Genomic DNA, 115,343 nt, shown 5'->3' with positions numbered 1-115,343 from the left:
GAAGTCTTAAGTCTTATTGCTGAGCACAAAGTAGACCTTATACTTTTAGACATTAAAATGCCTTATATGACCGGTATAGAGGTTGCCAAATACATCTATGACCATTTCCCTATGACTAAAATTATTATCTTATCTGGCTACAATGATTTTGAGTATGCCCGGTCTACTATTAAATATGGTGTACTAGAGTATCTTCTAAAACCTGTATCTTCTGAGCTGCTTCAGCAAACTTTACAGGAATGCCGCCTTAAAATAGAAAAAGAGAAAAAAGCCCATCAGCAAATACAACGTTACTATCATTATGAGAAATGTAGTGCTCTTTATGATACGCGAACAGATAGGCTACCTCTTAAGCTTCTCTATGACAAATATCCTGAACTATATGAAGCTAAATATGGACTTTTTATAGGTGTATTTATTCATGAAAACATGGAGCATTATATGAATAGACTTATGGAGATTTTACGTCATATTCCTATTGATTGTGAGTACTTTAAGGAAACAGACTATATTTATACCATCCAGCTCTTTCTCCCATCTGAAGGTGCCTTGCATGAGGTCAGAAATCTACTAGGAGATTTTTTATATACTACCTCTGCTGTGCTCTTCTTAACCTTTAGCAATCTCTTCTCTCTAGAAGAGCAATGGAAAAAGCCTTACAAACTTGCTTTAAAAATGTTAAAACAACGTTATTTTGGACATCATACAAGAGGTATTATAGATTCTCTTATGAATACCCAAGCTGTACTTCTTCCTGATGCCTCTAAAATACGCCAAAGCCTTATTACTTATATTAATACCAAAGATCAAGAAGGCTTTAAAACATACCTCCATACCCTTTTAGATGATGTTATGACTCAGAAAAGTATTTCCTATATGCATACTGTCATTACAGAGATTCTTCTTACTTATAAAATTTATTATCAGGATCTAATCCAATTAGATCATTCTCTTTCAGATTTTGTAAATGCTATGTTAGATGAAGACTATAAGATAAGCGGTATTGAACAAACTATTCTATCTTATGGACTTAAGTGTATGAAGAAAGAAACACCTCCTTCAGATATTGTCTTTAGTAAGCGAATCATCACCTACATTGAAGAAAACTATGCTAATCCCGATTTATCTGTAGCAAAGCTAGCTGAAATTTTTAATCTTAACACCTCCTACATAGGCACTCTCTTTAAAAAGGTTAATAATCAGTCCCTACTTCACTACATTACCACCGTCCGTATGGAGGCTTCTAAGACTCTTTTAAAACAAAATAAATACAAAATAGGGGAGATTTCCGAAATGGTAGGCTATTCAGATGTATTCTACTACAGCAAACGCTTTAAAAAAATGTATGGCTATTCTCCTAAGGACTATCTACAACATGCCCATTTAGAAGAACAAAAATAAGAAAATAAGCAATTAAGATATCTTAATTGCTTATTTGAGCCTCCCTTCCTCTAGGGAAAATATTCTTTTAAATAAACAAGTTTAATTCTGAATTGTCCGCAGCGCCTAAATAAGTGGCTACCCCTCCTATTTCTACACCATCGATGAACTCTTCTTTTTTAATTCCCATAAGCTCCATGCTCATGGCACATGCTACCAATTTGACACCCATACGGCATGCATTTTCAATCATTGTATCTAGGTCATCTACACCATGTTTTTGCATAATTTGTTTAATCATCTTAGGGCCCATCCCTCCCATATTCATATGGGATAATCCTAACTGCCCTGTATGAGATGGAAGCATTTTATCAAACATAGTCTCCATAAAATCTTTTTCTACCTTAGGTTTATCTTTTTTCTTTAAGATATTAAGCCCCCAGAAAGTAAAGAATAAGGTGACTTCCTTCCCTGTTGCAGCTGCGCCTGTTGCAATGATAAAAGCTGCAATAGCCTTATCTAAATCTCCACTAAACACCACTAAAGTTGCTCCATTTTTTTGAACTGACATAGATGCTTTTTGTTTCTCTTCATCTTGCTCTACACCCTTTTTAATAGTAGCTGTAAATGCTTTACGCTTTTTATCAAAATTCACCCCTAATAGGGCATTATGTGTCGTTTCACACCATGCCTCAATGTCTTTTGCGAAACCTGGATCGCTGGCATTTACTTTTAAAACTTCTCCTGCTTTCATTTTCTCTAACTGCTCATAAACCTTACTAATTGGTCCTGGGCACTGCAAACCACATGTATCTAATTCGTACTCACTCCTATTTTCTCCTCTTTCTACGTGCTCCATATTCTGTTGCATACGCAGCTTGGCTTCTTGTTGCGCTATATCTGACTTGGCACGTTTTACATAGCTATAAGTCTTAAGACCTCCATCAATATTCTTACATTTATAACCCTTCTCTTTTAGTAATCGACTGGCTACATATCCCCTTTGTCCCACCTGACACATCACATAATAAGTTTTATCTTTAGATAAAGCACCTAGCCTATCTCTAAGTTGACCTAGAGGAATATTTAGTGCGCCATCTATTTTCCCAGTAGCAAGCTCAAATTCTTCTCTTACATCGAGTATTACATTTTCTTCACCTACTACCCCATCTACTTCATACCACTGAGCCACTTCTACTAAGCCATCTATAATATTTGCTGCGTAATATCCAAGCATGTTAACTGGATCTTTAGCTGAATTATACGGCGGCGCATAACATACCTCAACATCTTGAAGGTCATAGATGGTTAACTCACCTTTTAGAGCTGTTGCTAAAATATCAATACGTTTTTCTACGCCTTCTATCCCTACACCTTGTGCCCCTAATATCTTACCTATTTGTGGATCAAATAATAATTTGTAAGCAATAGGGAATGCTCCTGGGTAATACCCAGCATGTGCACTTGGATGAATATGAATAGTCTTATAGCTTCTACCTAGCCTTTTTAATGTTTTTTCGTTATTTCCTGTTGTTGCTACTGTATAGTCAAAAACTTTAGCGACACTAGAACCTAGGGTTCCTTTATATTTTTCTTTACGTCCACAAATGTTATTAGCTACAAGACGGCCTTGTCTATTCGCCGGCCAAGCAAGAGGAATCATAGTCTTTTCTTCACTTACAAAATCTTTTACAGCTATAGCATCTCCTAAAGCATAAATATACTCATCAGAGGTTTGTAAGTAATCATTTACTAGGATAGAACCTCTTTCACTTACTTCAAGTCCTGCCTCTTTAGCTAAACGTGACTCGGGTTTTACCCCTATAGAAAGTAAGATAAAATCTGTTTCTATACTTTTTCCACTTTGCAGAACAACCTTTTTGCCTTTATTCTCAAAAGCTTTAACACCGTCTTCTAGAATTAATCTTATGCCTTTTTCAATAAGATGTGAGTGCACTATGCTTGCCATTTCTATGTCAAGTGGTGCCATAACTTGATTCCCTGCTTCTATTAAGGTAACCTCTATACCTAATGCATGTAGATTTTCTGCCATCTCAAGCCCAATAAATCCACCCCCTATTACAACAGCAGTTTGAGGCTTCATTTCATCAATATAATGTTTAATGTTATCTGTATCTGGTATATTCCTTAACGTAAAGATATTACTACACTCATCTATTCCTTCTATTCCAGGCTTAATAGGCGTTGCCCCCGGAGATAAAACTAATTCGTCATAACTTTCCTTATATACTTTCCCTGTACGTAAATCTGTCGCTGTAACAGTCTTTTCTTCTCTGTTAATAGCTATCACTTCTGTAAGATTTCTAATATCAAGATTAAACTTCCTACTCATTCCCTCTACACTTTGAAGGATAAGCTGGCTACGTTCTTTGATCGTCTCACCTATATAATAAGGAAGACCACAGTTAGCAAAAGATATATATTCTCCTTTTTCAAACATGATAATTTCTAATGACTCATCCATACGTCTTAGCCTAGCTGCTGTACTTGCTCCATCTGCTACACCGCCAATAATGACTATCTTCTTAGACATAATTTCACTCCTCTATCTCTTATTCCTATTTAAAATACATGGTTATTCATTGTTAGATATCTTTATAAATAAGTATAAAAGTTTCTAATGTAATTCTCTGTGATTAGGTCACAAAAGTATAATTTTGTCACCTCTTCCTCATACTAATCCTGTTAACTTAAAGGAAAGGTAGGAAATAACAATGAAAAGTGGTTTTATAAGTGTACATCCGCTTCTTGCTTTTAGCTATTTTCTCATCATGATTATTTTAGTTATGCTTATTAAAAATCCTATCTATTTATTGACGATCCTTCTTATTACCACTGGGCTTCTTTATTTTCTAGACCACTTAAGAAGCCTTCGTAAACAGCTTAAATTTTATCTCCTTATGGCTCTTTTTATCCTTATTCTAAATCCTATTTTCTCAACACATGGCACTACAGTTTTGTTCTACCTTAAAAATCGTAGCGTAACCTTAGAAGGAGTCATGTACGGAGTAACTTTCGCACTTTCCTTACTCAATATCCTCTTTTTATTTTTAGGTTATAACCTGATTCTATCGCCTCAGAGATTTCTTTATTTATTTGGCAATATAATCCCCAAAATATCTTTTATCCTAACGATTATTATGGGATTTATCCCCCTCTTTACCCGAAGAATGCACGAAATCATAGATGTACGCAAAACTTTCGTTAAAGATATGTCTAAACATTCCTACAAGCAGCATATAACAGAATCTATGACTTCTCTTAATACACTTGTAAGCTGGACACTTGAAGAATCCCTAGAAAATGCCTCGTCTATGCGTGCAAGAGGTTATGGCACACATAAGAGGACCTCTGCTACTCTCTATAACTTCGACCATAGAGACTATGTACTTATAGGCATTGGTGTTGTTCTACTTATTATCATAAGCATAGGCCTGTTTCTAGAACACATGAATACTTTTCCTAACTCTTTAATGCAGTGGGGTTACTTTCTATGTATCCTGCTTTTTACAGCCTTACCATTACTGATAGAAATGAGGGAATACTTAAGATGGCACTTTATGAAATCAATCACTTAACCTTTACCTACCCCCTTCATCCTATACCTACCTTACAAGATATTAACCTTTCCATTCATAAGGGAGACTTCGTTCTACTCTTTGGCCCCTCTGGATCTGGCAAAAGCACACTACTTCGTCAACTTAAGAAAGAAGTATGGCCTGTAGGAGAGCGTACAGGTACATTAGTTTTTGAAGGGCAGCTTCTTGAGCATGTTCCTAATGACAAGTCCGCTAGCCGTATTGGCATGGTGTTTCAAAATCCGGATCAACAAATTGTCATGTCTACTGTATATGAAGAACTCGCTTTTGGGATGGAAAATCTAGGTTTTGATCCTAAAGAGATGCAAAGGCGCATCGGTGAAATTAGTACTTTTCTCGGCATTAATCATTGGCTTTACAAATCCACCTCTGAATTATCCGGTGGACAAAAGCAGCTTCTGAATCTTGCTAGTGTAATGACACTTTATCCCGATGTCCTCTTATTAGACGAACCTACCTCACAACTTGACCCTATAGCTACCCAGAACTTTCTCAATATACTAGGTCGCTTAAATGAAGAATTCTCCATTACCATTATTATGACTGAGCATCATCTAGAAGAAGTATTTCCTCTTGTAGATATGGTCTATGTCCTTGAAAAAGGTATGCTTACTTATACAGGCAAGGTACGTGAGGCTATTTATACACTGTATAAAAAAGATGTAGCCTCTCTTATGGGCTATCTTCCTTCTGTAAGTAGACTCTATATGCAAATTGAACATGAAGCCTTAGCCTCCCAGCTTCCCCTTACACCTAAAGAAGCTAAAGTATGGTTTGATAAATTACCCGAAGAATATTTCCACCCTCTACAGTTAGAATTAGCAAGCCCCTCACCTTCAGAAGTACCTATACTTCTTAGCTGTCAGGATATTTATTTTCAATATACAAAAGATTCGCCCCTTGTTTTAGAGCGTATTCGTTTAGACGTGCCTATGGGCGCTTTTCTTGCTATTTTAGGTGGTAATGGTTCTGGTAAATCTACTTTTTTGAAAGTGTTAGCTGGCATTTTACCTGCCCTTAAAGGAAAGATTAAGACAAAAGCTTCTATAGGTTATCTGCCTCAAAATCCTATGGCACTTTTCCATGAACCTACTGTGCTCTCTCAGCTTCAAAATGCTTTGCCTCAAAAACTTTCACAAGATGAGGAAGATGAGCTTAGTAAGCTTATCTCTTTCCTCTCCTTACAACCTTTATTAGAGCACCACCCTTATGATTTAAGTGGTGGTGAAATGCAGAAAGTAGCCCTTGCTACTGTTCTTTTAACCAAACCAGACCTCCTGCTTCTAGATGAACCAACTAAAGGACTTGATCCTTACTTTAAAAAGCAACTTGCCCAGTACTTAAATGCCTTATTGCAACAAGGTAAAACAATTATTATGGTCAGCCATGATATGGAGTTTGTAGCACGTTATGCCACACTTACTACCCTCATGTTTAGTGGTAAGCTCCTATCCCTTCAGCCTACTACTGCATTTTTCAGCAATAACGTATTTTATACAACTTCTATTCATCGTACTGTAAAGGCTAGACTCCCCCATGCCATTACCTTAGAGGAGGTGAACCATCTTGTCCGTACCTAAACCTCTTACCTTTATAGGAATTTTCTTTTTGGATGCCTTACTCCTTCTTTTATCTTTAAAATATAATCAATATTTTTTTCTATTAAGTACCTTTATGATTATTGTGAGCATGCTCCCTATAATCTGGCGTTTTGAAAGACGCCCTCTAAGTGCTGAAGAAGTGATCCTTATTGCTGTTTTATCTGCTTTAGGTGCCATAGCGCGTGTACCTTTTTCAGCACTTCCTAGTGTACAACCCACTTCTTTTATTATCATTTTGACAGGTGTTATATTTGGTGGTGAAACAGGTTTTCTTGTTGGTGCACTAAGTGCACTTGCCTCCAACCTTATTTTAGGTCAAGGCCCTTGGACTCTCTGGCAGATGTTTGCTTGGAGTATGATGGGCCTAAGTAGTGGGCTTTTTAGCCATAAACTTTATGACAAAGCTTCTTTCACCTTATGTCTCTTTGGCTTTGTATGGGGTTTCTTATTTGGATGGATTATGAATATCTGGTCTGTTTTTGCTTTCTTTGACCGAATTACACTTTCTCTTTTCCTAACCTCTATGGCTACTTCCCTTTATTTTGATTTATCTCATGCCATTGGAAATGTCGTTTTCCTTGTACTCTTTTCTAAAAGTTGGTTTCAAATTTTAGGACGTGTACAAATCAAGTATGGCTTATTACACTCGTAACACTTTGATATTTTTTGCATAAAATGTAATATGACTCATATTACAGCAAAGGATGGATTTTATTATGGCAATTCCCGCATTAGCCGCTGCAGCTGCTGCAGCGTACTTACTTTTAAATAAAAATGCTTCTTCAAGTTTTAGAAATTCAGAAACTAACACACGTATAGATCCTAGTACATCTGTTACATTCGAAGTATTAGGTCCTGGTGGCACAACAGTTGTTGCCTCCCCTACAAATGTATCTATTGGCGCCAATGAAACAGCTCTTTCTGCATCTGTAAAAGGTCTTCAAGCTAATCGCCTTGCTTATCAAACAAGTGGATCTGGTGCAGGCACCTATGTAACTTCTATTAACAATCTTGCTCAATTAGATAATGGCCCTCTTAGTGGCTGGCTCTACAAAGTCAATAATACCTTCCCTAGTGAAGGTCCTGCTGTTTATAGAGTGAACCCTGGCGATACCATTACTTGGGTTTACACTAACGATCTTGGTAGAGATGTAGGGGCTCCTGCTGTTATTTTTGAAGGACGTGGGCGTAAAGTACCCGTTAACAATTATTTTGTAGAACCTAAATAATTATTTTGACTTAATACCTTTTGCATGGGGCTTTCTCTTTATTGGCCTAATAATATTGCTATATGCTGTATTAAGAAAAAAGATTATAAAAATAACCGCTGACAAAGTCATTGTCAGCGGTTATTTTATGCTAAGAGCATACGATCATTATCTAAAACTTTATGACTAGCCTTTTTAAAGCATTCAAGAAGCTTTTCTGTCGTCATACCTTCTCTTTCTTTCCCCTTAATATCGAGTATAATCTTGCCATCATCCATCATAATGGTACGATTACCAAGTTCTAAAGCAGATTGTATATTATGTGTAATCATCATAGTTGTAATATGTTCAGCCTCTACAATCTCCTTTGTAATCTGAAGTACCTTCTCTGCTGTAGCTGGATCAAGCGCTGCTGTATGTTCATCTAGTAGCAATAGTTTTGGTGTAACTAAAGTGCTCATCATAAGTGTTACAGCTTGCCTTTGCCCTCCTGAGAGTAATCCTACTTTGGTTTTCATGCGGTCTTCAAGTCCTAAATCGAGCTGAGCTAACTTCTCCCTAAAAAAGTTCTTCTCTTTTTTCTGCATACCAAAACCAATTTTAAATCCTGTTCCTCGCATATAAGCAAGTGCTAGATTTTCCTCTATGGTCATAGAAGGCGAGCTCCCCTTAAGCGGATCTTGAAAAAGTCTACCAATTACTTTCGCACGCTTATGCTCCTTCATAAAAGTAATATCCTGTCCATCTAAGATAATGCTACCACTATCTACTATAAAGTTTCCTGAAATCATATTGAATAAAGTAGATTTACCTGCACCATTTGAACCAATAATGGTGACAAAATCACCTGGCTGCAAATGTAAAGATATTTTTTTTAAAGCTGCTCTCTCATTCACTGTTCCTGGATGAAAGGTTTTGCTGATTCCATTTAAAGTGAGCATGTTTCATTCTCCTTTCTTACTTTACCATGTAAGCGTTTCTTTCTGTTAAAAGCAAGTTGCTCTTTCAGTACAGGATACGAAATGGCAAGAGTAATAATAATAGCTGAAATAAGCTTCATGCTAGAAGCAGATATATTAATTTCTAACGCTGCTGCAATAATAACTCTATAGGTTACAGAACCTAATAAAACTGAAATAACATGAATAAGAATGTTCTTTTTGCGAAAAATCAATTCTGCTAGTGTTCCAAAAATAATTTCTCCTATAATTAAAGAAGCTAAGCCCGCTACAACCATACCAATGCCCATACTAGCATCTGCAAAACCTTGATTCTGACCAATCAGAGCTCCTGATAAACCTACTAAAGCATTAGCGAACATAAGGCCTATGGTCTTAGTAAAATCTACGTTAATGGAAGAAGACTTTGCCATATCCTCATTATCCCCTGTTGCTCTTACAGAAAGTCCTACTTGTGTATGAAGGAAAAGTACCATATACATGATAACAAGGGTACATATAAGCAAGCCTACTAGACTTCCTCCAAAATTCTTATCAAATAGCTCCCTTGATTTTGTAAAAAGTGTTTCTACATTCAATAGCCCTATATTAGGTTTGCCACCCATCACACTAATATTAATACTCTGAAGTCCTGTCATAGTGAGTATCCCAGCTAAGATAGGCTGAATCCTAAGCTTTGTATGCAAGAGGGCTGTTGCCATTCCTGCCAGACTACCTGCTATCATACCTAAGAGAATCCCTAAGAAAGGATGGCCTATAGTAGTCATCATAACAGATACTGCCGCGCCTAAAGTAAAGCTTCCATCTACTGTAAGGTCTGCAATATTTAAAATACGGTAAGAAATATATATCCCTAATGTAAGCAGTCCATATAAAAGGCCTAATTCTATGCAAGATGTAAGTGTATATAAACTCATGGTACTTCTCCTTTCTTAAATCCTCTATTCTACGATTAAAGCACCTTCTGAAGTTTCTGGTGCTCCAATTGCCTTAGCTGTTGTTTTATTAATGACTTTTTGGAATTCATCAAGGGTAGCTACTGGTAAATCCCTTATTGCCTTACCATTTAAAACTTCTGCGACCATATCTCCTGTCTGTCTACCTAAGTCTTCATAATTAATCCCCACTGTAGCATACGCCCCATCCATTACCATAGAGTCTGCCCCTACATATATAGGAACTTCCGTTTCTTTCCCAACTTCTGAAAGGACTGTCATAGCAGATGCAATACTGTTATCAATTGGTGTATAAATAGCATCTACTTTACCTGCTAAACTATAAGCTGCCTGCTTAAGCTCTGAGGTATTGGTAATTGCCACTTCTTCGTAGGCATAACCATAGTCTGGTGCAAGGGCCTTTGCTTCTTCTACTACAGACTGTGAATTTACCTCACTCGTTGTATAAAGGAACCCGAAAGTCTTAACTTCTGGAGTAAGCTCCTGGCAAAGCTCAAAAACTTCATCTACTGGAATAGCATCTGATGTACCTGTTACATTTCCTTCAGGCGTTTCTAAGTTGGTTACCAGCTTCGCCGCTACGGGGTCTGTCACAGCAGAAAAAATAATAGGAATCTCACTTGTAGCAGCTGCTGCCGCCTGCGCTGATGGTGTAGCAATGGCTACTATAACATCTACCCCATCTCCTACAAATTTTTTGCATATAGAGTTTAAGTTAGATTGGTCACCTTGTGCATTTTGATAATCTATTTTAACATTCTGTCCATCTACAATCCCCTTAGCTTCTAATTCTTCTACTAAACTTTCACGAATCATATCTAAACTTGTATGTTCTACAATCTGAACAATTCCTATCGTTAACTGATCCTCCTTAATACTACATCCTACTAACATACTTAATCCCATCATCATGGTAAGTGTTAAAGTAAATATTTTTTTCATTTTCTTGGCCTCCCACATTTTATTCTTTTTATTGAATTACTTTATTCGGGAGGCTAGCTTATTTTATATTAAAACTACGCTAATCTCCCTATCTGTCATGTGATTTTTAGTGTATAAAGTTCATATCATATGATCGTCCTCCTTTTTTTGACAAATAAAAAAACACCTATCCTTTACTCAAGGACAGATGTTGTATCTGCGGTACCACCTTGTTTGATTTACCCCATAAAAAGATAAACCCACCTCACTAGAATGCTATCACATTCTTGACCTAGTAACGCTAGTCACAGCGTCGTATGCTACTAAGCCTAGGCTTTTCACTACGCCCTCAAAGGTCCATTTGTCCGATCCGCTTTCTGCTAGGCTCTCAGCTTTCCTAACTCTCTGTAAGTGCGCTAAAGGTTTTATCTCCTTATCACAGGTTTCAATTCATATTTTTATCCTAGTATAACTCATAGAATTTTAGTTGTCAAAACATATTTTATTTTTATTACTTCTCTTCTTAAACTGATACTTTATTAATATAGTTTATATAAAACACATAAAAAAGGTGCATAGTCATTTTTATAAGGTGGTGAAAATATGAAAGTACTTATCCTCTCTAGCTCTACTGGTGGGGGGCATAATGCAGCCGCCCTTGCCCTTAAAGCTCAGCTTGATTTTATGCAAATTCCTACTCTATTTTTAGATATACTCAAATTTGCACCTGCCGACACTTCCTCTGTCATCTCAAAACTTTACAGCAAGACAACTGTCAAAACACCAGCTTTATTTGGTCTTCTGTATAAAGCTGGTGGCCTTATTAGTACACCTAAATTTAAATCTATTATTTATGGTGCTAATACACTATATACTAAAAAACTTATCACCTACTTAATTCAGGAAAAAATTGATACGGTAATTTGCACACATCTTTTCTCGGCTCAAGCCATAACTTATATTACACATCATACAGACCTCCCCATTAAGACTTACGCTGTTGCTACAGATTATACCTGTATTCCTTTCTGGGAGGACTGCGAAATGGATGCTTTTTTCATTCCTCATGAAGAACTTCTTCAGGAGTTTAAAAATCATGGCGTAAAAGCTTGTACACTTGTTCCTATAGGCATACCTGTTCATCCAGATTTTCTAAAGCCTAGTTCCCAACAAGCTGCTAAAGCTAATCTAGAACTTGACCCTCATAAACCTCTTATTAGTATTATGTGTGGCTCTATGGGGTTTGGCCCTATTAAACCACTTATTATACACCTTACTAAAAACTTAAAAAATGTCAATTTCTTTATTGTATGTGGTCATAATGATCAGCTTTATACGGAGCTCAATCATTTAGGAAACCATATTTATGTTAAGAAATTCATAGACTATAGCCCACTCCTTATGAAAGCATCTGATATACTCCTTACTAAACCAGGTGGACTTACCTCTACTGAAGCTGTTGTATCCCTCACTCCTCTTGTCCATCTTACGCCTATACCAGGTTGTGAAACTTGCAATAAAGCCTTTTTTACTAAGCACCTCCTCTCTCTTGATGGTGATACACCAGATAAAGCCCTTACAGCTTGTAAATGTTTACTAGAAGATCCAGCTTTTTTAAACCAAATGCTTAAGGCTCAAGCACGTACTCTTAATCATAAAGCTACTTCTGATATTTGTGACTATATTTTAATGCACTCTTAAGGGGGATTTGTATGTTTATAAAACTGATTGTTGTTTTACTAGCCTTTTTATCAGGCTCTATTATGTATGCCTACTTATTACCTATGCTCCTACTTAAGAAGGATATTAGAACGTTACATACAGATGCGAACCCAGGTGGAGCTAATGCCTTTAGATTACAAAAAAGCCTTGGGATTCTATGTACACTCTTAGATATTTTAAAGGGGTTTTTCCCTGTTGTATTAGGTCTATCTCTTATAGGCTTAGATTGTATATGGACGCTCTTACTTATTTTAGCACCTATACTTGGGCACGCCTTCTCCCCTATGCTTGCTGGAAAAGGTGGTAAATGTATCGCGGTAACCTTTGGCTCTCTTATGGCACTTATTCCAAAAAATTATATTGTACTGCTTCTTGCACTCATTTTTATCATTTTTTCATGTGTCATTATTATCACCCCTTGTTCCACTCGTGTCATTCTGACTATGATTACCTTCATCATTACTAGCTGGTTCTTTACACCCGAGCTCTATGTGCAACTAAGTGCTCTACTTATAGGCATTCTTATTATTTACAAACACTTAAAAGCCCCTGACCCAGGACCTTTTCATATACAACTTTTACTCCATCATGTTTCACCAGAAGAATTTATCTCCTCTCACCATGTAGAGGAATAAAAAGAAGCCCCTTTACATTAAAATAAGGAGTGAACTTTGCTATGAAATCTACTCCTTATTTTTTGCATTTTATAATTAGACAGTCTAAAGGATGATTTAGGTGCATCACCTTATAATTTTATACATTAACCCCTATTATACTCTACTACAATGCTTAAAATACCAAAAAGGAGCCGTTGTGCAACAGCTCCTTCTTCAAAGTAAATCCATCTCTTTATAGCTCTTTCTTTTTTACTTATATACGCATTACATCTTCATCTTTAATAAAAATCTTAGTAATAATAAAGCCTCCTATATAAGAGATTAAAATACCTATTACAAAATTAAGCATACATTCTGGTTTCATAAGTGGTACAGCTACTAGTCCTGATGGCCCCCATGCTGTCGCCATAACTTTTGTTAGCATAACATAAGCTCCACCAAAACCTGCACCCAGTCCTGCTGTAATAAATGGTTTACCCATTGGAAGAGTAACACCATAAATAAGTGGTTCACCAATACCTAAAATACCAGCTGGAATAGCACCTGCAATAACTTGTTTCATTCTTTCATTTCTTACCTTCTTAGCTTTAAAATAAATGGCAATAGCAGCACCTACTTGACCCGCACCCGCCATAGCAAGTACTGGGAATAACGTAACGCCACCTAAGGCTTCAAGCTGAATTGCATAAATTGGGATAAGCCCATGATGAAGGCCAAGAAGCACCATTGGTAAGAAAAGTGCTGCGAGTACATAGCCCGAAATCAGACTAACAATTGGATTACTTGAATTAATAAGCAGATTAAGCCCTGCAATAAGCCAATCTGATGCTACACCTGATACCGGCATAATCACAAAAACAAAAACAGCAGTTGTCAAAATCAATGTAATAACTGGTGTAAGAATTAAATCTAATACATCTGGTATATATTTACGTACTGCCTTTTCAATCTTGGCCAAAATATAGACACCAATAATCACCCCAATCAAACCGCCTTTACCATTTCTAAGAATGGAATTTAGAGGGGATTCTTCATTAAACAGCCCAAAAATTTTAGCAATCTCATCTACTTGCGCCATAATAGACATAGCCCCAAGCATACCGCCTAGTGCAGGTGTTGCCCCAAATTTCTGAGCTGCATTGATACCTGTAAAAATTGTAAAATAACCTAAGAAGCCCCCACCCATTAAAGATAAGAAAGTACCAATGGTATTCCAAACATCATTTGCAGGTAATGTCCCTCCACTTTGAAGGTTAGTAATAAGGCCAGCAAATCCATTGAAAAGTCCTGCTGCTATAATAGCGGGAATAAGAGGGATGAAAATTTCACCAATGACTTTTAGTGCATTTTTTAGTTTATTATTTTTCTGTCCACCTTTTACAGCTAATTTGTTAGCTTCCCAGTCACCTATTTTTTGTATATTTACCTCATTGCCTAAATACTCTGCTTTAAGTATTTCTTCACATTTTTTTGCTTTTCCCGGTCCTAGTACCACTTGAATATTAGATTCTTGCATAACAAGCCCTAATACACCTGGTATTTTCTTAATCTCCTCACTGTTTACCTTTTTCATATCCTTTACATCAATACGAAGTCTTGTCATACAATGGGTTTCTGTAGCAATATTGGAAGCTCCCCCAATCAGTTCAACCAACTTACTTACTAATTCTTTATTTGACATAACAATCCCCCTAATCTTTATAACTTAATTGCTTCCCTAATATGTCCTTTTGCCTTCTCTAACTTTTCTAGTGCCTCTTCTTTTTTGCAGCCTACAAGATACATGATAATAGCCACTTTTACACTGCCTTCACTTTCCTTTAAGTAATTCCTGGCTTCTACTCTGTCACAGCTTGTAATTTCCATTACAATATTTTCTGCTCTTACATGAAGCTTTTCATTAGTCTGCTGTACATCTACCATAAGATTTTTATAAACTTTACCTACACGAATCATGGAGACGGTAGAAAGCATATTGAGCACCATCTTCTGAACAGTTCCAGCCTTAAGCCTTGTAGAACCCGTTAGAATTTCCGGTCCTGGTACTACTTCAATAACAATCTTACTAACCCTACCTATTTCAGATTCTTTATTACAGGCCAGTGCTACTGTAGGAGCACCTACACTATTAGCATACTCTAGGGCACCCACTACATAGGGTGTCCGGCCACTAGCTGCAATTCCTACTACTGTATCCTTGTCTGTAAGCTTAATGACTTCAAGGTCACCTCTTCCAAGTTCCTTACTGTCTTCTGCTCCTTCAACTGCCTTTACAAACGCTTTATGCCCTCCTGCTAGTAAACCAACTACCTGCTCAGGCACTGTTCCAAACGTCGGTGGGCATTCTACTGCATCTAAGAGTCCTAGCCTTCCACTTGTCCCTGCTCCTACATAAATCAGCCTGCCACCTTTTTCAAAAGAAGTGGCAATAGTTTCTACTGCTTTTTCAATCGGTCCAAGCTCTTTAGCAATAGCCTTGGCAAGTAGTCTATCTTCTTCATTCATGACATGCAAAATATCCGTCGTAGACATAGCATCAAGTTCTAGTGTCTTAGGGTTACGTGTTTCAGTCGTCATTTTAGATAATTGTAGCATGTAAATAAATCACCCCCCTTACTTAATTAGCTTATTAGCTTATTCCATACTTTATCACCTTTTTCTTATCTTCTTTAATTATTAAGTTTACTTAGTCGCTCACCTAATGCTTCCTTTAATGAATGGTCTGGTAAAGCTTCATAAGCCAGTTTTGCCCTTCTTAACACTTCCTTATTATCTTTTTCCTTCTCAGCTTTTTTCACAAGTACATCAGCTAGTGCAACCGTAGCTTTATAATCCGCTTCTGTACAATTCTTATCTTTCTCTACAGCTTCTTTCAAAAAACTACTACGATCTAGTGACATCTGAAGTAAAGACTCTTCTAAAGCCTCCTCACTGGTTCCAATAATGCCTTCATAGACAAGTGTACTTAAAGTACCTGCTGCGTCAAACTGGAAGGCATCTCCTTCCATCCTATTTACATCTTTAGCCGGGTCTGCAATAGGTGTATTCTTGGTATTGGTTAGCCATACAATGATTAAATCATTTTCTTTATCAATACTTGTTGCTGTTCCTGTCCAACCTGTATGCCCAATAGTTGAATCAGGTGCTTGATCCCCAAAGGACCATGCATAAGCACCATTTCCCTGCCTTCTCCAACCTAACCCATAAGTATCATTCGTTTTAGAAGGGGCCGTAAAAGTATCTATGGTTTTCTGATCAAAAAGTTCTACGTTGCCATAACCTCCTCCATTTAACATAACCTGCATAAGTACAGCCAAATCACCAGCGTTACTAAAGAGTCCCGCATGACCTGCTACACCACCCATACTGTAGTAAGCCTTTTCATCATGTACTTCACCTTGTACAACTTCCGTTCTAATGTTAGGGAAGTTTACATGTCCCTCTCTTGTATTTCCAAATATTTCTGTTGCTGCACACTGGTCTTTGTTAAACCCATTTTGAAGAGGATTAAAAACGGTATGCGTAAGACCTAGTGGCCCAAAGATCTGTTCCTGACAGAAAACATCAAATTTCTGTCCGCTTACCTGTTCTACAATAAGTCCTAGTAACATATAATCCACATCTGAATAAACGTTTTTACTGCCTGGTGTATATTCTAAAGGTGTTCTTTCAATCATTTCTAAAATCTCATCTGGATTTTGCGTATATACATCATTTTTTCCATCATTATTCAGATCAAGTACATTGACTATTTGTCCATCTCTTTCTACAGGATGCAGATAACTATCATCTGAATACTTAGGACTTGGTATAAAACCTGCTGTATGCGTGAGTAAATGCCTTAGTGTCAACTGATCTTTTTTCTCATCAAATTGTGCAAAACCTGGAATGACTTCACTAATTTTCATATCTATATCCAGCTTACCCTCTGATACTAACTTCTGCACAGCATAATTAGTTGCATACATTTTCGTATTAGAAGCTAAGTCATACAGGGTGTCTTTTGTAACAGGTATACTATGTTCAACTTTTCCATTATGATCATAAGCCTTTATAACGCCATAAGCTTCATTCTTAATAATGACACCATCTTTTGCTACTAATAGCTGACCCCCAGGTATGCCTCCTGCTTCTATTTCAGCTTCTAAAATACGGTCAATGACTTCAAATACTTTACTATCGACGCCTACACTTTCAGGTGTTCCTTCTCTTAATGTAGGGTAGGCCATATTCACTTCTATTGTGGCTCCATAAGGTTCTATTTCGGATATCTGCAGCGTATTATCCCCATTTTGAACAAAATCTGAAATATCTATTGCAACAGTTTGATTACTATGAGAATCTATAAACTTACTTATATCTACTTCTTTTCCATTAACATAGAGCTTTGCATGCGCTACCTGATTAAGTCTCAAATAAAGCGTCCCTTGCCCTTTATAAGCTTTAAAGCTTTCTCTGTTATTAATAATAGTAGAAGCTGAACTTCCCCTCTCTGGTAATGTGCGCTGTGTAATCTGTCCACTTCCTACTACTTCTTCTTTTGCATATAAAGTTGTACTTCCTAAAATAAATGTAAATACCAGCATCCATGCTGCCCCTTTTGCTAACAATTTTCTCTTCATTTAACTCTCTCCTTTTATAAATTGGATTTGACATCCATTTTGAATAAACTTTGTTAGCCCTAAATAATCTTTATCTATTTTACCTATAACATTCACTCTTCCATCTCTGGGTAGACACTCCCTTATAATTTGTATCTCCCCTGAGTATCTTCCATAATTTAGATTGTCACAAGTAATACATCCTATACCTCTATCTTGGCAATTAAAAGGTTCCACAATACTTCCTGCTGTAGCAAATTCTCGTGATTCTTGTAGTCTATAGACGCACTCTGGTGAGTCTATCCTAATAGTAAAAACTTGGTTATATAGATATTCAAATTTCTTATCTATTACACAAGGTATACTAACTACCTTATTTGTCTCATATTCCTTTATAATTTTCTCATCTAAAACTTCTAGGCCTAAATCTGCTAACACAATATGTGTCACCTTTAAATCCAGTTTCATCTCAAAATAATTCACTGCTGATGTCTCATATCTTTCATGCTCTAAAGTAGGCAGTCCTTCATAAATAGGTCCTCTACTCTTGTGGCTATTCGGAATAAAAGCTAATACCTCTATGCCTTCTTTTTCTAACTCCCCATTGATTTGTTGAAATTGCCTTGTTGAAAGCCCTGTATAAGCTCTAGGGTAATAATTATGAATTGCAAAAATCTGTGGTGCTATCTGCTTAAGCTTTCTTACTAAAGGTAAGGGCATTGTACTAGCATTAAACGCTATTGGAAAATCCTTAGCTAGCTCTATCATCTCTTCTTCACTAAATCCATAGTCTATCCGTAATACCGTAATGCCTAACCGTTTTGCGAGTTTCACCACATCCCTTTCCCCAAAGAAAGATAATGTCCTTTTTGAAATATCAGCTATGACTTTAAAGCCTTTACACTTTAGCCATTTAAGCATATCTTCTGCCTGTTGTTTATACTGCTCATTCTGTTCTTCTGCAATATGTAAAGAAGTGAAAATATAAAAATCTCTATCCTCTAACGCTCTCAGGAATACCTTCTGCTGACTAAAAGTAGAGACATATACCGAGTAACCTAAATGCTCCATCTTATTCCCCCCTCTCTAAGATATCTTATTATTTTTACATAAAAAATAGACCGCTTTAAGACTTGCGTCCTCAAGCGATCTATCTCTTATTTATTTTCTGCTTTAAACTTCCCACAATTTTCTTCAAAATCAGCAATAATAGCTTCAACCGTATCCCAGCTATCAAGTGTAGCACCACCGGCTAAGAAGTGTCCTCCTCCACCATATTGAGCTGCAATTTCATTTACACATGGTCCGTTTGATCGGAACTCACTCATAATTTGTCCATCTGGTGTTTCTGCAAAGAAGTGCCAGTTTACGATACCATCAATATCTTGAAGTGTATTAACCATACGTGCTGCCACCATATAATTCATGTTATATTTTTCTAATACTTCTCTCGGGATTTTAAGAATCGCCACACCATTTTTGCGAATCTCAAAGTTATTATAAATATATCCTGTAAACTGTACCTCGTTCAACTTACGTTTATGGTATGCTGCATAAAGTGGTTTTGTATCTAGGTCATAAGTAATGTGAACAATTTTTTCAAAGATTTGTGTAGGATTTGAGACAAAGGCAAAACGTCCTGTATCCGCTATAATACCAATGTATAATGCTTCTCTACCTACTTTATCCATTTGAAGGCGCCCTTCACTTTCGATAAGTAAGTCTACAAGCATTAAACTTGTCGCTGGATACTCAATATCTACCCATGACAAATCTTCAAATCTTTCTTCAAATGGTCTATGATGATCAATTTTAATCACATAACCACATTTTTTGTAATCTTGATTATCTATACGGTAAGAATCACCTACATCTAGAATAATGGCTAAACACTTTTCATCTAGTACAATTTCTTCTTGATGCTCATCCATCTTACCAATGTAGCTTAAATCTTCATCATGTTTTCCCATTAAGTAAACAGCTTTTCCCGGGAAACTTTTTTCGATCATATTTTTAAGTGCGACCTGACTCCCATAAGAATCTTGATCTGGGTAAACATGTCTAAATAAAGCAATTGTATCATATTCCTCTATCTTATTAATAATTTCTTGTATAACTGATTTATTTACTTTCATTTTCTTCTCCCTATAATGAATACTATTCACTTAATAAAAGAGTTGCCCTAAGGCAACTCCTTTATTAAGTTCTATTATTGGCATTAAATGACTTAACGGTATTTTATATGCCTTTTAATATTTTTGATTACTTATATTCTATATATTATATATCTTTTATAAAAAAATATTTATAATATAAGTTTTCTAGTGTCCTAATAGTACCACATATTCTATAGCTCTTCAACTTATCAAAATAGCCTATATCCTTGTACATCTAATACTTTCTAACGTTTTAGCTTACTACTAAAATGAAAGGCAGAGTTATAAAACTCTACCTAAAAAAGATATTTTTATTTAATCTGTAATGAAAGTTTCAACAAATATTTTGTCTTCTAGCACTCCATCTTTACCCTCATAAGTAAGTCTAAAAGTAAGTTGATGCTCTCCACTATTTATTATCATTCCACTCACATTTCGCAAGTCTAATTTTAAAGTATCTGTAGGTGCAAAGTAATCGAACTGAGCATCTACAGCAAATTTCCCATCAACATTTGTTATCTTAACATCTCTCGTATTAGCTGAGTTAATTTGAACTTTTCTATTAAATGTAATAACTATTTGACCATAACCATAATAACCACTATCTTTCTTAAATTCAATATTTGTAACTTTTAATTCTTCCGATTCATCTGGTTTATTTTCTGGCACATATTTTGGAACGCGTTCATAGCCATAGCGTGTCATTCTATTACCAAGTTCATCCTCTATTGCATAACGGAACCATTGTCCTTCCTTGGCTACTATTCCTTCTGAACGAAAACTATTATATCCAGTTGTTATTTCTTGCACTTGACCCTTTTCAAAAAGTTCAGTTGGATCTTTTGGTCTACTATTTTGTTGATCTTCATCTGTTACATCATAATAAATTTTTCCATTTTCTTTTGCTTTGAAAGATACTTGAAGTGCACTATCTGTCGTTAATTTTAAATCTAATTCAGTAATGTCATCTACCCAAACATCTACAAAAAACTTCTTACTAGCTTGTGTTCCATTATTAAATGTAATGGTTGCATTATAAGTTGTACCAGATACAAAATTATAACCTTTTTTCATATAAAGCTTATATGTCTTGTTATCTTCTGTTTCTAATCTTCCTAATGTTAATTTACCATTTTTAGGGCAAATAATAGTAAAGTCTTCTAACTTTAAAGGTTCTTTGGTTGCTCTATTTAATTCAATCTCAAAACCACCCATTTCTACAAAGAAATCAGTTGCTGGAAGCGTAAAACCTTTTGCATTAACGATACTAAATTCTCCCTGTTCAGGTTGCTTAACTGGTTCTGCCTCAATTTGAATACTCTTTATAGGTGTTACTTTATTATCCTGGTCTACAGCTACATAATATAGAGTATAGGATGTGTTTTCTGTAAGACCAGTAATCTGAAGCTCATTATACTGATACTTCATCTCCACTTTTGTACCTTTTTCCATTAATTCTTCAACTGTCGGCTCTTCATTAAATAGTGTTCTTGCTGCTTCTGCTTTACCAAGTGCATAGTAGAAAGTCCCTGCTGTGTCAGAAACAAAACTAAATACTGCATGATTATTATCAGTACGTATCATCTCTATGGCAGAAATCTCTGGACAATCAAATTTACTTACGAAGTCTTTTTCTATAAGTTTTCCATCCTCTAACATAATACCTAAGCTGTATGTATTATCATCAAAATAACTTGTTGTTAAGTCATAAACTTTATTATCTTTTGTACTTACACTTAACACTGTCATATCTTTCCCAGCACCAGTACAAATAATACTAAACTGGTCTTTTGTAAGTGTCTTATCAGTAGCTTTATTAAGTGTTACACGTACTAAACCATTTTTGACAGATTCTACTTTATCAATACTTAAAGGCTGTTCTTCTGGCTTTTCTTCTGGTTTATTATTGTTTGAAGACCCGGATCCACTTGATGATCCTGAAGAACTTGAAGAACCTGAACTACTTGGTTTACTTGTATTTGAAGAAGTACCACCTTTTACAGGTTCCTTTCCTGCCATAACACCTGTCGTTCCTTTTTCTGCTTTAACCTCAGTACCCTCTGTTTTTACAATGATATCATTGGCATTAGCATTTACCTTTGAAACTTTACCTGCACCGTCAATAGTTGCTTTTGCCTCTGCATTTACTGTTTTCACTTTTGCATCTTTTGCCACATCAATTTGTGTATTGGCTGCATCTCCATTGATTACAACTTCGTTTATATCTGATTTCCCTTTAAGTTCTACTTTTGCATTTTCTGCTACGATTTCAATGGCTTGAATATCAGCATTTTGAACAGTCAGCTTTGCACCTTTTGCTTCTACTTTTACTTTATTAATCGGCCCCTCTACCACAACATCGGTTGCTTGCTTGCCAACTGTTACATCATTAACTTTTGAAGAATCTGATACAGCTAAACGTACAGCTGAACCTTCTTTTGCCATTAGGACATCACCAAGTTTAGAATCTCCCTGTACCTTAATAGAGTTAACACCACCACCTCTAATAATGGTTCTTCCCTCTACTACAACATTTTCTAAAACTACATCGCCCTCTGCAACACCTTCGGCAATGATAAGATCGCCTTTAATCACGATATCTTTTAAATTTGCATCTGAAGTACTAATAACAGCTTTTCCATTTACTTCACCTGTATAAGTACCTTCTTCATTATAATACCCTGTTAAAAGTCTATTTAAAATAGTTACAGCCTCTGCACGTGTAATAGGAGCTTGAGGGTTAAACTTTCCTTCACTTCCTACAATAATCCCTTCTGCTGCCAAAGCATTTACTGCCTCCATAGCCCAAGGTGAAACTTGGTCTGAATCTAAAAAGCTCAAAACTTCTTGACTTGACTCAATATCAAAAGCATTGTACACCATAAAAGCTACTTCTTCACGTGTAATGTTATCTTTAGGACGTACTAATCCATTTGCCTCAAGTAAAAGATCTGCTTCATAAGCTTTGAGCACTGCATCTGTATAGAAGGCTTCCTCTAAATCAATAAAAATGTTGTCTGCCTCTTTTTGATATCCCATAATATGGTCAATAATAATGGACATCTCCCCTCTTGTAATTGGGTCGCTCGGTCTAAATAAACCATTATAACCATTAACAAGTTGGTACTCACTCATTCTCTCAATAGCATCAGACGCCCAGTGCCCCTTTGTATCAAGAAACCTACTTTGTCCTTCCATAGCAGCTACAGATATACTCGGTAACCCTGCTGTGCCTAAAAAGACTGAACCTGCTAAACACAGAGCTACCCTATTTTTAAATCTAAATTTCTTTGACATATTTTTATCTCCTAAAAAAATTCTTGACAATTATCATTTACCTAATGTATCTAGCAATAATGCTTGATAGATACAATTAGGTAAATATATATATGTAAATTATATATCAAGCAGATTTGATTTCACAACTAAATTTATAAACAAGTTTATAATTATTATTTATGGATATTTAATAAACTCTATCTATTATATTTCCTTATAAGCTTGTTGATTTTATCTATTAGTTCAATCATTTTAAGATAATTTTTAGGTAATGTGAGAATAAAAAAGTAAAAATAAAAGCCACAAGTCTTTATCTTTCAAAGACTTGTGGCTTTTCTATTATTATTGACGTTGGATTGATGTACCAACTTCTGCTAAAGATTCTTGGATGAATGCTTCTATATCTGTAATGTTACCATTTACGTATGCTTCAAATTTTTCTTGAATTGTGCTACGTGCTGATTGTGCATTGTTAACTGCTGGTGTATAGTAAGCATAACCTAAAGCTGTTTGAGCTACTGGGTATACTTTTGCATATACAGCTTCTGGGTCTGCTAATACATTTTTAACGATATCTGTTTCTGCAGCTGATTTACGTACTGGAAGATATCCTGTTTCTGTTGCAAATTTAGCTGTGTTTTCTGTATTTGTTGCAAACTTAATAAATTCGTAAGCAGCATATTGTTCTTGTGGTGTTACATCAGTTGTTACAAATAATGAACCACCTTGTTGGATAACTGCTTTGTCTTTACCTTCAAAGTAAGCTGGCTCTACAGCAATTAATTCAAATTGACCATTTGTATCAATGAATGATGCACCTGCTGTTGATCCTTGGTACATTAACATTTGTTGATTAGAGAATGGTCCTGATAAGAAACCATCTTCACCTGGAGTACGGAAGTAACCGTTTGTTACTTGTTCTTTATAGAAGTCCATGAATGTTCTAACCCATTCATTATCTACATTGATTGTTCCATCAAGATCTACGAAATTTTTACCATCCATTTTTAATGTAGAAATAAATCCATTTGAACCACTATCATATCCAAAACCTGCAATACCAAGTTGTTCTTTAGCAGCTTTAGAAATCTCTGCTAATTTATCCATTGTCATACCTTGAACGTCTGCTTCTGTATAACCAATTTTTTCTAATAATGTTTTATTTACATAAATAACTTCTGTTGATTTTGTCATTGGCATACCATAAAGTTTGCCATCCCATTGTGATACTTCAGCAATAAATGCCTCAACGAAATCTGATTTAAGTTCTGCTTCCATACCAACTTCAGGATGTGATGCAAAAGCACCAATATCATAAATAGCACCTTTTTCAATAAGGCCTGTAGCAAGGTCTGGGTATACGTTAATAATTGCTGGTAAAGTATTTGACTGCTCTGCTGCAATTACTTTTTTGTTAAGATCAGGAATTTTACCTTGTGCTACTGCACTTACAGTAATATTCATGTTATTTGTTGCGTTAAATTCATCAATAATTGATTGAAGAACTTCTTGTTGTTTTCCTGACATAAAGTGCCACATTTCAATTGATGTTGGCTCAGTCATATCTGGGATTTCGATTGCAACTGGTGCTTCATTTCCTTCATTAGGAGTTACTTCACCTGACGCACAACCTGTTAATGCAGAAACAGCAAGAATACCTGTCATTGCAGATGCAAATAGTTTTCTTTTCATTTGTTTTCACCTCATACAAAGTTTATTTGTGTAATTTATATAAATGTATATAAATTTTAACCTTTAACGCCGCCTACAGTAATACCGTTCATAATTTTCTTATGAAGGAAGATATAGGCAATCATAACTGGAATCGTAATAATTGTAGAAGCTGCCATTAAGAGCTCATAACGGTTACCTGCATCTGATTGGAATGCTGTAAGACCGTTTGATAAAAGTCTCATTTCTTCTTTATTTGTTACAAGAAGTGGCCATAAGAATGAATTCCATGAGTTAATCCCTACTAAAATACAGATTGTAATAATAGAACCTTTCGCCATCGGAACCATAATCTTCCATAAGAATTTCCAGTCATTTGCTCCATCAACTTTAGCCGCAAAGTAAAGTTGTTTAGGGATTTTAAGGAAGAATTCTCTAAGCATATAAATGTAAAGCACATTAGCCATGTAAGGTACTACTAGCGCTTGATATGTGTCCATCCATCTTAATGCTGATATTGTTTTAAAGTTTGTAATAATTAATACCTCACCTGGAATCATCATAGAAGCAAGGAATAATGAGAAGATAAAATCTCTTCCTTTAAATTCAAGATGAGAAAAGGCAAATGCAGCAAGAATTGCTACAATTACTGAACTTACAATACTTAAAGCTGTTACGATAACTGTATTAATAAAATATCTGGCAAACGGAGCCATTGTTAAAGCAATGCTATAGTTTTCCCACATAAATTCATTTGGCACAAGTGTTGGAGGAGTTTGAATAACCTCAAACGCTGTTTTAAGTGAAGACGCCATCATCCAGTAGAATGGAAATAGCGTTACAATAGCAAATAAAGTTAGAAGAAAATATTTTAATGCTACTTTTATGTTCATTTTCTTTTCCATAACGCCCTCCTTCTAGTAATGCACCTTATTACGTGCAATTGTTCTTTGGACAAATGTTACTGTTAAAATAATAAGTAGAAGTACTACCGCTGCTGCAAAAGCAAGAGGGAAGTCTTGATCTCCATAGAATCTATCAATAATGTACATAACTACTGTTGATACACGTCCATCAAGTGTACGTCCATTAAAGAGAACAAATACTTCTGTATATACTTTAAATCCAGCAATTAAGCTGATGATATAAGTATAAAGAATAATTGGAGATACAAGTGGAATTGTAATTTTTCTAAATATAGTACTACTTGTTGCTTGATCAATTTTAGCTGCTTGGTAGTACTGCGGATTAATTGATGCAATCCCTGTTGTAAGAATAAGTGTATTAAAGGCTAAACTCTTCCATACAGAGAAAATAATAAGTGCAGGCATTGCCCAGTTAGGATCACTTAACCAATTAATTGGATCAATTCCAATAAAACCTAATAAGTAGTTGATAATACCATATTGGCCATTAAATAACCATGACCATACAACCCCAATTGCTACAAGTGAAGTTACATATGGCAAGAAATAAATACTTTGGAATATCCCTTTAAGTTTTTCATTTTTAAGGTTTGCAAGTGCATTGGCAATCATAAGTGAAAGGCCTACAGATAAAGCTGGCACAACTGCAGCATAAATAACAGTATTCACTAAAGATTGTAAGAATCTTTTATCTTCAAATAAATATTTATAACTTCCAAAACCAAATACATAACCTACAGCTTTAGTTTCATCAAAACTAAATACAATAGCATTAATAATTGGATAAAAGACAAATACACTTAATACAAGCAAGGCTGGTAATAAGTATAAGTAGCCTTTATAACTCTTTTTCCCTTTATTATTTAGCATTTTGTAATGAACTCCTCTGTTTCAGTATCAAATACATAAGCTTTTCCTACTTTAGGTCTTACACAAAGTCTAGTACCTTCAGCAATCATAAACTCTTTGTCTACGAGCATTTTGAAAATTTCTCCGTTAAATTCTAGAGTAAGAAGTCTTTCTCTACCTAAAACTTCTACAGTTTGAACAGTTGTTTCAAATCCATCTTCACTTACTTCCATATCTTCCGCCCTAAAACCTAAATCAATAGATTTTTTATTTTTTGGAAGCCCATTAAAGATGCATTTTTCTACTGTTCCTACTCCTTCTTTAACATCAAGTCTCATAAAGTTCATTGCTGGACTACCAATGAAAGATGCAACGAATTTGTTACATGGGTTCATATAAATGTCCGTAGGTGTAGATACTTGTTGAATTTTACCATCTTTCATTAAGATGATTTGATCTGAGATACTCATAGCTTCTTCTTGATCATGTGTTACGAAGATAGCTGTAACACCTGTTTCTTGTTGAATACGACGAATTTCTTGACGTGTTTCTACTCTAAGCTTTGTATCAAGGTTTGATAAAGGCTCATCTAATAAAAGGTTTTCTGGTTTTTTAGCAAGTGCACGTGCAATAGCTACCCTTTGCTGTTGACCACCAGAAAGTTGCCCTGGCTTACGATCTAAAAGGCCATCAATCTTAACGATTTTAGCTACTTCGAGTACGCGCTCTTCTGCTTCTTTTTTATCCCATTTTAAATTTCTAAGAGGGAATAAAATATTTTCTCTAATAGTCATATGTGGGTATAAGGCATAGTTTTGGAACACAAGACCAATACCTAATTTCTCTGGCTCAAGACCTGTTACATCACGGTCTCCGAAATAGATTTTTCCACTTGTTGGCTTGTGAATACCACAAATTGTAAAAAGTGTTGTTGATTTCCCACAACCTGATGGACCAAGAAGTGAAATTAATTTACCTTTTGGAATCTGAATTGTTAAGTCATTAATGGCAGTAAAATCGCCAAATTTTACTACTAGATTTTCTAATCTAATTCCCATTCATTCGCACCTCATCTTGTTATCATTGTCAAAATTTAAAACGTCGCTTACCTAATCGACATAAATTTCCCATTTTGTTTACCATGTTTTATCTTAATAGATGCCTCCTATAAAGTCAATCACTTAGTAAAGATTCTCGTTTTTTTAACTCAAATTCAATATTTATATAATATTAACCGTTTTAATGTTTATTTAAATTAAATTTAGCTTTTACCATCCTTATCAAATCTACTCATTATTTTCAATAAATTAAATCCATTTAAAAATACAAAAAAACGTGCAACTTTAGTTATTTTGCACGTTTTCATCCTCTTTATTCTTTTTACTCCTCTTCGTCTTCTCCTTCATCATCAACAAATCGGAAATCCATTGTTCTTGTAAGACGATTTGTACTTAAAAGCTCTACTTTTACTGTATCCCCTAATCGGTAAATCTTCTTGGTATGTTCACCAATCCATCTATGACCTGGTTCATCATAGATATAATAGTCATCATCCATTTCACTTACATGAACAAGGCCTTCAACTGTATTTGGAAGTTCTACATAAATCCCCCATGAAGTTGTTCCTGTCACAACACCGTCAAAAATTTCACCTATATGACTTTCCATATATTCTACTTTCTTAAGTTTAATGGTCTCTCTTTCTGCCTCTTCCGCTCTTCTTTCACGCATTGAAGATTGTTTGGCTACCTCTGTTACATGGTCAAACATTTTCTTTTCCTTTTCCCCATGCATTTTACCATGTAGATTATATTTAATAATACGGTGAATCTGAAGGTCTGGGTAACGTCTTATAGGTGATGTAAAGTGACAGTAATATTTAGCAGCAAGACCAAAGTGTCCTGTACACTCACCACTATAGCGTGCTTGCTTCATAGAACGAAGAAGAAGACGACTAATAATGTTTTCTTCTGGTTTACCTTCAATCTCTTCTAAGATTTTCTGCATATCTTTTGGATGGGTTTTCGTATGACCTTTTACTGTATAGCCAAAGTTCGTTAAAAATTCTCCTAATGCTTCAATTTTTTCTGGGTCTGGATCCTCATGGGTACGATATACGAAAGGTTTCTCTTGCCAGAAGTAATCTTCTGCTATGGTTTCATTAGCAAGAAGCATAAACTCTTCAATAATACGTGTTGCTACGTTTCTATCGTAAGGTTTAATGTCTATTGGATGACCTTCCTTATCTAAAATAACCTTTGTCTCTTCAAAATCAAAGTCTACAGCCCCACGTTTCATACGTTTATCTCTTAAAATAGCTGCTAGTTCTTCCATCGTTTCAAACATAGGTACAAAGTCTTTATATCTTGCTATAAGCTCTTCATCATGGTCCATTAGGATTTTCTTAACCTGTGTATAGCTCATACGTTCATCTATCTTAATAACTGTTTCAGCAATTTCATGACTTTGTACATGACCATTTTGATCGACTTCCATAATACAGCTTAATGCTAAGCGGTCTACCCCTGCATTAAGTGAACATAAACCATTACTTAATTTATGTGGAAGCATGGGAATAACACGATCTACTAAGTAAATACTTGTACCGCGCTCAAGAGCTTCCTTATCTAATGGTGCTTTTTCTTTTACATAATGGGTAACATCGGCAATGTGTACGCCTAAACGGAATCTACCATTTTCCAGTTTCTCAATAGAGATGGCATCATCTAAGTCTTTAGCATCTTCACCATCAATCGTTACCATCGGCACATGTCTAAGATCCATACGGCCTCTTTTATCTTTATCTGCTACTTCAGCTGGTATCTGCTCGACTTCTCTCATGACTTCATCTGAAAACTCTGTTGGCAGATCAAACTGATAAATAATAGATAGGATGTCTACACCTGGGTCATTAATATGCCCGAGAATCTGTACTATCTTACCTTCTGGATTACGCTTTTCTTCTGCCCAATCTATAATCTCAACGAGTACCTTATGGCCTGTAACTGCTCCCTTAGAAAATTTCTTTGGAATAAAGATATCCCTTGCATATTTACTTTCATCCGGCACAACAAATCCAAAATTCTGACTTTCCTCATATCTTCCTACGATACATTGAGGACCACGTTCAATAATTTTAATAACTTCTGCTTCTGCACGCTTCTCACCTGCTGCTGGTCTTGTAATACGGCACATGACTGTATCTTTATGAAGCGCTCCATTTACACCTGATGCAGGAATGAAGATATCCTTCTCTTCGCCTTCTACGGTTACAAACCCAAAACCTTTTGCATGGCCTGTAAAAACACCTGTTACTAAGTTTAAAGCTTTAGGTGTTACAAATTTGCCACGTTTATTGCGAATCAACTTACCTTCTGCGACTAACTCACCAAGTATTTGTTCAAGTATATGTCTATCTTCTGTTGATACATGAAAGAACATGGCAAACTCTTTTATTTTTAAAGGTTGGTATTGTGGTGTATGAATAAACTGCGTAATTTTTTCTTTTCGCGTTTGATAAAGCTCATCATAGTTTTTTTCTTTTTTTGACATTCCGTCACCTCTTCTTTATTGCTTTAAACTTTATTATATCTTATTTTTAACATCTATACTAATTTTTATTACCATTCATCAAATAAAATATCTTAAAACTGCAAAAAAAGAGGCGTTTCCCCCTCTTTTAAATTGCTCCATATTTCATTTTTACATAAGACTGTATAAGCTTAACTGTATTTTCTATACCTATATCACTTGTATTAATCATCAAATCATATTGATGTGGGTCTCTCCACTTATAACCTGTATAATTGGTATAGTAGGTAGAACGTTCTTTATCTATTCTTTTAATTTCTTTGTCCACATCTTTAAGATTGGTAAAATGATAAATCTCTTCTATCATCCTTTTCTTAAAATCCTTATCTGCATATAAAAAGACTGATACACGTTTAGGATAATCTTCAAGTACTACATTGGCACATCTTCCTATAAAGATGCAGCTATTTTCTTTTGCTAACTTTTCAATTAAATTAACCTGGGTAATATATAAATCATTGTTTGTCACACTGTAAAAATAATAAGGCACACTCATACCATGATAACTGCCCATATTGACACTCGATACTTGCCAGACAGAAGGCGCTTTCTCATCAAAGCTTTTAAGGTGTTCTTCTGTTACACCCATAAGTTTCGCTGCTTCAGTTAACATGAGCTTATCTACAAACTTCATATTTAAAGCCTCTGCTAACTTTTCACCTACAAGTCTTCCTCCACTGCCAAACTCTCTATTGATGGTAATCGCTATATTATTTTTCATAATAACCCCTCCAATTATAGAATTATCAGGTTAAATTAGTACAATAAAATAAAATTTTACCCTTAATTCATTATAGCATAAACAAGCTATTTTTGCATCATTATATACTATTTAAAATATTTCACAATAAGCTAGCTATCTTCACATTTCTTCTGCTAGAAGCTTTAAGTTCCATTCAGTAGTGAGAAGTACACTCTCCTTAAAGAAACCGAGAATACCCCCATCCCCCTTTATATTCTAGAAACTTAGAGCATCTCTAAAATATAAAAAAGAGACCCTAAGGCCTTTAGTGTTGCATTTATGAAATATATGCATATTGACAACAGGGTAAAAATCAAGCAATGTTGATTCTCACCCTTTTGCCATGGGCAAATACCTAAAAAAGTATAGACTTATGGCGTAGTTACTTGAACTTAGATTCATTTTTTATAGGGCCTATGTCACACAAAGTTGTGCCTGAAGCCTATCATCCCAAATTTCTAGCAAATTTAAACGAAGTATTCTTGTAATCTTCAGCATTTCGTATTTCACATTTTGTCTATATATCTTGCATTTTAAATAAATGAGCATGTACGTGATAAGAGCTGAGAATATTTGAATCTTTATGGCATGCTCATTATACCCAATGAATTTCTTAATTCGTAGATTTTGCTTAATCCATTTGAAGAAAAGTTCTATTTCCCATCGTTTTTTTGTACAGTAAGATGGCTTCTTCTTTTGTAAGGTCAAAGATGTTGGTAATAAAGGTAATAGGTTCACCATCCTCTGTAAAAGTCATTACCTCCCGGTACTTGTGAACTGTCAGCTTGTTGCTAACGGTAGTCCCCATTCGAATGATAGAATCGTAAATATCCTTTTCTTTCTCTGATCCTAAAAATTCCTCATCCATGACCACTGCATTCTTAACCCCTCGTGTAACAAACTTGATGCCTTTGTCTGTAAGTTGGTCATACCATTTGTAGTCATAATAGCCTCTGTCAAACAGATAGATACAACCAGTATCTTCTATCAACCCATCCTTACAGCGTCTATCATTAACTTTGCTTTTGCAGATGTTTATTTTTTCAGGGAATTCACCATTAAAGAGTGTGTTAAACTTAATACCTGCATGATCCTTGTCCATTTGCAGATGAGGTGCCAACTTGAGTGCGACTAGGATCACACTAGCATCCATAATCTTGATGGGAAACTTGTCTTTAAAAAGATTAACCTCACCAAAATGCCTTTTAGCTTTATTCATAAGGTGATAGAAAATATCTTCAAAAATTCTATAATCCCTCAGGGCATTTTTTCTTGAAAACTGTGAAAGGCTTGGAACATTGATTAAGTGATTGAGCTTTTGGTTAGAAGATAGCTCAGTCTGAAGTTCCCTTAAACTTTTACAGTTCCTAAAATTGGAATAAAGGAGACTGTAGAGGTGTGACTCCGTATCAAAGTGTTGAGTTCTGTAATTCCCATCATATTTTTTAATAGTGCTTTTAAGGAAACTGGCTGAAATTTCCCCTATTAATTCTGTGAATACTAGTTTAGTATGAGTTTGTAACATAAAAATAAGCCTCCTGTGGATTATGTCTCGGAAACATAATTAAACCACATGGAGGCTTATTTTTTTACTGTCAAAGAGTGGCATCTATAAGCGTAAGCGTTGTCAACAAGTAGATTTTATTTTAATGCAACACTAAAACCCTAAGGCCTCTTTTTATATGTGATCTATAAGATTAAGAACTGTTGCTTTTGGTCTTGTCATAGCTTCAATACTATAACGAATACCTTGTGTACCCATACCAGATGATTTAACCCCTAAGAATGGGAAGTGATCTGGTCCTCTTTCTGTCTTATTGTTAATTTGAACTGTTCCAACTTCTAATCTTCTTGCAATACCAAAGGCTTTATCAATGTTCTTTGTAAATACAGAAGATTGAAGTCCATATTCAGATTCATTAGCAATTCTTATTGCTTCATCTATATCCTTTACTCTAATAATTGGCAACACTGGCCCAAAAGGTTCTTCCCATGCCAGTCTCATTTCTTCAGTTACATGGTCAATAAGTGTTGGATAGATCGTATTCCCTTCACGTTTACCACCTGCAAGAAGCTTGCCACCTTTATCGAGAGCATCTTTTATAAGTTCTTCTACGAAGTCTGCTGAAGCAGATGAAATCAGTGGTACAATGACTGTCTTTTCATCAAATGGATCACCCACTACAAGCTTATCTACTTTTTCTTTTATTTTCTCTACCAGTGTATCCCCTACCTTTTCATCTACTAACACACGCTTAACAGCTGTACAACGTTGTCCTGAGTAAGAGAAAGCACCTGATACAATATTGCTTGCTGCCCAATCTAAGTCTGCATCGTCTAATACAATAGCTGCATCCTTACCACCAAGTTCCATAAGAAGTGGTTTCATAGTAGAAATACTTGCTAAATGCTGACCAATTTCTGTACTACCTGTAAAGTTGATAAAATCAACATCTTTATGTGTTACCACATAATCACCAATTTCACTCCCTCTACCTGTTACAGTATTCAGCACTCCCTTTGGAACGCCTGCCATTTCAAAGATTCTTACAAGGTGGAGTGTACTGATAGACCCTTGTGTAGGTGGCTTAAGCACTACTGTATTTCCACCTACTAAAGCAGGTGCAATTTTAGAAGTAGATAGGTTAACTGGATAGTTGAAAGGCGAAATAGCAAGTACTGTTCCTAGCGGTTCACGGCTAATAAAGGACATTTTATTTGTGCCATAACCTGGGAAAGCATCTGCTTGTAACATTTCACCTTTCATCTGCTTAGCTGCATCTGCTGTAAAGAGAAGGAAGTCCGCCGTACGTTCTACTTCTGCAATACTTGATTTAATATCTTTAGCAATTTCCCTAACAAGAACTTTAGCAATTTCTTCTTTATGTTCTCTTAATAAGAAAGCTGCTTGATTAAGCACTTTCGCACGCTCAATAAGAGGTGTTTCTTTCCAAGTTTTTTGCGCAGCCTTAGCTGATGCCATAACCTCATCTACTTCTTCAGTTGTCATACTTGGCACCATACCAATAAACTGGCCGTCTATAGGTGAAAAAATTTTAATGGTTTTACCTGTTCTAGAAGGTTTCCAACTTCCATCTACACTATTATAGTAACAATTATCTTTATCTCTAATGACTTGAAACATATTAACCTCCAAATAAATTGCTTTTCTCTTTTATTATATGCAAACTTTGTCTTATGATGCAAATAAAAATTATTATTTAATAACTTTTTGTCGTTTTTCATATATTTTTCTGCACAAAAAAAGAGCTACCTAAGTAGCTCCTTTCCTTTAGATGATATTTAAAACGATTGCTAATACAACAAAAACACCTGCAGTGATTTTTGTCCAAAGCTCAAATCTACCCTCTAAAGTATGTTTTTTATTTTTATTCCAGTAACTCTCTTGATTTGTTGCGAAAGCTGCACCAAGTCCTGCAGATTTACCTTCTTGGAGTAATACAACAACGATAATAGCAATCGCTGCTAATACGTAAACTCCTGCAACAACCATTTGTAAAATATCCATGGCTTTGCCTCCTTAAATACGTTTTACGCTCTTTCTATCATAGCATAGGCTTATCCTAATTGCAATATAACAAAGATTCTTTACATCTATCCCTAAATCCTTCTAGAACATAAGGATTACATATAATCTAGAACTTTTTAAATATCATTTTTCATTCATAAAGCTTAACCCGCGCATTCTACTTACACAGCAAAATACATCTATAGGACGTACCGCCTCAAACCATGATTCCATCTTAAAATTAAATGATGTAGAAGGCTCACCTATTTGATTTAAATACATGTCCTCAAAAAGTTTATATATGACCTCCATTAAGTCAGCCCTATCCGAATTTTGCTCTGTTAAAAGACGTTCCATCATGTATGTCAGTGTATTTAATTGATTTTCTGAGGTTAATGCAGTTAGCAAGGTAATATCTGCATTGTATTCGTCAAGGATAATTTTCTTTGTATTTTCATTAGAAATATAATTAAAATAAATAAATGGCTCATAGGTTTGCTTTGGAATCAGATACCTTTTTTCCATCCATTTTGCCCTTGTTTCTTCCACCCTGCACTCTGCTAAGTCAAGTGTTTTTACCTTATCTGTTATATTTCTAGCAATATAATCATCCATTAAGATAACTGTATCAGCATAACTTAGATATTCAGTTGAACTACCAATTACCAAAATAGTAGAGACCTCTCTTTCCGTATACAGCCCACGAACTCTATCTGTAAATGGTATAATAGGCTCACGTTTTACTATTTTTCGTATATTAGCATCTCGAATCATAAAATTAGTAGCACTTCTATCTTCATCAATAAGTAATAATCTACTTTTCCCACCCATAGCTTCAATAATATTTACTGCCTGGGATACACTTCCACTAGCATGAAGTGTTGAAAACCTATCAATCTCTATACCATTAGGCAAATACTTAAAAAATGGCGACAAGTCTATGTTATGAACAGGCCTACCATCTTCTGCATATATTTTAAGCGCTGTATCATCTGTAATTACAAACTCACGCCCATCACCTGGTACATGATTATAAATACCCATTTCTATAGCATTAAGTAAGGTTGATTTACCTGAGTATCCCCCTCCAGTTATAACGGTTACACCTTGCTTAATTCCCATACCTGAAATACTTGTACCATCTAAAAATGGTATGTTTATACGTAAATCTTTAGGCGAGTTAAAGGGAATAACATTTTTCATTGGTTTGTTTGTACCATTATCCCTTGGTAATATACTGCCATCTGCAACAAATACACAAAAATGGTTCTGCTTAATATACTGACGAATTTGTTGTTGCTTTGAATAGGTTAAAAGATGCCTTTCAATCTCTTCTTTATTAAGCAGCTTCATTGCATCTTTCATATGCGCTAAAATATCCTGTATAGATTTAATAGCCAATTTCGCATTAACTGACAATGCATTCACAAGGGGTACAGTAAAATTAATTTTAAAGATAAAGCATTGTGTATCACTATCATAGACCATCCCATTACGCTTAATAACATGTTCATTTACTGTTTGAGCTGAAAATTGTGCTTTTTCTCGTACATTTTTAGCTGTATTTACATATTCTTTACTTAAATCATTAATAATGGGGGAAAGATAGCTTAGTAAATAACTTTCTAAAGGTACCATATTACTTATTACCCTCTCCCCTACCAATGCAGCTGGAATCTCCACATATAACAACAATTTTTCTGGGGTACGATGCCCCCTTCCAGCAAACCAGAACTTAAAACCTTCATATGAAAAAATTTTTTCTTTTTCTTCAATATTAGAAGCTGTATTATAAAGCCAATGCAACTGACTTTTACTATGCCCTTGCATAGGTAGAATAATAGATCTGAACCTCTTCACTAAACATCCTCCTAGACATCATTCTATTTTTAATAGACACATCATCTTAGGACAACTATACATACAAAAAGGCGCATCCTTATACGGATACGCCTTTTTAAAATACGTTCAATTAACACTAATAAAAAGTATTAAAATTCCACCTTATAGGTGTTTAACATGGCATCCGTTCTATTTAAATATATAGTTGTCATATTAATCACCTCATTTCATTTTTTATTAATGTAGTCTGTTAAATAAATTATATAATTTTCACTCAAATTTGTCAATTTATTTTCACTATGTTTATTTGCTTATAAATAATCACTTATTATAGACAGCACACAGCTAATCTTTTTCTATAACTTACTATCATCAATCTGCATTAGATAGTTTCTGGCTTCACCAATAACACTCTTAATACAACCATCTTCAAATGGTGACTTAAGATTTGCCAGTTCTACTAATTGTAAGAATGACTTTGTACCACCCGGTTTACAAATACGCATATAATCTGCCCAGCCTGCTTCTCTATCGTGATTCATTTTTTCCCAGAATTGAAGGGCACATACTTGAGCAAGTGTGTAGTCAATATAGTAGAATGGTGATGCAAAAATATGGCCTTGTTTATACCACCATGTCCCACGATCTAAAAGTTCGCACTCACTATAATCTTTATGTGGTAAATATTGTTTTTCAAGTTCTCTCCAATGTGCTTTTCTTTCAGCTGGTGTAGCTGTTGGATTTTCATATACGAAGTGTTGGAAGGCATCTACAATAATGCCATATGGGATAAATTTAATTGCACTTCCTAAGTGCTCATATTTGTATTTAGCTGTATCTTGTTTAAAGAAGTTTTCCATCCAAGGCCATGTGATAAATTCCATACTCATTGAGTGGATTTCACAGCTTTCAAAAGTTGGGAAAGTAAGGCCAGGAACTTCAATCCATCTTGACTGATACACTTGGAAGGCATGCCCTGCTTCATGAGTAAGTACATCAATATCTCCTGCTGTTCCATTAAAGTTAGAGAAGATAAATGGTGATTTATAAGCTGGGAAGAATGTACAATATCCTCCTGATTGTTTACCTGGTTTAGTTTCTAAATCTAAAAGTTCATTCTCTGTCATAAAGTCGAAGAATTCTTTTGTCTCAGGAGAAAGCTCACTGTACATCTTTTTACCATTTTCTAAAATAAATGTAGAATCTCCTTGTGGCGTTGCATTTCCACTATTAAACTCAAAATCCACATCATAATAAGCTAAATGGTCAAGTCCTAAACGTTTTGCCTGACGTGCATAAAGTTCATTTGCTACAGGCACAATATCCCCTAATACTTGTTTTCTGTAGTTTGCTACCATATCTCTATTGTAGTCATTACGATTCATAAGACGATAACCAAACTCTACATAGTCTTTAAAGCCTAATTTTTTAGCTTTTTGGTCTCTTACTTGTACCATCTTATCAAATAATTCATCGATCTTAGCCTCATGAGCCTCAAAGAAACTAAAGTATGCTTCATGAGCACGTTTTCTTGTCTCTCTGTCTTTAGAAAGCATAAATGGTCTAAGGCCTGATAAGTTATAAGTCTGACCTTCAAACTCAATTTCGGCAGAAGCAATAAGTTTATTGTATTCTGTCACAAGTTTATTTTCTTGTTTCATCTCTTCCATAATCTCTGGTGAAAAAGTCAGTCTTGAGTTTTCCATAATATCAAAGTATTGTTTGCTAAACTCTTCTTCTAACTCTGATCTAAAAGGAGAATCTAACATAACTGCCTCAAAGTTGTTAATAACTTCTCCATACATTGGAGCGTGCTCATCCCAATAATCACTTTCTCCTTCATAGAAAGCATCTTTTGTATTGATTGTATAACGTACAGTTGCAATATCTGCCGCTGTCATAACCGTGTTTATATAATGATGAATTTCTTTAGCCTTCTCAATTTGTGCTTGGCTTGTATCAGCATTTTTAAGTTCTTCTGTCATTTTAGAGAGCGTTTCTTTAAAAACTTCAAAGTCTGGTCTTTCATACTTAAAATCTTTAAATTTCATACTTTGTCCTTCTTTCTTAGAAATTATTTTCTTAATATTTATTATAATTGAATTTATTTGTTACATCAACCTTATCTAAACTTCCTATCTTGTTTCCATAGACTTTCAGTTTATACTATATGCTACTCTCCTAGTAATCCCTTAAATCCCCTTTATCTATACCCCTTATTCTGCATGGAGTCCCCCAATCTCTAGATAATAAGAAAGTGCAGCATACTCTTCTACTGAGTATGGCTGCACTTTCTGGCACTATTTTATGATACTTCGTCTTATTTGTGTGTTTACCTAGTAAGATTGAAGAAAGAACGAAGTCCTCTATATTCAGCTACTTCACCAAGCTCTTCTTCTATGCGAAGAAGTTGGTTATATTTTGCGGTACGATCAGCACGGGCCGGCGCACCAGTTTTAATTTGTCCTGCATTGACTGCAACGACAATATCAGCTATGGTAGCATCTTCTGATTCCCCTGAGCGGTGTGACACGACTGCAGTATAACCCGCTCTATTCGCCATCTCAATAGCATTGAAAGTTTCAGTAAGTGTACCAATTTGATTGACTTTAATAAGAATGGAGTTGCCCACTTTTTTGAGGATACCTTTTTCCAAGATACTTGTATTGGTTACGAATAAATCGTCTCCTACTAATTGGATACGGTCTCCTAAACGTTCACTTAGGAGTGCCCATCCGTCCCAATCTTTTTCCCCTAAACCATCTTCAATAGAAATGATAGGGAATTGATTCACAAGATTTTCGTAGTAATCGACCATTTCCTCGGATGTACGTACAATTTGTGTACCTTTCATTTTGCTTTCGCCTTTGAAATAGTACTTACCATCTACATCATTATAAAGTTCAGATGCTGCAGCATCCATTGCGATGCGTACTTCTTCGCCTGGCTTATAGCCAGCTTTTTCAATTGCCAGTACAATAAGTGTAAGGACTTCTTCTGAAGTTGCAAGGTCTGGTGCAAAACCACCTTCATCTCCTACCCCTGTAGCCAATCCTTTATCATTAAGTACTTTCTTAAGTGTGTGATAAATCTCACTACACATACGAAGTGCTTCTTTAAAGGATGTTGCCCCTACAGGCATAATCATAAATTCTTGAAGGTCTACTGTATTATCGGCATGCTCCCCGCCATTTAGAATATTCATCATAGGTACAGGTAACACTTTCGCATTTATCCCACCTAAATATTGATAAAGAGGCATGCTTTGTGCTTTTGCAGCTGCTTTTGCCACTGCCATAGACACACCTAGTATCGCATTTGCACCTAACTTACTCTTGTTTGGTGTGCCATCTAAGTCTATCATCACTTTGTCTATTGCAGCTTGATCAAGGGCATTCATACCTATAACTTCTTCTGCAATGATATCATTGACATTTTTAACAGCTTTTTGCACACCTTTACCTAAGTATCTAGAAGTATCTCCATCTCGAAGCTCTATAGCTTCAAGCTCTCCTGTAGAAGCTCCTGAAGGTACGATGGCGCGCCCAACGTAATCTCCTTCAACAATAACTTCTACTTCAACTGTTGGATTAGCTCTAGAGTCTAACACCTCTCTTGCAAATACATCCAAAATCTCAATGTAACCTTTCATATGTGTATAACTCCTTTCAGCATGCTTAAATATCGAAGTTTTATTATCTCCACTTTTTATCTAATCATACTCAAAGTGTATCCACCTTATACCAAAATTACACTGTTTCATTACATGAATCAGGCTAAGTTAGGCATTCCTGCCCGAAGCCTAACTTACCTAACTCCTTATGTTTAGGCTTAGGTACCCTAAAATTTGCGTCACACTTTAGCTTAAGTCTTCTTAACCTTTATATGAGTCATAGCCTATTAACTTTACGTCTCTTCTAAAAATAGCCCTCTTGCCCCGAAAAATTCCAATTCTTATTTAACGAGTAGAGACTCTCCGTCCATCTCTGCTGGTTTTTCCATACCCATCATCTCAATAAGTGTTGGTGCGATATCTGCAAGTTTACCGCCCTCTTTAAGAGTTACACCTTCTTTGTAATTAACAAGTACGAATGGAACTGGATTTACAGTATGTGCTGTAAATGCTCCGTTTGTTTCATAATCTTTCATTTGTTCTGCATTACCGTGGTCAGCACAGATGAAAGCATAACCATTTGTTTCTTCAATTGCTGTGATTACTTTACCAACAGCTGCATCTACTGCTTCAATAGCACTTACTGCAGCATCCATATTACCTGTATGACCAACCATATCTGGATTAGCAAAGTTACAAATGATTACATCATATTTACCACTACGAATAGCATCGTCAAGTTTATCAGATACTTCGTTTACGCTCATTTCTGGTTGAAGGTCGTAAGTTGCTACTTTTGGAGAAGAAACTAATACGCGGTCTTCATTTTCATATGAATCTTCTACACCACCGTTGAAGAAGAATGTAACGTGAGCATATTTTTCTGTTTCCGCAATACGAAGTTGAGATTTGCCTGCATTTGCAAGGAATTCGCCAAATGTGTTAGTAAGTGTTTGTGGTGTAAACGCTACTTCTTTATTTGGAATTGTAATATCGTATTGTGTGAAAGTTACAAAGTGAGTATTCACTCTATCTCTTTCAAAGCCTGTAAATGCATCGTCACAGAATGCGCGAGTCATTTCACGTGCACGGTCAGGACGGAAGTTAAAGAAGATTACTGAGTCGCCTTCTTCTACTTTACCTACTGGCTGACCATCTTTTGTAATGATTGTTGGAAGTACGAATTCATCGTATACTTCTTTAGCATATGAATCAGCCATTGCAGTTACTGCATCAGTTGCTGTTTCACCTTGTGCATTTACGATAGCATTGTATGCTAACTCAACGCGGTCCCATCTATTATCACGGTCCATTGCATAGTAACGACCTGAGATTGTAGCGATTTCACCTACGCCGATTTCTTTGATTTTATCTTCAAGTGCAGCTACGAAGTCTTTACCTGAAGCTGGAGCTGTGTCACGACCATCTAAGAATGCATGTACATAAACTTTTGTAAGACCAAATTTTTTAGCCATTTCTAAAAGTCCATATAAATGTGTGTTATGACTGTGTACACCACCATCTGATAAAAGTCCAAATAAGTGAAGGGCTTTATCGTTATCTTTTGCATTATGCATTGCACCAGCTAAAGCTTCATTTTCGAAGAAATCCCCATCAGCGATTGCTTTAGTGATACGTGTAAGTTCTTGATATACAATACGTCCAGCGCCCATGTTAAGGTGACCTACTTCTGAGTTACCCATTTGGCCATCTGGAAGACCTACTGCCATACCACTTGCATATCCAGCCACTGTAGGATATTTTGCCATGATACGGTCAAGGTTAGGTTTGTTTGCATTTGCGATAGCATTGCCATCTTTTAAATCATTGATTCCGAATCCGTCAAGGATAAGGAGTAATGTAGTTTGTTTACTCATATCTGTTCTCCTTCTAAGAGGCAGCTTATTTATAGTTAACGATTGAAGCAAATTCTGGTTTAAGACTTGCTCCACCTACTAAACCACCATCAATGTTACCCATGTTGAATAACTCGTTAGCGTTACCACCATTTACAGAACCGCCGTATTGTACGCGTACTTCATCAGCAACTTCCTTGCTATATACTTCTGCGATTACTTGACGGATTGCAGCACATACTTCTTCTGCTTGAGCTGAAGTAGCTGTCATACCTGTTCCGATAGCCCAGATTGGTTCGTAAGCGATAACTACTTTTTTAGCATCTTCTGCTGTTACATCTTTAAGAGCAATTTTTGTTTGAAGACGAACTAAGTCAATTGTTACACCTTGTTGTCTTTCTTCTAAGCTTTCACCAACACATACAACTGGTACTAAGCCGTGTTCTAAAGCTTTTAATGTTTTTTTGTTAACTGTTTGATCTGTTTCAGCGAAGTATTGTCTTCTTTCTGAGTGACCGATGATTACGTATTTAACACCAAGTTCTACTAACATGCTTGGAGCGATTTCTCCTGTATAAGCACCGTTTTCTTCAAAGTGCATGTTTTGAGCACCTACAGCAATGTTTGTTCCTTTTACAGCTTCAAGTACAGCTGGAAGGCATACGAATGGAGGACATACTACTACGTCTACTTCATTTGAGTTAATTTCATTTTTAAGTGAATCGATAAGTTCTACAGCTTTAGCTGGAGTCATATTCATTTTCCAGTTACCAGCAACGATTTTTTTACGCATAGGTTTTAATCTCCTTCTTTATGGCCCTTAGGCCTATTAATATAGGCGCAGAGTACTCTACCTCCTAGAAGAGATAGAGTACCTATCTAACCTATTAAATTTTCAAAGATCATTTCATCAAATAAGTAATAAGTTAATTATTTACAACTGCAGTTACATCCGCAACCTTTGTTATCAGCTGCAGCAACACCTGGAAGTTCTTTACCTTCTAAGAATTCTAAAGATGCTCCACCACCTGTTGAGATGTGGCTCATTTTATCAGCGAAACCAAGACGTTTAACAGCGTTTACAGAGTCTCCTCCACCTACTACTGTTGTAGCGCCTTCAAGGTTAGCTACTGCATCACATACTGCAAGAGTACCTGCTGCGAAGTTTTCAAATTCGAATACACCCATTGGTCCATTCCATACAACTGTTTTAGCACCAGCTAAAGCATCTTTGTAAAGTTCGATTGTTTTTGGTCCAATATCAAAGCCTGACCAACCAGCTTCAATTGTATCTACTACAGCTTTTTCTGTATCGTTAGAGAATTCTTTACCAACTACGTGGTCAACTGGAAGAAGGAGTTTAACACCTTTTTCTTCAGCTTTTTTAACCATTTCTAAAGCGTAATCCATTTTATCTTCTTCTAATAATGAATTACCAACTTCTTGACCTTGAGCTTTAAGGAATGTATAAGCCATACCACCACCAATAATAAGTGTGTCAACTTTTTCAAGAAGGTTGTTGATAACAGCAATTTTATCAGAAACTTTAGCACCACCAAGGATTGCTACGAATGGACGTACTGGGTTTTCTACAGCTTCGCCTAAGAATTTAATTTCTTTTTGCATTAAGTAACCAACTACGTTTTCTTTACAAACTTTAGTTACACCAACGTTTGAGCAATGTGCACGGTGAGCTGTACCGAAAGCATCGTTTACGAATACTTGGTTGTCGCAAAGAGCAGCTAATTCTTCTGCGTATGCAGTAGCAGCTTCATCTTTACCGTATTTTGTTTCTTCTGCTCTATAACGTGTGTTTTGAAGTAATAATACTTCACCATCTTTAAGTTCAGTAGCAACTTTTTGAGTTTCTGGACCTGTTACTCTAGCGTCATCTACAAATTTAACTTCTACGCCTAATCTTTCTGTAAGAGCAACTGCAACTGGAGCTAAAGAAAGCTCTGGTTTAGCTTCTCCTTTTGGTTTACCAAGGTGTGAGCAAAGGATAACTTTTGCGCCTTGTTCTAATAATTTTTTGATTGTTGGAAGTGCACCATCAATACGGTTGTAGTTTTGGATTACACCATCTTTTAAAGGTACATTGAAGTCACAACGAACTAAAACTTTTTTGCCTTGAAGATCTTTAAGATCGTCAACTGTTTTTTTATTTAACATGTTTGTTTCCCCTTTCAATATTAACTGTATATTTTAATTTTTATTAATAACACAAGAAAAAAGGTCCGGTCCTATAATCTAACTACAAGACCGGACCCTTTTAGGATCTTGTTTACAAATTATTTGCTAAGTTCAGCAAAGTATTTGATTGTTCTAACCATATTGCTTGTGTATGAGTTTTCGTTGTCATACCATGAAACAACTTTAACTAATGTTTTGTCACCAAGTTCTGTTACTTTTGTTTGTGTAGCATCGAATAATGAACCGTATGTACAACCGATGATATCTGTTGATACTAATTCTTCTTCTGTGTAACCGAATGATGGTGTAGCAGCAGCTTTCATTGCAGCGTTAACGTCTGCAGCTGTTACTTTACCGTCTACTACAGCTACTAATTCTGTTAATGAACCTGTTGGAACTGGTACACGTTGAGCAGCACCGTCTAATTTACCAGCTAATTCTGGAATAACAAGACCGATAGCTTTAGCAGCACCTGTTGAGTTAGGAACGATGTTGCAAGCAGCAGCACGAGCTCTTCTTAAGTCACCTTTAGCATGAGGACCGTCTAAAGCCATTTGATCACCTGTCCAAGCATGGATAGTTGTCATGAAACCTTTTTCGATTGCAGCTAATTTGTTTAATGCTGCAGCCATTGGAGCTAAACAGTTTGTTGTACATGAAGCAGCTGAAATGATTGTGTCATCTGCTGTTAAGATGTCTTCGTTTACACCGAATACAACTGTTGGAAGGTCGTTACCAGCTGGAGCTGAGATAACAACTTTTTTAGCACCTGCATCGATATGTGCTTGAGATTTAGCTTTTGATACGTAGAATCCTGTACATTCAAGAACTACGTCTACACCGATTTCTCCCCATGGAAGATCTGCAGCGTTTCTTTCAGCGTAGATTTTGATTTCTTTTCCATCTACTACGATTGAATCTTCTTTAGCTTCTACTTTATCAGCTAATGCGTATCTACCTTGAGCTGAATCATATTTTAATAAGTGTGCTAACATTTTAGGATTTGTTAAATCGTTGATTGCTACAACTTCATAACCTTCTGCACCGAACATTTGTCTAAATGCAAGACGTCCAATACGTCCAAAACCGTTAATTGCTACTTTTACAGCCATTGATATGCCTCCTTAAAATAACTACATTAAATTTAATTTTATATACAAACCGCTTTTATTAGCAAAAGCTAATTAGCGAGTTGATACCTGTAACATGGATCGTGCAACACCTTCGTCTATAACGAGATAGCTACCTTTCAGCAATGCTTTTGTCGCAACCAGAGCTATTGCTTTTGATTTACCACCAGCTAAAACAATTCTTGTCGAAATTTGCATAGCAACTTCTAGGTCAAGACCTATATTAGTGCCACTATATACTATTTCGCCATTTTTATCAAAGTAGTATCTAAAAGCCTCTGCAACAGCTTCCTTCTCTTTAAGTAATGCCACGACTTCCTTGCTCTCATTACGTCTTTTAGCCATTTTCATGGCATCTCCCAGACCCAATATAATCATATCTGATTTTCCCATTTTTTGCAATGTTTTTTGGATATGAGGTTCTTGTTTAATGGTTTCAATAGAAGCAACACTCAAATTATCAGGAATATTGAGTATTTCATACTTTCCATTAATCTTTTTGGCGAATTCTGCTGCTAAAATATTGGCTTGAAATTCCATCCTCTTCCCAACACTTCCTCTAGCAGGAATAATTATGGTATGCGTTTTACCTTCTTGTCTTTGTGGAATGAGTTCTACCATCTTTGCAACGGTACTTCCTCCTGTAATAGCAATTGTTGAATTCTCCTCTATTAGATCAAGAACAAGTTTGCTTCCTGCCTTGCCTAATTGCCATTTAACACTTTCATCATCATCTACATTTCCAGGTACAATAATAACTTTCTTTGCACCTGTAAGTGCTTCTATTTGTTCTTCTAACAAACTAAAAGCATTTAATTCTTGTAGTGGTAGGTAAAGTTCATCTAATAGCGCCTTGCCACTTTGTGTAATCATCATCCCACTATGTGCAACCTCTATGAGTCCTTGTTTACTTAACACATCTGTTGCAGCTCTTACTGTTCGCTCTGAATATGTAGTAACAGTAGCAAGCGTTCTACGTCCGATAGGCTCATTCTCCAATATAGCTTGTAAAATAGCATATCTTACTTTAAAATCTTGCATACCTTCTGGGATAATTTTTTCTAGTCTTAGCATGATATTTTTCATTGCATCACCTTATGGGACTTTTTCTGCCCCATGTTCTGTTTTTGTTCCCACTTCTTTATTTTATCTTTTTTTATACAAATTAGCAAGTTATAAATAAAATTTTAACGATTTTTTTCAAAAGAAAAACGTACAAGTATCAACTTGTACGTTTTAGTGTTTATTGTACCACTTCACTCGTTGTCAAAATTTTCTTTTCATCAAGAACAGAATTTCCAATATTGGATGCGTGGTCTGATATACGTTCTAAGTTACTAATAGCATCAAGGAATACTACCCCTGCCATTGAACTACATTTATTTTCTGAAAGACGTTTAATATGTCTTGCTCTTAATTCTTCTTCTAAAGTATCAACTTGCTGCTCCATTGGTTGTACTTCTTTAGCAATATTTCTATCGTCAAATTCACAAGCTTGTACTGCTGTCTCAAAACATTTGATTGCAAGCGTTGCAATCGTTTCAAGTTCTTTAAGTGCAGTTTCTGAAAATTCTACTTCATCTCTAATACGAATCTGTGCAAGTTCTGCTAAGTTTTCAGCATGATCCCCTACACGTTCAATATCACTTACTGTATGGAAAAGACTGTTTACTATACCATGCTCTGCTTCTGAGATTGGTAAGTTGGAAAGTTTAATAAGGTAATGATTGATACCATGTTGAAGTTGATTAATAACTTTCTCTCTCTCAAATACTTCTTGGATTTTAGCTTCATCTTTTTCAAAGATAGCTCTTATACCAAGTTTTGCATTGTGTGCTGACATTTCACCCATACGTACAACTTCTTTTGTAGCATTTTGTACTGCAAATGAAGGCGTTTCTAAAATACGTTCATCTAAGTGTTTAAGTTCACTCTCACTTTCATCATCTTTCCCTTTTCCTCTAACAAGCTTTTCTGCAATAGTTACAAGAACGCCCGCAAATGGGAATAAGAGAATTGTGTTTAAGATATTGAATACACTATGTACAATACTGATTTGTGTTGTATCAATAAGTGATCTGCCGAAGTCTGCAAAGGCTGGGATTAATCCGCCAAATGCAATCACTGCAAGAATTGCAAACACTATTGAGCCAATAACATTGAAAAGTAAATGGATAACGGCTGCGCGTTTACCATTTCTACCTGCACCAATACTTGAAAGCATAGCTGTTATTGTAGTACCAATATTTTGACCTAAAATAATATAAATAGCTGTATTCCATGGCACTAAAGCACTGGCCGCTAAAGTCTGTAATATACCGACTGATGCTGAAGAACTTTGAATAACTGCTGTTACAATTGCACCTACTAAAATACCTAAGATTGGATTACTTCCTAAAGTTACAAATAATTGTTTTACCTCTTCAAGTTGACTAATTGGTTTTACTGCATCACCCATTAAGTCAAGACCTAAGAATAAAGCACCAAAGCCGAAGACAATTTGTCCAATTTGCTTAACCTTTTGCTTTTTACAGAATAAAACCATGATAACACCTACACCAATACATAAAGGTGCGATTGTAGATGGTTTTAAGAAAGCAGCCCAATCTCCTAACGATACGATCCAAGCTGTCACTGTTGTACCAATATTTGCTCCCATAATAACGCCTACGGCTTGTCTAAGTGACATAAGTCCTGCATTAACAAATCCAACGACCATAACTGTAGTCGCTGATGAACTTTGGATAATAGCTGTTACACCTGCACCTACTAAAACGCCTAAAAAAGGATTACTTGTTAAAACACTAAGTAAATTTTTCATTTTGTTTCCAGCAGCTTTTTGGAGTCCTTCTCCCATATAGTCCATACCGAACATAAAAAGACCAAAACCACCAAGAAATGCTAGAGCTATTTGAAATACATTAATTTCCATTGGTATCCTCCCATGTTGTTTTCATACAGGGACATTCTATCATGTAATATTTTCGCATACAACAATTACATGGGAGCTCTGATATATTTTGTATAATTTACCCCATTTTTATTTATTTTATTCGAAAAATCTAGAATAAGTGTTAATATCAACAAGATAGTTTTCACCATTGTATGCATTATTTATGCATAATTTTTCAATTAAACAAGGCCTGAATCTTAACTAAAGATTCAGGCCTTGCTATGAATTATTTTATAATCGTACCGCCACCTACAACAATATCTCCGTCATAAATGACTAGCGCTTGTCCAGGGGTTACTGCTCTTTGAGACTCTTTAAAAGTACATTTTAAAGTTTCTTCATCCACCATTTCTATTTCACACTCTTGTGGAGCATGACTATATCTAATTTTAGCTTGTGCTTTCATTTTACCTTCTAATTTCTCAAAAGGCATAAAATTAATTTTATTTGCATATACCTCATTTGTAAATAGGTCTACATTGTCTCCTACTACAACAGTATTGTTATCAGGATCTATTTTAGATACAAACAGCGGCTTACCATAAGATAATCCAAGCCCTTTACGCTGTCCTATTGTATAATGAATAATACCCTTATGTTCTCCTAATACTTTACCATCTTTTGTTACAAATTTACCTTTTTGAGGTTTTTTTCCTGTCTCACGTTCAATATAACCTGCATAATCATTATCTGATACAAAACAAATTTCCTGACTATCCGGTTTTGTTGCAACAGCAAGACCTATCTCTTTAGCAATAGCACGAATTTCATCTTTAGTGTAATCACCTAAAGGCATTAGAGTATGCTTAAGCTGGTGTTGTGTCAGATTATATAAAGCATAAGTCTGATCTTTAGCCATTGTTTTAGAGAACTTGAGCATATATCTATCTGTTTCTTCATTATGAATAACTCTTGCATAATGACCTGTAGCAATATAATCTGCTCCAATTTGTAATGACTTATGAAGCATAGATTCCCATTTTACATAACGGTTACAGGCAATACAAGGATTAGGTGTACGCCCTTTCTCATACTCATCTATAAAATAGTCAATAACATTTTTTTTAAAGTCATTTCTGAAATTCATTACATAGTGTGGAATGCCTAATTTCTGGCATACACGTCTAGCATCGTCTACTGCAGATAAGCCACAGCATCCCCCATCACTATCTTCCGGTGCATCTTCTTGCCAGATTTGCATAGTCATACCGATGACTTCATATCCTTGCTCTTTTAAGAGGTAGGCAGCTACTGAGCTGTCTACCCCTCCTGACATTCCTACTACAACTTTACCCTTGCTATTATGCATGATGCTCTTCATCCTCTTCATCATGCCCGTGGTCATGATGATCTGTATCTTTAGGTTCTTCTAAACCTTCAATTGTAATATTGTTTTTTGTCGCATAATCCCATAATGCTGCGTGAAGTGCTTCTTCTGCAAGAACAGAACAGTGTACTTTTACTGGTGGAAGCCCATCTAAAGCTTCCATAACTGCTTTATTTGTAATTTTTAAAGCTTCTTCAATTGTTTTACCCATTACAAGTTCAGTTGCCATTGAGCTTGTTGCAACAGCAGCACCACAACCAAATGTTTTGAATTTAACATCTACAATAACATCATTTTCAATTTTAAGGTATACTTTCATGATATCGCCACATTTAGCGTTACCTACTGTACCTACACCACTTGCATCTTCAATTTCACCTACATTACGTGGATTCATGAAATGATCCATTACTTTTTCACTATACATATATTGTCACCTCATCAAAGTTATAATTATTATAATTTAATCTCTATTTTATTCTTATTGATTGTTTTTCATAAATTCTTCGTAAAGCGGAGACATATCTCTCATACGCTGAACGATTGCTGGTAATTTTTCAAGTACATAGTCAACTTCTTGTTCTGTAGTGCCCTCACCAAGTGTAAGTCTTAATGAGCCATGTGCTTTCTCATGTGGCAAGCCTAAAGCTAAAAGTACATGTGAAGGATCTAAAGAACCTGATGTACAAGCAGAACCACTAGATGCCGCTACACCATTCATATCTAATAGAAGAAGAAGAGATTCACCTTCTACAAATTCAAAACCAATATTTACGTTGTTTACAAGTCTATTTGTACTTGAACCATTAAGTTTTGAATAAGGAATACTTTCTAAAATCCCATTCATTAATTTATCACGTAAACCTTTAATACGTTCATTCTTTGCTTCGAAATCTGTATATGCAAGTTCCATAGCTTTTGCAATACCTACGATAGCAGGTACATTTTCTGTTCCTGCACGTCTACCACGTTCTTGTGCACCACCATGAATAAGGTTTGTAATTCTAAGGCCACGTCTAATATAAAGTACACCAATACCTTTTGGACCATAGATTTTATGTCCTGATAAAGAAAGTGCATCAATATTTTGTTCTTTTACATCAATACAAACTTGTCCAATTGCTTGAACTGCATCTGTATGGAAAGCAATACCATGTTCTTTAGCAATAGCACCAATTTCTTTAATTGGCATAATTGTACCCACTTCGTTGTTTGCATACATAATGCTAATAAGGATGGTTGTGTCTTTAATAGCAGCTTTAAGTGCTTCAAGATCGATAACCCCTTCTTCATTAACATCTAAGTATGTTACTTCAAAACCTTGTTTTTCTAAATACTCACATGTATGAAGTACTGCATGGTGCTCAATTTTAGTTGTAATAATATGGTTACCTTTGTTTTTGTTTGCTTCTACGATACCTTTAATAGCCCAGTTATCTGCTTCTGTGCCACCACTTGTGAAGAAAATTTCGTTTGTGTTTGCACCTAAGTGTTTTGCAATCGTTTCTCTTGCATCATCAATAGCTTTTTTGTTTATCTGAGCAACTTGATAAATACTAGAAGGATTACCAAAGCTTTGTGTAAAGTAAGGCATCATAGCGTCAAGCACTTCTGGTTTAACTGGTGTAGTTGCTGCATGATCTAAATATATTCTGTTCATCTTCAACACTCCCAACATAGGTTTTTAAATATAAAATTTATTACATGTATTGTCATTTATTGATTCATAATCATCTATAAGTTCCTGTAATGAAATGCCATCTACGACTTCATTAATACCATCCCTGATTTTCTCCCATACAGGTCTAGTTACACATCTTGTATTTCGCTCGCAATGCTTGCCACCTTCACAAGTACAATCTGTCGGTGCAAGTGATCCTTCTAGTGTACGAAGAATCTCTCCTATAGTAATCTCACCCGCGTCTCGTGCTAAAGTATATCCACCTTGGGCCCCCCTTACACTTGTTACAAGTTGATTTTTTTTAAGCAATGCGATAAGTTGTTCTAAGTAATTTTCTGATACATCTAATCTTTCAGCTATACTTTTAAGTGAAATATGCTTATCCTTAGCATATACGCCAATATCAACCATAGCTTGCAGGCCATATCTGCCTTTTGTAGATAGTTTCATGTTCACTCCTCCAATTCCTAGTTATTTTGTAGGAATTACATTTTCAGCATATCATCCCTGATTTTATTTGTCAATTATTATTTTTTATGTTATAGTGAGTTGTTTGAAGCTACCTTGATAAACCATTATTTTTTTACTTATACTGGTATCAAGCTGACAGTTATTTTATAATAGAAAGGTCTTATGATTATGAAACATTTAAACAAAATTATTATAGGCATATTAGGTTTAATAATCCTTTTAAGTCTAGTCGCTATTCTATTTATAACGAATTATAAACCTTCTCCAAAGCAAAAAGCTATCATCAAACTTGGAGGAGAAGTTATTGACACAATCGACCTAACCACCATTACTACGCCTATTACCTTTACTGTAGACAATGGACATGGCGGTTTTAATACAATCCAAGCAGAAAAGGGTAAAATTGCTATTATAGAAGCCAATTGTCCTGATCAGCTCTGTGTAGATCTTGGCTATATTACGAACAGCCTATTACCAACTGTTTGTCTTCCAAACGGTTTAGTTATAGAAATCCAAGATCATACATCTAGCGAAAATCTTGATATTATTGCAGAGTAAAGGAGTCTTTTTTTCATGAGCAACCTTCAAATGAGCAAAGTTCAAAAACTTGTCTATTTAAGCCTACTATGTGCACTTGCGCTTGTTATTTATATTATTGAATTACAGATTCCCCCTCTTGCTCCTATTCCAGGTCTTAAACTCGGTCTTGCCAATATGGTTTCACTAGCTGTTCTTATTTTGTATGGACCTAAAGAAGCGCTTACTGTTCTTATTCTTCGTATCTTTTTAGGTTCCTTTATTACAGGTAAAGTATCAAGTTTGCTCTTTAGCTTAGCAGGGGGCCTTCTTAGTAACATAGGCATGATTATACTTTATCAATATGCTCGCAAATATATTAATATCTGGCTTATTAGCATTATAGGCTCTATACTGCACATTATTGGTCAGCTTACTATTGCGGTTCTTATTACAAATACACCAGGCATTTTCTTCTATGCACCATTCCTACTTATTTCAAGTATTATTACTGGTTATTTTATTGGCTTAGGTGCTACTTTTATTTGTAAACACTTTAGAAAACTTTCTACGCGTCTATAATTATAGAAATATATTAAAAGAGGGTGTTAGGACTTATATATAAGTCCTAACACCCTCTTAAAAATTATAGTCTAATTTTATTATAAGTCGCATATAAATAAAACGTATTATATTATATAATTAAATGAGATTGACACTTAACAGAACCATTATAGGATTATATAAAAGTCTTGTTCGTGACTTCTACCCTTAAGCGGCATCTTAAAGGTAGGGGCCTTCTTTTGTTTAAAGCTCTTTTTGCAAATGCCAATCTCATTATTGTAGAATAAGGAATAAGTTAAAAGGGGGATACTATACCATTTTACACTTCATAGTAATAATATATGCGCCTACTAAAAAAGTGTTCCTATATAGCTAAAAAAATTTTTTATCTTACTCTATTCTATTCTAATACTAGTAGATTTTGTTCTACTTTTTTTAACAAAATTTTTCTTACGCTCTTATCTAATCTGTCCTTTGTAATCCTCCCTTCCTCATATGCTTTTTTCATAGCTTCTTTAGCTGCACCCAAATCATCTGGCATAAGTATAATATCCATTCCGCTTAAAAAGCTCTCTACCGCAGCATTCCCTGCTTCTTTAGTTTGCACTACAGCCCCCATATTCATAGCATCTGTAATGAGTAATAACTCCTCTGTGTCAAAATGCTCTTTAATGTAACTCCCCCATTTAGGCGATAATGTTGCCGGGAGCTGGTCTACTTCTGATACCACTAAATGCCCCACCATCATTCCCTCTATCCCATTCCGAGTTGCCTCAAAAAAAGGCACCAACTCTTCCTCTTCTAAATCCTGCAACGTTTTATCGATATAAGCAAGCTGCTCGTGACTGTCTTGATAGGTGTTACCATGTCCTGGGAAATGCTTAACAACCGGGAATATACCTTCTTCCTTAAGCCCTTTAGCAAAAGCAATCACCATAGGTGTTACCTCTTCTTTTGTATGTCCGAAACTTCTATTACCTATTACTGTGTTGCTTTCATTATTATAAATATCTGCCACTGGCGCAAAATCCATGTTTATTCCTAAATCATATAGTATTTTACCCATTTTCTTTGCTTCCTCATAAGCTTTGTGTGTATCTTCTGTCTGCCCAATTTCATAAGCTGCTTTAAAAGGCTCCTTTGTAATCTCTGAAATATGTCCTATGCGGCTTACGCGTCCCCCTTCTTCATCTATAGCAATCCATAGTGGAATTTTACTTGCTTTCTGTAGAGAGTCAATGAGTTCTTGCACCTGCTGCTTTCCCTGAATATCTTTCTTAAACAGTACAATCCCCCCTACCTGATACTGTTTTAAAAGTATTTCATTCCCCATTTCTCCATTTAATGCTGCTATAAAAAGTTGGCCTATCTTTTCTTCTAAAGACATCCCCTCCATATAGATTTCTATAGGGTCCTCTTTTATAGTTTCCTTCTCCATGCTTATCTCTTCCTGAATGCTTTCCATATTCTTATTACTTATTTCATTTTGGTCTCTCTCCACACTTCCTTCTCCTATCAACCATAAGCTTCCACCTAATAGTAAAATTAAAACTATACACCATCTTATAATCTTCATAATCCTAGCCTTTCTTTATATCTTATTATTTAAACCACTATACATTAAAAGGGCTACTTCTGTAGCCCCTTTTTTACCATCCTGGGTATCTTATTATCCATTCTTCATTACTTTCAAATCTGATATATAAATCTTCCGCTAATTTACTTAATTCTTTTTGGAGGTCTAATGCTTGAATAAGTTGTTCATCTATTTTACTTATTCCTAAATATGTGCCAAGAATGTTCCCTGTAATAGCTGCTGCACTATTACTATTACCACTTTGATTGATAGCAAGTTTTAAGGCTGCTTCGAAATTATTTGGATAACACAAACTACAGTAAATAGCCATCCCTAATGCATCTTGCGCTGAGAAACCATCTCCAAAGCTTTCTACATCACCTCTAGCAGGGTCCCCCTTCTTAGCTAGCTCTATCGCTCTCTCTATTGCCTCTAAGCACTCTTCATGATTTCTATAAGTCTTTAGTTCTTCTACTGATTTTCCTATTCCCTCTTCTAGGGAATATCCTTCCAGTAAATAAAAAATAAAGGCTGACAATACACCCGAAGCAAGATAAGCTGTAGGATGTCCATGGGTTATCGCCCCTACCCTACATCCTATATTAAATACATCTTCTTCATTCTCAACAAGTCCAATAGGTGCCGTTCTAATGACTGTACCACAACGTTTACTATCATTGAGCGGCTTTTCTAAAGTCCCCATAATCCCTTTCCCTAATGATGTAATACAAGTAATTCCCGGTTCCCTGTAGCCATGTAATTTCTTTATTTGTACGATCCATCCATCATAAGCTTTGCTTCCCCAATTAGGCGTTGATAAACCTTGTGTATAAAGCCATCTTAGATATGCTCTAAATATAATCATCGCAGTATCTTTTCTTGTTTTTGTAATCTGTTTTTGATTTGCTCTTACAATACTTCTTAAAAGCCCCTCTGCTGTAAACATTGTAAGTTGGGTATCATCTGTAATAATAACCTTTCCTCTATCACTTGTCTGAATAAGTTCATGAATACCTTCTTCTCCATACAACTTTTGAATCTCTTCATATTTCATAAACTTAACAGGTGCACCAAATGCATCGCCAATTGCACCACCCAACAAACATCCATAAAATTGTTCTTTGCTTCTTTTCATATGTGGCACCTCCAGACTAACCCTCTATTTTATAACTTCTAAATTTACAGAGTTTGTATCCAATCATTGATTTTTTCACAAACACTTACTTGAAGCCCCTCCTCTTTAACCTTCTCTTTAATAAATTTATTAAAATCTCTTATCCAAGCTGCATAATCCTTGCTTTCCCATACTCCTTGTTTATGATGCATTGCATAGGCTATATCTGCACACTGACAGGCATCCCATAGCTGCCTATAGTAATAGGCATACTGACCCTGTGTTTCTTTATCATAGAAATTAACAAACTCATCAAATTTTGATTTTTTCATAGCCATTCCCCCATTTAAAATTTATAATAATATTTTAACAATTATATTTTATATTTTCAATATTTTATATTTTTATATAAAATATATTCCACTTTACAAAGAACACTAAACCTTCATATCCCTAAAAAACTGACACTTAGCACGAAACAAAAAGCAAGCTCTTTTATCAGAAAGAACTTGCTTCATCTCATTATTCTAATATCAAATCATTAATAGGTGCCCCAGGTGCTACCATAGGTAATACCTTTTCATCTTCTCCTACATGACAATTAAGAAGAGCTGGTCTATTATGTTTTAATGCATCTTGAAGAGCTTCTTTAAAATCTTCCTGCGTGAAAATATCATACCCTTTAATATTATAAGCATCTGCAAGTTTTACAAAATCAGGACCTCTATCTAAATTAGTTTGCGAATAGCGCCCACCATAGAAAATAGTCTGCCACTGCCTTACCATACCTAGCACACTATTATTCACTACTATAATAATAACCGGAACATTATAGTATGCCACTGTAGAAAGCTCATTACAGTTCATTCTAAAAGAGCCATCTCCTGCTATATGTACTACACGCTTATCAGCTCTAGCAATCTGTGCTCCTATACTAGCACCCGTTCCATACCCCATGGTTCCTAATCCTCCTGATGAAATATAAGTACGTGGTGTGGTATACTTATAAAACTGAGCAGCCCACATTTGATGCTGGCCTACTTCTGTTGTAATAATTGCTTCGCCTTCTGTTTGCTTATAAATCTCTTCCATAATAAATTGTGGACGCAAACTGCTATCTCTTTGATAGTCAAATCCAAACTCTTCTTTCCAGTGTGCGACTTCTTCAAGCCATTCTGTATGATCTCTCTGTCCTACTAATTCTATAAGACTTATTAAAATCTCTTTTGCATCCCCTATAATGGCTGTGTAGCTCGCCACATTTTTACTAATTTCTGCTGGGTCCACATCAATATGAATAATTTTAGCATGTGGTGCAAAGGTTCCTACACTACTTGTTACCCTATCACTAAAACGCGCACCTACTGCTATAAGAAGATCACATTCTGTAGCTGCCATATTAGAAGCCTTGCTTCCATGCATTCCAATAAGTCCTGTAGATAATCTATGTGTTTCCGGAAAACCACCTATCCCCATAAGTGAAGTAGCAACAGGTACTTGGAATTTTTCTGCAAACTCTATAAGCTCTTTGTGAGCACCACTACTAATAATGCCACCTCCACTATAAATAAGCGGTTTCCTACTTTTTTTCATAAGTTTTACAGCTTCATCGATATCCTTCTGCTTAATTGTACATACCTTTCTATGTATCTTTTTAGGCTCTTCATAAGTATACTCACATTCAGCAGCTGTAATATCTTTAGGAATGTCTATAAGTACTGGCCCCGGCCTTCCGGAACTAGCAATATAAAAGGCTTCTCTAATAGTATCTGCTAGCTTCCTTACATCCTTAACGATATAGTTATGTTTAGTAATAGGCATTGTTACACCTGTAATATCCACTTCTTGAAAACTATCTTTTCCTAAAAGTGGTTTTCCTACATTTCCTGTAATTGCTACAAGAGGGACAGAATCCATATAAGCTGTAGCAATTCCCGTTACCAAGTTCGTTGCTCCTGGCCCTGATGTGGCAATACAAACACCTACTTTTCCGGTAGCTCTTGCATATCCATCCGCTGCATGTGCCGCACCTTGCTCATGGGCAGTCAATATATGATGAATACGCTCACTGTACTCATATAAAGCGTCATATATATTAAGAACGGAGCCTCCTGGGTAGCCAAATACTGTGTCAACGCTTTGTTCTAATAAACATTCCATTAATATTTGTGAACCATTAAGCTTCATGTTTCCCCTCCCTTACGCTTTAAAAATCGCTCCTGTATTTGCAGATGTAACCAATTTAGCATAACGTGCTAAATATCCATGATTTACTTTTGGTTCTGGTTTCACCCATGACTTACGTCTTTGCTCGATAGTTTCTTCATCTACTAAAAGTTCAATGCTACATGCTTCCATATCAATTTGAATCAAATCTCCATTTTCTACAAGTGCAATTAGTCCACCTTCTGCAGCCTCTGGTGATACATGTCCAATACATGCACCTCTTGTAGCACCTGAAAAACGCCCATCTGTAATAAGTGCTACATCCTTATCTAGCCCCATGCCTGCAAGCACTGCTGTAGGTGAAAGCATTTCTCGCATACCTGGTCCCCCCTTTGGCCCTTCATATCTAATAACGACAACATCACCTTTTTCTATCCTACCACTTGTAATGCCCACTTTAGCTTCTTCTTCACTATTAAATACTTTAGCAGGACCTGTATGCTGCATCATTTCTTTTGCTACAGCTGAACGTTTTACAACACATGTATCCGTAGCTAAGTTGCCTCTAAGTACAGCAATCCCACCTGTAGTGCTGTATGGATTCTGGATAGGTCTTATAACCTGTTCATTTTTATTAACTACAGATTTAAGATTTTCTCCCACACTTTCACCTGTTACGGTTATAAGTTCTTCATTAAGAAGTTCTTTTTTAGTAAGTTCTTTCATAACCGCAGCAACACCACCTGCTTGATAAAGGTCTTCCATATGATGTGGCCCTGCTGGTGCGAGCTTACAAAGATTTGGCGTACGGCTACTAATTTCATTAGCCAGATCTAAATTAATCTTGACGCCTGCTTCATGTGCAATAGCAGGTAAATGAAGCATAGTATTTGTACTACAGCCCAATGCCATATCCACAGTCAAAGCATTTTCAAAAGCTTTTTCTGTTAAGATATCGCAAATTTTAATATCTTTTTGTACCATTTTCATAATAGTAATACCAGTTCTCTTAGCAAGCCTGATACGTTCTGCATAAACAGCAGGTATACTTCCATTTCCCGGTAAAGCGATCCCTAATACTTCACTCATACAGTTCATACTATTAGCTGTAAACATTCCTGAACAGGATCCACATCCTGGACAGGTATGCTCTTCATATTCATAAAGCTCTTCTTTAGAAATTTTACCTGTGTTATAAGCACCTACTGCTTCAAAAATTAAAGATAAGCTTACTTTTTTTCCACCTACTGTCCCTGCAAGCATAGGCCCACCACTTACTACTGCTGTTGGCAAGTTCATCCTAGCTGCTCCCATAAGCATACCTGGAACAATTTTATCACAGTTTGGTACAAGCACTAATCCATCAAATCCATGTGCCATTGTCATACATTCAATAGAATCTGCTATAAGTTCACGTGTTACAAGAGAATACTTCATTCCTTCATGTCCCATAGCAATTCCATCACATACTCCAATAGCAGGTATTTCAATTGGTGTGCCACCTGCCATACGGATACCAGCTTTTACGGCTTCTGTAATACGATCAAGATGCATATGTCCTGGAACAATTTCACTTTTAGCAGTTACAATCCCAATTAGAGGTTGATTAATTTCTTCTTCAATATATCCCATTCCTTTAAATAATGAACGATGAGGTGCCTTATCTGTGCCCTTTTTTACAACATCACTTCTCATATTTTCCACTCCCTCTATTTCCTTATGCTGTACTATTTATAAGATAAATTATATAATATTATAACAAAATAGCTTGTTTTTGCAATTTTATTTTGTTTTAAATTCATTTTTTTCATTTTTTATAACTTGCTCTATTCTTATGCTATACTTACTTTAAAAATATTTATTACTTAGGAGGCCTCCACTATGTATTCACTACTTATGACTGGTTATAACCTAGAAGATTACCCTTCTCTTAAAATCTTCTCTCTTTCCAATCATTCTCTTACTCAAATCACAGAACTTAACTCTATAAATCCATCATTCGCTTGTCATTTACACAACTTACTATTTACGCTTAGTGAAGTCGATAATAAAGCTCAAATTCAAATGTATTTATTTGAGGATAACCAACTTTGCTTCCTCGATCAATTAGCATTTGAAGGCGGTGGATTATGCCACATTAGTTACTCACCTAAGCATCGTACTTTATTCGGTGCTTGTTACCAAACAGGCCACATTTTTAGTGTAGGTGTCTTAAACCATAAGTTCACCGCTCTCAAAAGTTTAATTCATTTGCCTGCTCTTCCTAAAGATGGCCTTTCCAGAGCCCACTGTACTCAAATGGATTCTAATGAAAATTTTCTATATGCTATTAATATCCATACTGACCAAATTTATTGTTATAAAGTAGAGAACGGTGCTCTTATATCAAATACAAACTTTTCTTCTCTATACCTTCCTAGCGGAAATGGTCCAAGACATATCATCTTCCACCCTACATTATCTATAGGCTATATTATTACAGAATACTCTAATAAAATTTTTGTTACTCAACAGGACCCATCTACAGGTACACTTCAGATTCTGCAAGAAATAACCACCCTTCCTATAGATTATGAAGGTACGAGCTACTGCTCTAATTGCATCATTACACCTAACCAAAAATATCTATTAGCTGCCAATAGAGGGCATAATAGCATTACGCGTTTTGAAATTCAAGTTGATGGCTCTCTAAAAAAACTTAATATATATCCCTGTGGAGGCATATGGCCTAGACATATAACTTGTACACATGATGGAAAACTACTCATGGTCTGCAATCAAAACTCTAATGAAGTTACTCTCTTTAGATTAGACGAAAACACTAGTACAATTCTTGAAGACATTGCACATATCCCTTTCCCAAATCCTAGTTTTATAGAAGAACTCTAAATCTATTTAAAAAGTGACATGCTACTCCCTATACTTAGAAAATACATGTCACTTTTATTTTTATCATATTATTTTAGGCCTCTTCTAGTAAATATCTCTCCCATTGTTATTTGCATATGCTTTAAACGCTTCAAGAAGTCTTGTTGTAACAAGGCCTGCCTCTCCATTACCAATAATACGCCCATCTACATTTGTAACAGGAATAGCTTCTGCAGCTGTACCCGTTAAGAAACATTCATCTGCACTATAAACATTAAAAAGTGTAAACTCACTTTCTTTTACTTCATATCCAAGTTCCTTAGCTAATTCAATGACTGTATTTCTTGTAATACCATCTAATATACCTATGTAGATAGGAGGTGTATAAATAACATTATCTTTTACAATAAAAATGTTATCTCCTGTACATTCTGCTACCACGCCATCATGATTTAGCATAAGTGCTTCTGGTACCCCCGCTCTGTTTGCTTCAATTTTAGCTAGTATATTATTAAGATAATTTAATGATTTAATTTGAGGATCTACAATAGTTGCTTTATTTCTTCTTTGAACAGCTGTAATAATAGGCATCCCTTTTATATACATTTCATCTGGATAAAGTGTAATAGAACCTGCAATACAAAATACTGATGCAACTTTACAGCTTACAGGATTAAGACCAAGGTCACCTTTACCCCTTGTTATTACAAGGCGAACATAACCATCCTTAATTTGATTTCTTCTACAAGTTTCAAGAAGCACCTCCGTCATCTCTTCTTTACTCATAGGAATCTCTAGCATAATAGCTTTAGCTGCATTGTACAGTCTATTAATATGTTCCTCACATTTAAAAACACGTCCATTATAAACTCTAATACCTTCAAATACACCATCACCATAAAGTACACCATGGTCAAATACAGAAATCTTTGCTTCTTCTTCTCTTACATAATTCCCATCTAAATAAATTATTCTTTGACTCATTTTAAGCCCTCCTCTATTCGTTTCCTAACTTAATAGCTTCACAAATATAACTGCCCATTTCTTTAGTGCCTACATACTTACAGCCTTCACTCATAATATCATCTGTACGATATCCTTTATCTAGTACACATTCTACTGCTTTCTCAATAGCCTGCGCCTCACTCTCAAGTCCTAACGAATAGCGTAACATCATAGCCACCGATAAAATAGTTGCAATAGGATTAGCTTTATTCTGCCCAGCTATATCAGGTGCACTACCATGACTCGGTTCATAAAGTCCTAGAGCGCCTTCACCTAAGCTTGCAGATGCTAACATTCCTATAGAACCTGTCAGCATACTTGCTTCATCAGATAAAATATCCCCAAACATATTACTTGTAATGATGACATCAAACTGTTTAGGGTTCGCCACAAGCTGCATCGCTGCATTATCTACATACATAAAACTATAATCTACTTCTTCATAATCCTTTGCTACCTCTTGTGTTACTTCTCTCCAGAGCTTAGAAGTAGCAAGCACATTAGCCTTATCTACTACTACAACCTTCTTATTCCTTTTCATAGCTGAATCAAAACCTACTCTAAGAATACGTTCAATTTCACCTACATTGTAGTACTCAACATCCTCCGCATATGTATCTTTTGGATTATCGCATATAGTACGTTCATGCCTCCCAAAATAAATACCACTTGTAAGTTCTCTTACAATAAGAATATCTAAGCTATCTCCAATAACTTCTGCCTTTAATGGACTTACATGTTGAAGGTGCTTATATAAAAGAGCTGGCCTAAGATTAGCGAATAGTCCTAGTGTCTCTCTAATCTTAAGTAGCCCTTTTTCTGGTCTATCTCCATTTGAAGTAGTATCCCATTTAGGCCCACCTACTGCACCAAGTAGTACTGCATCACTTGTCTTACATGCATCAATAGTAGCTTGAGGTAATGAGGAGCCTAGCTCATCTATACCCGCACCACCTATAAGATGCTCTTCATAGTTAAATGTATGACCAAATCTATTACCTACTTCATCTAATACTTTAACGGCCTGCGCTATGATCTCTGGTCCAATACCATCTCCGGGCAAAGTAACAATCTTATAATTCATTATTATCACTCCCTATTTACTTTCCCTTACATAATTAACAAGACCATTAGCCTCAATAATTCTCTGCATAAACTCTGGGAAAGGCTGTGCTTTATAGACCTTACCACTTGTTACATTTGTAATAGTACCTTTAGTGAAATCTACTTCAACCGTATCTCCTGCCTGGATGCCCTCCACTGCTTCAGGGCACTCTAAAATAGGAAGTCCTATATTAATAGCATTTCTATAAAAAATACGTGCAAAAGTCTTTGCAATAACACATGAAATACCAGAGGCTTTAATCGCAATAGGTGCATGCTCTCTAGAAGAACCACAACCGAAATTTTTATCTGCTACTATAATGTCTCCTTCCTTTACTTGCTGCGTGAAATTTATATCAATATCCTCCATACAATACATAGCTAATTCTTTAGGATTTGATGTATTTAAATATCTTGCCGGAATAATCACATCCGTATCAATGTTATCCCCATAACGAAATACCCTACCTGTTGCCTTCATTTTATTCCCCTCCTATACTTCTTCCGGATTTGCAATATAGCCACAAATAGCAGACGCTGCTGCCACTGCCGGACTTGCAAGATATATTTCTGATTCTATATGTCCCATACGTCCTACAAAGTTACGGTTTGTAGTTGCTACACATCTTTCACCTGCTGCTAAAATGCCCATGTGTCCACCAAGACAAGGACCACATGTTGGCGTGCTGACTACACAGCCTGCTGTAACCAAATCTTCTACAATACCTTCTTTAATAGCTTGCAAATAGATGTTTTGAGTACCTGGAATAACGATAACACGTATACCTTTTGCTACCTTTTTCCCCTTCATAACTTCTCTTGCCATACGTAGGTCTTCTATACGTCCATTTGTACAAGAACCAATAACTACCTGATCAATTTTAATTTCTTCTACTTCATCTATAGTTTTTGTATTTTCAGGAAGATGTGGATAAGCTACTGTAGGTCTAATGGTGCTAAGATCTATTTCTATTACTTGTTCATATACTGCATCTTCATCTGCCTTATAGACTGTATAAGATTTACTACTATATTCTTTAACATATTTAAGTGTCACTTCATCCACTTCAAAAATACCATTTTTAGCACCTGCTTCAATAGCCATATTAGCCATAGATAGTCTCGAATCCATAGATAAGTACTTAAGACCTTCTCCTGTAAATTCCATTGACTTATAAAGTGCACCATCTACTCCTATCATGCCTATAATATGCAATATAATATCTTTTCCAGATACAAAATGGCTAGGTTTACCTTTTAGTATAAACTTAATAGCATCTGGTACCTTAAACCAGGCCTTACCTGTTGCCATACCTGCTGCCATATCTGTACTACCAATACCAGTAGAAAAGGCTCCAAGTGCACCATATGTACAAGTATGTGAATCTGCTCCTATGACGACATCTCCTGGTACTACTAATCCTTTTTCAGGAAGAAGTGCATGTTCAATGCCCATTTCGCCTACTTCAAAATAATGCTCAATGTTTTTATCATAAGCAAAAGTTTTTACACATTTGCACTGCTCAGCCGCTTTAATATCTTTATTGGGCGTGAAATGGTCTGGCACAATGACTACTTTAGAGCAGTCAAACACATCTTGAGCACCAATTTTCTCAAATTCTTTTATAGCAACAGGTGTTGTAATATCATTTCCTAACACCAAATCAAGATTAGCCTCAATCAGCTGCCTTGCCACCACTTCTTTAAGATTTGCATGAGCTGCTAATATTTTTTGTGTCATGGTCATTCCCATTTGTCTTTCCTCCTTTTAGGTTTTATAGTGTAATGTGATAAGGTGCAAGGCCTACCTTAAGATAGTCCCTGCACCTAGTAGCTTAATTTTATTTTTTTATGCTATCTAAATCATAAAGCATATTATTGATTGCAGATAAGTAAGCCAAAATACTTGCTTCTACAATATCCATACTTACGCCGTGACCGTTATAAGTTTTATTCTTACATTTAATTTTAAGATTTACCTCACCTTGTGCATCTGCTCCACCTGTAACAGAATTAATAGAGAAGTCTTCTAACGTGAATTTTTTACCTACCATCTTATCAATAGCTTTAAAGGATGCATCAATAGGCCCATCATAAGAAGACATAACATCTTCAAGCACGGCTCCTGTTTTACAAATAAGTCTTACAGCTGAAGTAGCTGTAATAGTATTACCTGAATTGATAACAAAGCGCTCTAATGTATAAGTCTGTGGAATAGCCACAGTTTTTCTACGCACAAGTGCTTCAATATCTTTATCTGTAACAACTTTCTTCTTATCTGCAAGCATCTTAAATTGTTCAAATGCTTTATTAAGCGCCTCTTCTTCAAGGGCATAGCCCAGCATCCCTATACGATCTACAAAAGCATGACGACCTGAATGTTTGCCAAGTACCATTTTATTTTCTGTAAGCCCTATAGACTCTGGCGTCATAATCTCATAAGTACTCTTATTAGTGAGTACCCCATGTTGGTGAATCCCCGACTCGTGTGCAAAAGCATTTTCTCCTACAATGGCCTTATTAGGCTGTATTTTCACCCCTGTTATACTGCTTAGAAGCTTACTTGTTTTGTAAATCTCTTTTGTCTGAATATTAGTTGTTAAATCATAAAGATCTTTTCTAACACTAAGGTTCATAACAAGTTCTTCAAGTGCTGCATTACCTGCACGTTCTCCTATTCCATTAACCGTACACTCAATCTGAGTTGCACCAGCTTTAATAGCGGATAAGGAGTTAGCTACAGCCATTCCTAAGTCATTATGACAGTGTACTGAAATATCTACTTTATCAATGCTAGGGACATGATCGCGAATACCTGCTATTAAATTGTAGAACTCATCTGGACTTGTATATCCTACTGTGTCTGGAACATTAATAACTGTTGCACCTGCCTTAATAACAGCTTCAAATATCTGATAGAGAAAAACTGGATTACTTCTTGATGCATCTTCTGCTGAGAACTCTACATCTTCACAGTATTTTTTTGCATACTTAACCATTTCTACTGCATTTTGCAGTACCTCTTCTGGCGTCTTTTTTAACTTATACTGCATATGTATATCTGATGTTGCTAAAAAGGTATGTATACGTGGATATGCTGCACCTTTTAAACTCTCTGCTGCTGCATCAATATCTTTAGTAAGGGCTCTTGCTAGGCTCGCTACTCTTGTGTGCTTCACTACTTTTGCAATTTCATGAACAGACTTAAAGTCTCCTGGTGAAGCAATTGCAAACCCTGCTTCTATAACATCTACACCTAGTCTTTCCAGTTGTAGGGCCATCTCTAGTTTTTCACTAAGATTCATACTGCATCCTGGTGATTGCTCTCCATCCCTAAGTGTCGTGTCAAAAATTTTAATAGCTTTTGCCATAAGAAAAGCCCCTCCTTCATTTATTAGTCTTCTTTAATCCAACTCATCATTTTTCTTAACTCTTTACCTACTGACTCTACTTGATGCTCTGCTTCAATTCTTCTAACAGATCTGAAGTATGGTCGATTGGCCTGATTTTCTGATATCCAGTTTTTAGCAAATGTACCATTTTGGATTTCTGTTAGTACTTTTTTCATTTCTTTTTTAGTTTCATCTGTAATAACACGTGGTCCTACTGTATAGTCTCCATACTCTGCTGTATCTGAAATTGAATATCTCATATATTCAAAGCCACCTTGGTTAATAAGGTCAACAATAAGTTTCATTTCATGTACACATTCAAAATATGCACTTTCTGGTTGATAGCCTGCTTCAACTAATGTTTCAAAACCAGCTTTCATAAGTGCTGTTACACCACCACAAAGTACAGCTTGCTCCCCGAAAAGGTCTGTTTCTGTTTCTTCTTTGAAGGTTGTTTCTAATATTCCTGCGCGCGCTCCACCAATACCATCTGCATAAGCAAGTGCAATATCTTTTGCATCTCCTGTTGCATCTTGGTAAACAGCGATAAGACACGGTACGCCTTTACCTTCTTGATATTGACTTCTTACTGTATGTCCTGGTCCTTTTGGAGCAATCATAACAACATTTACGTCACTTGGTGGTATAATCTGTCCATAATGAATATTGAAACCATGAGCAAATGCAAGCGTTTTGCCTGTTGTAAGCCCATCTTTAATACTTTCTGCATAAAGTTTTGCTTGTTTCTCATCGTTAATTAAAATCATAATAAAGTCCGCTGCTTTTGCTGCATCAGCTGCTGTCATAACAGTAAGACCTGCTTTTTCAGCTTTTTCCCATGATGGACTCCCATTGTAAAGGCCTATAATAACCTCTACACCTGATTCATGCAAATTAAGTGCATGTGCATGCCCTTGACTACCATAACCAATAACTGCTACTTTTTTACCCTTTAATAAATTTAAATCACAATCTTTTTGATAATATAACTTTGCCATAATAAAATCCTCCTTATATATAATCCATATGTTATTTTATTTATAAGGCTTCTTTGGAAGTCTTAATTTTTTAATTCATTTTCTCCTCTTTGAAGCGCAGTAAGCCCTGTTCGCACAATTTCTTTAATACCATAAGGCTGTAGCATTTCAGTAAGTGCTTTGATTTTACCTTGATCGCCTGTAGCTTCTAAAATTAATACTTCTTTAGAAACATCTACAATATGTGCTCTAAAGATATTAGCAATCTCTATAATTTCAGCACGATTTTCATGATTAGCTCCTACTTTAATAAGTGCTAACTCTCTATAAACTGCACTTGTTTCATTAAGTTCTACAATTTTAATTACTTCTATTAGTTTATTAAGCTGTTTTTTGATCTGCTCTTGCATCTGCTTATCCGCTTTCGTTACAATAGTCATACGCGAGATAGAAGGGTTCTCTGTTTCACCCACGGATAAACTATCAATATTGTAACCACGTCTACTGAAGAGACCAGATATGCGATTTAATACTCCTGAATGGTTCTCAACCAGTGCAGAAATTACATGTTTTTCCATATTCCACCTCCTTATAAAGTGCTTTCTTTATCACTTACAATAAACTCCAAAAATTGAGGCTTACCGCTTGCTATAGCTTGTTTAAGTATTTCTTCTACCTTATCTGGGTCATCTATTCTATATGCCTCTATACCATACGCTCTTACGATAGCAGCAAAATTCGGATTCTTAGGAAGACCTACACCATACTCTTTTGTTTCGAGTTTTCTTTGGATCTCCCTTACCATTCCAAGTCCACTGTTATTGAATAAAATCATAATAGGATTTACATGCTCCTGCACAAGCGTCCCTAATTCAAAAAAACTCATTTGGAAACTTCCATCTCCAAACACACCCACTACCTTACGAGATTTATTTCCTATTGCAGCACCTATACATGCTGGTAATGAATAACCCATAGTACCAAATCCACCTGAGCAAAGTATTTGGCGATTTCCTTTAATCTCCATATTGCGCATAGTCCAAAACTGATTCTGTCCTACATCAGCTGTAATAATCGCTTCATCATCTAATAAATTCGATAATGTTTTAATAACTGTCTTCGGATTAATACTGTGTTCATACTTTATGTCTGCTGTTTTCTTCTTATGATTTAAAATGGTTTCAATCCATTCCTTCGTTTCACTTGTTTTAATGAGTTCGTTCATAACCCTTAGGACTTCTTTTACATCCCCTACAACCGGAATATGCGCTGCTGTCATTTTGCCAATCTCTGCTGGATCTATATCAATATGAATAATATTAGCTTTTTCATCCAAAATCCCTGCATTAGCTACAGCCCTATCTGCAATACGTGCTCCTATAAAAAGGATTGTATCTGCATGCTTAAGCGCCCAGTTAGCATGATAATAACCATGACTTCCAATCATTCCTAAATTATAAGGCGAATATGTATCTAATGTTCCTGTTCCCATCAGTGTATGCACCATAGGAATATGAGACTTCTCTATCATATAAGCAAGCTCCTCTTTTGCTTGCCCAAGGTGAACGCCCCCTCCTGTGCAGATTAAAGGTCTTTTACTATTAAGTAAGAGTTTGATAGCCCTTTTAATCTGTCCTATATGTCCCTTAATTGTTGGTTTATAGCCAGGTATGTCTACCTTTTTAGGATAGTTAAAGTCTATTTGTGCATCTTGAAAATCCATAGGTAAATCAATGAGTACAGGTCCTGGCCTTCCTGTTCTGGCAATATAGAAAGCTTCCTTTACAATCCTAGGGAAATCCTTCGGATTTTGAAGCAAATAGCTATGTTTTATAAATGGCTCAGTACAACCTGTAATATCTACCTCTTGAAAGACATCTCTGCCTATTAAGCTAGATTTAACCTGCCCTGTAAAAATAACAATAGGAATAGAATCCATATATGCTGTTGCAATACCTGTCACTAAATTGGTTGCTCCTGGTCCCGAAGTTGCAATACATACTCCTACTTTTCCTGTAGTCCTTGCATATCCACTTGCACTATGTACGGCAGCCTGCTCCTGCCTTACTAGTACATGATGTATACTGGAAGCTCTCAAAGATTCGTAGACAGACAGGACTGCTGCTCCCGGATAGCCGAATACTGTATCGACTTGTTCCTCCATTAAACATCTTACTAATACATCTGATAACTTCATCTTTGACCCCCTTATATACATAGATAAATAAAAATCTCATCCATTAAGGACGAGACGGAACCTTTTAATTGCATTTGTCTGACAATTCAATTTATAAACATTGTACCAATTGTATCTATAAGTGTCAATATTTTAACTCTAATTAAATATTGTTTTAAAAAACTTTGTGAGTTTTTACAAAGCCTTCTTAATATATCAAAATTCTATTTATTTTTTCAGCTTTACATAAGTTATTTCTTGTAATCTATAGCATTTTGATTGTATGTAATACTTAAAATTTCATTTGTTTACATAATCATATTAGCAAACGCAAAAAAGGCATTATTTGGAATATTATACCTTTCCAAATAATGCCCTCTCTTTTTTGTTACTTTTGTACAATACGTTTATAAATTTCTTTTACAACTGGATTATGTTTTTCCTTTTCATAAGCAAGCTTAATATCTTTTTCTGCTTTTTCACTATCCCCTTTGATAAAGTAAGTATATGCACGCTCTGCACGTACATGGTGATCTTCAGGTCTATGATTTAAATATCTATCAAAGTATGGCAATGCTTTTTCATATTCTTGTTTTAATCCTGAGATAAGACCCAGACAATAATATGCCAAATCATTATCTTCATCAAGTCCTACTACCTTATTATAAAGCTCTAATGCTTCATCATACATTTTTAAGCTTAAAAGAATACTTGCTTTACATTCATAGCCTAGCGTCTCATTTGGCTCTTCAGCAATGGCCTTATTAAAGCACCTAATAGCTTTAGCATATGCATCTTTGGCTAAAAATTCATCTGCTTTATAGAAATAACGCTCATAGTCCATATTAATAGAAAGAACACCATTAAGTTCTTTTTCTGTAAGAACTAAATTCATACAGTCTCCTGCATAATTATGGATATATGCTCTAATTTGTGCAAGCTGTTCTCTTTCCATATGATACTCAACTGGCACATCTACTCCCTCTACAATATAATTTCTTTCTTCCATAGGAAGAAGGAGACTTCCCCTTGCTGGCGCTACAATACTATAAGTTTTTTCAAATCTCTCACTATCTAATGTAAACTCTGTAATAGCTTGTCTGTAAATAGTCGCATCTTTATACCAGCCAACAATGCACGTTTCTCCGTTACGATTTGGTGCAAGCCATACCACAAGTACATTTTCTACCTTATTATCATCCACCGTAACGCCTTCTAATTCTTCTATTTTTATTTCATCAATTCCTCTACCATACCCATAGTAGTAACCATTTGTATATTGAAAATTATAACCACAAGGAGGCACTTCTTTTTCTTCATCGCCTTCCCCTACATAATATTTCATCCAATCCATTGTAATAAATAATATTTTCATTACCTGCTCTCCTATTTGTATAATAAATGTCTTCTTATAGCTTATCATATTCTTCTATTATAAATCTACAAAACTTATAAAAAATAGCCTAGAGCACCTATATCATCATAGGCTAGCTCTAAGCTACTTCTATTGAAGAATAACAAAATGACCAATTATAGGCAATTCTTTTCCTTCACCCTTACATGCATTAATAATACCTATAATCATTAAGGCAAAAAGCCCAATACTAGCAATACCTACTACCACATTAATCAGTAACATGATAATACCAAAGATCCATCCTATAAGAGGAAGCCCTGTGCAAATTCCTAATATAATACCTACTATAAAATCTGCTACACTTAAGGCTATTCCTGAAAGGAATAATACAAGCCCTTGATTAGTATGAAACTTTGCATAACGGGAGTCTTTACAAACAATAAGTGGGATAATAACTAAAAATCCTAAATAAGCTAAAATAGCATACACTTTATTCTTGGCTACATCCTGTGAGTCAAATACTTGGACCTCTGACATACATTCTTCCCCCTATCTCTAAATTCACTTTATTATAATCTAAATTTTTAAATAAATCAAACCAATTATATGTATAAAAAATAAGCATCTATAAAGATGCTTAAAGATTACTTATTTTTCTTTGGTGTGATTTCATCAGCTACTTCTAAATTGATATTTTTGTTCTTCTTAGATTTAGCACTTGCCTTTTCTTTGTTATTCTTGTTCTTAGCCATGTGCAAAACCTCCTCATATAAATTTTAAAGCATTAAAAGGCTTGCCTATTTTTAAACATTTTATACCTCTTTATAAGTTAATTGAACAATAATTATAGCCAAAACAGCACCACTTATCTTCGAAACAATAAAAGGAATAACCATTTCACTAGATAACGTACTTACAAAAGCTAACTGACCACCTAAAACAAAAGCACCACTAATAGCCACTGCGCTGGCTAAAACTTTCCCCTTATGATCCATATGCTCAATTTCAGCAAATGTAAGCAAATTACTTGCAAGACTACCAATCATCCCTACAATAGTTGTTTCATTTACTTTAAGTACTTTTGCAATAGGCCTACAGTATCTTATTATAAGATGCTCTACTACTTTAAGCATTGGATAAGCACCCGCTAAGAATAATCCTATTCGTACCACAATTTCTGCTGCTTCACTTAATGGAGGAGTATGCACTGGTAAAATTGAAATACCTAGTACAACTTCAAGTCCTACAGCAATTAATCCGATAATACTCATAGTAACAATAACCTTACTTAATATGTCAAAGCACTTTACTATCTGATTCGTATAACGCATTGTACAATACGCCAGCACAAAACTAAGTACAAAAAGTGGCATACAATTTCTAAGCAACTCATATATACCTATCCCCTGTACAAGGCCTCCTATAAATGATCCAAAAGGAAGGGCAATAATCCCTATTACAAGACCTCTTAAAAAGAAAGGTAAGTCCTCTTTTTTAATCATTCCTAAAGCAACTGGTATAGAAAAACTAATCGTTGCACCTAAGTTAGATGCCAGTAGTATACCGGAAAAATCTGCCATTTGACTATTCATAGCCAGATTCTGTGCTAATTGGTAGCCTCCCATATCTACAGCTAAGAAACTTGCTGGAACAAGAGAAGGATCTACTTTAAAAATACTTGTAACCGGAAGAATTACAGCCATAAGCCCTTCTGTTAAAAGAGGGGCTAGTATATAAATCCCTATCATATTAAGTGCTAAGCTTCCTGATGCCTCTACACCTTTTTTAAATTGAATTCCTAAACCTAGCTTACTTCCAAATATGTAGTCAAATCCACTTATTAAAAGGAACAAAGCTATAATAAAAAATAAAATCTCCGTTACCATCTATCTCTTCTCCTCGTTATAAAATACGATAAAATAGATTAGTGAGGACCGGTACCATCATGGAACAAATAACTCCATTAATAACAGCCATAATAACTACTTCTTCACTAGTATATTTAATGAGTACCGGAAGTGTAGTATCTTCACTTGTTGCCGCTGCTGGTGCAATTGCTGTATAGTGATTACAATATTTAGCTACTATAGGTATAAGCATAAAAGAAAGTATCTCTCTAAATAAATTCGCCAAAAAAGCTATAGTACCTAAATCGGCTCCAGCAAGGTCTGTAATAAGTACCCCTGATAAACTATACCATCCAAGTCCTGATGTAATAGCCACACTTACATTAAGTGGCATATCCATTAGTATACTACATAAAAATCCCCCTGCAATAGAACCTAGAATAATTCCTATTGGAATAATAAGTATTTTAATATGATGCTCTTTAATCTTACTAAATACTTGCTTATTAGCTCCTACACTAATGCCTACGGAAAACATAAGTACAACTAATGCTATATCTGACAAATAGCTGAAATTTACTACATGACTGGGTTCTAAAAAGAACTGCCCATATACCACACCTATTATTAAACTAAGTATAATAGCTTTAATCATTTTTCCTCTCCTTCATAAGATGCTTTGTTAACAGATACACTACTCCTACAGATAAAAGAATAGGAATAATAGCAAATATGAAGCCTTTTAACCCCATTCTAGGTAATTGACTCATAAAGTCATCATTACTTCCCAAATTTACTCCCATACAAAAAATCAGTATTACGATACTTACTACTTGTAATTTATTATTGTAGGTATGCCATTTCTGAGGAAAAATCCATCCTCCAATCAGCATTCCTATTGCCATAATTGTTAATATAACCATAGTCCAAACTAACCTTCTTTCATTCTATAAATGCTTTATAGCATTCTATTGCTTCTTCTTGAGCCTTAGCTCTAATCTTATCCAGCTTGTCATAATTTTCTTTTAAACAATTAATAAGATGATGAAGTATTTCATCCTCTTCATTAAGCTTCCCTTGCTTTTCTATAATTTCTATAAGAACAGCCTAAGTTCTATCATCTTTTTTGTATGAAGCACTGTATTTTTATCACTACCTATAATTAATGCATCAATACAATATACTTCTCCATTATGAAATCCCTTTCTATGTATAAATATATAATTATTTAACACAATTATAACATTTATCATTTATATTTAAAAGTTTTACCCCATAAAAATACTTTTAGCAATAATTATTGCCCTCACTCTTATTTTAATAATTTAAATTAATTTAAACTATTTGTTTTTACACTTGAATTTTCAAAATAAAGGTTGTAAGATTTAATTAAGCAATCACTTAATTAAATGGAGGCAGTATGACTTTAGCTATTCAAATTTTCAAAGCACTTTCTGATGAAACACGCGTTACAATTTTACTTTTGCTAGCACAGCAAAATGTATGTGCTAAGGGGATATCTAAGCGTCTTAATATTTCTGAAGCTGCAGTATCACAACATATTAAGATATTAAAAGAGGCTGGTATTATCATTGGTTATAAACAAGGGTATCGTGTTCATTATTCAGTGAATGAAGGTACATTAAATGCCCTTATTACTTTTATTAATGATTTAAAAGTTCCAGTCTCATCTGTAAAAGATACTTCTTGCCCTATGCGTGAAAACTGTCCTAAAACCTGCTGTCACCTTAAAACCCAAGGAGGAGAATAATATGAAAATATGTATTCCTGTATCAAAAAACGAAGGTCTATTAAGTATACCGTATGGCCACTTTGGCTCAGCACCACTCTTTATCGTAGTAGATTCTGAGACAAAAGAGGTTACACCTATTAAAAATGGTGACCTTCACCATGAGCATGGCAAATGCCATCCTCTACAAGCTCTCCAAAACACACCTGTTGATGTCGTTCTAGTAGGGGGTATTGGTCAAGGTGCCATTAGTAAACTTAATGCTATGGGCATTAAAGTATATCAAACAACTACAGGTAATGTAGAAGATAATATGACTTTATTCTTAAGTGGTCAATTAAATGAATTAGATAGTACACATACTTGCTCTCATGATGGATGTGGACACCACTAAATATAAAAAGGAGTAATCTCTAGGGATTACTCCTTTTTATTATGCAATAATATCATCAAGGTCTATACCTTTTTTGAACTGACTGTTATAAAGGTTTGCATAAAAACCATCTTTTTCAAGTAATTCATAATGTGTGCCGCGTTCAATAATCTCACCATCTTTAAGAGCTAAAATCTGATCAGCGTTACGGATTGTACTTAAACGGTGTGCAATAACAAAAGTTGTTTTGCCTTTCATAAGGTGTTCCATAGCTCTTTGAATAGCCACTTCTGTACGTGTATCAATAGAAGATGTTGCTTCATCTAAGATTAAAATAGATGATTTCATAAGTATTGCCCTGGCAATAGCTAGAAGCTGACGCTGCCCTTGTGATAAGTTGCTTCCATTATCAGATAAAATAGTATCATAGCCATCTGGAAGCTGCTTAATAAAGCTATGGGCATTAGCAAGTTTTGCAGCCTGCTCTACTTCCTCATCTGTTGCATCTAAGTTCCCATAACGAATATTCTCGCGCACACTTTCAGAGAAGAGATAAGTATCCTGAAGTACCATAGCAATAGACTTTCTAAGACTTTCTCTTGTAACTTTCTGAATATCGTGTCCATCAATTGTAATGAGTCCACTATCAATATCATAGAACTTTGTAAGTAGGTTGATAATCGTTGTTTTACCAGCTCCTGTAGGACCTACAATAGCAATAGTTTGCCCTTTTTTAGCTGTAAGTGTAGCATCTTTTAAAATAGGTTTTTCTGGTACATACGAGAAATGAACATCTTCAAGAATGACTTCGCCTTCTATGTTCTCCATATCTACTGCACCTACCCTATCCTGCTCTTTCTCCTCGTCCATAACTTCAAATACACGTTCTGCACCAGCTAATGCTGACTGAATGGTATTAAATAGGTTAAAAATCTCATTAATTGGTCTTGTGAAGTTACGCATATAAAGGATAAAACTGAAGATAATCCCTACTGTAATATCAAAACCTTTAAGCATTAAGTACCCACCACTTACTGCAACAATAAGGTAAGTAATATTATTAATACAGTTATTCATAGGTCCCATAAAGCCTGAGAAAGTTTGAGCTAAGATAGCTGTCTGAGTCAGGTTACTATTAATTTTACCAAACTCTTCTTTTACCTTTTCCTCTTGTGAAAAAAGTAGTACAGCTTTCTGTCCTGATACCATTTCCTCAATATAACCATTTAATTTGCCTAGTTCTGTCTGTTGCTTAATAAAGTAAGGCTGTGTACGTTTAACAACAACACGCATTAAGATAAACATAAACGGTGTAGTAAGCAATCCAATTAAAGTAAGTACCGGGCTTAAAAGAATCATAGCAATAAGCATCCCTACAATACTGATAATACCTGAAAAAAGCTGTGTTACACTTTGTGCAAGAGTCATATTAATATTATCTACGTCATTGGTTAAACGACTCATTAAATCCCCACTTGAATGACTGTCATAATATGCAAGTGGTAAACCTTGCATATTTCTAAATAAGTCTTTACGAATACTAAGTGTAGTTGTCTGTGCAATACGTACCATTGCTCTATTTTGTATGAATACAGATACACTACTTATAACATAAAGTACTAACATAACAAGACAGATTTTAGCAAGCCCATTCAAATCTCTTGTTATAATAAATTTATCTACTGTATCACCATTAAGCTTAGTTCCTATAATCGTAATAACTGTTGTAAGTAGTGTAATAAAGAATACAAACACCATAATGTATTTACTGCTACCTAAGTAATGTAAAAGACGTTTTACTGTAGCTTTTGGATCTTTTAACTTTTCTTTCTTATGATGCATCATAGGTCTTGGACCTGGTCCACCCGGTCTATGCGGTGCATTCTCTTTATGCTGAGACATTTTCTAATACCTCCTCACCTAACTGTGAAACTGCTATACTACGATAAATATCATTAGATGCTAGAAGCTGTTCATGTGTACCCATTCCTACAATATGTCCATCATCCATAACAATAATCTGATCCGCGTCCATAACACCTGATATACGTTGTGCAATCATAAAGACTGTGCTGCCCTTCATTCTTTGCTTTAAGGCTTGTAATAATCTCGCTTCTGTTGCCATATCTAAGGCACTTGAAGCATCATCCATAATAAGGATCTTAGGATCTCTTACTAATGTACGTGTAATAGAAAGGCGTTGTTTTTGCCCTCCAGATAAGTTTTTTCCACGTTGTTCCACCACGGAATTAAACTTATCTTCTTTATTGATAATGAATTCATATGCCTGTGCATCTCTTGCAGCATCTTCCATCATATTAGTATCTGCTTCATTATTACCAAACTTTAAGTTACTTTCTATAGTGCCTGAGAAGAGAATACTATCTTGAAGAATAACACCGATATTTTTCCTTAGGCTTTGTAAGCTTAAATCTTTAACATTAGTCCCTCCAATAAGTACCTCTCCGTCTGTAGCATCATATAGTCTAGGAATAAGACCTACTAATGAGCTTTTACCAGAACCTGTTGACCCTATAATCCCAACTGTTTGTCCTTGCTTAATTTTAAAAGATACATTATGAAGTACAGCTTCACTATGTTCATGATATTTAAAGGATACATTTCTAAATTCTACATCAAATGCCTCAAAATCTTTAGTATGTGTTTTATCTTTGATAGAAGACTCTGCTTCAAGCACTTCATTTACCCTGTCAGCTGAAGCTTTTGCACGTGAGAAGTTAAGCATAATCATAACTACCATAACAAGTGAGTTCATAATTTGAAGTAGGTAATTAATAAAGGCCATAATTTTTCCCGCTTCAATCCCACCAATATAAGCAAGGTTACCACCATACCAAAAAACGGCAATAACACTCAAGTTCATAACAAGTGTTACAACAGGCCATAAAATCATACTCATATTTTGAGCTTTAATACTTGTATCCATTAAATCCTTATTAGTAGCATCAAACTTTTCACGTTGTTTACCTTCTAATGTAAAAGCTTTAATAACGCGAATACCTAAAATATTTTCACGCATTACTAAGTTCACATTATCTATTTTACTTTGCATAGATGTGAAAAGGGGCATAGATTTCTTTAAGATGATTGTCATAGCAATTAGAATAACTGGCATAGCAATTACAAAAATAATAGAGAGTTTCATACTTAAAGCAAATGCCATCACAAGCCCCCCAATACACATAAGTGGTGCTCTTACCATAATTCTAAGTGCCATCATAAACATATTTTGTACTTGTGTAACATCATTTGTAAGCCTCGTAATAAGTGAGGATGTTTTGAACTTATCAATTTCTAAGAATGACAAAGCCTGTATTTTTTCAAACATTCCTGCTCTTAAATTCTCTCCCATATGCATACCTGCATAAGCTGAGAAATAAGTACATCCTATCCCTCCAATAAGACCTAATATGGAAAAGATAATCATTTTACCACCAAGACTCAATATGTATGTAGTATCACTATTTGCAATGCCAATATCTATAATATCTGCCATCAACTTAGGTTGCATAAGATCCATTGCAACTTCCAGCATCATCATAATGGGTGCTAAAATAGCACATATTATAGCAGATCCTTTTAAAAATCTTAAAAGTTTAAGCATCTTCTTGCTCCCTTCTATTCATATTGTTATAAATACGTTCTAAATAATCTATAAGCTGAGCATATTCTTCTTCAGAAAAACCTTCTAAACATTCTTTATCAAGTTGACTAAAGGTCTCACCTATATTCTTTTGTATATCTTTTCCTTTTTGTGTTAAAAAGACATTTAATATACGTCTATCCTTAGGGTTTGGTCTACGCTCAATCAATCCTGACTTCTCCATAATACCTAGAATGCTCGTCATTGTTGCAGCTTCTCTAGAACAATGAACAGCAATTTCTCTTTGAATGCAACCATCATTTTCAGATAGAAAATCTAAAATTTTAGGTTGTGCATGTGAAAGGTCAAGTTTCTCAAAATACCTACTACTTCTTCTTCTATGCAGATGTCCTACATTAATAAGTGCCATATGCAAGGTATTACCCCTTATATTTGAGAATTTATTCTCCATTATAAACCTCCTCTTTGAATTTAGTTAGATATCTAACTATTAGGTATCTAACAGTTATTACTATAACATAATTCTAAACTTAAGTTCAAGAATTATTTAAGTACATAAAAAGAGTAGAATGTTATTCTCATTCTACTCTTAGAAATTCTTTTTATTAATTTTCTTTATCATCTCAGCTTTATGATTTGCAAACTGTTCATATCTATGTGCATTAGCTCCAGAAGGGTGTGGAAAACCTAGTAGACAATTTTCTTCTTTAAGCTTACCTTCATTGATAAGCAGTTTAAGTATTTCCTCTACACTTTTACCTAATGGAATAATAAGTGCATCCTTAAGTAAGTCTACCTGTGGATAAAAGAAAGTTTCTACATACTTTCTAAGTAGATCACTTTTAAGAAGCGGTGGCTGATGACCTGTATAGTTTTTCCCTTTTACAAAAGCTGCAAAAGGAATCATAGAAGTTGTATGCAAAAGGTCATCCCTTTCTTCAAATAACGCTGCTGCATGCTCTATCCCAAGCTTATTAGCTAAACCTAGTTCATCTAGCATACTTATAATATTTTTTCTCAGTGAACCTTCAAAACGTGCCTCCCTTTTACATAAATAAGGCATAGCTTCTAAAGGTACATTCTCCTCTATACATAGCCTTGCAGCAGCAATAGATTTATTCATTTGGTTAAATCCTGGTGTAATACCAACAATAAACACTTTTGCACATTCATTAATATGCTGATTATGTGTACAGTAATATAAAGCTATCTGTTCTTGCTCTTCAATCAATAATTCTGGAATCATTAATTCTTCTTTTTTATAAGAAGCTTTTAACGGTAATCCTTTTATAGTATCATAATAATCTTTAATTAAATATGGCATGTTCTACCTCTGCTTGTCCAATACGTTCAATAACTTCTGCAAAACGTTCTGTTGGATTGGCTACCATTTTATAATAAGCTAATACTTTTTCTGTAATATCCATAATCTCATCTTCTTTACATGTTTTATGGTAAGGTGTTGCAAGTCTAGAGCGTCTACCTAGTCTTCCCCCTAAGAAGATTAAAAATTCTACTTCCTCTTGATGAAGTGCTTCTGCTGGACATACTGGTATACACTTGCCACATCTTGAGCATTTCTCTTCATCAAGCAATAATGTCCCCTCATCCACTGTAAAAGCTTTATCCGGGCATACTCTTATACACTTTTGGCATAAAATGCAGCTAGCTTCATCTAACTGAATCTTACGCACCGCTAAAAAGGCTAAATCATTTCCTTGGGCTTTTCCATAGCTATTTGGACACCCGAGTATACTTATCTTAAACTTGCCTGGGAGCTGACGCATCAAAAATCTATCTTCCATTTCTCCTGCAAGCTTATTGGTATCTACAAGCCCATGCTTACAAACTGTTCCCTTGCAAGTTAAGATAGCACGTACACTTGGGCCACCTCCACCTATCCTTAAGTTTCTCTCCTTACAAAATTTTAATACTTCTTCTAAGGATTCTTCTTTAATATATGGAATTTCTAAAGTTAATCTACTCGTTAATCCCATCTTACCATTACCGTACTTATGTGCTAGATCTGCTAAATGCTGCATCTCATTTGCATCAAAATATCCTGCTCTACTTAAAAAACGCAGTACAAAATAACCTTCTTGCTTTTGTGCTATAATTCCTTTAGCCTTTAATTCATTTAAGTCTAACATCTTATCCCCTCTTTCAAATCTATTCTCTACGTTCTTTCACACAGGTCAACATTATACAATAATTGATACGCCCATTCAAGTTGCATTATATACCATCCTTCCCGAATCTTTACACAAAAAAAGCTACCGTAGTAGCTTTTAGTTCTTATTTAACGATCTTCTCTAAAATATGCTTCCCCTAAAGCCTTTGGTCCCTTGCTTGCTCCACCTGTACGAATAGACCCTATAACAAGGAAAATAATAGTCATAAGATAAGGTAACATATCTACAAAATATTGATTGATTTGAATGCCCGCTGCTTGAAGTCTAAGTCCAAGTATATCCAGTGCTCCAAATAGAATAGCCCCAAAAATAGCTTTAACAGGGTTCCATCCAATAAAAATAACAAGCGCTACGGCTATCCACCCTTTACCTGCCGTAATATTTTGTTGCCAAGATGGTACATATACAAGTGATAAAAAAGCACCGCTTAACCCACAAAGCATACCACCTAGGACAATATTAATATATTTATAAAGTGCAACAGGAATACCCGCTGCATCGGCCGCACCTGGATTTTCACCTATCATACGTGCATTAAGTCCTACTTTTGTTACGACATAGTACAGCATAAGTATAACAGCTATACCATAGCCTAAATACACAAATAGACTTTGATTAAAGAATGCTCCTCCTATAATAGGGATATTTGATAAAACTGGAATAGCTATAGGAGCAAAAAATGTTTTTACACTTTCTGGCACAATTTGCCCTACAAAAGATTGCCCTACAAAGTTAGTAAACCCTGTTCCAAACATAGTAAGCGCCAAACCGGTTACAACCTGATTAGCACGAAGAGATACAGTCAGCACTGCATAAATAAGTGCCCCTACCCCACCGGCTGCCATCGCTGATAGAAGTGCTAAATAAGGATTCTGTGTCTGTACGCTTGTTATAAAGCCCATCACTGCTCCCATAACCATCATCCCCTCTACCCCAAGGTTAAGATGACCTACTTTTTCGCTCATAATACCACCTAATGTGGCAAAAAGAAGGGGCATACCTGCAATAACTGCTGCTGTTAAAAAGGATTCAATATTCATCTATGCTGCCTCCTTTACATGAACTTTATAATTGATAAAGAATTGACTTCCTAATATACAGAAAAGAATAATGCCTTGGATAACCTCTGCTGCTGCTTGAGGAATCTGATACACAGTTTGAATATAACTTGCTCCTTGAGTCAGGATGGCAAAAAGAATAGAAACAACTACCATCCATGGTGTCTTAAGATTAGATAGCCATGCAATAATAATTGCTGTATAACCTACACCTGCTGTTAAATCCATTGTTAAAGTGTTATTCACTGCCGATGCCTGAATCATACCTGTTAATCCACAAATTGCACCGCTCATCATCATAGCAATGAGGATAATTTTCCTTACATTCATCCCAGCATACTTAGCAGTATTTTCACTTTCACCTAATACTTGAATTTCATAACCTATTTTAGTGTGATTAATAAAGTAGTAAATCACTACCACTAAAATAAGTGCGATGAGCCACCCAATATGTACGCCAAAAAGTTTTGGTAAAATAGCATTATCTGTGAAATTAGCAATTTTCGGGAATCCCATAGCATTAGGGTCTTTCCAAGGACCATATTGCAAGAATACTACCCATTTTAAAGCAATATAGTTCATCATAAGTGTTACAATGGTTTCATTTGTATTAAATTTAGCTTTAAGTATAGCAGGAATAAGGGCCCAGATACCACCACCAATAGCACTTAATAAAATCATAGTCGGTAATAAAACAATAGCTGGTAAATTTTTAAAATATAGTGCTGCAAAAGTTGCAAAGCAACCGCCCATTAAAATTTGTCCTTCTGCACCAATATTCCAGAATTTCATTCTGAAAGCAATCCCAATCCCTACTGCTGTCACAACAAGTGGAATTGCAGTAATAATAGTCTGTTTGATACGATGAGAAGTACCTAAACATCCTTCAAGCATAGAGTAATACACATTAAGTGGATTATGTCCCATGACTGCAATAATCACACTTGTAATAATCATAGCAAGTCCAATAGCTACAAGCGTACAAAGCACTTTTTTCTTATTTGATGGATTTGATGCCTTTGTTACCCTAATTTGCATATGTTTTACCTCCCATCATCATCCCAATTTCTTCTTTTGTAGTATTTCGTGCTTCTACAACACCAGTTACCTTTCCACCACACATAACCATAATACGGTCACTTAGCTGTAAAAGTACATCTAGATCCTCACCTACAAACATAACAGCTACACCTTTAGCTTTTTGCTCACTAATAAGTTCATAAATCTGGTGAGTTGCACCAACATCTAAACCTCGTACAGCATAAGCTGTAATAAGTACTTTAGGGTTAGCTTCAATCTCTCTTCCTAATAAAATCTTTTGGATATTTCCACCTGAAAGCATTTTAACAGGATGGAATATGCTTGGTGTCTTAACACTTAATTTCTCTACTAGCTCTTCGGCCTTTGCTTTAACACTGTTTTTATTAAGAAAGAAACCTGTTTGTGTATGATATTCTTTTAAAAGCAAATTATCTACCATATCCATTGAACCTACAAGTCCCATACCTAATCTATCCTCCGGGACGAAGCTCATGGCAATACCTTTTTTATGTATTTCTCTAGGCTTTTCACCTGTAATATTTTGTCCTTCATAAATAAGTTCACCTTGTGCCAGTGGGTAAAGACCTACTAATGCTTCACACAGTTCTTTCTGCCCACTTCCTGCTACACCTGCTATCCCAAGAATCTCACCACTGCGAAGGGCAACAGATACATCATCTAGCATTTTTATACCTTCTTTATTCATAGCAGTTAAGTGGTTGGCCTCATATATAACCTTTGTATTTTGTGGTACTTGTCTCGTAATACTTAATTCTGTTTCTGAACCTACCATAAGCTCTGTTAAATGTTTGGGATTTGTATCTTTGATCTCTACAGTGGTTATTGTAGTCCCTTTACGTAGGACTGTTACACGGTCACAAAGTGCCATAACTTCATGAAGTTTATGTGTAATAATAATAACTGCACAGCCTTCTTCTTTCATACGGCGTACAATATCAAAAAGTACCTCTACCTCTTGTGGTGTGAGTACTGCAGTTGGTTCATCTAAAATAAGTATGTCACAGCCTTTATAAATAACTTTTATAATTTCAAGCATTTGCTTTTCACTAACAGACATATCCATGACCTTTTTATCAAGATCTAAGGATAGATTATATTTCTTACAAAGTGCTTTAATCTCATCCAATTCTTTATTTCCTTTAGTAAAAAAGCTCTTATTGCTTCCTGCAATAATATTTTCTTTAGCTGTAAAGCTATCTACTAATTTAAAATGTTGATGAACCATCCCTATTCCATAACTAATGGCATGCTTTGGAGAGGTAAAATGTACTTTTTCCGAATGCACAAAAATAGAACCGCTATCAGGACTATAAATTCCTGATAGCATGTTCATAAGTGTACTTTTACCTGCGCCGTTTTCTCCAAGTAGGGCATGAATCTCACCTTTATTTAATAAAAGGTCAACATTCTCATTGGCAGTAACCGGACCAAACCTTTTTGTAATCTTCTCTAGTTTTACCACTACTGAATGTTCCATAAACAACGCTCCTATTCAATTTTTATTGGTTGATTTCCCCAATAACATTATCTACAAACCAGTCACATGAAAGTTGTTCTTCATCACTAAGCTCACTACCTTCTGCAACTCTTTCATTACCTGCTTGATCTACAATTGGTCCTTGGAATGCTTTAAGTGTACCTTCAAGCATTTGTGCTTTTGCTGCATCAACCACTTCTTTAGCCTCTGCAGATGCATTAGCTGTAAGTGGAGATACATCTACAACACCAGCTTCAATACCTTCCCAATAGCTTTCAGCTGTGTATGTACCATCCATTACAGATTGAATAGCTTCTATATAATATGGGCCCCAATTCCAAACAGCACTTGTAAGATTAGCATTTGGTGCTACAGCACTCATATCAGCATGGTAACCAATTGACCAAACGCCTTTTTCCTCAGCAGCTTGTTGTGCACCGGCTGCATTTTGATGCTGTGCAAGTACGTCACATCCACCATCTATTAAAGCAGAGCCTGCTTCTTTTTCCTTTGCAGGATCATACCAAGCATTTGTCCATGAAACTTTAACTGTAGCTTCTGGATTAACTGCTTTTACACCAAGAGCGAAAGCATTAATACCACGTACAACTTCTGGAAGTGGCATAGCTGCTACATAACCAATTTGGTTTGTTTTAGTTTGAAGACCTGCTACTAATCCTGATAAGTATCTAGCATCTTCAATTTTACCAAAGTAGTTAGACATATTTTCTGCTGTTTTATAACCTGAACAATGGAAGAATGTTACTTCTGGAAACTCTTTTGCTAACTTCTCAATATAATCCATATATCCAAATGATGCTGCAAAGATAACATTACATCCTTGATCAATCATATCTCTTGCTACTTTTTCAACTTCTTGAGTTTCTGGCACCGATTCTTTATAAAGTGTTTCAATACCAAGTGCAGCTTCTGCTGCAAGACGGCCTTCATTATGAGATTGTGACCAACCGCCATCGGCTACTGGTCCCATAAAAATGAAGCCTGCTTTTACATTCTTTTCATTGTTCTGTGTTGCTACTACTTCATTACTTGGTTTTCCCTCTGTAGTTCCACCACTTTGTGCGCATCCTGTTAAAGCAAAAGTAAGTGCTAATGTAAGTGCTAATGTAAGTGCTAGTGCTTTTTTTAAACCTCTTTTAAACATCTTCTTATCCCCTTCTATTATTCCTAACATTTTTTATTTTTTTTAAATAAATGTTCGATTTTGTACCCTCATTATAATACCTAACATTTTTAAATTCAAGTAAATTTTTTATTTATTTCTATTTTAACTGATAAAATAACAAAAAAAGAGCAGCCTAAGCTGCTCATTTTCTATATTACATTTTATTAGCTCTTCTTCTATCGCCTTCGTTTAAAATACGTTTACGTAAACGAATAGCATCCGGTGTCACTTCTACTAATTCATCATCTTCAATAAATTCTAAAGCTTCCTCTAAGCTAAATACTTTTGGAGGTGTAAGTTTAACGGCATCATCAGATCCTGAAGCACGTGTATTGGTAAGTTTTTTGTTTTTACATGCATTAACAGTCATATCTTCTCTTCTTGAGTTCATACCAATAATCATACCTTCATATACTTCTGTTGCTGGTGGTACGAATAAAATTCCACGGTCTTCAAGATTGTTAAGTGCATAAGCCATAGTTGTACCTGGCTCTTGTGCAATAAGCGCACCATTTGCTCTTCTTGGAAGCTCACCAACGTATTCTGTGTAACCTTCAATACGTCTAACAAGTGTTGCTTCACCACGAGAATCTGTAATAAGTTCACTTCTGAATCCTAAAAGACCACGTGTTGTACAGAGGTACTCAATGCGTACATAACCATTTTCTGGTTCCATACTTTGCATCATACCTTTACGCATATTAAGATTAGCAATAGCTGCACCTGAATATTGTTCTGGAAGTGTAATAATAACACGTTCAACTGGTTCTACAAGTTTGCCATTTTCATCACGGTGCATAATAACTTCTGGTTTAGATACACCAAGTTCATAACCTTCACGACGCATGTTTTCAATAAGGATAGATAAGTGAAGTTCACCACGGCCTGATACTTTGTATCCGTCTGTTGTATCCATTGCCTCTACTTTAAGACCAACGTTAACTTCAAGTTCTTTTTCTAAACGATCTTTAATATGTCTTGTTGTAACGAATTTACCACTCTTACCAGCAAATGGTGAGTTGTTAACAAGGAAATTCATAGAAAGTGTTGGATCTTCAATTGTAATTGGCTCCATAGGTTCTACTTTACCCATTTCCCCTACAGTTTCACCAATAGAAATATCTGTAATACCTGCAATTACTGCAATATCCCCACTTGATACTTCTTCAATTGGAACTTGTTTAAGACCTTCATAAGTCATAAGTTTGGCAATACGGCCTGTTCTAAGTTTACCATCATTATCTGAAATTTGGATAGTTTGTCCGTCTCTTACTGTACCTTTATACACACGGCCTATACCAAGACGTCCAATAAAGTTATCATAACCTAATGCACTAATTTGCATTTGAAGTGGTGCATCATCCTCTTTTGGATATTCACCAACTTGTTTTACGATTGTTTCAAGAAGTGGCTCAATGTTGTCTGATGGTGTATCAAGATCATATTGCATAATACCTTGTTTACCAATACCGTAAAGAATTGGGAAGTCAAGCTGTTCATCATTAGCATTAAGATCTACGAATAAGTCGAATGTCATATCTACTACTTCTTCTGCACGGTGGTTTGGTTTATCAATCTTATTAATAACAAGAATTGGTTTTAATCCTTGTTCTAAGGATTTTTGAAGAACAAAACGTGTTTGTGGCATTGGTCCTTCAATAGAGTCTACTAAAAGAATAACTGTATCTACTGTACGGATAACACGTTCTACTTCTGATGAGAAGTCACTATGTCCTGGAGTATCTACAATATTGATTTTATAGTCTTTATATCTAATAGAACAGTTTTTAGAGTAGATTGTAATCCCTCTTTCACGCTCAAGAGAGTTGCTGTCCATTACACAGTCTACTACTTCTTGGTTTGCTCTAAATACACCACTTTGATTTAAAAAGGCATCTACAAGTGTAGATTTACCCGCATCAACGTGGGCAATTACTGCTATATTAATTATTTTATCATGATTCATCTATTTTCCTCATTTCTGCATGTTTATACGCATCTTATCACAACTTAATATTGTATCATCCTAAGTTTATTTCCTCAACATGTAACATCTTACTATTTTTTTTATATTCCCCTTGTTTTTTTAGCACTTTTTAAGTAATAAAGAATTATTTTCAACTTTAAGACATTATGGTATACTACTGCTTATTCATATTTTCCTATCTTTCCTTATAAGATCGGACTTGTAACGTATGACTAAAATAAAAAGAAAGAGGTTTTTTATGAAAAAGACAGAATATGGCTTATTTACAACAATTGGTATGATTGTTGGGATCGTAATTGGTTCTGGTATTTTCTTTCGCAGTGATAATATCCTAATTGCCACTGGAGGAAGTATTAGCCTTGGGATACTAGTATTTTGCCTCGCTGCGATCAGTATTATTTTTGGAAGTCTTACCATTTCTGAACTTGCTACTCGTAGTACGAAAACAGGTGGTATTATCGCTTATGCCGAAGATACTTGTAACAACTACATAGCTTGCGCTTTTGGTTGGTTCCATACCTTTTTATATTACCCTACACTTATTTGTGTTGTTTCTTGGGTAATCGGTATTTACTCTTCTTTACTATTTGGTATTGAAGCAACTCTTATTACACAAGTTCTTATTGGATTTGTTATTATGTGTATACTTTTTATTTGTAATATACTTTCAGCAAAACTTGGAGGATATTTCCAAAATCTTGCTACAGTAATTAAACTTTTACCACTATTCATTATTGGTATTGCAGGAATTGTAGCAGGGGACCCTACTCATATTACACCTAGCCAGGCTCCCGTTGTGGAATCTGCTGGTTGGATTGCTGCCATTACTCCTATTGCTTTTGCCTTTGACGGATGGATTATTGCAACATCTTTAGGTCATGAAATTAAAGATGCTAAAAAGAATTTAAAGATTGCGCTTATTTTTGCACCACTTTTCATTCTTGTAATTTATTTACTCTACTTCGTAGGAATCAGCATGTATGTAGGTCCTGAAACAGTTATGAGTATGGGAGATGCTCACGTTGATGCTGCTGCACTTAAACTTCTTGGACCTCTTGGTTCTAAAGTGATTTTAATCTTTGTTATTATCTCTGTTATGGGTACTGTAAACGGTCTTATTATGGGACTTTTACGTCTTCCTTATTCACTTAGTTTAAGAGGCATGTTCCCTCGTTCAGAACAAATCAGTAAAACACGTGAAGGATTAAGTTTTTCTTTATCTGGTGCTTTAGTTGCCTTTATCTTATGTGTATTCTGGATGTTTATACATTACTTTACACAAAAATATAATATCCTTCAGAACTCAGATGTATCTGAAATTGCTATTACAATTAACTACGTACTTTATATTATACTTTATCTTAAGGTTTTCCAAATGGGTCAAAAAGGCGAAATCCAAGGTTTCTGGAGAGGTAAGATGAATCCAATACTTGCAATCTGCGGTTCCCTTATGATTCTTATTGGAAGTATGGGTAACAGTAACTTCTGGATTTATGCTGCCTTCTGCGCTTTACTTCTTGTAGCAGCTGCAGCCTTCTGGCACTATAAAGGCAAAAAATTTAATGCTTAACTATAAAAAAGGGCTTTCACTAAGTGAAAGCCCTTTTTTATTTATATGTTTATGCTTCTGGGTTTGGAGCACCTACTGGACAAACAGATGCACATGCACCACATTCGATACAGCAATCTGCGTCGATTACGTATAAACCATCACCTTCAGAAATACATCCAACTGGACATTCTGCTTCACAAGCTCCACAGCTAATGCAATCATCACTAATACGGTATGCCATCGCTAAAACACCTCCATGTTTTCTCTTTAAAATAAAATAAGATAAATTAACACTTGTCTAAATGCTAATTTATCTTAATCATACTATCACTTTCTATTTAATGTCAAGATTTTTCCAGTTTAAAGAATTATTCTCAATTGCTATCTATTCAGGCTTTCTAAACTTCCAGTCACCCAATCCTTTGTCCTGATTAAAAGTATAAGTTACAATAGCATCAAACTTGGTACCATTCTTAGTTTTCAACCCTTTAATAGTACCTTCCCCCTTTTTGAGAAGCTGTTTAACAAGCGTTTTAGTTGTTTTCTTTCCATAACGACCTAATGCTTCATCTGCTTTCCAGATTACAAACTTACAGCCTTGCTTATAACCCATACATCCAAAACCTTTTGTTCCTTCTATCACATCACTGCCACATAATGGGCACTTACCTAATACTTCTTTTTTACCTACTGTAGTAGTCTTTTCAGCAGTAGACTGCTTCTTAGTAGATGCTTTAGCCTTAGGCACACTAGCAGGCACAAAAGCCTCTTTTGTATATTGGATAGGTGCTGCTTTCTGTCCTTTAATCGTATCTACGCCTCCTACTACAAAGCGAATAATATGATTCATAAAGGTATCTTTTTTCACTGTACCCTTTTCAATATCAGCTAAAGTTTTTTCGAGTCTTCCTGTATACTCTAAGTCCATGAGTTCCTTAATGGGCAATGTTTCTATAAGCTTTTTACCTTTTTCTGTGCACCTAATATTTTTCTTCTGCATAATTGTATAGCCTGTGTAACATAACTTCTTAATAGTCTCTGCTCTTGTTGCTGGTGTACCAATACTAAACCCACTTAAGATGGCATCCATAAGTTCATTATCTTCGCCCTCTTCTTGGCTTTTCTCTTCTTTAAACTGCTTACCGCAAGTTTCCATAGCACGTAAAAGTGTTTTTTCTGTATAAGCTTTTGGAGGCGTCGTAGCATGGGATGTAATGTCTACTTTTTCAATAGTTACTGGTATTCCCTCTATAAGATCTGGTAAAATAGCATCTTTTGCATTATCATTTTCAATCTTCTTCCAACCTAAGATTTTCTGTACTTTCCCTTTAGAGATAAAAGCACCTTCTACATCTTCTACAGTTGTTGTAAATACAGTTTCCTCAACTATAGATACTGGCATAAACTGCATTAAGAAGCGGTTGCGTACAGCTTCATACACCAGTTGCTCATCCCTCCCTAGGCCACTTGGCTTCATATAAGTTGGGATAATAGCACTATGGCTTTCTACCTTTTTACTATTGAAGACACGAGGACTTTTACGGAATACCAATTCTTCTTCATAAGGCAAGCCTTGTTTAAGACTAAATAATACTTTCTTGGCTTTATCTACTAAACTTTCATCCAGCACGCTACTAGCTGTTCTAGGATAAGTAATATACTTTTTCTCATAAAGACTTTGAGCAATCTTAAGTACCTTATCTGATGTAAAGCCTGTATATTTACTTGTAATATGCCCTTGTAGTGCAGATAAGTTAAATAGAACAGGTGGGTATTCATTTTTTTCTGTCACTTCTTTTTGAGCAAGTACCCCCCTTTTATCTTGAAGCTTACTTCGAATCAGCTTTAAATCTTCTTCTTTTTCAAACTTATCCTTCTTATCTAATGTATAAGTACCCTCATAATTACCCTCGCCATACCCGAAAGTCCCCGTCAGTTTAAAATAAGGCTCTGGATTAAAGTTTAGGATTTCCATATCTCTATCATAAATCATTTTAAGGGTAGGAAGCAGTACACGCCCTATATTAAAGAGTTCACCCTTTCCTGATTTATATTTCAGTGTCGCTACAGAAGTTAAATTAATCCCAATAAGCCAATCTGCATGCTGACGGCTAATCCCTGCATCTTGAAGTGGCTGCATAGATCTATTATCAACTACCTTTTCAAGCCCTTTTTTAACTTCATCCTCGGTCCATTCATTCAGCAAAATACGATATACTGGCTTTTTCACTTTCAGGTAGTTTAATATACTATCACCTATTATCTGACCTTCTCTATCATAGTCTGTTGCAGAGATAACGCCATCTACATCATCTCTAGCAATCAAGTCTTTGATACACTTAAGCTGTTTTTTAGCTCCTGAATCTACTTTTTTACGTCCTTGGTCCATCTTTACTTTATATTTGAACTGTTCTGGAATAAAAGGAAAGTATTCCATACGCCAGATTTTCATTTTTTCATCATAGTCTTTTGCATCGTAAAGTTCTAGAAGATGCCCAAAAGCCCATGTAATTAAATAGCTTTCTCCCTCAAAATATCCATCTTTTCGTCCTTTAATGTGCAGTGCATCCGCAATATTTTTAGCGACAGATGGTTTCTCTGCAATAATTACTTTTTTCACGTTTAGGCTGCCCTCCTATTTCTTATTGTCATAAGTATTATAGCATATCCCAAACTTTTAAATCTAAACATTTACTGGATTTATACTATAAACCAATTTAAAAAGCTAGCAATGTAATCACTGCTAGCTTTCCCGTCATTATTGTTTATCTTCTACTTCTTCAGAGTCTTCAACTTTGTCTTCTACATCAAAATTTTTGATTGCAACGTATTCTACATCATCATCTTCGCCATAAAGGTCGTCTTCTAATTCATCTTCTAAATCATCATCAAAATACTCGTAGTATTCTTCAATGTACTCATCATTTCTTGATTTTAACCATAGCACAACACCTACTAATGCTGTCACAACTGCAAGAATAATTCCGAGCCATAATCCTTTATTTGATTTATCTTTTTTTCCACAACACATACGTTTCTTGACCTCCTTGACTCTCTTTTTTAATTTACGTGTATTCACTGCTTCATCTCCTTATCACACAGTAAAAACCAATCTTATAATGTATTATAACAATTTTCAAATCGTATAACAACTCTATATTTAGCAATGTTTACCTTATTTCCTTCAAATTATACGGAGTTACCTGATACACATAATAGTTTAACCAGTTTGAAAAAAGAATATAAGCGTGTGAACGCCAATTTACACAAACTCCTTTTTCCATATTATTCTGGATGAAGTAATTTTGAGGCATTTCTATAGGTAGATTTTTTGCTAAATCTCTTTTGTACTCATTACCAAGTGTATAAGGGTCGTACTCGGCATGCCCTGTTGCAAAAATATGTTTACCATCTTTCGAAATCATAAGTGCTGGACCTGCTTCTTTAGAATCTAATAGCATGACTAAATCATTACAAGCCTTCACCTCTTGTCTCGAAATTTCTGTATGCCTAGAATGAGGTATAGACACCTTATCATCTAATCCATAGAGGAGTGGTGCATTATTTATTCTAGTATGTTCAAAAATACCAAATCTTTTCTTCTTCAACAATTCTTTGTGTATGCCATAATGGTAGTAAAGGCCTGCCTGAGCCCCCCAGCAAATATGGAAGGTGGATGTTACATTTGTATTAGTCCACTCCATAATTTCTGTAAGTTCTTCCCAATAGGTCACTTCTTCAAAAGGCATCTGCTCAACAGGTGCACCTGTAATAATCATTCCATCAAATTTTTCTTCTCTTACTTCTTCAAATGTTTTATAAAAAGTATTTAAGTATTCACTTGAAGTATTTTTAGACTCATGAGTTGCTGGTCTTAAAAGTGTAATATCAATTTGAAGTGGTGTATTTCCTAGCAATCTTAAAAGCTGTACTTCAGTATCTTGTTTAACTGGCATAAGGTTCAAAAGTGCAATTTTAAGCTCTCTTATATCTTGTCTAATAGCACATTCCTCATCCATAATAAAAATATTTTCTTTCTGCAAAACCTGAGCTGCTGGTAATTGATTTGGTACCCTAATTGGCAAAATTGTCTCCCCCTACATTTGATAAACTTGACGAATCTTATCTTCAAGCTCTTTATTAAACTGGTTAAGTTTATCCACATTCCCTTCTTCCCAAAGGCTCCAAAACATTTCATAAATGTCATTCATCTCTTCTTGTTCATTTGTTTTAGCAAGCGCTTGCACATTTCCAAAAATATCTGCAACCACATTAGATTCCGCTTGAAAACCTTGCTGTGACTTCAGCACTTCTTCGCGAATTTCAGCCATTTCTTGGTCTAAAAGGTGAGCTGCTTCTGCTGCTTTATTAAGACGTTCTTGTATATGTTCTGGCATATTTTGCTTATATTTGTATCTAAGAGAGTGCTCAATAGTTGCCCAGAAGTTCATAGCTAATGTACGAATCTGAATTTCTGCAAATACAAGCTTTTCACCCTGAGCGGTCTGGACAGGATATTTTATAATAATATGATAACTTCTATAACCACTTGGTTTTAAATTATTAATATAATCTCTCTCTTCTACCACATACATATCATGTCTAGAACGAATGATTTCTCTTACTTTATAAATATCTTCTACAAACTGGCACATAATGCGGATTCCCGCAATATCTTCCATTTTCTCTTCAACTTGGTCAAGTGGAATACTCTTCTTCTTCGCTTTTTCTAGTATACTTGAAATCTTTTTAACACGGCCTGTTACAAATTCAATTGGAGAATATTCATCTAAATTAATGTACTCATTTCTCATGCCTTTAAATTTGATTTTGAGCTCTTCTACAGCTTGTGTATATGGTGTTAAAATCTTTTTCCAATTGTTCATTTCCATCGGCTTCACCATCCTTTTGCCTAAACTCATCCTATTTATTATACCCTATTTGTGCAATTGGACTCAACTTAAAATTGTTACTTTCATATTTTACATACTTGTCTCATAAATTGTACTAGTTATGTATTTTATATAGAGGAGGCATTTCATGGGTAAAAAAGCACTGATTACTGGAACCATTGTTCTCACTTTAACAAGCTTTGTGACCAAAATCCTTGGTTTTATTTTTAGAATTTATATGTCCAATATTATGGGCGCCGAGGGTGTTGGTCTCTATCAACTCGTTTTTCCTATTTACATGTTGATTTGGTCTATTTCTTCTGCCGGAATTTCTCTTGCTGTCTCAAAAAAGGTTGCTGAGCATACAGCAAGAGGCAAACATGCTGATGGCATACGCACGCTAAAGTCTGCCCTCATTATTTCTGTTGGACTTGCTTCTATTATGTCTATTTTTATTTTTATTATGGCTCCATGGGTAGCGAACAGCTATATCAAAGAACCTCGCACTGAACTTGCCCTCAAGTATTTATGTGTCTGTGTTCCTTTTATGGCTACTGCTTGCTGTATCCGCGGCTACTTCCAAGGTAGGCAAGAAATGGCAGTCTCTGGCCTTGCCCAAGTTATTGAGCAAATTGCACGTATGACTATTATCTTCCTATTTTCCAGCCTATTTATTCCAAAAGGTATTGAATATGCCTGTGCACTGGGTGCATTAGGCTTATGTGCGGGTGAATTTTGTTCAGCTTTATTTACTTTTATCATGCTTCAGATTAAAAAGCATCATTTACCACGTACTAAAGCCACCATCTCTTACCACAGCATGCTTGGTACACTCATTACTATTTCTCTCCCTATTACAGCTAATCGATTTCTAACTTCTGCTTTAAGCTCACTTGAAAATATCTTAATTCCTATTGAGCTTCAAAAATATGGTATGTCTTCTAGTGATGCCCTTGGCATGTATGGTATGTTCAGTGGTATGGCCCTGCCTCTACTCTTTTTTCCTTCTATGGTTACAATGGCTATTTCTACTGCTTTAGTCCCTTCTATTTCAGAGTCTGTTGCTATGAAAAATACGCGTGTCCTTCATAAAACAGTAAGTAAGTCTATTCAATATTCTGCTGTTATTGGTATAGGCGCCTGTGCACTCTTTATGACACTTGGTAACGAGATTGCCATAGCATGCTACGGACGTAGTGAAGTCGGACAACTGCTTAGATACTTAGCCATTATATGTCCTTTTGTTTATCTAAGAGATATTCTAACGGGCATGTTGAATGGTCTAGGTCTTCAAAAATTAACCTTTAAAGGAAATAGTATTGCCTCTGTCATCTGTATTATGCTTATTGTCATACTCGTTCCTAAATTTGGTATAGTCGGCTTTGTCATTGCTATGCTGATACAGTCTAGTCTTGTAACCTGCTACCATATGTGGCATGCACTTAGACATATTAATTTATCTGTAGATATTCTAAGCTGGATCATTAAGCCTACCTTTGCAGCTGTATCTGGCTCCATTATTATGAAATATATCCATACACACTATTTAATGAATATATTCTCTTTAAGAGCAGCTACACTTATTGCAATATTTGCCCTAGGCGTCTTCTATCTTGTATTCTTATTCCTCTTTAAATCTATTACCAAAGAGGATGTTAAACAGTTTATATAGAAACACCTCGTTCTGTTAACCTTACTTTCTGCTTATGTTCATAGCCTTCTTCTGTAAGATGGCAATACACTGTTCCACGAAGTGCCTCTGGCAAGTAATCCTGTTGTACATAATGATGCGGATAATCATGAGGATAACGATACTCTATGCCTCTTCCTAAATCTTTAGCTCCACTATAATGAGCATCTTTAAGATGAAGGGGTACCATTCCAATATCCTTATGTCTTACATCATTAATCGCCGCATCAATCCCTAAATAACAAGCATTACTCTTTGGAGCGCAAGCCACATATACTGCGGCTTGCGCTAAAATTATACGTGATTCAGGCATCCCAATACGTTCAGCCGCTAGCATAGCATTGGTTGCTACAATTAAAGCCATAGGATCTGCATTTCCTACATCTTCACTTGCACAAATCGTAATACGACGTGCAATAAATTTAGGATCCTCTCCTGCTTCTATCATACGCGCTAAGTAGTGTAGGGTTGCATCTTTGTCGCTCCCCCTCATACTTTTAATAAAAGCCGAGATGACATCATAATGGTTATCCCCTTTTTTATCATAATTCAGCATACGCTTTTGCATACACTCTTCCATAACAGATACATCTATATGAATAAGTCCATCTTCAGATCTTTCAGTGGTCATAGCTGCTAACTCTATAGCATTTAATGCACTTCTTGCATCTCCTCCGCTTCTTAAAGCGATAAAGTCTAATGCTTCCTCAGTTACCTTGCACTGATAGGCGCCTAAACCTCTTTCCTTACTTTCTACTGCATCTTTTATAATCTTCCTTATAGCCTTTTCATCTAAGGGTCTAAGTTCAAAAATAAGCGACCTAGAGATAAGAGCCCTATTCACTTCAAAATAAGGATTTTCTGTAGTTGCCCCAATTAAAATAATGGTGCCATCTTCTGTATAAGGAAGGAGTGCATCTTGCTGAGCTTTATTAAATCTATGAATCTCGTCTACAAAAATAATAGTTTTGTTTCCCGTCATAGCTTGATGAATTTTAGCCTCTTTCACTGCATCTGTAATATCTTGCTTACCACTTGTTGTGGCATTAAGCACAGTAAAGCTTGCCTTAGTGGTATTGGCAATAACTTTAGCAATAGTTGTCTTCCCTGTTCCTGGAGGCCCATAAAAAATTAAAGATTGAAGCTTGTCTGCCTTAATAGCACGATAAAGCAGTTTCCCTGGTGATAAAATATGCTCTTGTCCCGCGATATCTTCAAGCTTTGTAGGCCTCATGCGTGATGCTAGAGGAGAATCTATATTTTTTTTACTTTCGTTTATATAATCAAATAAATCCATTTGCACACCTCTTCTCTTTCAAAATTCTATTATACCATAAACATTATTGACTTTTCTAAAACTTTATTTTATAGTAGTTCTAAACAAAACTACTAAAGGTGATACCATGCATTTTGAAGAAGCACTTATAAAACTAGGTTTAACCCCTATCGAAGCAACACTTTATACAACTCTTTGCAAACACGGTGCCCTTACGGGCTATGAAGTAGCCAAGTTATGTGGCATATCTCGTTCTAATGTCTATGCCTCGCTGTACAGTTTGCAAGATAAAGGAAAATGCTATCTATTAGACGAAGAACCTAACAAATATATTGCAGTTTCTAAGGAAGATCTACTTTTATCTGCTAAGAGGGATTTTGACGAAGTTTATCAAACTTTAAATACTCATTATCCAGAAAGCTATAAAAACTCAGATCCTTATATTACAATTAAAGGCTATGATAATGTTGTAAATAAAATTAGAAATACGCTTTTAAGCTGCAAATCTCATCTTTATATTTTAAGCACATCTGAGATTCTTGAAACATTTAAAGACATTTTATCTGATATTAGTACAACAAAAAAAGTCACCATTATCTCCGATTCACATTTAATAATAGGGGAGGCATTTATTCACACAAGAAGCAAAGCTCCAATAGGCTTTCATATGATTGTGGATACTGCTTGTGTGATTACAGGGGATTTAACAAATGAAGCATCTCAGTGCCTTTTTACAAGTAATCAATCACTTGTACGCCTTATGCGCGAATCCTTAATTACAGAATTAGAAATGATCAGGCTTATGAATCAATAGGAGGGGTACTATGTACACATTACACGGAATTTATACAGAAAACACATCTTTTTTCAAAGGAAATGACCCATTCGACTTAATAACGGAATACGGCTCACCTCTTTATGTCTATAATGAAGAGATTTTACGTACACGCTGCAGAGAAATCAAAAATTTAGTTACGTATGAGAACTTTGTTCCTCATTACTCTATTAAGTCTAATACCAACATCCACTTACTTAAAATTGTACACGAAGAAGGCCTTCATGCTGATGTTATGAGTCCAGGAGAAATTTACCTTGCACTTGAAAGCGGATTTACACCTGAAGAACTCTTTTATATTCCAAACAATGCTACACCTTGTGACATGCGTTATGCTATAGAAAGAGGTATTTTAACAAGTGTGGATTCACTTTCTCAACTTGAAATGTACGGTACACTTAATCCTGGTGGCAAAGTAGCAATCCGTTTCAATCCAGGTATTGGTGCAGGCCATCATGAAAAAGTTGTAACAGCAGGTAAAAAGACTAAATTCGGTGTTAATCCAGAGGATATTGATAAAGTTAATCTACTCCTAGAAAAATATAACTTAACTCTTATTGGTATTAATCAACACATTGGCTCTTTATTTATGAATGCTGAACCTTATATTCAAAGTACAAGCTTCATTTTAGAATTTGCAAAACAATTTGATAGCCTTGAATTTATTGACTTAGGTGGTGGTTTTGGTATTCCTTATCATAAGCAAGAGGGCGAAGCAAGACTTGACATGCAAGCACTTGGTACGAAACTCGATGAAGTCCTTCATTCTTTTGCCGCTGATTATGGCAAAAAAATTCAATTTCAAATTGAACCTGGGCGCTACATTCCTTGTGAGAGTGGTATCGTTCTAGGTACTGTTACAAGTCTAAAATCTAACGGTGGTATACATTATATGGGTACAGATATTGGGTTCAACGTTCTTCAGCGCCCTATTATGTACGGCTCCCATCATGATATCGAACTTTACAGCCAAGACTCACTTCCTTCTCATACACTTACACCATTTACTGTAGTAGGTAATATTTGTGAAAGTGGTGATATTCTTGCTAAAGATCGCGTGCTTCCTACACCACATATAGGCGATTTAATAGGTATAATGGATTCAGGTGCATATGGTTTTTGCATGTCTTCTTCTTATAACCAACGTCCACGTTGCGCCGAAGTACTTATTGAGTCTACAGGTGCTATTAGGCTCATTCGCAAACGCGAAACCTTTGAAGACCTTATTCGCAATATGCTTGTCTAAATAAAAGCGTAGCTTATAAATAGCTACGCTTTTCCATTTGCATAGCGCTCTTCTCCTATACAATTCTTATAACTTATAGTACAATACCTATGTTAAAAACCTATAAAAGGAGATTTTTATGAAAACTTTTGACCTTATTGCCACTTCAACTTTTGGCATTGAATCTGTCGTTAGACATGAAGTTGAAGAACTTGGCTATGAAATAAATGAAGTTGCTGATGGCAAAATCACTTATACAGGAGATATTGAAGCCATCGTTCTTTCTAACTTATGGCTACGCAGTGCCGATCGTGTACTCCTTAAAATGGGTGAATTTGAAGCTAAAACTTTTGAAACACTCTTTAATGAAGTTGCTGCTCTTCCATGGGAAGAATGGATTACAAAAGATGCTAAATTCACTGTAAACGGTAAATCTGTTAAGTCTGCTTTATTCAGTATTTCTGACTGTCAGGCTATTGTAAAAAAAGCCATCGTTACACGCCTTCAAAAAGTGTATGGCATTGAATGGTTCGAAGAAACTGGTCCAGCCTATACTGTACAAGTTTCTCTTCTTAAAGATATTGCTACACTTACTATTGATACAACAGGTAGTGAGGGCCTTCATAAACGTGGCTACCGTGTAAGTAATGTAGAAGCACCTATTAAAGAAACACTTGCTGCTGCACTTTTACAAATTAGCTACTGGCAAAAAGGCCGTATCCTTTATGATCCATGCTGTGGTAGTGGTACCTTTGCTATTGAAGCTGCTATGATGGCTAAAAATATCGCTCCAGGACTTAACCGCTCATTCGCTTCTTGTGCATGGCCTCAAGTGCCTCGTAAACTTTGGCAAGAGCTTCGTGAGGAAGCACGCGAACAGATAGATCAAAAAGGAAGCCCTATCATTTATGCTTCTGATATTAATCGTAATGCTATTTTATCAGCACGTGAGAATGCAGAAGCAGCTGGGGTAGGCGAGTATATTCAGTTCTTTGCTAAACCAATTCATAAAACTTCTCTTCCTCATGGGGATTATGGCGTTGTCATCTGTAATCCACCATACGGAGAGCGTATTAGTGATACAAAAGAACTTCCTCGTCTTCATAAAGATTTACGTACCCTTATTGATAGCAACGAAACTTGGTCTTTCTACTCTGTGACTTCAGCTCCTGAATTTGAACGTGACTTCGGCAAGAAAGCTAACAAAAAACGTAAACTCTTCAATGGACGTATCCCAGTTCAGTTCTATCAATACTTTGGACCACGCCCACCAAAAGGCGGCGAAAACTTCAAGGCAGTAGAATAAATGCCTTAAAGAATTTAATATAAAAAGCTGTAGTCAAAAGTTTCTTTGACTACAGCTTTTTATATTTCTAATTCTTTTTAAAGGTAATGGTAAAGGTTGTCCCTACATGCTCTGTACTTTCTACCTTTATAGTCCCTTTGTAAAGTTCTACAATATGCTTTACGATAGATAACCCTAAGCCTGTTCCTCCACTTTTTCTAGACCGGCTCTTATCTACCCTATAAAACCTTTCAAAAATACGCCCTAAGCTTTCTTTAGGCATGCCTATTCCTGTATCTTGAATAGAGATCACGTACTCATCATTTCTACACTCTGTAGTAATAGTTACAGTACCTGTATCTGTATATTTGAGAGCATTACTAAGCATATTCATCATAACCTGTTTCATATAATCTGCACTGGCATGCTCAAACACAATATCATGTGTATGATTAAAAATAATTTCTATTTGTTTCTTATCTGCCTCTTGCTGAAGTATTGCGATCACCTCTTCTACAATAGGTGTAAGTTCTATACGCATGCCATAATTATTTTCCATATTTTCAATTTCCGAGAGCAATAAAATATCCTGTATTAAGCGATAAAGTCTTTTAGCTTCAATATCTATAATATCTAAAAACCTAAGGGCTATATCTCTATTATCAATAGCACCATCTTTTAACGTCTCTACAAAGCCTTGTATACTTGTAAGCGGTGTCTTAAGTTCATGGGTTACATTACTTACAAATTGATAACGTAGTTCTTCAAGCTGTCTTGTCTGTGTAATATCTCTTACTGAAATAATAAAGCCATAATGCTTATCACCTTTACTAATCGGAGCTATACGAAAGTGTAAAATCTTTTCATCTCTTAAAATTTCACAGGAGTTATACTGTTTCTGTTTCAAGGCAACCTCTATCATCTGACGTATTTTAGTATCTCTTAATACAGTACCAATATGGTAACGTTTAATATCTTCAACTTTTAAAATGCCTTGTACACTGGCATTAACCTCCGTAATGTAGCCTTCCTCATCTAAAATGATGATGGCTTCATCTAAATCATTTAGTATTGTTTCTGCTTTTGTTTTCTGATATTGTAGCTTTCTAATCGTTCGGTAAAGCTTTTCACCCATATCATCAAACGCTTGTGCTAAAGTTTGCACTTCTTCCACTTCATAATTTTTTACATTATGAATGTATTCTCCTCTTGCAAAAGCCTTAGCTTCTTCTGTAAGCTTTTTAATAGGTTCTGTAATAGCACGAGTTGTCTTACCTATAAAGATATAAAGAATAAAAGTAGCAATGAGAGCAATACCTGTACTTTTATAAATCATATCAATCTCAAGCTGAGTAATAACAGTCTGACTTGCCTTATTATGAACAGCTAATTTTTCAAGCATCATATATCCCATGCTCATATAAGCTATAGCCATCCCCCATAAAACAACTAATGCAGGTCCCATAATGGTCTTTCTCATGGTTTACTCCTTCTCAAAACGGTAGCCTACACCACGTACTGTCTCAATGCATTCCTCTAAGCCATATTGACTGAGCTTTGACCTTAAGTACCTAATATGTACATCTACTGTACGTGTTTCACCTACATACTCATAACCCCATATACGGTCTAAGAGTACTTCCCTTGTCATAACACGACCTTTGTTTTTCATAAGAAGCTTTAGAATTTCAAACTCCTTAAAGGTCAGCTCAATGACTTGCTCTTGGTAGCAAACACTATGACTTTCTATATCAAGCCTTAGACCTTTATGTGCATACTCTTCTGCTACTTCTTCTGCTGACTGCCCAGCTCTACCATTTCTTCTAATTACAGCATTAATTCTTGCTACGACTTCTCTTACACTAAAAGGCTTGGTGATGTAGTCATCTGCACCTAACTCAAGACCGATGATTTTATCAATTTCTTCTGCTTTTGCCGTCACCATGATAATCGGAATATTTTTAGTATGGGCATCTTGCCTGTATTTCTTTAAGGCACTCATACCATCTAAATCCGGTAGCATAATATCTAGCAGCACTAAATCAATTTTTTCATTTTTTAAAATTTCATCGGCTTCTTTAATACAAGTTGCAGTAAATACTTTAAAGCCGTTGGTTGAAAGATTATACTCCATAAGCTCTAAAATATGCTCTTCATCATCAATAATTAAAACTGCATATTTAGCCATTTTCATCCCTCCGTTCATTTTTGTTTCCATTTTATTATAATCGCAAAATGAGTATAAGTAAATTTACCAGAACCTTTTTCGTAACTTTGGATATAATAAGGTGTACAGCACAAGTTATTTTTATATTTTTTTCTATATTAAGGGGGATTATTTATGGCCAAGCTATTGACTAAACAAGAATTGACCGAACACCTTGAAAACTTTCGCTCCATTTTAGCCAATTTTGACTATAGCGCTTTAAAGAATATACGCTTCTTTAACCTAGAATCTTTATATGACTATATGGAAAATGTAGAGCACAATCCGTTTAAGGAGCAATATAGTGCTCTTCAAAATGAATTAGACTATCTACAACCTTACTTGCCCTTTGTATCCTCAGAACGTGCAGCAGCTTTTTTAACAGCCATGTCTCATGCTAAAAACGACGAAGAGATTGTAGAAATAAAAAAAGACTTTACTACAAAGCTACGCCAAGATTTTATCAACCTAGCACGCACTACAACTACAGACTCACAATGGAATTCTATTCTAGCTACTTGTGAAGAAATTAGATCACATAAAGAAGAAATGACCCTTGCCACATATTAAATAATGGTTATAATAAAAAACAAGGCATAGCCTTGTTTTTTATTATAACCCAAGAAAGGATTTTCTAATGTCCAAGCTAAGAAGATTTTATAGCTTAAATGAATTTTTACAAGAACGTCATGGTGGTAAAGTCATAAAACTTTCTTTAGACGGTGGCTTTACATGCCCTAATAGAGATGGCAAAGTTGCAAAAGGAGGTTGCATTTTTTGTAGTAGTCGTGGAAGTGGCGATTTCACAAGTCATATGGCCCCTTCTATTACTGAGCAAATGAAAGATAGTATTACGCTCCTTTCTAATAAATGGCCTAATGTGAATAAGTATATGGCTTACTTTCAGTCTTATTCCAATACATATGCACCTTTATCGGTTCTTAAAGCCAAATATGAAGAAGCCTTAAACTTTCCTAATGTTGTTGGAATTGCCATTGCAACTCGTCCAGACTGCTTATCTGATGAAATTATAGACTATCTTGCAGAGCTTAATACACGTACACATTTATGGATAGAACTCGGACTTCAGACTATTCACTCACATACAAGTGCTTTTATTAATCGTGGTCATGATTTAGCCTGCTTTGATGAGGCCGTTCATAAACTCCATGCCAAAGGTATTGAAGTAGTGGCTCATATGATTATAGGCCTTCCTGGCGAAACTATAGAAGATCAGCTTGAAACAGCTAGATATATAGCTAAACTGCCCCTCCAAGGTGTCAAACTGCATATGCTTCACATTGTAGACAACGCACCTCTTGGTAAGCTCTATCTAAAAGAACCTTTTGATCTACTTACTGAGGATGAATATGTAGTACTTATTGGTGAAATCCTAAAAATATTACCTTCTGATTTTGTCATTCATCGCCTTACAGGAGATGGAGATAAAAAACATCTTATTGCACCTTTATGGACAACACGTAAGACATTAGTCCTTAATCATATTCATAAATACCTTAAAGAAAATAATATCTACCAAGGATGTCTATAAACACATATTGTATTTTTTTTCACTTTAATATACAATATATATTAAAAAGCGTGAGGAGGTGGCCTATGCTTAATACAAATGATGATTTTACTATTAATAAATTAACTGTCCTTTATCTTCTATCTGAAGTGAAAATGCCTCTTACACTTTCCCAAATCACGCAAATTGTTTTAGAAAGAGGCTATACAGATTATTTTTCCATGCAACAGTCTCTTAATGAGCTCGTAGCTTCTGGACTTATTATCAAGTCTACTGAAAACAACGCTTCTTGCTTCGACATTTCAGACAAAGGACTCCAAACGTTAGAATTCTTTGCAACACGTATTCCAAGTTCTATTCGTGTGGAACTTGATACATTTATTGCAAGTAATTGGCGTCAATTACGCACTCAGCGTGATGTATTTGCAGAGTATATTCCATCTAAAGAACACGAATATATTGTTCACTGTAAAGTCACAGAACATGATTCTGTACTCATTGATTTATCTATAAATGTAGCTTCTAAGAAACAGGCTATTGAACTATGTGAAAACTGGAAAAATAACTCAGATAAAATCTATAGTGAACTCTTACAAATTATTTCAAAATAAAAGCTGCCAAAAATAAACTCTTTGGCAGCTTTTATTTCATTAGAAAAAGAAAAAGTCTAGATTTTACAATCTAGACTTTTGTATCATCGGGGTGACAGGACTCGAACCTGCGGCCTCCTGAACCCAAATCAGGCGCTCTAGCCAAACTGAGCCACACCCCGAAAATAAGAGCGCGAGACGGGACTCGAACCCGCGACCCTCTCCTTGGCAAGGAGATGCTCTACCAACTGAGCCACTCGCGCATATCACATTTATTTGACTTGTGTCATCCATCTGACAAGAATTATATTATCATATCCTCTTACTCAAGTCAAGCCCTTTTATCAAATTTTTTCCTCTTCTAGAAAACAGTTTCCCATCTCTTCTAATATACTGCTAATCTTATCGTCTATATAAATTTTAGGAATTCTAGCTTGTCTCACTTCTTGTACTACTTCTTCTTGGTGATCTTCTAATAAAGATAGATCTAACCGTCCATTTTTTAAATAATAGGTTTTAAAATACTCTCTCATAACTCCGCCCCCTTATATCCATATTATACCATTTAGGAATCCTTACTTCAACATCTACCCTTACCTCTTTATATTGTAGAAATGTACACTTTCCTAGAATATAAGAAAACAGGAGCTTTGCAAAAATTCTTTTTCACAAACGCCCCTGTTGCTTATTCCATATAAGTTTCTCTAAAGCTTAATTTTAAATTTCTTCTCCTTGTTCAAAGTCTTCTACCACTTTATCAAGTACACTCCAAATCTCCTCTTTCCCTTGTTTCGTAACAGCTGAGAATGGAATAATCATATCTTGTGGTCTTAGATTAAGACCTTTTTTAATCATAGCTATGTGCTTTTGAATTTGACTACGATTGATCTTATCTGCTTTAGTTGCTACAACAATAACTCTATTGTAATAATGTGCTACCCAATCATACATCATCTTATCATTGCTACCTACTTCATGGCGAATATCAATAAGTAAAATGACATCATTTAAGGTTTCTCTATGTGTAAGATATCCTTCAATAAGCTTACCCCATTTTTCACGCTCAGTTTTAGAAACTTTGGCATAACCATATCCTGGAAGGTCAACAAATCGAAGTCTATCTTGAACTCCATAAAAATTAATCGTTTGGGTTTTGCCTGGTTGTGAACTTGTTCTTGCAAGTGCCTTACGATTTACAAGACAATTAATCAGTGAAGACTTACCAACATTTGACTTCCCTGCAAAAGCCACTTCTGGCATTGTCATCTCTGGGAATTGATTTTTATTTCCGGCTGTAATAATCAGTTCTGCTTTTGTTACGTTCATTTTTTCCTCCTAGCGCTCTGCAAAAACGTGTTTCAGTACATCATCCATTGTCTCAGCATAGATTACTGTAACATCGTCTAAAACATCGCTGCTAATTTCCTGTATATTTTTCTCATTTTCTTTTGGGACAATTACTTCAAAAATACCTGCACGTTTAGCCGCTAGAATCTTCTCTTTTAGTCCGCCAATAGCAAGTACCCTTCCTCTAATTGTAATCTCACCTGTCATAGCAATATCATTACGTACTTTTTTATTTGTAAGCGCTGAAATAATAGCTGTAGCCATTGTAATACCTGCTGATGGTCCATCTTTAGGTACTGCACCTTCTGGAATATGAATGTGAATATCTATCTGTTTATAAAAATCTTTAGAAAGCCCAAGAGCAGGTGCTTTTGATCTGATATAACTCATAGCCGCTTTAGCAGACTCTTTCATTACGTTACCCATATTGCCTGTAAGTTCAAAAATACCTTTTCCATCCATTACATTCACTTCAATAGAAAGTGTATCTCCACCTACAGCCGTCCATGCAAGTCCACGTACAACTCCCACTTGAGGCTTCGCATTTTTTTCTTTATAAGTTACTCTTTCTGCTCCTAAATAGTTTTGCACTTTTTTAGTGTTAATAGTCACAGACTTTTTGTTTTCACGAAGCATCTCGCGTGTTGCTTTACGACACAGTGTACCAATTTGTCTTTCTAAGTTTCTAACACCAGCTTCTCTTGTATAATGCTCAATGACATAATTAATAGCATCTTTTGACATTTTAAAACTTTTCTTATTTAAACCATGCTTTTTCATTTCTTTTGGTACAAGATAACGATCAGCAATCTCTATCTTCTCAATTGGTGTGTAACTATTCACTTCAATAATTTCCATACGGTCAAGAAGCGGCCTTGGAATAGTGGATAAAGTATTTGCTGTTGCTACAAAGAGTACCTTACTTAAATCTAAAGGCACTTCAAGATAGTGGTCTCTAAAGCTATGATTTTGAGCACTATCTAATACTTCTAATAAAGCTGCAGCAGGGTCACCTCTAAAGTCACTCATCATCTTATCCACTTCATCTAAGAGCATAAGGGGATTGCTAGAGCCTGCCTCACTAAGAGCATTTGCAAAACGCCCTGGCATAGCTCCTACATAAGTTCTACGGTGCCCTCTTATTTCTGCTTCATCTCGTACACCACCTAATGATATACGGACATAGTTTCTACCTGTAGCTTCTGCTATAGAACGTGCAATAGAAGTTTTACCTACACCTGGGGGGCCTACTAAGCACAAAATAGGTGCACCTATAGCTTCAGTAAACTTTCTTACAGATAAGAAATCTAAAATACGCTCTTTAACTTCTTCTAATCCATAGTGATCTCTTTCAAGTACAGTTTCTGCATAATCAAGCTCTATATTTTCTTCTGTAACATGACTCCATGGTAATGCTAAAAGACTTTCAATGTAACTTCTAATCATACCACTTTCAGGAGAACTGCTTGGCACTTTTAAAAGACGACCAATTTCTTTTTCAATCTTATCTTTTACTTCTTCGCTTAGTTCAAGCTCTTCCATTTTAGCACGGTACTGCTCAACATCAGCTTTTACACCATCCTTTTCCCCCAGTTCTTCTTGAATAACTTTAAGCTGTTCTCTTAAGTAGTATTCTTTTTGAAGTTGGTCAATATTATCTTTTACTTTGCCTTGAATCTCTTTTTGTAGTTCTAAAATCTCTACTTCAGACTCTAATACTTCAAGCACTTTATACATACGCTGAGCAGGCTCTAAACACTCTAAAATTTCTTGTTTACGTGTAACTTCTAAAGGGATGTTTGCTACAATAAGATCCATAATTTCAAGTGGTGAACTTGCTCCTAAAATACTATACACCATTTCCATAGAGAGTTTCGTATTAAGACCTGCATAACGTTCAAAAAGCTCTCCTACGCTACGCATCAGCGCCTCTGTTTCAGGTGTATCTTCTGCTTCTTTTTCTTCAATTTCCTCTATGTAAGCTTCAAGGTACTGCCCATTTGCTACTTCAAGTACTCTCGCTCTTTTAATCCCCTCCACCAATACTTTAATTATAGGTGGTTTTTGTTTAACAATCTGTTTAATCTTTACAAGAGTACCAATATCATAAATTTCTTCATGGTTTGGATTTTCCTGCATTGTATTTTTCTGAGTCACCAGTAAAACATACTCATCTTTTACCATGGCCGCTTCAATAGCTTTTAATGATTTATCTCTTCCCACATCAAAATGAATAATCATATTTGGAAAGACTGTAAGTCCCCTTAAAGGAATTAAAGGTATATGTTTTCTCTCTTGTGTCATACTTTTGTCCTTTCTCTCTATAAATAAGGAGCGCTCTACTTATAGACTCCTTAAGTAAAGCCACTCCTATTTGAATTATGCATGCAATATATTTTCAGCTTTCTGCGTAATAGGTATATCCCAAAGATAACTTACCACTTCTTTAACAGTTTGGGCTGGGATAATCTCTATCCCTAACTCTGCAAAAGTACCTTGCATATTCTCTTTTGGAATAATAACCGCCTTAGCTCCCGCCTTCTTAGCAGCAAGAATTTTCTCACTGACTCCCCCTACAGGATAGACTTCCCCATGTATAGTAACCTCTCCTGTCATAGCAATATTACCTGGAACAGGTTCATTAAATAGTGCAGAATATAGCGCACTAAACATAGCAATACCTGCTGATGGGCCATCAACAGGAATACCTGATGGGAAATTGACATGTATATAATAATCTTCATAGTCTATTTGATATTGTGTTTTCATTAAGGTTAGTACATTTTCTAGTGAGCTATAAGCCATACTCTTACGTTTTGCTTTACTATGCTGCATAGTAAGTTCTTCTTCTTCAATAACCCCTGTAATATTAATATGCCCCTTACCTGATGCTACTTTCTTGGCTACCGCTTGAACTTCTAACACCATACCTGCTGATGTACTCATAACACCTAGTCCATTGACCTTACCTATATAATAGCCTGTATTTAGTTTTTTGTGAAGTGCTTTGCTGTATCTACCAGACTTTACAATCCATTCAATGTCTGCTTTCTTAATATTACTTTGTTTATCATAAAGCATCTTATTATAAGCAGTTTGTAAAATACTTACAGCTTCACGCCCATTAGCTGCATAATCCGGAATCATCTCCTTCGCATCGGATTCGATAGACAGCTTCTCCCTGTCTATAACACGCTCTACAATCTTCATAATAGCTTCTTCATCTAAATCTTTAAAGAAGATTTCTACACACCTTGATCTAAGCGCAGGTGGTATCTCTTCACGTGAGCGTGTAGTGGCTCCTATAAGCCTAAAATCTGCAGGCAGTCCATTTCTAAAAACATCATGTATATAAGGTGGTGTATGCTCATCACTTGAGCTATAATATGCACTTTCTAAATAAACTTTACGATCTTCTAAAACCTTAAGAAGTTTATTCATCTGCACCTGATGAAGCTCTCCAATTTCATCAATAAACAATACGCCTCCATGTGCTTTAGTTACTGCTCCTGGCTTAGGCTGCGGTACACCAGCCTGACCATATGCACCCGCTCCCTGATAAATCGGGTCATGTACAGAACCCATAAGTGGGTCTGCTACACTGCGTTCATCAAATCTTAGCGTCGTGGCATCAATCTCAACAAACTTACTTGTGGAGGTAAAAGGAGAAAGCTCACACTTTTTAGCCATCTCCAGCGCTATACGTGCAGCAGCAGTCTTCCCTACTCCAGGGCTACCATAAATCAGAATATGCTGTGGATTAGGGCTACATAGTGCCGTCTTAAGTGCTAAAAGTCCATCCTCTTGCCCAATAATATCTTCTTCACTCTTAGGCCTCATTTTCTCTGTAAGCGGCTGAGTAAGCTTAATATATCTCATTCTTTGCATTTTCTCATACTTCTCTTGAGAATCGTTAAAAAGGTTAGTTTTAGACTGCCTTGTATTTCGAAGTTGTATTAAAAAATACAATCCTATTACACACGAAAAGAATATCTGTACCCCTATTAGTAATCCCTCTATCACTTTGTTGCCTCCTTACAATAAACATTTTTTAGATTATTGCCAGCAGACAAAAAAAGTATGCAAGACATTAAACGCCCTGCATACTTTTATGCTTAAGCAGATTCACCATCTGCTTTATTTTTTTTCTTTTTTGTTTCATCTTTATAAACAATCTCTGGATCTTTTTTATCAGTGATTGTTTCTTTATTAATGATAACCTTACTTACTTCTGAAGTCATTGATGGCACTTCATACATTACATTACGCATAACATCTTCTAAGATTGCACGTAATCCACGTGCACCCGTTTGACGTTCAATTGCAAGATTTGCAACTGCTTCTAATGCTTCTTCTTGGAATTCAAGATCAATGTGGTCATAGCTAAAGAGTTTTTGGTATTGTTTTACTAATGCATTCTTAGGTTTACTTAAAATAAGCTTAAGTGCTTCCTTATCTAAGCTATCTAAGCATACAATAGATGGAATACGACCGATAAACTCTGGAATAAGACCAAATTTAAGAAGGTCCTGTGGCTCTAAAGATTTAAGAAGCTGTCCAACAGTCTTTTCTTTTTTGCTCACAATACTTGCCCCAAATCCCATTGTTTTATGTCCAACACGATTTTCAATAATTTTATCTATGCCGTCGAATGCTCCACCGCAAATAAATAAAATATTAGTTGTATCAATTTGGATAAATTCTTGATGTGGATGTTTTCTACCACCTTGTGGTGGAACAGAAGCAACAGTTCCCTCTAATATTTTAAGAAGAGCCTGTTGTACACCTTCACCACTTACATCACGTGTAATGGATGGATTTTCAGATTTTCTAGCTATTTTATCAATTTCATCGATATAGATAATACCTACTTGAGCTTTCTCTACATCGTAGTTTGCAGCTTGAATAAGCTTTAATAAAATATTTTCAACGTCTTCCCCTACATAACCTGCTTCAGTAAGTGCAGTCGCATCTGCAATAGCAAAAGGTACATTCAGCATTTTTGCAAGTGTCTGTGCAAGGAATGTTTTACCTGAACCTGTTGGCCCTAAAAGTAAAATATTACTTTTTTGTATTTCCACATCGTCATCCTTGTGAGATGGTGCATTGATGCGTTTATAGTGATTGTATACAGCTACCGCTAAAGCTTTTTTAGCATCATCTTGGCCAATAACATATTGGTCAAGATGATCTTTAATTTCTTTAGGTGTCGGCATATCAAAGCTGTTACCACTCTCTTCTTCGCCTTCAAACTCTTCTTCTATAATTTCAGAACAAAGTTCAATACATTCATCACAAATATAGACTTGTGGGCCTGCAATAAGTCTTCTTACTTGATCTTGATTTTTCCCACAAAAGGAACATCTAAGCCCTTTTGTATCATCAAATTTACTTGGCATGCTCCACCTCTATTCTATTATTTTCTAGTGATTACTTCATCAATGATGCCATAAGCTTTCGCTTCTTCGGCAGTCATAAAATAATCTCTTTCTACATCATTCTTGATTTTTTCAAGAGGTTGCCCTGTGTTTTGGGCAAGCATTTCGTTCATTCTATTTTTAATTTTGATGATATGTTCTGCTTGAATGGCAATGTCAGTTGCCTGACCTTGTGCACCACCTAATGGTTGATGGATCATAATCTCTGCATGTGGAAGAGCAAAGCGTTTACCCTTAGCTCCCCCCGCAAGTAAGAAAGATCCCATGCTAGCAGCCATACCCATACAAATAGTTGATACATCACACTTAATATATTGCATTGTATCATAGATAGCCATACCATCTGTAATAACCCCACCCGGGCTATTAATATAAAGCATAATATCCTTATCTGGGTCCTCCGCCTCTAAAAATAGAAGCTGTGCAACTACGAGATTGGCTGTTACTTTATTAACCTCATCCGCTAAGATGATAATTCTATCCTTTAACAAACGTGAATAAATATCGTATGAACGTTCTCCTCTACTGGTTTGTTCAACAACAACTGGAACTAAGCTCATGTTTCACCCTCCCAACTTTTCTATTTTACCCAATTAATTCATTAATTATTTTGTTACAACGTTAGCTGTTGATGTAATGATTTCAGCTGCTTTTTGTACTCTAAGATCTGAAGATAACATTTCTTTTTCATAGCCACCGAATGATTTTTTAAGTTCTTCAGCATCCATGTTGTAACGAGCTGCAAGTTTTTCGATTTCTGCTGTTAATTCTTCGTCTGTAATAGTGATGTTTTCAACTTCTACTACTTTTTCAAGTACTGCTCTTGAGCGTAATTGGAACTGCGCATCTTTTTTGAAGTTTTCACGGAATGCATCCATGTTCATACCTGTGAATTGGAAGTATTGAGCAAGCTCAAGACCTTGTTGTTTCATACGCATTTCGAATTCTTTAACACTTCTATCTACTTGATCTTCAATCATGTTAGCTGGAATTTCTACTTTAGCATTTTCTACTGCTTTTTCAATTGATTGGTTTTCAATTTCAGCTTTACGGCTAGCTTCTTTTTGAGCAACAAGTTTAGCTTTAACATCTGCTTTGTAATCAGCTAATGTTTCAAATTCTGAAACGTCTGCTGCAAAGTCATCGTTGATTGCTGGAAGTTCTTTAACTTTGATTTCTTTAACTGTTACTTTGAACATAGCTGGTTTACCTGCTAAGTTTTCTGCATGGTATTCAGCTGGGAATGTAACGTTTACTTCTACTTCTTCACCAATGTTTTTACCGATTAATTGATCTTCAAAACCTTCGATGAATGATTTTGAACCGATTACAAGTGGGTAATCTGTTCCTTTACCTCCTTCAAATGCTTCACCATCAACGAATCCTTCGAAGTCGATGATTGTTTTATCTTGTGGTTCTACAGCACGGTCTGTTACTGTGATTTCACGAGCATTTTTCTCAGCTTCTTTAGCGATTTCCATATCTACTTCTTCATCGCTTACTTCAGCAGCTGCTACTTCAACTTGGAGGTTTTTATATTCACCAAGTTCAACTTCTGGTTTAACTGTGATATTTGCAATATATTTCATACCATCTTTTGACATTTCAGTAACTTCAATATCTCCTTGACGAAGACGTGCTGCCATATCGATTTTGTTTTCTTCTACAGCTTTTGCTAAAGTTTCATCAATGATGATATCTGCAGCTTTGTTGAAGAATACTTCTTGACCATACATTTTTTCAATCATAGCTTTAGGCACTTTGCCTTTACGGAAACCTGGCATATTGAAATCTTTTTTCATTTCATTGTAAGCTTTTGTTACTGCTGCTGCTACTACATCAGCACCTACCTCTACAGTAAGAGATACTATACTATTTTCTAATGCTTTTACTTCTGTATTCATGAAAGTGATCCTCCTTGGATTAAATATTCGTTAGGTTTAAGCATAAATATTGCATTATAAATTAACATTCCATAATTATAGCATAAAAGATGCAAAAAAGCTACTTCTATTCTTCATTATAAACTGAAAGCACTCAAGTTCCAAGTATTACATATAGTATGTATCTTTAAATTGTTTTATAATCAACTCATGTGATGTTTTGTATGGAAATTAGAAAGGATAGCCTTTATGGATATTAGCTTTAAACAGATCTATATGCAAAATATTTCCCCAAAGCTAATAGGAATAGATTTATTCCTTAAAACAAATGAAGCTCCATATAACCATGTAGAGGTTGCCCTTGTTCTAGGTATGCCCGTGCAAGAAGTTTTAAGTATTATGACCAAGCATAGTATTCCCTCTATTACTCTCGTAGACTTTTTCACGATCGTTATGCATTCTTCAAGTTATATCTGTAGACTCATTCAAAGACAATGGAAATATGCTCAAGTAGACCAATATACTCCTGAAATCCTGGCTGATATTTATGAAATCAATATTCATAAAGTACAAGCTGCATTTGATACACTTGATAAATCTTCTGTATCTTCACAGGAGGTTATGGATGTATTTAACAACATCTATACCTCTGTTTTTATTGTAAATAACGAGGTAAGATAAATTTTAATTTTTACATAAAAGAGCTACTATAGCACTAAATATTTAGTGCTATAGCAGCTCTTTTATCATTTGCATTAGATAATTAACATGCTTTGTTTGATTTGATTTGCTTTTTCCTCTCCTGAAATTACTTCTAAGAGTTTAAGTGCGAATTCAAAAGATGCACCTGCACCTTTACCTGTCACAATTTTATTACTTACTACAGTACGATCTTCAACATGTGTTGCACCGTATAAGAATTGTTCAAAGTTTGGATAGCAAGTTGCTTTTTCACCCTCTAATACACCAAACTTACCAAGTACACTAGGTCCAGCACAGATGGCTGCAACCCATTTATCAGCCGCTTTAAATTCAAGTACTTTTGATTTTACAAATTCACTTGCAAATAAATTATCTACTCCAGGAAGACCACCTGGTAATACTATCATACCTACTTCATCATAGTTAACTTCTTCTGCTTTTTGATCCATTTTCACTGTAATATTACGTGCACTTGTTACTTCTTCGCCGTCTACACCAGCCATAATAACTTCTACGCCGCCTCTTCTTAAAACATCAACTACACTTAAAGCCTCTACTTCCTCATAACCTGTTGCAAAGAACACTACAACTTTCATGCTGTCACTCTCCTAATTCTATAAGTCATTTTCTAGTCCTTATATTAGCATATTTTTAATATTAGTACAACTTTATGTGTGGTATAAAATACTATAATTCTCTAATCAAATCTAGCTAGTTTTTAATCTATATTTATTAGTCCCATTTATGGTACAATATAAGTAATTATTATTCTAGGAGGTAGCTGTCATGGAAATAGAACGTAAATTTTTAGTAAAAGAACTCCCTGACCTTAACATTTATCCTCACAAAAGAATTGTGCAAGGCTATATTTCCACAGATCCTGTCATTAGAGTACGCCAAATGGGCGATACTTATTGTGTATGCTTAAAATCTCAAGGCCATATGATACGAGAAGAATTTGAGCTTAGTATCACAAAAGAACAATGTGATGCACTCTGGCCAAAAGTAGAAAATTCTCCGGTGGAAAAAACACGTTATTTTATCTCACTAGATCATAACTTAATTGCTGAACTAGATGTATACCAAGGCCACCTTAATGGGCTTCTTACTGTAGAAGTAGAGTTTGATTCATCTGTAGATGCAGCAAATTTCATTCCACCTAGTTGGTTCGGTGAAGATATTACTCATGACAACCGTTATAAAAATAATCATCTTTCTGTTTATGGAATACCCACAACATAAATCATTCCACAAAGGAGTACCGTAAGCCTGTTACCAGGTATATAGTACTCCTTTGTATTTTTATTTCCATATTTCAAATCGCTATTCAAAATATACAGTACTTAACTCTGTTTTTATGCATTAAGTATAAATTCTTATTATCAATAAAATTTTTGACGCATTTAAGCCTCTCATCCGTATATATATAATTGTAAAGGACAAAACATATCCTAGGCTGTTATGTTTTTTATACTCTTAGAAAAGTTTATGATAAGGTTCCCCCTTCTCATTTATATAAGCTCTTCTAAAAAAACCTGTAACTGAAAGAGTGGTAGCTTTCTAATACAGGCTCATTCTTATAAGATTGTTTTACTGTAACCCCATCGTATCGATGCCATACTAGACGCAGACCAAATAAGTCGTTACCAGCCTAAGCCCCTTACCGTGATATATGGAACTGCCATCCCTTTCACTTATAGTAGCTTATGCTTTTCCCGCCTTACTTCCCCACTTATAGCATTGCTTCATACTTTAAAGTTTACATCCCAAACAATCACACTCTACCACCTTTAAAAGCCGATTTATAGAACTGTCATTTAAAGGGGGACGGTTTCTTTAGATCGGCTTTTTAGATAAATAAACAAAACAAGAAAGAGAGGTTCTACTAACGAGAACCTCTCTTTCTTATATAAACTGGGCTAGAAGGATTCGAACCTTCGGATGCAGGAGTCAGAATCCTGTGCCTTACCGCTTGGCGATAACCCAATATTATTTACTTTTTAAGTTTAACATAAACTTTCTGATAATTCAAGAGTGCAAAAAAATCGACTACCTAAGTAGTCATTTTTTACAGGGCTAGGAGGATTCGAACCTCCGAATGCAGGAATCAAAATCCTGTGCCTTA

The 115,343-nt window shown here is 35.5% G+C and carries 99 protein-coding genes and 3 tRNA genes (1 of these 102 running past the window's edge); 22 read left to right on the top strand and 80 right to left on the bottom strand.

Annotated elements, in window-relative coordinates:
• Positions 1 to 1,401, top strand: the 3' portion of a protein-coding gene (locus tag ACLTBU_RS08760) for a response regulator transcription factor (protein WP_412218569.1). It extends 117 nt beyond the left edge of the window; 1,401 of the gene's 1,518 nt are visible here — the last part of the coding sequence; its start codon lies off the left edge, out of view; its stop codon occupies positions 1,399 to 1,401.
• Positions 1,402 to 1,468: 67 nt separating this feature from the next.
• Here ACLTBU_RS08760 and ACLTBU_RS08755 read toward each other — a convergent pair whose 3' ends face one another.
• Positions 1,469 to 3,934, bottom strand: coding sequence for a CoA-disulfide reductase (locus ACLTBU_RS08755; protein WP_412218568.1), 2,466 nt, complete (start codon positions 3,932 to 3,934; stop codon positions 1,469 to 1,471).
• A 181-nt stretch (positions 3,935 to 4,115) separates the two neighbouring features.
• On the opposite strand from ACLTBU_RS08755, the gene ACLTBU_RS08750 reads away from it, so the two are divergent.
• The 4 genes from ACLTBU_RS08750 (at position 4,116) to ACLTBU_RS08735 (ending at position 7,830) form a co-directional block, all read left to right on the top strand.
• Positions 4,116 to 4,979, top strand: a complete 864-nt coding sequence (locus tag ACLTBU_RS08750; protein ID WP_412218566.1) for an energy-coupling factor transporter transmembrane component T — start codon at positions 4,116 to 4,118, stop codon at positions 4,977 to 4,979.
• Positions 4,952 to 6,580, top strand: a complete 1,629-nt coding sequence (locus ACLTBU_RS08745; protein WP_320651091.1) for an ABC transporter ATP-binding protein — start codon at positions 4,952 to 4,954, stop codon at positions 6,578 to 6,580. The genes ACLTBU_RS08750 and ACLTBU_RS08745 overlap by 28 nt, the downstream gene beginning before the upstream one ends.
• Positions 6,567 to 7,253: an ECF transporter S component gene (locus ACLTBU_RS08740; protein ID WP_320651092.1), complete on the top strand. Its 687-nt coding sequence runs from the start codon at positions 6,567 to 6,569 to the stop codon at positions 7,251 to 7,253. Before ACLTBU_RS08745 ends, ACLTBU_RS08740 begins: the two co-directional genes overlap by 14 nt.
• 64 nt (positions 7,254 to 7,317) lie before the next feature.
• Entirely contained in the window at positions 7,318 to 7,830 is a 513-nt protein-coding gene (locus ACLTBU_RS08735) for a DUF4430 domain-containing protein (RefSeq protein ID WP_177671448.1), read from the top strand.
• Positions 7,831 to 7,955: 125 nt separating this feature from the next.
• Here ACLTBU_RS08735 and ACLTBU_RS08730 read toward each other — a convergent pair whose 3' ends face one another.
• Genes ACLTBU_RS08730 through ACLTBU_RS08720 form a run of 3 tightly spaced genes read right to left on the bottom strand, consistent with a single transcriptional unit; the run spans position 7,956 to position 10,666 of the window.
• Positions 7,956 to 8,750 (bottom strand): ABC transporter ATP-binding protein, encoded by a 795-nt coding sequence (locus ACLTBU_RS08730; protein WP_412218564.1) that lies wholly within the window; start codon positions 8,748 to 8,750, stop codon positions 7,956 to 7,958.
• Positions 8,738 to 9,685, bottom strand: coding sequence for an ABC transporter permease (locus tag ACLTBU_RS08725; RefSeq protein WP_412218563.1), 948 nt, complete (start codon positions 9,683 to 9,685; stop codon positions 8,738 to 8,740). The genes ACLTBU_RS08730 and ACLTBU_RS08725 overlap by 13 nt, the downstream gene beginning before the upstream one ends.
• A gap of 24 nt (positions 9,686 to 9,709) precedes the next feature.
• A complete protein-coding gene (locus ACLTBU_RS08720; RefSeq protein WP_412218562.1) occupies positions 9,710 to 10,666 on the bottom strand; it encodes an ABC transporter substrate binding protein in 957 nt (318 codons plus the stop codon).
• A gap of 582 nt (positions 10,667 to 11,248) precedes the next feature.
• Between ACLTBU_RS08720 and ACLTBU_RS08715 the strand changes: the two genes are divergently transcribed.
• Together ACLTBU_RS08715 and ACLTBU_RS08710 are read left to right on the top strand one after the other, a co-directional pair.
• Entirely contained in the window at positions 11,249 to 12,346 is a 1,098-nt protein-coding gene (locus ACLTBU_RS08715) for an MGDG synthase family glycosyltransferase (protein WP_412218560.1), read from the top strand.
• 11 nt (positions 12,347 to 12,357) lie between these two features.
• Positions 12,358 to 13,002, top strand: a complete 645-nt coding sequence (locus ACLTBU_RS08710; RefSeq protein WP_412218558.1) for a glycerol-3-phosphate acyltransferase — start codon at positions 12,358 to 12,360, stop codon at positions 13,000 to 13,002.
• Positions 13,003 to 13,237: 235 nt separating this feature from the next.
• Here ACLTBU_RS08710 and ACLTBU_RS08705 read toward each other — a convergent pair whose 3' ends face one another.
• From ACLTBU_RS08705 to ACLTBU_RS08565, 29 genes are all read right to left on the bottom strand, one after another.
• Complete coding sequence (locus ACLTBU_RS08705) at positions 13,238 to 14,665, bottom strand: PTS transporter subunit EIIC (protein ID WP_412218557.1); 1,428 nt, start codon at positions 14,663 to 14,665, stop codon at positions 13,238 to 13,240.
• Positions 14,666 to 14,682: 17 nt separating this feature from the next.
• The gene (gene murQ, locus ACLTBU_RS08700) at positions 14,683 to 15,579 is read right to left on the bottom strand and encodes an N-acetylmuramic acid 6-phosphate etherase (RefSeq protein ID WP_412218555.1); all 897 of its coding nucleotides are present in this window, start codon (positions 15,577 to 15,579) and stop codon (positions 14,683 to 14,685) included.
• Positions 15,580 to 15,653: 74 nt separating this feature from the next.
• Positions 15,654 to 17,606, bottom strand: coding sequence for a penicillin binding protein PBP4B (gene pbp4b, locus ACLTBU_RS08695; protein ID WP_412218554.1), 1,953 nt, complete (start codon positions 17,604 to 17,606; stop codon positions 15,654 to 15,656).
• A complete protein-coding gene (locus tag ACLTBU_RS08690; RefSeq protein ID WP_412218553.1) occupies positions 17,607 to 18,656 on the bottom strand; it encodes a MupG family TIM beta-alpha barrel fold protein in 1,050 nt (349 codons plus the stop codon). It abuts the gene before it with no gap.
• Positions 18,657 to 18,742: 86 nt separating this feature from the next.
• Positions 18,743 to 19,720: a DHH family phosphoesterase gene (locus ACLTBU_RS08685; RefSeq protein ID WP_177671458.1), complete on the bottom strand. Its 978-nt coding sequence runs from the start codon at positions 19,718 to 19,720 to the stop codon at positions 18,743 to 18,745.
• A 336-nt stretch (positions 19,721 to 20,056) separates the two neighbouring features.
• Positions 20,057 to 23,038, bottom strand: coding sequence for an S-layer homology domain-containing protein (locus ACLTBU_RS08680; protein WP_412218552.1), 2,982 nt, complete (start codon positions 23,036 to 23,038; stop codon positions 20,057 to 20,059).
• A 324-nt stretch (positions 23,039 to 23,362) separates the two neighbouring features.
• A complete protein-coding gene (locus ACLTBU_RS08675) occupies positions 23,363 to 24,712 on the bottom strand; it encodes an extracellular solute-binding protein (RefSeq protein WP_177671460.1) in 1,350 nt (449 codons plus the stop codon).
• 56 nt (positions 24,713 to 24,768) lie between these two features.
• A complete protein-coding gene (locus ACLTBU_RS08670) occupies positions 24,769 to 25,596 on the bottom strand; it encodes a carbohydrate ABC transporter permease (RefSeq protein WP_177671461.1) in 828 nt (275 codons plus the stop codon).
• A gap of 12 nt (positions 25,597 to 25,608) precedes the next feature.
• A complete protein-coding gene (locus ACLTBU_RS08665) occupies positions 25,609 to 26,487 on the bottom strand; it encodes a carbohydrate ABC transporter permease (RefSeq protein ID WP_177671462.1) in 879 nt (292 codons plus the stop codon).
• Positions 26,481 to 27,524, bottom strand: a complete 1,044-nt coding sequence (locus tag ACLTBU_RS08660; protein ID WP_177671463.1) for an ABC transporter ATP-binding protein — start codon at positions 27,522 to 27,524, stop codon at positions 26,481 to 26,483. The genes ACLTBU_RS08665 and ACLTBU_RS08660 overlap by 7 nt, the downstream gene beginning before the upstream one ends.
• 322 nt (positions 27,525 to 27,846) lie before the next feature.
• Positions 27,847 to 30,018, bottom strand: coding sequence for a ribonuclease R (rnr, locus tag ACLTBU_RS08655; protein WP_337529759.1), 2,172 nt, complete (start codon positions 30,016 to 30,018; stop codon positions 27,847 to 27,849).
• A gap of 127 nt (positions 30,019 to 30,145) precedes the next feature.
• A complete protein-coding gene (locus ACLTBU_RS08650; RefSeq protein ID WP_177671465.1) occupies positions 30,146 to 30,778 on the bottom strand; it encodes a cytidylate kinase family protein in 633 nt (210 codons plus the stop codon).
• A gap of 435 nt (positions 30,779 to 31,213) precedes the next feature.
• Positions 31,214 to 31,540: a transposase gene (locus ACLTBU_RS08645; RefSeq protein ID WP_412218551.1), complete on the bottom strand. Its 327-nt coding sequence runs from the start codon at positions 31,538 to 31,540 to the stop codon at positions 31,214 to 31,216.
• Positions 31,431 to 32,324: an IS4 family transposase gene (locus ACLTBU_RS08640; protein ID WP_412218550.1), complete on the bottom strand. Its 894-nt coding sequence runs from the start codon at positions 32,322 to 32,324 to the stop codon at positions 31,431 to 31,433. The genes ACLTBU_RS08645 and ACLTBU_RS08640 overlap by 110 nt, the downstream gene beginning before the upstream one ends.
• 153 nt (positions 32,325 to 32,477) lie before the next feature.
• Positions 32,478 to 33,944 (bottom strand): NADP-dependent glyceraldehyde-3-phosphate dehydrogenase, encoded by a 1,467-nt coding sequence (locus tag ACLTBU_RS08635; RefSeq protein ID WP_177671468.1) that lies wholly within the window; start codon positions 33,942 to 33,944, stop codon positions 32,478 to 32,480.
• Between the two features lie 147 nt (positions 33,945 to 34,091).
• Positions 34,092 to 34,328, bottom strand: coding sequence for a preprotein translocase subunit SecG (gene secG / locus ACLTBU_RS08630; RefSeq protein WP_177671469.1), 237 nt, complete (start codon positions 34,326 to 34,328; stop codon positions 34,092 to 34,094).
• A 144-nt stretch (positions 34,329 to 34,472) separates the two neighbouring features.
• On the bottom strand, positions 34,473 to 36,188 hold the full coding sequence (locus ACLTBU_RS08625; RefSeq protein WP_412218549.1) for a P-loop domain-containing protein: 1,716 nt from the start codon (positions 36,186 to 36,188) through the stop codon (positions 34,473 to 34,475).
• 338 nt (positions 36,189 to 36,526) lie between these two features.
• Positions 36,527 to 38,221, bottom strand: a complete 1,695-nt coding sequence (locus ACLTBU_RS08620; protein WP_412218548.1) for a M3 family oligoendopeptidase — start codon at positions 38,219 to 38,221, stop codon at positions 36,527 to 36,529.
• A 281-nt stretch (positions 38,222 to 38,502) separates the two neighbouring features.
• Entirely contained in the window at positions 38,503 to 39,822 is a 1,320-nt protein-coding gene (gene eno, locus ACLTBU_RS08615) for a phosphopyruvate hydratase (protein ID WP_320650826.1), read from the bottom strand.
• A 302-nt stretch (positions 39,823 to 40,124) separates the two neighbouring features.
• On the bottom strand, positions 40,125 to 41,660 hold the full coding sequence (gene gpmI, locus ACLTBU_RS08610; RefSeq protein WP_177671473.1) for a 2,3-bisphosphoglycerate-independent phosphoglycerate mutase: 1,536 nt from the start codon (positions 41,658 to 41,660) through the stop codon (positions 40,125 to 40,127).
• Positions 41,661 to 41,685: 25 nt separating this feature from the next.
• Positions 41,686 to 42,432 (bottom strand): triose-phosphate isomerase, encoded by a 747-nt coding sequence (gene tpiA / locus ACLTBU_RS08605; RefSeq protein ID WP_177671474.1) that lies wholly within the window; start codon positions 42,430 to 42,432, stop codon positions 41,686 to 41,688.
• A gap of 137 nt (positions 42,433 to 42,569) precedes the next feature.
• Positions 42,570 to 43,811 carry a phosphoglycerate kinase gene (locus ACLTBU_RS08600; protein ID WP_412218546.1) on the bottom strand — a complete coding sequence of 414 codons (1,242 nt, stop codon included), beginning with the start codon at positions 43,809 to 43,811 and terminating at the stop codon, positions 42,570 to 42,572.
• Between the two features lie 119 nt (positions 43,812 to 43,930).
• Entirely contained in the window at positions 43,931 to 44,944 is a 1,014-nt protein-coding gene (gene gap, locus ACLTBU_RS08595) for a type I glyceraldehyde-3-phosphate dehydrogenase (protein ID WP_177671476.1), read from the bottom strand.
• Positions 44,945 to 45,016: 72 nt separating this feature from the next.
• Positions 45,017 to 46,048, bottom strand: coding sequence for a sugar-binding transcriptional regulator (locus tag ACLTBU_RS08590; protein ID WP_177671477.1), 1,032 nt, complete (start codon positions 46,046 to 46,048; stop codon positions 45,017 to 45,019).
• 157 nt (positions 46,049 to 46,205) lie between these two features.
• Positions 46,206 to 47,894 (bottom strand): Na/Pi cotransporter family protein, encoded by a 1,689-nt coding sequence (locus ACLTBU_RS08585; protein ID WP_177671478.1) that lies wholly within the window; start codon positions 47,892 to 47,894, stop codon positions 46,206 to 46,208.
• Between the two features lie 247 nt (positions 47,895 to 48,141).
• A complete protein-coding gene (mnmA, locus tag ACLTBU_RS08580) occupies positions 48,142 to 49,224 on the bottom strand; it encodes a tRNA 2-thiouridine(34) synthase MnmA (RefSeq protein ID WP_177671479.1) in 1,083 nt (360 codons plus the stop codon).
• Positions 49,217 to 49,669 carry a Fe-S cluster assembly scaffold protein NifU gene (gene nifU / locus ACLTBU_RS08575; protein WP_412218544.1) on the bottom strand — a complete coding sequence of 151 codons (453 nt, stop codon included), beginning with the start codon at positions 49,667 to 49,669 and terminating at the stop codon, positions 49,217 to 49,219. Before nifU ends, mnmA begins: the two co-directional genes overlap by 8 nt.
• A 54-nt stretch (positions 49,670 to 49,723) precedes the next feature.
• On the bottom strand, positions 49,724 to 50,902 hold the full coding sequence (gene nifS, locus ACLTBU_RS08570) for a cysteine desulfurase NifS (RefSeq protein WP_412218543.1): 1,179 nt from the start codon (positions 50,900 to 50,902) through the stop codon (positions 49,724 to 49,726).
• 24 nt (positions 50,903 to 50,926) lie between these two features.
• A complete protein-coding gene (locus ACLTBU_RS08565) occupies positions 50,927 to 51,373 on the bottom strand; it encodes an RrF2 family transcriptional regulator (protein ID WP_177671482.1) in 447 nt (148 codons plus the stop codon).
• Between the two features lie 189 nt (positions 51,374 to 51,562).
• On the opposite strand from ACLTBU_RS08565, the gene ACLTBU_RS08560 reads away from it, so the two are divergent.
• Together ACLTBU_RS08560 and ACLTBU_RS08555 are read left to right on the top strand one after the other, a co-directional pair.
• Complete coding sequence (locus ACLTBU_RS08560; protein WP_412218542.1) at positions 51,563 to 51,952, top strand: NusG domain II-containing protein; 390 nt, start codon at positions 51,563 to 51,565, stop codon at positions 51,950 to 51,952.
• Between the two features lie 15 nt (positions 51,953 to 51,967).
• Complete coding sequence (locus ACLTBU_RS08555) at positions 51,968 to 52,492, top strand: Gx transporter family protein (protein WP_249331426.1); 525 nt, start codon at positions 51,968 to 51,970, stop codon at positions 52,490 to 52,492.
• 382 nt (positions 52,493 to 52,874) lie between these two features.
• On the opposite strand, the gene ACLTBU_RS08550 is transcribed toward ACLTBU_RS08555, so the two are convergent.
• The 5 genes from ACLTBU_RS08550 to ilvD form a co-directional block, all read right to left on the bottom strand.
• Positions 52,875 to 53,975 carry a glycoside hydrolase family 3 protein gene (locus ACLTBU_RS08550; protein ID WP_412218540.1) on the bottom strand — a complete coding sequence of 367 codons (1,101 nt, stop codon included), beginning with the start codon at positions 53,973 to 53,975 and terminating at the stop codon, positions 52,875 to 52,877.
• Positions 53,976 to 54,123: 148 nt separating this feature from the next.
• Positions 54,124 to 55,185, bottom strand: a complete 1,062-nt coding sequence (locus ACLTBU_RS08545) for an ADP-ribosylglycohydrolase family protein (protein WP_320651602.1) — start codon at positions 55,183 to 55,185, stop codon at positions 54,124 to 54,126.
• Positions 55,186 to 55,229: 44 nt separating this feature from the next.
• Positions 55,230 to 55,496, bottom strand: coding sequence for a hypothetical protein (locus tag ACLTBU_RS08540; protein WP_177671486.1), 267 nt, complete (start codon positions 55,494 to 55,496; stop codon positions 55,230 to 55,232).
• A gap of 190 nt (positions 55,497 to 55,686) precedes the next feature.
• Complete coding sequence (gene ilvB, locus ACLTBU_RS08535) at positions 55,687 to 57,351, bottom strand: biosynthetic-type acetolactate synthase large subunit (RefSeq protein ID WP_177671487.1); 1,665 nt, start codon at positions 57,349 to 57,351, stop codon at positions 55,687 to 55,689.
• Positions 57,352 to 57,363: 12 nt separating this feature from the next.
• The gene (gene ilvD / locus ACLTBU_RS08530; protein WP_412218539.1) at positions 57,364 to 59,025 is read right to left on the bottom strand and encodes a dihydroxy-acid dehydratase; all 1,662 of its coding nucleotides are present in this window, start codon (positions 59,023 to 59,025) and stop codon (positions 57,364 to 57,366) included.
• A 186-nt stretch (positions 59,026 to 59,211) separates the two neighbouring features.
• Here ilvD and ACLTBU_RS08525 point away from each other — a divergent pair, with 186 nt between their 5' ends.
• Positions 59,212 to 60,219, top strand: coding sequence for a lactonase family protein (locus ACLTBU_RS08525; RefSeq protein ID WP_320651600.1), 1,008 nt, complete (start codon positions 59,212 to 59,214; stop codon positions 60,217 to 60,219).
• Between the two features lie 84 nt (positions 60,220 to 60,303).
• Here ACLTBU_RS08525 and ilvE read toward each other — a convergent pair whose 3' ends face one another.
• The 13 genes from ilvE to ACLTBU_RS08460 form a co-directional block, all read right to left on the bottom strand.
• Positions 60,304 to 61,182: a branched-chain-amino-acid transaminase gene (ilvE, locus tag ACLTBU_RS08520; RefSeq protein WP_412218538.1), complete on the bottom strand. Its 879-nt coding sequence runs from the start codon at positions 61,180 to 61,182 to the stop codon at positions 60,304 to 60,306.
• 13 nt (positions 61,183 to 61,195) lie between these two features.
• Complete coding sequence (leuB, locus tag ACLTBU_RS08515; RefSeq protein ID WP_412218536.1) at positions 61,196 to 62,287, bottom strand: 3-isopropylmalate dehydrogenase; 1,092 nt, start codon at positions 62,285 to 62,287, stop codon at positions 61,196 to 61,198.
• A gap of 12 nt (positions 62,288 to 62,299) precedes the next feature.
• The gene (gene leuD, locus ACLTBU_RS08510; protein ID WP_337530769.1) at positions 62,300 to 62,788 is read right to left on the bottom strand and encodes a 3-isopropylmalate dehydratase small subunit; all 489 of its coding nucleotides are present in this window, start codon (positions 62,786 to 62,788) and stop codon (positions 62,300 to 62,302) included.
• A gap of 12 nt (positions 62,789 to 62,800) precedes the next feature.
• The gene (leuC, locus tag ACLTBU_RS08505) at positions 62,801 to 64,060 is read right to left on the bottom strand and encodes a 3-isopropylmalate dehydratase large subunit (RefSeq protein ID WP_320651596.1); all 1,260 of its coding nucleotides are present in this window, start codon (positions 64,058 to 64,060) and stop codon (positions 62,801 to 62,803) included.
• Between the two features lie 88 nt (positions 64,061 to 64,148).
• Positions 64,149 to 65,678, bottom strand: a complete 1,530-nt coding sequence (locus ACLTBU_RS08500; protein WP_337530771.1) for a 2-isopropylmalate synthase — start codon at positions 65,676 to 65,678, stop codon at positions 64,149 to 64,151.
• A 23-nt stretch (positions 65,679 to 65,701) separates the two neighbouring features.
• Positions 65,702 to 66,697: a ketol-acid reductoisomerase gene (ilvC, locus tag ACLTBU_RS08495; RefSeq protein WP_177671495.1), complete on the bottom strand. Its 996-nt coding sequence runs from the start codon at positions 66,695 to 66,697 to the stop codon at positions 65,702 to 65,704.
• A gap of 62 nt (positions 66,698 to 66,759) precedes the next feature.
• Positions 66,760 to 67,254 carry an acetolactate synthase small subunit gene (gene ilvN, locus ACLTBU_RS08490; RefSeq protein ID WP_177671496.1) on the bottom strand — a complete coding sequence of 165 codons (495 nt, stop codon included), beginning with the start codon at positions 67,252 to 67,254 and terminating at the stop codon, positions 66,760 to 66,762.
• Between the two features lie 11 nt (positions 67,255 to 67,265).
• Complete coding sequence (ilvB, locus tag ACLTBU_RS08485; RefSeq protein ID WP_320651593.1) at positions 67,266 to 68,873, bottom strand: biosynthetic-type acetolactate synthase large subunit; 1,608 nt, start codon at positions 68,871 to 68,873, stop codon at positions 67,266 to 67,268.
• A 367-nt stretch (positions 68,874 to 69,240) separates the two neighbouring features.
• Positions 69,241 to 70,227 carry a tetratricopeptide repeat protein gene (locus ACLTBU_RS08480; RefSeq protein WP_177671498.1) on the bottom strand — a complete coding sequence of 329 codons (987 nt, stop codon included), beginning with the start codon at positions 70,225 to 70,227 and terminating at the stop codon, positions 69,241 to 69,243.
• Positions 70,228 to 70,356: 129 nt separating this feature from the next.
• On the bottom strand, positions 70,357 to 70,746 hold the full coding sequence (locus ACLTBU_RS08475) for a hypothetical protein (protein WP_320651592.1): 390 nt from the start codon (positions 70,744 to 70,746) through the stop codon (positions 70,357 to 70,359).
• Positions 70,747 to 71,021: 275 nt separating this feature from the next.
• Positions 71,022 to 72,095 carry an ethanolamine utilization protein EutH gene (gene eutH, locus ACLTBU_RS08470; RefSeq protein ID WP_177671500.1) on the bottom strand — a complete coding sequence of 358 codons (1,074 nt, stop codon included), beginning with the start codon at positions 72,093 to 72,095 and terminating at the stop codon, positions 71,022 to 71,024.
• A gap of 16 nt (positions 72,096 to 72,111) precedes the next feature.
• Entirely contained in the window at positions 72,112 to 72,711 is a 600-nt protein-coding gene (locus ACLTBU_RS08465) for a lysine exporter LysO family protein (RefSeq protein WP_177671501.1), read from the bottom strand.
• Positions 72,704 to 72,979: a LysO family transporter gene (locus ACLTBU_RS08460; protein WP_177671502.1), complete on the bottom strand. Its 276-nt coding sequence runs from the start codon at positions 72,977 to 72,979 to the stop codon at positions 72,704 to 72,706. Before ACLTBU_RS08460 ends, ACLTBU_RS08465 begins: the two co-directional genes overlap by 8 nt.
• A gap of 497 nt (positions 72,980 to 73,476) precedes the next feature.
• Here ACLTBU_RS08460 and ACLTBU_RS08455 point away from each other — a divergent pair, with 497 nt between their 5' ends.
• Positions 73,477 to 73,827, top strand: coding sequence for an ArsR/SmtB family transcription factor (locus ACLTBU_RS08455; RefSeq protein ID WP_177671503.1), 351 nt, complete (start codon positions 73,477 to 73,479; stop codon positions 73,825 to 73,827).
• A 1-nt stretch (position 73,828) separates the two neighbouring features.
• On the top strand, positions 73,829 to 74,200 hold the full coding sequence (locus ACLTBU_RS08450) for a NifB/NifX family molybdenum-iron cluster-binding protein (RefSeq protein ID WP_320651591.1): 372 nt from the start codon (positions 73,829 to 73,831) through the stop codon (positions 74,198 to 74,200).
• Positions 74,201 to 74,239: 39 nt separating this feature from the next.
• Here the strand turns inward: ACLTBU_RS08450 and ACLTBU_RS08445 are convergent, their stop codons facing one another.
• The 10 genes from ACLTBU_RS08445 to typA form a co-directional block, all read right to left on the bottom strand.
• The gene (locus tag ACLTBU_RS08445) at positions 74,240 to 76,081 is read right to left on the bottom strand and encodes an ABC transporter ATP-binding protein (RefSeq protein ID WP_177671505.1); all 1,842 of its coding nucleotides are present in this window, start codon (positions 76,079 to 76,081) and stop codon (positions 74,240 to 74,242) included.
• Positions 76,068 to 77,804 carry an ABC transporter ATP-binding protein gene (locus tag ACLTBU_RS08440; RefSeq protein WP_177671506.1) on the bottom strand — a complete coding sequence of 579 codons (1,737 nt, stop codon included), beginning with the start codon at positions 77,802 to 77,804 and terminating at the stop codon, positions 76,068 to 76,070. The genes ACLTBU_RS08445 and ACLTBU_RS08440 overlap by 14 nt, the downstream gene beginning before the upstream one ends.
• The gene (locus ACLTBU_RS08435; RefSeq protein ID WP_177671507.1) at positions 77,797 to 78,255 is read right to left on the bottom strand and encodes a MarR family winged helix-turn-helix transcriptional regulator; all 459 of its coding nucleotides are present in this window, start codon (positions 78,253 to 78,255) and stop codon (positions 77,797 to 77,799) included. Before ACLTBU_RS08435 ends, ACLTBU_RS08440 begins: the two co-directional genes overlap by 8 nt.
• 138 nt (positions 78,256 to 78,393) lie before the next feature.
• Positions 78,394 to 79,128 carry a uracil-DNA glycosylase family protein gene (locus ACLTBU_RS08430; protein WP_177671508.1) on the bottom strand — a complete coding sequence of 245 codons (735 nt, stop codon included), beginning with the start codon at positions 79,126 to 79,128 and terminating at the stop codon, positions 78,394 to 78,396.
• Positions 79,112 to 79,954, bottom strand: coding sequence for a 4Fe-4S binding protein (locus ACLTBU_RS08425; RefSeq protein WP_412218533.1), 843 nt, complete (start codon positions 79,952 to 79,954; stop codon positions 79,112 to 79,114). Before ACLTBU_RS08425 ends, ACLTBU_RS08430 begins: the two co-directional genes overlap by 17 nt.
• Before the next feature lie 149 nt (positions 79,955 to 80,103).
• Positions 80,104 to 81,036: an ABC transporter permease gene (locus tag ACLTBU_RS08420; protein WP_412218532.1), complete on the bottom strand. Its 933-nt coding sequence runs from the start codon at positions 81,034 to 81,036 to the stop codon at positions 80,104 to 80,106.
• Positions 81,037 to 82,092 carry an ABC transporter permease gene (locus ACLTBU_RS08415; protein ID WP_412218531.1) on the bottom strand — a complete coding sequence of 352 codons (1,056 nt, stop codon included), beginning with the start codon at positions 82,090 to 82,092 and terminating at the stop codon, positions 81,037 to 81,039.
• A complete protein-coding gene (locus tag ACLTBU_RS08410) occupies positions 82,082 to 83,593 on the bottom strand; it encodes an ABC transporter ATP-binding protein (protein WP_412218529.1) in 1,512 nt (503 codons plus the stop codon). The genes ACLTBU_RS08415 and ACLTBU_RS08410 overlap by 11 nt, the downstream gene beginning before the upstream one ends.
• A gap of 22 nt (positions 83,594 to 83,615) precedes the next feature.
• A complete protein-coding gene (locus tag ACLTBU_RS08405; protein WP_412218527.1) occupies positions 83,616 to 84,758 on the bottom strand; it encodes a BMP family ABC transporter substrate-binding protein in 1,143 nt (380 codons plus the stop codon).
• A 175-nt stretch (positions 84,759 to 84,933) separates the two neighbouring features.
• On the bottom strand, positions 84,934 to 86,745 hold the full coding sequence (gene typA / locus ACLTBU_RS08400; RefSeq protein WP_177671514.1) for a translational GTPase TypA: 1,812 nt from the start codon (positions 86,743 to 86,745) through the stop codon (positions 84,934 to 84,936).
• A gap of 259 nt (positions 86,746 to 87,004) precedes the next feature.
• Here typA and ACLTBU_RS08395 point away from each other — a divergent pair, with 259 nt between their 5' ends.
• Complete coding sequence (locus tag ACLTBU_RS08395) at positions 87,005 to 88,336, top strand: APC family permease (RefSeq protein WP_320651584.1); 1,332 nt, start codon at positions 87,005 to 87,007, stop codon at positions 88,334 to 88,336.
• A gap of 49 nt (positions 88,337 to 88,385) precedes the next feature.
• On the opposite strand, the gene ACLTBU_RS08390 is transcribed toward ACLTBU_RS08395, so the two are convergent.
• From ACLTBU_RS08390 to ACLTBU_RS08370, 5 genes are all read right to left on the bottom strand, one after another.
• Positions 88,386 to 88,559: a DUF362 domain-containing protein gene (locus ACLTBU_RS08390; protein ID WP_177671516.1), complete on the bottom strand. Its 174-nt coding sequence runs from the start codon at positions 88,557 to 88,559 to the stop codon at positions 88,386 to 88,388.
• 144 nt (positions 88,560 to 88,703) lie between these two features.
• A complete protein-coding gene (locus ACLTBU_RS08385) occupies positions 88,704 to 90,938 on the bottom strand; it encodes a DNA topoisomerase (protein ID WP_412218526.1) in 2,235 nt (744 codons plus the stop codon).
• A gap of 138 nt (positions 90,939 to 91,076) precedes the next feature.
• Positions 91,077 to 91,349 (bottom strand): hypothetical protein, encoded by a 273-nt coding sequence (locus ACLTBU_RS08380; protein ID WP_412181531.1) that lies wholly within the window; start codon positions 91,347 to 91,349, stop codon positions 91,077 to 91,079.
• A 139-nt stretch (positions 91,350 to 91,488) separates the two neighbouring features.
• Complete coding sequence (gene metA, locus ACLTBU_RS08375) at positions 91,489 to 92,403, bottom strand: homoserine O-acetyltransferase MetA (protein WP_177671519.1); 915 nt, start codon at positions 92,401 to 92,403, stop codon at positions 91,489 to 91,491.
• A gap of 12 nt (positions 92,404 to 92,415) precedes the next feature.
• The gene (locus ACLTBU_RS08370) at positions 92,416 to 93,210 is read right to left on the bottom strand and encodes a GTP pyrophosphokinase family protein (protein WP_177671520.1); all 795 of its coding nucleotides are present in this window, start codon (positions 93,208 to 93,210) and stop codon (positions 92,416 to 92,418) included.
• Positions 93,211 to 93,358: 148 nt separating this feature from the next.
• Here ACLTBU_RS08370 and spoVB point away from each other — a divergent pair, with 148 nt between their 5' ends.
• Positions 93,359 to 94,882 (top strand): stage V sporulation protein B, encoded by a 1,524-nt coding sequence (gene spoVB / locus ACLTBU_RS08365; protein WP_177671521.1) that lies wholly within the window; start codon positions 93,359 to 93,361, stop codon positions 94,880 to 94,882.
• On the opposite strand, the gene ACLTBU_RS08360 is transcribed toward spoVB, so the two are convergent.
• Positions 94,875 to 96,197, bottom strand: a complete 1,323-nt coding sequence (locus ACLTBU_RS08360; RefSeq protein WP_177671522.1) for a replication-associated recombination protein A — start codon at positions 96,195 to 96,197, stop codon at positions 94,875 to 94,877. The two genes, spoVB and ACLTBU_RS08360, sit on opposite strands and share 8 nt — an antisense overlap.
• A 106-nt stretch (positions 96,198 to 96,303) precedes the next feature.
• Here ACLTBU_RS08360 and ACLTBU_RS08355 point away from each other — a divergent pair, with 106 nt between their 5' ends.
• The 3 genes from ACLTBU_RS08355 (at position 96,304) to ACLTBU_RS08345 (ending at position 99,542) form a co-directional block, all read left to right on the top strand.
• On the top strand, positions 96,304 to 96,990 hold the full coding sequence (locus tag ACLTBU_RS08355) for a TrmB family transcriptional regulator (RefSeq protein ID WP_177671523.1): 687 nt from the start codon (positions 96,304 to 96,306) through the stop codon (positions 96,988 to 96,990).
• A 10-nt stretch (positions 96,991 to 97,000) separates the two neighbouring features.
• Positions 97,001 to 98,257, top strand: a complete 1,257-nt coding sequence (lysA, locus tag ACLTBU_RS08350) for a diaminopimelate decarboxylase (RefSeq protein ID WP_177671524.1) — start codon at positions 97,001 to 97,003, stop codon at positions 98,255 to 98,257.
• A 118-nt stretch (positions 98,258 to 98,375) separates the two neighbouring features.
• The gene (locus ACLTBU_RS08345; RefSeq protein WP_177671525.1) at positions 98,376 to 99,542 is read left to right on the top strand and encodes a THUMP domain-containing class I SAM-dependent RNA methyltransferase; all 1,167 of its coding nucleotides are present in this window, start codon (positions 98,376 to 98,378) and stop codon (positions 99,540 to 99,542) included.
• Positions 99,543 to 99,609: 67 nt separating this feature from the next.
• Here the strand turns inward: ACLTBU_RS08345 and ACLTBU_RS08340 are convergent, their stop codons facing one another.
• Entirely contained in the window at positions 99,610 to 101,001 is a 1,392-nt protein-coding gene (locus tag ACLTBU_RS08340; RefSeq protein WP_177671526.1) for an ATP-binding protein, read from the bottom strand.
• A gap of 3 nt (positions 101,002 to 101,004) precedes the next feature.
• Positions 101,005 to 101,709, bottom strand: a complete 705-nt coding sequence (locus ACLTBU_RS08335; RefSeq protein WP_177671527.1) for a winged helix-turn-helix domain-containing protein — start codon at positions 101,707 to 101,709, stop codon at positions 101,005 to 101,007.
• A 153-nt stretch (positions 101,710 to 101,862) separates the two neighbouring features.
• On the opposite strand from ACLTBU_RS08335, the gene ACLTBU_RS08330 reads away from it, so the two are divergent.
• From ACLTBU_RS08330 to ACLTBU_RS08320, 3 genes are all read left to right on the top strand, one after another.
• Positions 101,863 to 102,297: a hypothetical protein gene (locus ACLTBU_RS08330; RefSeq protein ID WP_177671528.1), complete on the top strand. Its 435-nt coding sequence runs from the start codon at positions 101,863 to 101,865 to the stop codon at positions 102,295 to 102,297.
• Between the two features lie 67 nt (positions 102,298 to 102,364).
• Positions 102,365 to 103,279, top strand: coding sequence for a TIGR01212 family radical SAM protein (locus ACLTBU_RS08325; RefSeq protein WP_412218524.1), 915 nt, complete (start codon positions 102,365 to 102,367; stop codon positions 103,277 to 103,279).
• 65 nt (positions 103,280 to 103,344) lie between these two features.
• Entirely contained in the window at positions 103,345 to 103,869 is a 525-nt protein-coding gene (locus tag ACLTBU_RS08320) for a DUF4364 family protein (protein WP_177671530.1), read from the top strand.
• 86 nt (positions 103,870 to 103,955) lie between these two features.
• Here the strand turns inward: ACLTBU_RS08320 and ACLTBU_RS08315 are convergent.
• The 9 genes from ACLTBU_RS08315 to tig form a co-directional block, all read right to left on the bottom strand.
• Positions 103,956 to 104,030: transfer RNA gene (locus ACLTBU_RS08315), tRNA-Pro, on the bottom strand.
• Between the two features lie 8 nt (positions 104,031 to 104,038).
• Positions 104,039 to 104,111 (bottom strand) — tRNA-Gly (locus ACLTBU_RS08310).
• Between the two features lie 81 nt (positions 104,112 to 104,192).
• Positions 104,193 to 104,381 (bottom strand): hypothetical protein, encoded by a 189-nt coding sequence (locus ACLTBU_RS08305; protein WP_177671531.1) that lies wholly within the window; start codon positions 104,379 to 104,381, stop codon positions 104,193 to 104,195.
• 184 nt (positions 104,382 to 104,565) lie between these two features.
• Positions 104,566 to 105,174, bottom strand: a complete 609-nt coding sequence (gene yihA / locus ACLTBU_RS08300) for a ribosome biogenesis GTP-binding protein YihA/YsxC (protein WP_412218523.1) — start codon at positions 105,172 to 105,174, stop codon at positions 104,566 to 104,568.
• 9 nt (positions 105,175 to 105,183) lie between these two features.
• Positions 105,184 to 107,499 carry an endopeptidase La gene (lon, locus tag ACLTBU_RS08295; RefSeq protein WP_412218522.1) on the bottom strand — a complete coding sequence of 772 codons (2,316 nt, stop codon included), beginning with the start codon at positions 107,497 to 107,499 and terminating at the stop codon, positions 105,184 to 105,186.
• 75 nt (positions 107,500 to 107,574) lie between these two features.
• Positions 107,575 to 109,218, bottom strand: a complete 1,644-nt coding sequence (gene lonB / locus ACLTBU_RS08290) for an ATP-dependent protease LonB (RefSeq protein WP_177671534.1) — start codon at positions 109,216 to 109,218, stop codon at positions 107,575 to 107,577.
• A gap of 92 nt (positions 109,219 to 109,310) precedes the next feature.
• Complete coding sequence (clpX, locus tag ACLTBU_RS08285) at positions 109,311 to 110,594, bottom strand: ATP-dependent Clp protease ATP-binding subunit ClpX (RefSeq protein ID WP_177671535.1); 1,284 nt, start codon at positions 110,592 to 110,594, stop codon at positions 109,311 to 109,313.
• Positions 110,595 to 110,611: 17 nt separating this feature from the next.
• Positions 110,612 to 111,193: an ATP-dependent Clp endopeptidase proteolytic subunit ClpP gene (clpP, locus tag ACLTBU_RS08280; protein WP_177671536.1), complete on the bottom strand. Its 582-nt coding sequence runs from the start codon at positions 111,191 to 111,193 to the stop codon at positions 110,612 to 110,614.
• 45 nt (positions 111,194 to 111,238) lie between these two features.
• Positions 111,239 to 112,537 carry a trigger factor gene (gene tig / locus ACLTBU_RS08275; RefSeq protein WP_177671537.1) on the bottom strand — a complete coding sequence of 433 codons (1,299 nt, stop codon included), beginning with the start codon at positions 112,535 to 112,537 and terminating at the stop codon, positions 111,239 to 111,241.
• 228 nt (positions 112,538 to 112,765) lie between these two features.
• Between tig and ACLTBU_RS08270 the strand changes: the two genes are divergently transcribed.
• Positions 112,766 to 113,197, top strand: coding sequence for a hypothetical protein (locus tag ACLTBU_RS08270; protein WP_177671538.1), 432 nt, complete (start codon positions 112,766 to 112,768; stop codon positions 113,195 to 113,197).
• Between the two features lie 74 nt (positions 113,198 to 113,271).
• Here the strand turns inward: ACLTBU_RS08270 and ACLTBU_RS08265 are convergent, their stop codons facing one another.
• The gene (locus tag ACLTBU_RS08265; RefSeq protein ID WP_177671539.1) at positions 113,272 to 113,814 is read right to left on the bottom strand and encodes a DJ-1 family glyoxalase III; all 543 of its coding nucleotides are present in this window, start codon (positions 113,812 to 113,814) and stop codon (positions 113,272 to 113,274) included.
• 190 nt (positions 113,815 to 114,004) lie between these two features.
• On the opposite strand from ACLTBU_RS08265, the gene ACLTBU_RS08260 reads away from it, so the two are divergent.
• A complete protein-coding gene (locus ACLTBU_RS08260; RefSeq protein ID WP_412218519.1) occupies positions 114,005 to 114,460 on the top strand; it encodes a CYTH domain-containing protein in 456 nt (151 codons plus the stop codon).
• Positions 114,461 to 115,132: 672 nt separating this feature from the next.
• Here ACLTBU_RS08260 and ACLTBU_RS08255 read toward each other — a convergent pair.
• Positions 115,133 to 115,204: transfer RNA gene (locus tag ACLTBU_RS08255), tRNA-Gln, on the bottom strand.
• Between the last annotated feature and the right edge of the window lie 139 nt (positions 115,205 to 115,343).

This window comes from Zhenhengia sp. (assembly GCF_046966505.1).
In the GTDB taxonomy this organism is placed as follows: Bacteria; Bacillota; Clostridia; order Lachnospirales; family Cellulosilyticaceae; genus Zhenhengia; species Zhenhengia yiwuensis.
The sequence above is the reverse complement of the archived record's forward strand: the minus strand, read 5'-3'. Positions and strand labels throughout refer to the sequence as shown.

What these genes read in the sequence shown, in the direction of transcription:
- ACLTBU_RS08690 (WP_412218553.1), bottom strand. Translation starts at nt 18,656, where the DNA reads ATGGAGCATTTAGGTTACTCGGTATATGTCTCTACTTTTAGTCAGCAG.
- ACLTBU_RS08650 (WP_177671465.1), bottom strand. Translation starts at nt 30,778, where the DNA reads ATGAAAAATAATATAGCGATTACCATCAATAGAGAGTTTGGCAGTGGA.
- ACLTBU_RS08455 (WP_177671503.1), top strand. Translation starts at nt 73,477, where the DNA reads ATGACTTTAGCTATTCAAATTTTCAAAGCACTTTCTGATGAAACACGC.
- lon (WP_412218522.1), bottom strand. Translation starts at nt 107,499, where the DNA reads ATGACACAAGAGAGAAAACATATACCTTTAATTCCTTTAAGGGGACTT.
- ACLTBU_RS08465 (WP_177671501.1), bottom strand. Translation starts at nt 72,711, where the DNA reads ATGATTAAAGCTATTATACTTAGTTTAATAATAGGTGTGGTATATGGG.
- ACLTBU_RS08680 (WP_412218552.1), bottom strand. Translation starts at nt 23,038, where the DNA reads ATGTCAAAGAAATTTAGATTTAAAAATAGGGTAGCTCTGTGTTTAGCA.
- ACLTBU_RS08370 (WP_177671520.1), bottom strand. Translation starts at nt 93,210, where the DNA reads ATGGAAATGAACAATTGGAAAAAGATTTTAACACCATATACACAAGCT.
- ilvB (WP_177671487.1), bottom strand. Translation starts at nt 57,351, where the DNA reads ATGAAGCTTAATGGTTCACAAATATTAATGGAATGTTTATTAGAACAA.
- ACLTBU_RS08560 (WP_412218542.1), top strand. Translation starts at nt 51,563, where the DNA reads ATGAAACATTTAAACAAAATTATTATAGGCATATTAGGTTTAATAATC.
- typA (WP_177671514.1), bottom strand. Translation starts at nt 86,745, where the DNA reads ATGAATCATGATAAAATAATTAATATAGCAGTAATTGCCCACGTTGAT.
- leuD (WP_337530769.1), bottom strand. Translation starts at nt 62,788, where the DNA reads ATGAAGGCAACAGGTAGGGTATTTCGTTATGGGGATAACATTGATACG.
- nifS (WP_412218543.1), bottom strand. Translation starts at nt 50,902, where the DNA reads ATGAACAGAATATATTTAGATCATGCAGCAACTACACCAGTTAAACCA.
- ACLTBU_RS08480 (WP_177671498.1), bottom strand. Translation starts at nt 70,227, where the DNA reads ATGAAAATATTATTTATTACAATGGATTGGATGAAATATTATGTAGGG.
- tig (WP_177671537.1), bottom strand. Translation starts at nt 112,537, where the DNA reads ATGAATACAGAAGTAAAAGCATTAGAAAATAGTATAGTATCTCTTACT.
- ACLTBU_RS08750 (WP_412218566.1), top strand. Translation starts at nt 4,116, where the DNA reads ATGAAAAGTGGTTTTATAAGTGTACATCCGCTTCTTGCTTTTAGCTAT.
- ACLTBU_RS08640 (WP_412218550.1), bottom strand. Translation starts at nt 32,324, where the DNA reads ATGTTACAAACTCATACTAAACTAGTATTCACAGAATTAATAGGGGAA.
- ACLTBU_RS08330 (WP_177671528.1), top strand. Translation starts at nt 101,863, where the DNA reads ATGGCCAAGCTATTGACTAAACAAGAATTGACCGAACACCTTGAAAAC.
- clpP (WP_177671536.1), bottom strand. Translation starts at nt 111,193, where the DNA reads ATGAGCTTAGTTCCAGTTGTTGTTGAACAAACCAGTAGAGGAGAACGT.
- rnr (WP_337529759.1), bottom strand. Translation starts at nt 30,018, where the DNA reads ATGTCAAAAAAAGAAAAAAACTATGATGAGCTTTATCAAACGCGAAAA.
- ACLTBU_RS08420 (WP_412218532.1), bottom strand. Translation starts at nt 81,036, where the DNA reads ATGAATATTGAATCCTTTTTAACAGCAGCAGTTATTGCAGGTATGCCC.
- ACLTBU_RS08355 (WP_177671523.1), top strand. Translation starts at nt 96,304, where the DNA reads ATGCATTTTGAAGAAGCACTTATAAAACTAGGTTTAACCCCTATCGAA.
- yihA (WP_412218523.1), bottom strand. Translation starts at nt 105,174, where the DNA reads ATGAACGTAACAAAAGCAGAACTGATTATTACAGCCGGAAATAAAAAT.
- ACLTBU_RS08395 (WP_320651584.1), top strand. Translation starts at nt 87,005, where the DNA reads ATGAAAAAGACAGAATATGGCTTATTTACAACAATTGGTATGATTGTT.
- ACLTBU_RS08600 (WP_412218546.1), bottom strand. Translation starts at nt 43,811, where the DNA reads ATGTTAAATAAAAAAACAGTTGACGATCTTAAAGATCTTCAAGGCAAA.
- ACLTBU_RS08555 (WP_249331426.1), top strand. Translation starts at nt 51,968, where the DNA reads ATGAGCAACCTTCAAATGAGCAAAGTTCAAAAACTTGTCTATTTAAGC.
- ACLTBU_RS08360 (WP_177671522.1), bottom strand. Translation starts at nt 96,197, where the DNA reads ATGGATTTATTTGATTATATAAACGAAAGTAAAAAAAATATAGATTCT.
- ACLTBU_RS08525 (WP_320651600.1), top strand. Translation starts at nt 59,212, where the DNA reads ATGTATTCACTACTTATGACTGGTTATAACCTAGAAGATTACCCTTCT.
- ACLTBU_RS08685 (WP_177671458.1), bottom strand. Translation starts at nt 19,720, where the DNA reads ATGAAAGTAAATAAATCAGTTATACAAGAAATTATTAATAAGATAGAG.
- ACLTBU_RS08430 (WP_177671508.1), bottom strand. Translation starts at nt 79,128, where the DNA reads ATGCCATATTTAATTAAAGATTATTATGATACTATAAAAGGATTACCG.
- ACLTBU_RS08645 (WP_412218551.1), bottom strand. Translation starts at nt 31,540, where the DNA reads ATGGTGAACCTATTACCTTTATTACCAACATCTTTGACCTTACAAAAG.
- ACLTBU_RS08675 (WP_177671460.1), bottom strand. Translation starts at nt 24,712, where the DNA reads ATGAAAAGAAAACTATTTGCATCTGCAATGACAGGTATTCTTGCTGTT.
- ACLTBU_RS08380 (WP_412181531.1), bottom strand. Translation starts at nt 91,349, where the DNA reads ATGTGTTGTGGAAAAAAAGATAAATCAAATAAAGGATTATGGCTCGGA.
- secG (WP_177671469.1), bottom strand. Translation starts at nt 34,328, where the DNA reads ATGGATATTTTACAAATGGTTGTTGCAGGAGTTTACGTATTAGCAGCG.
- leuB (WP_412218536.1), bottom strand. Translation starts at nt 62,287, where the DNA reads ATGAATTATAAGATTGTTACTTTGCCCGGAGATGGTATTGGACCAGAG.
- ACLTBU_RS08565 (WP_177671482.1), bottom strand. Translation starts at nt 51,373, where the DNA reads ATGAAACTATCTACAAAAGGCAGATATGGCCTGCAAGCTATGGTTGAT.
- ACLTBU_RS08425 (WP_412218533.1), bottom strand. Translation starts at nt 79,954, where the DNA reads ATGTTAGACTTAAATGAATTAAAGGCTAAAGGAATTATAGCACAAAAG.
- leuC (WP_320651596.1), bottom strand. Translation starts at nt 64,060, where the DNA reads ATGGGAATGACCATGACACAAAAAATATTAGCAGCTCATGCAAATCTT.
- ACLTBU_RS08660 (WP_177671463.1), bottom strand. Translation starts at nt 27,524, where the DNA reads ATGGGAATTAGATTAGAAAATCTAGTAGTAAAATTTGGCGATTTTACT.
- ACLTBU_RS08265 (WP_177671539.1), bottom strand. Translation starts at nt 113,814, where the DNA reads ATGAAAGTTGTAGTGTTCTTTGCAACAGGTTATGAGGAAGTAGAGGCT.
- ACLTBU_RS08410 (WP_412218529.1), bottom strand. Translation starts at nt 83,593, where the DNA reads ATGGAACATTCAGTAGTGGTAAAACTAGAGAAGATTACAAAAAGGTTT.
- ACLTBU_RS08590 (WP_177671477.1), bottom strand. Translation starts at nt 46,048, where the DNA reads ATGAAAAATATCATGCTAAGACTAGAAAAAATTATCCCAGAAGGTATG.
- ACLTBU_RS08715 (WP_412218560.1), top strand. Translation starts at nt 11,249, where the DNA reads ATGAAAGTACTTATCCTCTCTAGCTCTACTGGTGGGGGGCATAATGCA.
- ACLTBU_RS08435 (WP_177671507.1), bottom strand. Translation starts at nt 78,255, where the DNA reads ATGGAGAATAAATTCTCAAATATAAGGGGTAATACCTTGCATATGGCA.
- gpmI (WP_177671473.1), bottom strand. Translation starts at nt 41,660, where the DNA reads ATGAGTAAACAAACTACATTACTCCTTATCCTTGACGGATTCGGAATC.
- spoVB (WP_177671521.1), top strand. Translation starts at nt 93,359, where the DNA reads ATGGGTAAAAAAGCACTGATTACTGGAACCATTGTTCTCACTTTAACA.
- tpiA (WP_177671474.1), bottom strand. Translation starts at nt 42,432, where the DNA reads ATGCGTAAAAAAATCGTTGCTGGTAACTGGAAAATGAATATGACTCCA.
- ACLTBU_RS08725 (WP_412218563.1), bottom strand. Translation starts at nt 9,685, where the DNA reads ATGAGTTTATATACACTTACATCTTGCATAGAATTAGGCCTTTTATAT.
- eutH (WP_177671500.1), bottom strand. Translation starts at nt 72,095, where the DNA reads ATGGTAACGGAGATTTTATTTTTTATTATAGCTTTGTTCCTTTTAATA.
- murQ (WP_412218555.1), bottom strand. Translation starts at nt 15,579, where the DNA reads ATGCTACAATTATCTAAAATGACGACTGAAACACGTAACCCTAAGACA.
- ilvE (WP_412218538.1), bottom strand. Translation starts at nt 61,182, where the DNA reads ATGAGTCAAAGAATAATTTATTTAGATGGGAATTATGTAAGAGAAGAA.
- ACLTBU_RS08475 (WP_320651592.1), bottom strand. Translation starts at nt 70,746, where the DNA reads ATGTCAGAGGTCCAAGTATTTGACTCACAGGATGTAGCCAAGAATAAA.
- ACLTBU_RS08405 (WP_412218527.1), bottom strand. Translation starts at nt 84,758, where the DNA reads ATGTTTAAAAGAGGTTTAAAAAAAGCACTAGCACTTACATTAGCACTT.
- ACLTBU_RS08340 (WP_177671526.1), bottom strand. Translation starts at nt 101,001, where the DNA reads ATGAGAAAGACCATTATGGGACCTGCATTAGTTGTTTTATGGGGGATG.
- ACLTBU_RS08305 (WP_177671531.1), bottom strand. Translation starts at nt 104,381, where the DNA reads ATGAGAGAGTATTTTAAAACCTATTATTTAAAAAATGGACGGTTAGAT.
- ACLTBU_RS08415 (WP_412218531.1), bottom strand. Translation starts at nt 82,092, where the DNA reads ATGCAAATTAGGGTAACAAAGGCATCAAATCCATCAAATAAGAAAAAA.
- ACLTBU_RS08710 (WP_412218558.1), top strand. Translation starts at nt 12,358, where the DNA reads ATGTTTATAAAACTGATTGTTGTTTTACTAGCCTTTTTATCAGGCTCT.
- ACLTBU_RS08545 (WP_320651602.1), bottom strand. Translation starts at nt 55,185, where the DNA reads ATGAAAAGAAGCAAAGAACAATTTTATGGATGTTTGTTGGGTGGTGCA.
- ACLTBU_RS08345 (WP_177671525.1), top strand. Translation starts at nt 98,376, where the DNA reads ATGAAAACTTTTGACCTTATTGCCACTTCAACTTTTGGCATTGAATCT.
- ACLTBU_RS08720 (WP_412218562.1), bottom strand. Translation starts at nt 10,666, where the DNA reads ATGAAAAAAATATTTACTTTAACACTTACCATGATGATGGGATTAAGT.
- ACLTBU_RS08635 (WP_177671468.1), bottom strand. Translation starts at nt 33,944, where the DNA reads ATGTTTCAAGTCATTAGAGATAAAGATAATTGTTACTATAATAGTGTA.
- ACLTBU_RS08665 (WP_177671462.1), bottom strand. Translation starts at nt 26,487, where the DNA reads ATGCTAAATAATAAAGGGAAAAAGAGTTATAAAGGCTACTTATACTTA.
- ACLTBU_RS08585 (WP_177671478.1), bottom strand. Translation starts at nt 47,894, where the DNA reads ATGGAAATTAATGTATTTCAAATAGCTCTAGCATTTCTTGGTGGTTTT.
- ACLTBU_RS08755 (WP_412218568.1), bottom strand. Translation starts at nt 3,934, where the DNA reads ATGTCTAAGAAGATAGTCATTATTGGCGGTGTAGCAGATGGAGCAAGT.
- ACLTBU_RS08730 (WP_412218564.1), bottom strand. Translation starts at nt 8,750, where the DNA reads ATGCTCACTTTAAATGGAATCAGCAAAACCTTTCATCCAGGAACAGTG.
- ACLTBU_RS08540 (WP_177671486.1), bottom strand. Translation starts at nt 55,496, where the DNA reads ATGAAAAAATCAAAATTTGATGAGTTTGTTAATTTCTATGATAAAGAA.
- ACLTBU_RS08500 (WP_337530771.1), bottom strand. Translation starts at nt 65,678, where the DNA reads ATGGCAAAAGCTATTAAAATTTTTGACACGACACTTAGGGATGGAGAG.
- ACLTBU_RS08460 (WP_177671502.1), bottom strand. Translation starts at nt 72,979, where the DNA reads ATGGTTATATTAACAATTATGGCAATAGGAATGCTGATTGGAGGATGG.
- ilvC (WP_177671495.1), bottom strand. Translation starts at nt 66,697, where the DNA reads ATGGCAAAGTTATATTATCAAAAAGATTGTGATTTAAATTTATTAAAG.
- ACLTBU_RS08440 (WP_177671506.1), bottom strand. Translation starts at nt 77,804, where the DNA reads ATGCTTAAACTTTTAAGATTTTTAAAAGGATCTGCTATAATATGTGCT.
- ACLTBU_RS08320 (WP_177671530.1), top strand. Translation starts at nt 103,345, where the DNA reads ATGCTTAATACAAATGATGATTTTACTATTAATAAATTAACTGTCCTT.
- mnmA (WP_177671479.1), bottom strand. Translation starts at nt 49,224, where the DNA reads ATGCATAATAGCAAGGGTAAAGTTGTAGTAGGAATGTCAGGAGGGGTA.
- ACLTBU_RS08620 (WP_412218548.1), bottom strand. Translation starts at nt 38,221, where the DNA reads ATGAAATTTAAAGATTTTAAGTATGAAAGACCAGACTTTGAAGTTTTT.
- pbp4b (WP_412218554.1), bottom strand. Translation starts at nt 17,606, where the DNA reads ATGAAGAGAAAATTGTTAGCAAAAGGGGCAGCATGGATGCTGGTATTT.
- ACLTBU_RS08735 (WP_177671448.1), top strand. Translation starts at nt 7,318, where the DNA reads ATGGCAATTCCCGCATTAGCCGCTGCAGCTGCTGCAGCGTACTTACTT.
- ACLTBU_RS08670 (WP_177671461.1), bottom strand. Translation starts at nt 25,596, where the DNA reads ATGGAAAAGAAAATGAACATAAAAGTAGCATTAAAATATTTTCTTCTA.
- ACLTBU_RS08270 (WP_177671538.1), top strand. Translation starts at nt 112,766, where the DNA reads ATGGATATTAGCTTTAAACAGATCTATATGCAAAATATTTCCCCAAAG.
- ACLTBU_RS08450 (WP_320651591.1), top strand. Translation starts at nt 73,829, where the DNA reads ATGAAAATATGTATTCCTGTATCAAAAAACGAAGGTCTATTAAGTATA.
- ACLTBU_RS08705 (WP_412218557.1), bottom strand. Translation starts at nt 14,665, where the DNA reads ATGTCAAATAAAGAATTAGTAAGTAAGTTGGTTGAACTGATTGGGGGA.
- ACLTBU_RS08260 (WP_412218519.1), top strand. Translation starts at nt 114,005, where the DNA reads ATGGAAATAGAACGTAAATTTTTAGTAAAAGAACTCCCTGACCTTAAC.
- gap (WP_177671476.1), bottom strand. Translation starts at nt 44,944, where the DNA reads ATGGCTGTAAAAGTAGCAATTAACGGTTTTGGACGTATTGGACGTCTT.
- clpX (WP_177671535.1), bottom strand. Translation starts at nt 110,594, where the DNA reads ATGCCAAGTAAATTTGATGATACAAAAGGGCTTAGATGTTCCTTTTGT.
- ACLTBU_RS08335 (WP_177671527.1), bottom strand. Translation starts at nt 101,709, where the DNA reads ATGGCTAAATATGCAGTTTTAATTATTGATGATGAAGAGCATATTTTA.
- ilvB (WP_320651593.1), bottom strand. Translation starts at nt 68,873, where the DNA reads ATGAAGTTATCAGATGTATTAGTAAGATGTTTAATGGAGGAACAAGTC.
- ilvD (WP_412218539.1), bottom strand. Translation starts at nt 59,025, where the DNA reads ATGAGAAGTGATGTTGTAAAAAAGGGCACAGATAAGGCACCTCATCGT.
- ACLTBU_RS08745 (WP_320651091.1), top strand. Translation starts at nt 4,952, where the DNA reads ATGGCACTTTATGAAATCAATCACTTAACCTTTACCTACCCCCTTCAT.
- eno (WP_320650826.1), bottom strand. Translation starts at nt 39,822, where the DNA reads ATGAAAGGTTACATTGAGATTTTGGATGTATTTGCAAGAGAGGTGTTA.
- ACLTBU_RS08325 (WP_412218524.1), top strand. Translation starts at nt 102,365, where the DNA reads ATGTCCAAGCTAAGAAGATTTTATAGCTTAAATGAATTTTTACAAGAA.
- ilvN (WP_177671496.1), bottom strand. Translation starts at nt 67,254, where the DNA reads ATGGAAAAACATGTAATTTCTGCACTGGTTGAGAACCATTCAGGAGTA.
- lysA (WP_177671524.1), top strand. Translation starts at nt 97,001, where the DNA reads ATGTACACATTACACGGAATTTATACAGAAAACACATCTTTTTTCAAA.
- ACLTBU_RS08445 (WP_177671505.1), bottom strand. Translation starts at nt 76,081, where the DNA reads ATGTCTCAGCATAAAGAGAATGCACCGCATAGACCGGGTGGACCAGGT.
- ACLTBU_RS08390 (WP_177671516.1), bottom strand. Translation starts at nt 88,559, where the DNA reads ATGGCATACCGTATTAGTGATGATTGCATTAGCTGTGGAGCTTGTGAA.
- nifU (WP_412218544.1), bottom strand. Translation starts at nt 49,669, where the DNA reads ATGTATAGTGAAAAAGTAATGGATCATTTCATGAATCCACGTAATGTA.